Source organism: Escherichia sp. KTE52 (genome assembly GCF_000408325.1).
Taxonomy (GTDB): Bacteria; Pseudomonadota; Gammaproteobacteria; order Enterobacterales; family Enterobacteriaceae; genus Escherichia; species Escherichia marmotae.
On sequence record NZ_KE138680.1, the window covers coordinates 679379 to 791996 of the forward strand.

Genomic DNA, 112618 nt, shown 5'->3' on the forward strand with positions numbered 1-112618 from the left:
AACTCTTCAATTTAAAAGTTTGATGCTCAAAGAATTAAACTTCGTAATGAATTACGTGTTCACTCTTGAGACTTGGTATTCATTTAGCGTCTTGCGACGTTAAGAATCCGTATCTTCGAGTGCCCACACAGATTGTCTGATAAATTGTTAAAGAGCAGTTGCGACGCGGCTTTCAGCTCACTGTCGCGAGGTGGCGTATATTACGCTTTCCTCTTTCAGAGTCAACCCTGAATTTCAGGATTTTTCTCCGTGTCGTTCCGACCATCTTGTGAAGTGTTTCACGTTGTCGTCTCAACGGAGGCGCATTATAGGGATCCCATTTTTTTGCACAAGTACTTTTTTGATCTTTTTTTCTGTTTGTTGTTTTTTCAGCCTTTTTGCTGCATTCGCATGCAAAATGGCGCATTTTTACATAGCAAAACACTTGCTTAAGGCTAATAAAGCACCCAAAGTCATAGTTAAATCATTTTTCGCTGAGGTAAGTATGTCTGACGCTCTACGCCCATACCGGGATCTTTTTCCACAAATCGGTCAACGAGTCATGATCGACAGCAGTAGTGTGGTTATTGGTGATGTTCGTCTGGCTGATGATGTGGGGATCTGGCCGCTCGTCGTGATTCGTGGTGATGTGAATTATGTTCAGATTGGCACCCGAACGAATATACAAGATGGCAGTGTCCTACACGTGACCCATAAATCGACGGCCAATCCTCAAGGTAATCCATTGATCGTGGGGGATGATGTTACAGTTGGGCATAAAGTCATGCTTCATGGATGCACCATTGGGAATCGTGTACTGGTTGGGATGGGCTCAATTTTACTTGATGGCGCTGTAATAGAAGATGATGTGATGGTTGGAGCGGGTAGTCTGGTCCCACAAAATAAACGCCTGGAGAGCGGATATATGTATCTCGGTAGCCCCGTCAAACAGATCCGCCCGTTAACTGATGAAGAAAAATCTGCGTTACGCTATTCAGCTAATAACTACGTGAAATGGAAAGACGAGTATCTGGATCAGGGTAACCAAACCCAACCTTGATCATCTTCGCCTTGATCCTGAATCAAGCTTTCAGCTTCTTCTTCCAGATCCCAGCGATGTTGACGAAAATTCGCTAACCAATGTTCTGGCGTATCTCCGGCAAAACGATGCGCCAGACTCTCACCAGTAATCGCACAAGTCAATTGCATACCATTCACAATAGCAGGAAAACATACGCATTTTTTACTCTCGCTCCACTCTTCCCTGTCTGGAAACTGGATTGCCTGATTCACGCGGACAGCTCCTGTTGCAATTGTTTAATGACCGGTTCCACGTCGGGCAGAACACCATGCCAAAGAAGGAAAGCATGCGCTGCCTGCGCCACCAGCATTCCTAAACCATCAGCATTACGCTTTGAACCGTGCTGCTCACACCATACCAGAAAAGGCGTTTTCCCTTTCTGGTAGAACATGTCATAACAACTAATTCCTGGATGAATGAGTGATTCCGGAATCGCCGGAACATCGCCACTAATACCACTGGATGTCGCATTAATAATGAGATCGAACTCGTGCCCCTCCAGTTCGTCCATGCTCAAGGCCTGAACACTACCAGTATGCGCAAATAATTTAGCCAACTCTTCCGCGCGAGAAACCGTTCGGTTAGTGATTGTCACCGCACAATCCAGAGAAAGAAGTGGCAGTAATACACCCCGAGATGCCCCACCAGCGCCAATGAGCAAAATACGCAAGCCGGAGCGGATAAAAGACAGGCGTTCCAGATCGCTTAACAAACCTACGCCATCAGTATTGTCACCCAGCAGGCGTCCATCTTCTAACCGCTTGAGTGTATTAACCGCCCCAGCCAACGCCGCCCGCTCAGTAAGTTCATCTGCTCTGGCAAAAGCTTCTTCTTTAAAAGGCACCGTCACATTCGCACCTTTACCACCAGCACTAAAGAAAGCATTCAATGTGTTGATGAAATCATTGATTGGCGCCAGTACGCGTCCATAGGGATGTTCAATATTCAGTTGCTGTGCAAATTGCTGATGAATGAATGGCGATTTGCTGTGGGCTATCGGATTACCAAAAACAGCATAGGTTTGCATCATGTTACCCCTGTCGAAACAGTTCACCCGTCAGGGCATCGCGAATTTCTGAAGGATTTAAACGACCGCCCGTTTCACCTGGCACAATCGGGAACTCCGCACCAAATTGTCTGCGAACTTCTTCTACTGTTCGACAGGGCGGCAACCCACTCAAGTTGGCACTGGTAGAAACCAGCGGTTTACCATAAGCCTCGCACAAAGCAACCACCAACGGATGGTCGGTGACTCGGACAGCAAGCGAATCAAAGGACCCTGTCAACCAGCGCGGCGTTGCCGCAGACGCGGGAAAGACAAAGGTGACAGGACCTGGCCAGCGAGAAAAAATGGTTTCACGCTGCGCGTCCGTCAGCATGCTGTCATCAATATAAGGTTTGAGCTGCTCGTAACTTGCCGCGATTAAAATCAGCCCCTTATCAACCGGACGCTGTTTTAACTCCAACAGTCGCATTACTGCTGTTTCACTATCAGGATCACACCCGACACCGAAAACGGCTTCCGTTGGGTAAGCGATGACTCGTTCTTCATTGAGGACATCTACCGCAGTCGCGATAGCATCTTCTTGCAGGTTATTATTCACGTTATTATTCCGCCGAAACCGGCTTTCCACATTGTTTACTGGCACAGAAATGTTTTACACCCTGCGCGGTTTTCTTTTCGATGAGTAGCGGATAGTGACACTCAGGACACTCACCGGCTATAGGTTTGAAGTTAATAGCAAATTGACACTCCGGGTAGCGATCGCAGGAGTGAAACGTTTTACCATAACGAGAGCGGCGCTGGACCAGATGGCCCGTCCGACATTGAGGGCATGTAATTGTCGTTTCGTCCGGTTTATCGATAATTTCGGTATGCTCGCATTCAGGGTAGTTACTGCAACCAATAAACATACCGAAGCGCCCCTGACGTAACACAAGGTTTGCGTCACATACAGGGCAAACCTGCCCCTCCAGAACTTTGACAACATGGCCGTCCGCAGATGATTTCAGGGGACGGACATAGTCACATGCCGGATACTGTGAACACCCGAGAAACGGCCCATGTTTCCCGGATCGAATAACCAATTCAGCCCCACACTTTGGACAGGACTCATTATTACGCACCGTGAACAGTGCTGATTTTGCCATAACAACTTATGCTGAATTAAAGAAATGATTAATGCAGCATACCTTCATTCACCTCAAAGAGTAATTCTTCCATTTGCTGGTACGCATTTTCGCAGCCCGGAATGTTGAACAACACCATCAGGATCACCCATTTCAGATCTTCCAGGTCAAACTCCGCGGTATCCAGCGCGAGCACTCGCTCTATCACCATTTCACGAGTTTCAAGGTTGAGCACCTGAATCTGCTCGAGGAAAAGCAGGAACCCACGGCAACTGGCATCCAGTCTTTCACACTCTTCCGGGGTGTAAATACGCATGGAAAGAGGATCAGAGGCCAGTTGCATCGGCTCTGCCAATCCTTCCTGATAATCCGCAAGCTTTTCCAGCCAAAGCAGGGCATTGTAGATATCTTCTCGATCGAATCCTGCGTCGGTAAGATCCTGTTCAAGTTTGTCTTGATCCACACGTAACTCGGCTTCAGTGTGAATATAGGTTTCAAACAAATACATTAGTACGTCGAACATGGCATGCCCTCCTCAATCGGACATAGCCGCCGGGTACTGCTGCGATCCACCCTGCTAACTCCAGTTCGAGTAGTTGAGTAACTACCTCTGGCACAGGTTGGCCGGCACGTTCAGCGACGACGTCAACAGGTGTTACCTCATCTCCTACGTTAGCCAGGAGCTCAGGAAATGGCAATGCCACATCTTCGTGATCTGGTGAATAAAATGAATTTTCAGGAGCATCTGGCAACCAGTGCAATCCATATTGCAAATTTTCCAGAATTTCTTCCGGTTCCGTCACAAGAATCGCACCTTGTTTAATGAGCCAATGGGGCCCTTCACTACCGGGGCTACCTAATGGACCGGGTAAGGCAAAAACTTCACGCCCCTGCTCAAGCGCACAACGCGCAGTCACCAGTGAACCACTGCGCAAAGCCGCTTCCACCACCAGTACCCCTTTACTTAGACCACTTATAATGCGATTTCTTCGCGGAAAATTATAAGCAAGAGGTGGAACATCGAGAGGAAATTCCGAGACGAGAGCGCCGCCATGTTCAAGCAGACTGGTAGCCAGTCGGGCATGGCGACGAGGATGAATGGTATTGAGTCCATTCCCCAGTACAGCAATACTGACGCCATTCACCTGCAATGCCGCTTTATGCGCCACTCCATCAATTCCACGCGCCAACCCGCTGGTAATTGTTACACCTCGCACCGCCAGCGACTCGCAAAACAGCCGCCCCCAGCGTTCGCCATACCATGAATGTGCCCGACTCCCCACTACGGCAAGCTGAAATGATTGCAACGCGTGCAACTCTCCAGCAACAAACAGTGCGCCGGGGTAATCTGTCGTCGCAAGAAGTTGAGGAGGATAAAATTCGCTGTCCGCAGGGATTAAATGATGGTTTGGTTGTTCCAGCCAACGGCGTGAACTTTCGATACTCTTCTGCGAAAATGAAAGAAAGCGTTGTGCCTGCCGCAATGAAAGTCCTGTTTGCTGCAATACAACAGCATCAATATGCGGCTGTTCTACCAACCAGTGAGCAATACGAACCATATCATCGCCGTACAAGGTACTCACACTCATCAGACGCAGCCAAATTTCTGTGTCGACCATCCTTATCATCCCCTGCCATAAGCAGCCTTAGCAATCTTTGCGATTGGTCAGTGATGCTGTCAATCAGAGGGGGATTTGTCTAGAATAGAAGAAATAATCTTTCTAACTCCTGAACACATCTCTGGAGATTTATGTCAGTTTTGCAAGTGTTACATATTCCGGACGAGCGGCTTCGCAAAGTTGCTAAACCGGTAGAAGAAGTGAATGCAGAAATTCAGCGTATCGTCGATGATATGTTCGAGACGATGTACGCAGAGGAAGGTATTGGCCTGGCAGCAACCCAGGTTGATATCCACCAACGTATCATTGTTATTGATGTTTCGGAAAACCGCGACGAACGGTTGGTATTAATCAATCCGGAGCTTTTAGAAAAAAGCGGCGAAACAGGCATTGAAGAAGGTTGCCTGTCGATCCCTGAACAACGAGCTTTAGTACCGCGCGCAGAGAAAGTTAAAATTCGCGCCCTGGACCGCGACGGTAAACCATTCGAACTGGAAGCAGACGGTCTGTTGGCAATCTGTATTCAGCACGAGATGGATCACTTGGTTGGCAAACTGTTTATGGATTATCTGTCACCGCTGAAACAACAACGTATTCGTCAGAAAGTTGAAAAACTGGATCGTCTGAAAGCCCGGGCTTAAGGATAAGAACTAACGTGTCAGAATCACTACGTATTATTTTTGCGGGTACACCTGACTTTGCAGCGCGTCATCTCGACGCGCTGTTGTCTTCTGGCCATAACGTCGTTGGCGTATTCACCCAACCAGACCGACCGGCAGGACGCGGTAAAAAACTAATGCCCAGCCCGGTCAAAGTTCTGGCTGAAGAAAAAGGTCTACCCGTTTTTCAGCCCGTCTCCCTGCGTCCACAAGAAAACCAGCAACTGGTCGCTGATCTGCAGGCTGATGTCATGGTTGTCGTTGCCTATGGTCTGATTCTGCCCAAAGCCGTGCTGGAGATGCCGCGTTTAGGTTGCATCAATGTTCATGGTTCGTTGCTGCCACGCTGGCGCGGTGCCGCCCCGATTCAACGCTCGCTGTGGGCGGGCGATGCAGAAACCGGCGTAACGATTATGCAAATGGATGTCGGTTTAGACACTGGCGACATGCTCTATAAGCTCTCCTGCCCGATTACCACAGAAGATACTAGTGGTACGTTGTATGACAAACTGGCAGGGCTTGGTCCACAAGGGCTTATCGCCACGCTGAAACAACTGGCAGACGGCACGGCAAAACCGGAGGTTCAGGACGAAACACTTGTCACTTACGCCGAAAAGTTGAGTAAAGAAGAAGCGCGTATTGACTGGTCGCTTTCAGCAGCGCAGCTTGAACGCTGCATTCGTGCTTTCAATCCCTGGCCGATGAGCTGGCTGGAAATTGAAGACCAGCCTGTTAAGGTCTGGAAAGCGTCGGTCATTGATACGACGACCAAAGCTGCGCCAGGAACGATCCTTGAAGCCAACAAACAAGGTATCCAGGTTGCAACCGGTGATGGAATCCTGAACCTGCTCTCGTTACAACCTGCGGGTAAGAAAGCGATGAGCGCACAAGACCTCCTGAATTCTCGTCGGGAATGGTTTGTTCCGGGCAACCGTCTGGCCTGATAGTCCACTCTTCTAAGCCCGGTCTTGCCGGGCATTTTTATTTTTATACTTATGAAAAAACAACGTAATTTACGTAGCATGGCGGCCCAGGCCGTTGAACAAGTCGTTGAGCAAGGGCAATCATTAAGCAACATTCTGCCACCGCTCCAGCAAAAAGTTTCTGATAAAGATAAAGCACTTCTGCAGGAGTTGTGTTTTGGCGTACTGCGTACGCTCTCACAGTTAGACTGGCTGATTAATAAGTTAATGGCCCGTCCAATGACTGGCAAACAGCGAACCGTGCATTACCTGATTATGGTTGGTTTGTATCAACTGCTTTATACCCGTATTCCACCTCATGCCGCGTTGGCCGAAACGGTTGAAGGCGCAGTCGCAATTAAGCGTCCACAACTTAAGGGGTTGATTAATGGCGTGTTACGCCAGTTCCAACGTCAGCAAGATGAGTTATTAGCTGAGTTTAATGCCAGTGATGCGCGCTATCTGCATCCATCCTGGCTATTAAAACGTCTGCAAAAAGCATATCCAGAGCAGTGGCAATCCATCGTCGAAGCCAATAACCAACGCCCGCCAATGTGGCTACGCGTTAACCGTACACATCATTCCCGCGATAGCTGGATTGCACTTCTGGAAGAAGCTGGCATGAACGGCTTCCCACATGCGGTTTACCTGGATGCAGTACGCCTGGAAACACCCACGCCTGTTCATGCACTACCCGGTTTTGAAGAAGGATGGATCACCGTTCAGGATGCATCGGCGCAAGGTTGCGTAACTTATCTGGATCCACAAAACGGTGAGAATATTTTAGACCTCTGCGCCGCCCCCGGCGGTAAAACAACGCATATCCTTGAGGTGGCACCAGAAGCGCAAGTTCTGGCGGTTGATATTGACGAACAGCGCCTCTCTCGCGTTTACGACAATTTAAAACGTCTCGGTATGAAGGCAACCGTGAAACAAGGTGATGGTCGCTATCCTGCACAATGGTGTGGTAGCCAACAGTTCGATCGCATTTTATTAGATGCACCTTGTTCCGCTACCGGTGTGATTCGTCGCCATCCGGATATAAAATGGCTGCGTCGCGATCGCGATATTGCCGAACTGGCTCAGTTACAGGCAGAAATCCTCGATGCCGTCTGGCCGCATCTAAAATCAGGTGGAACGCTAGTTTATGCCACCTGTTCGGTGTTACCGGAAGAGAATAGCCAACAGATTAAAGCCTTCCTGCAACGCACTGAAGATGCAATGCTTTGCGAAACAGGAACACCAGAGCAACCGGGTAAACAAAATCTGCCCGACGCCGAAGAAGGTGACGGCTTCTTTTACGCTAAGCTAATTAAAAAGTGATGAGATAACGGGTCGCGACTGATGAAAATTATCATTCTGGGTGCCGGCCAGGTTGGTGGCACGCTGGCGGAAAACCTGGTAGGCGAAAATAACGATATTACCGTTGTCGATACCAATGGTGAGCGTCTGCGGACCTTGCAGGATAAATTTGACCTGCGAGTCGTTCAGGGTCATGGCTCTCACCCACGGGTCTTGCGAGAGGCCGGTGCCGATGACGCCGATATGCTGGTTGCAGTAACCAGTTCAGATGAAACCAATATGGTTGCCTGTCAGGTAGCCTACTCGCTTTTCAACACCCCTAACCGTATCGCTCGCATCCGTTCACCAGATTACGTCCGGGATGCCGATAAGCTCTTTCATTCAGACGCTGTACCAATTGATCATCTGATAGCACCAGAGCAGTTGGTTATCGATAATATTTACCGGCTGATTGAATATCCCGGCGCATTACAGGTGGTGAACTTCGCAGAAGGCAAAGTCAGCCTGGCAGTAGTCAAAGCCTATTATGGCGGCCCGCTGATTGGTAATGCGCTTTCGACCATGCGCGAGCATATGCCACATATCGATACCCGTGTAGCGGCCATCTTCCGTCACGATCGCCCCATTCGTCCACAAGGATCAACCATCGTTGAAGCTGGCGATGAAGTGTTCTTTATTGCCGCTTCGCAACATATCCGCGCAGTGATGAGTGAATTACAGCGCCTGGAAAAACCGTATAAACGCATTATGTTGGTTGGTGGCGGTAATATCGGTGCCGGGTTGGCGCGTCGACTGGAAAAAGATTACAGCGTCAAACTCATCGAACGTAATCAGCAACGTGCCGCCGAGCTGGCAGAAAAATTGCAAAATACGATCGTCTTTTTTGGTGATGCATCAGATCAAGAACTGTTGGCCGAAGAACATATTGATCAAGTTGATCTGTTCATCGCCGTCACCAACGATGACGAGGCCAATATCATGTCGGCCATGCTTGCTAAACGCATGGGTGCGAAAAAGGTAATGGTGTTGATCCAGCGTCGCGCTTATGTGGATCTGGTTCAAGGAAGCGTGATCGATATTGCGATTTCACCGCAACAGGCAACCATTTCTGCGCTACTCAGTCACGTACGAAAAGCAGATATCGTTGGTGTTTCCTCATTACGCCGCGGTGTAGCTGAAGCTATTGAAGCCGTTGCTCACGGGGATGAAAGTACTTCTCGTGTTGTCGGTAGGGTTATAGATGAAATTAAACTGCCGCCGGGAACAATTATCGGTGCTGTGGTTCGTGGAAATGATGTCATGATAGCCAATGATAATTTGCGCATTGAGCAAGGCGATCACGTGATTATGTTCCTGACAGATAAAAAGTTTATTACCGACGTTGAACGCCTCTTCCAGCCAAGCCCTTTCTTCTTGTAATTCATGAGGCGTCTTGTGGCGCCTTATTATTTCCTTTTGTTTTTCAAGGTTTAATTAAATTCATTCCTGACAGGAAAATGGCTTAACATTTGTTAGACTTATAAATGTCAGCTTCATAGGGAGAATAAGATGAGCATTATTAAAGAATTTCGCGAATTTGCGATGCGCGGGAATGTGGTGGATTTGGCTGTGGGTGTCATTATCGGTGCGGCCTTCGGTAAGATTGTCTCTTCACTGGTTGCCGATATCATCATGCCGCCGCTAGGTTTGTTAATTGGTGGGATCGACTTTAAACAGTTTGCTGTCACGTTACGCGATGCGCAGGGGGATGTACCCGCTGTTGTCATGCATTACGGTGTCTTCATTCAAAACGTATTTGATTTTCTGATTGTTGCCTTTGCCATCTTTATGGCGATTAAGCTAATCAACAAACTGAATCGTAAAAAAGAAGAACCGGCAGCGGCACCAGCACCAACTAAAGAAGAAGTGTTACTGACAGAGATTCGCGATTTGTTGAAAGAGCAAAATAACCGCTCTTAACAAATGCCTGAAAGCAGAAGGCCAGTGGTAAAAAAGTGATTTACTTTCTTGCCACTGGCCTCCCAGTTATTCCGGTTACCCTGTTTGCCTTTACGCATGTAACTTCCTTTCCCTTTCTTATTTTTCTCAACTCGTTGTCTGAACAAGGGATCATGCAGTAATGCTTCAATCGCATTATCCTTTATCTGCCCTTTAGTATGCTGATATCGACTCATAAAAACTCCTGTTGGTTATTTAACCGCGCGAGTGTAATCCTGCCAGTGCAATAAATCAACAGCCTGTTTTCACACCACTTGCACCTTGCTCAAGAGCTTCGAGAATTGAGCAATAAACGCTGCTATGGGCTGTTCCGCAGCAGGCATCATTAAGTCGTTGCAGTGAACGTTGCATACTCTGCAACTCAGCTATTCGTGCTTCCACTTCCTGTAGTCTTTCCTGCACAATGCCTTTTGATTCCTGGCAGGTATGATGTTCAGGATCGATACGGATCGACAACAACTCACGGATCGACTCAAGACTAAAACCGAGCTGTCTGGCATGGCGAATAAATTTCAAACGTCGGAGATCGCTTTCGGTATAAAGACGAAAACCACCTTCGGTACGTACTTCATGATCCATCATCTGCTGCTTTTCATAATAACGAATAGTGTCAGGCGTCACTTCCGCCAATTTTGCCAGCTCACCAATGCGATACATAAACGCTCTCTCAGTTGTCATTAATTTTATTCAGAAGCTTACCTGCATATTCGCCATGTAAAAATTCTGTGCTCAAACCTGCTTGTCGCAGTTTTAACTCTAGCAAAGATAACCTGCGGCTAACTTCCTGATATTGTGGATCGTCCTGACGAATGCTTTTAAGAATATCCAGAAGCTGAATTGCTTCCCTCCGCTGCTCAAGTTCTGGCGGTAAACAACCGGCATTCTTCAACAAGCGATACCCCGCACGTAATTCCGGTGGCACATGGGAATCATCATCCAGTATCAATGGTTCGCCGCTACCTGGTAGGTTATCAAACTCACCTTTCGCTTGCGCTTCTGATATATGGTGCTCTGCCCACTGGTCAAGTAACCACATAAATACTCCAGGGGATGAACAAAAAGAGTACAGCTATTGTAGATAAGTGGGGATGCGACGGGTATAAAAAAACCCGCCGGGGCGGGTTTTTTTACGTTGCTTCAGATTACTCTGCAGCAGCTTCTGCTTTCGATTCAGAACGATCAACCAGCTCGATGTATGCCATCGGCGCGTTGTCGCCTGCACGGAAGCCACACTTCAGAATGCGAGTGTAACCACCGGCGCGGCTCGCGAAACGCGGGCCCAGCTCGTTAAACAGTTTTGCCACGATCTCGTTATCACGAGTACGGGCGAATGCCAGACGACGATTAGCTACGCTATCAGTCTTGGCAAGAGTAATCAGCGGCTCAACTACGCGGCGCAGCTCTTTCGCTTTAGGCAGAGTCGTCTTGATGATTTCATGACGAACCAGTGAACCTGCCATATTGCGGAACATAGCCTGGCGATGGCTGCTGTTGCGGTTCAGTTGACGACCACTCTTACGATGGCGCATGACCTTATCCTTCTCAGTAAAACCTTAACCTGTGATCCGGTTACTCGTCAGCGATGCTTGCCGGTGGCCAGTTTTCCAGGCGCATGCCCAGAGACAGTCCACGGGAAGCCAGCACGTCTTTAATCTCAGTAAGAGATTTTTTACCAAGGTTAGGCGTTTTAAGAAGCTCAACCTCGGTACGCTGTACCAGATCACCGATATAGTGGATAGCTTCTGCTTTAAGGCAGTTAGCAGAGCGGACAGTCAATTCCAGATCGTCAACAGGGCGCAGCAGGATCGGATCGAATTCTGGTTTCTCTTCTTTCACTTCCGGCTGACGTACATCACGTAAGTCAACGAAAGCTTCCAGTTGTTCAGCCAGAATGGTTGCCGCACGACGAATCGCCTCTTCAGGATCGATTGTGCCGTTGGTTTCCATTTCGATGACCAGCTTGTCCAGGTCGGTACGCTGTTCTACACGCGCTGCTTCAACATTGTAGGCAATACGCTCTACAGGGCTGTAGCATGCGTCGACCAGCAGACGGCCGATTGGGCGCTCATCTTCTTCCGAATGAATTCGGGTAGAAGCCGGCACATAACCACGACCGCGCTGAACTTTGATACGCATGCTAATAGACGCGTTCTCATCGGTCAGGTGGCAGATCACGTGCTGCGGCTTGACGATTTCGACATCACCGTCGTGGGTGATATCGGCTGCAGTCACAGGGCCAATGCCAGATTTATTCAAGGTAAGAATAACTTCATCTTTGCCCTGAACTCTCACCGCCAGCCCTTTCAGGTTGAGCAGGATTTCCAGGATATCTTCCTGAACGCCTTCTTTGGTGCTGTACTCATGTAGTACACCATCAATCTCAACCTCGGTCACCGCGCAACCCGGCATCGATGAGAGCAGAATACGGCGCAGTGCGTTACCCAGAGTATGGCCAAAGCCACGCTCTAAAGGCTCAAGGGTCACCTTGGCGTGCGTCGAACTCACTTGCTCGATATCAACCAGGCGCGGTTTTAGAAACTCTGTCACAGAACCCTGCATTGTGTCCTCTCTTTGGTACTAAGCTTTACTTGGAGTAAAGCTCGACGATCAGGTGTTCGTTAATGTCCGCAGACAGATCAGAACGCTCCGGCTTACGCTTAAACGTACCTTCCATCTTGCCAGCATCAACTTCCAGCCAGGTTGGCTTTTCACGCTGCTCAGCCAGCTCCAGAGCGGCTTTCACGCGAGACTGCTTCTTCGCTTTCTCACGAATGCTTACAACGTCATTCGGACTAACCTGATAAGAAGCGATGTTAACAACACGACCGTTTACCATAATTGCTTTGTGGCTAACCAGCTGACGTGCTTCTGCACGAGTGGCACCGAAGCCCATACGGTATACAACGTTGTCCAGACGACCTTCCAGCAGAGCCAACAGGTTTTCACCGGTGTTGCCTTTCAGACGTGCTGCTTCTTTATAGTAGTTACGGAACTGACGCTCCAGCACACCATAGATACGGCGAACTTTTTGCTTTTCACGCAACTGCACACCATAGTCAGACAGACGCGGTTTACGCGCACCGTGCTGGCCAGGAGCTTGTTCAATTTTACACTTGGTATCGATCGCGCGAACGCCAGACTTAAGGAATAAGTCGGTGCCCTCACGACGGCTCAGCTTGAGCTTAGGACCCAAATATCTTGCCATTTTCTTTCTCCAACAAACCTGGAAAACGAAGCGTTATACGCGACGTTTTTTCGGCGGACGACAACCGTTATGAGGGATCGGAGTCACATCAGTAATGTTAGTGATGCGGAAACCTGCGGCGTTCAGAGCACGAATAGTAGATTCGCGGCCTGGACCCGGACCTTTAACCATAACTTCCAGATTCTTGATGCCGTATTCTTTCACGGCGTCAGCGCAACGCTCTGCTGCAACCTGAGCTGCAAACGGAGTGGATTTGCGAGAACCACGGAAACCGGAACCACCGGCAGTTGCCCAACCCAACGCGTTACCCTGACGATCAGTGATAGTCACGATGGTGTTGTTGAAAGAAGCATGGATATGAGCCACGCCGTCAGAGACTTGTTTTCTTACACGTTTACGTGCACGAATTGGTGCCTTTGCCATTATTCAATCACCCCGATTATTTCTTGATCGGTTTGCGCGGACCCTTACGGGTACGTGCGTTGGTCTTGGTACGCTGACCGCGAACCGGGAGACCACGACGATGACGCAAACCGCGATAGCAACCAAGATCCATCAGGCGCTTGATGCTCATGCTGATTTCACGGCGCAGATCACCTTCAACGACAAATTTGGCAACTTCGTCACGCAGCGTGTCGATTTGTCCTTCAGACAGCTCACTGATCTTAACATCTTCAGCGATACCCGCTGCAGCCAGGATGGCTTTGGAACGGGTCTTGCCGACGCCATAAATCGAAGTTAATGCGATTACGGCATGCTTATGATCAGGAATGTTAATGCCTGCTATACGGGCCACTATGCACTCCTACTATTTAATATGTACGTTCCATGCTGAAAAGCCCGTTTTCAGGATACTCAAATGGAAACGCACAGACATACAAAAGATTGGCTGGCTAATCTAGCCAGCTCAACCCAACTTTGCAAGAAAAATATGCGAATAAATCAGCCTTGGCGCTGTTTATGCTTCGGCTCGGCACTGCAAATCACACGGATGACACCATCACGCTTAACGATTTTGCAGTTACGGCATAATTTCTTGACGGAAGCACGAACTTTCATTTTTACTCTCCGTAACTTCTCGGGCGCCCAATTAACGGCCGTAGCCTTTCAGGTTCGCCTTCTTCAATGCAGACTCATACTGACTGGACATCATCAGAGTTTGCACTTGAGCCATAAAGTCCATAATCACGACAACAACGATAAGCAGTGATGTTCCACCGAAGTAGAACGGTACTTTCATTGCATCACGCATGAACTCCGGGATCAGGCAGATAAAGGTAATGTACAGCGCACCAACCAAGGTCAGGCGGGTCATTACTTTATCGATATACTTCGCCGTTTGCTCTCCCGGACGAATTCCTGGTACAAATGCACCGGACTTCTTCAGGTTATCTGCTGTTTCACGCGGGTTGAAAACCAACGCCGTGTAGAAGAAACAGAAGAAGATGATTGCAGACGCATAGAGTAACACATAAAGCGGTTGCCCAGGCTGCAAATACAGCGAAATTGTTGTCAGCCAGTTCCAACCAGTACCGCCCCCGAACCATGACGCAATGGTTGCCGGGAACAGAATAATACTGGAAGCGAAGATTGCCGGGATTACCCCCGCCATATTCACTTTCAGCGGTAAATGTGTGCTCTGTGCAGCATAGACACGACGACCCTGCTGACGTTTCGCGTAGTTTACCACAATGCGGCGTTGGCCACGCTCAACAAATACAACAAAGAACGTCACTGCAAATACTAATACTGCAACCAACAGCAACACGAGGAAGTGCAGGTCGCCTTGACGCGCTTGCTCGATAGTATGGGCAATGGCTGGCGGGAGTCCCGCGACAATACCGGCGAAGATAATGATTGAGATACCGTTGCCGATACCACGTTCAGTAATCTGTTCACCCAACCACATCAGGAACATTGTTCCTGTGACCAGACTTACAACAGCGGTGAAGTAGAATGCAAAGCCCGGATTCATAACCAGGCCTTGCATACCAGGCATATTCGGAAGACCGGTAGCAATACCGATCGACTGAAATATTGCCAGCACCAGAGTACCGTAGCGGGTGTACTGGCTGATCTTACGACGACCAGACTCCCCTTCTTTCTTAATTTCTGCCAGCGTTGGATGGACCACCGTCAGCAACTGGATAATAATTGATGCCGAAATGTACGGCATAATACCCAGAGCAAAGATAGAAGCACGGCTGAGAGCACCACCAGAGAACATGTTGAACATTTCAATGATGGTGCCTCGCTGTTGCTCAAGCAGTTTGGCAAGTACAGCGGCATCAATACCAGGGATCGGAATGAAAGAGCCAATACGGAACACAATCAGCGCACCGATAACAAACAGCAGTCTGCGTTTCAGCTCGCCTAAGCCACCTTTGGCACTTTGAAAATCTAATCCCGGTTGTTTAGCCATCTGCTACTTATTCCTCGATTTTACCGCCAGCAGCTTCGATAGCAGCACGAGCGCCTTTAGTAACACGCAGGCCACGAACAGTTACCGGAGTTGTAACTTCACCAGCCAGGATCACTTTCGCGAACTCGATCTGGATACCGATAATGTTAGCCGCTTTCAGCGTATTCAGGTCTACAACACCGCCTTCTACTTTAGCCAGGTCAGACAGACGAACTTCGGCTGTAATCGCTGCTTTACGAGAAGTGAAGCCGAATTTCGGCAGACGACGGTACAGAGGCATCTGACCACCCTCAAAACCGCGACGTACGCCACCGCCAGAACGAGACTTCTGACCTTTGTGACCACGACCACCGGTTTTACCGAGGCCAGAACCGATACCACGACCCAGGCGTTTACCCGCCTTTTTGGAGCCTTCGGCCGGAGACAGAGTATTTAAACGCATCTCTTACTCCTCAACTTTAACCATGAAGGAAACCGCGTTGATCATACCGCGAATAGCAGGAGTATCCTCGCGCTCTACGGTGTGACCAATACGACGCAGACCCAGGCCAAGCAGCGTTGCCTTGTGTTTCGGCAGACGACCGATTGCACTGCGGGTTTGAGTAATTTTAATAGTCTTTGCCATGGTTTATTTCCCCAGAATTTCTTCAACGGATTTACCACGCTTGGCAGCGACCATTTCTGGAGAACTCATATTTTCCAGGCCATCAATAGTTGCACGAACCACGTTGATCGGGTTGGTAGAACCATATGCTTTAGCCAGAACGTTATGAACTCCAGCGACTTCCAGAACGGCGCGCATTGCACCACCGGCAATGATACCAGTACCTTCGGAAGCCGGCTGCATGAATACGCGAGAACCCGTATGAACACCTTTAACAGGGTGCTGCAGAGTGCCGTTATTCAGCGCGACGTTAATCATATTGCGACGGGCTTTTTCCATCGCTTTCTGGATCGCTGCTGGAACTTCACGCGCTTTACCGTAACCAAAACCAACGCGACCGTTACCATCGCCTACTACAGTCAGAGCTGTGAAGGAGAAAATACGACCACCTTTAACGGTTTTAGATACGCGGTTTACCGCGATCAGCTTTTCCTGCAGTTCGCCAGCTTGTTTTTCGATGTGAGCCATCTTACACCTCTACCTTAGAACTGAAGGCCAGCTTCACGGGCAGCATCTGCCAGTGCCTGGACACGACCATGATATTGGAACCCGGAACGGTCAAAGGATACATCTTTGATGCCTTTTTCCAGAGCGCGTTCAGCGACAGCTTTACCCACAGCTGCAGCCGCGTCTTTGTTACCGGTGTACTTCAGTTGTTCAGCGATAGCTTTTTCTACAGTAGAAGCAGCTACCAGAACTTCAGAACCGTTCGGTGCAATTACCTGTGCGTAAATGTGACGCGGGGTACGATGTACCACCAGGCGAGTTGCGCCCAGCTCCTGGAGCTTGCGGCGTGCGCGGGTCGCACGACGGATACGAGCAGATTTCTTATCCATAGTGTTACCTTACTTCTTCTTAGCCTCTTTGGTACGCACGACTTCGTCGGCGTAACGAACACCCTTGCCTTTATAAGGCTCAGGACGACGGTAGGCGCGCAGATCCGCTGCAACCTGGCCGATCACCTGCTTATCAGCGCCTTTCAGCACGATTTCAGTCTGAGTCGGACATTCAGCAGTGATACCCGCAGGCAGCTGATGGTCAACAGGATGAGAGAAACCCAGAGACAGGTTAATCACATTGCCTTTAACCGCTGCACGATAACCTACACCAACCAGCTGCAGCTTCTTAGTGAAGCCTTCGGTAACACCGATAACCATTGAGTTCAGCAGGGCACGCGCAGTGCCAGCCTGTGCCCAACCGTCTGCGTAACCATCACGCGGACCGAAGGTCAGGGTATTATCTGCATGTTTAACTTCAACAGCATCGTTGAGAGTACGAGTCAGCTCGCCGTTTTTACCTTTGATCGTAATAACCTGACCGTTGATTTTTACATCAACGCCGGCAGGAACAACGACCGGTGCTTTAGCAACACGAGACATTTTTTCCTCCGATTAGGCTACGTAGCAGATAATTTCGCCACCAAGACCAGCCTGGCGCGCTGCACGATCAGTCATAACACCTTTAGAGGTAGAAACAACTGCGATACCCAGACCCGCCATAACTTTCGGCAGCTCATCTTTACGTTTATAGATGCGCAGACCTGGGCGGCTGACACGCTGAATGCTTTCTACAACAGCTTTGCCCTGGAAATACTTAAGAGTCAGTTCCAGTTCAGGCTTGGTGTCGCCTTCAACTTTAAAATCTTCAATAAAACCTTCTTCCTTCAGCACGTTGGCGATTGCCACTTTCAGCTTGGAGGAAGGCATGGTGACCGCAGCTTTGTTCGCGGCCTGACCGTTACGGATACGGGTCAGCATATCCGCGATCGGATCTTGCATGCTCATCTGTCTTTACTCCCGTGATTCAATTGGTGACAATTACCAGCTAGCCTTTTTCAGACCCGGGATTTCACCGCGCATAGCGGCTTCACGGACCTTAATACGGCTCAACCCGAACTTCCGCAGGAAACCATGCGGACGACCTGTTTGACGGCAGCGGTTACGCTGACGAGACGGGCTGGAATCACGCGGCAGAGTCTGCAGCTTGAGAACAGCATTCCAACGATCTTCGTCGGAAGCGTTCACATCAGAGATGATCGCTTTCAGTTCAGCGCGTTTCGCGAAGTATTTATCAGCTAAAGCTACGCGTTTTACTTCGCGTGCTTTCATTGATTGCTTAGCCATTTAGTAACCCTACCTTACTTGCGGAACGGGAAGTCAAAGGCAGCCAGCAGAGCACGGCCTTCTTCGTCAGATTTCGCAGTAGTGGTAATGGTAATATCCAAACCACGAACGCGGTCGACTTTATCGTAGTCGATTTCTGGGAAGATGATCTGCTCACGGACACCCATGCTGTAGTTACCACGACCGTCGAAAGACTTAGCGGACAAGCCACGGAAGTCACGGATACGCGGTACAGCAATAGTGATCAGGCGCTCAAAGAACTCCCACATGCGTTCGCCACGCAGAGTTACTTTACAGCCGATCGGATAGCCCTGACGGATTTTGAAGCCTGCAACAGATTTGCGTGCTTTGGTGATCAGCGGTTTTTGACCGGAGATTGCTGCCAGGTCTGCTGCTGCGTTATCCAGCAGTTTTTTGTCAGCGATCGCTTCACCAACACCCATGTTCAGGGTGATCTTCTCGACCCGAGGGACTTGCATGACAGAATTGTAGTTAAACTCAGTCATGAGTTTTTTAACTACTTCGTCTTTGTAGTAATCATGCAGTTTCGCCATCGTACTACTCCAAATTACTTGATAGTTTCGCTGTTAGACTTGAAGAAACGGACTTTTTTACCGTCTTCGAATCTAAAGCCTACACGGTCAGCCTTGCCGGTTGCCGCATTGAAGATTGCTACGTTGGAAACCTGAATAGCGGCTTCTTTCTCAACGATGCCACCCGGTTGGTTCAGAGCCGGAACTGGCTTCTGGTGTTTCTTAACCAGGTTGATACCTTCAACAATGACCTTGCCGGAAGACAGGACATTCTTAACTTTACCGCGCTTACCTTTATCTTTACCGGTTAACACGATAACTTCGTCATCACGACGGATCTTCGCTGCCATGATTCGCTCCTTAGAGTACTTCTGGTGCCAGAGAGATAATTTTCATGAACTTCTCACTACGAAGCTCACGAGTTACCGGCCCAAAAATACGCGTACCGATAGGCTGCTCGCTGTTGTTGTTCAGAAGAACACAAGCATTACCATCGAAGCGAATGACAGAACCGTCCGGGCGACGAACACCCTTCTTGGTGCGCACCACTACCGCCTTCAGCACATCACCTTTTTTGACCTTACCACGCGGAATTGCTTCTTTGATGGTGATCTTGATGATGTCGCCTACGCCTGCGTAGCGACGGTGCGAGCCACCCAGAACCTTGATACACATTACGCGACGTGCACCGGAGTTGTCGGCGACGTTCAGCATAGTCTGTTCTTGGATCATTTTAGTGCTCCGCTAATGTCAACTACTACTGAGACCCGAAAATCAGGCCGTTAAAAAGCCCCATATCGAGGGCGCGGCATTATAACACCGCTTCAACGATAAGGGTAGAAAAAATAAACGGCTCATCGCTGAGCCGTTTATTCGTATCGAGAAAGTGTACTGTATTACAGAACCGCTTTCTCTACAACGCGAACCAGCGTCCAGGATTTGGTCTTGGACAGCGGACGGCATTCGCGGATTTCAACCACGTCACCGATACCGCATTCGTTGTTCTCGTCATGTACGTGCAGTTTGGTCGTACGCTTGATGAATTTACCGTAGATCGGGTGTTTCACAAAACGTTCGATAGCAACAACAATGGATTTCTCCATTTTGTCGCTAACAACGCGACCTTGCAGAGTACGGATTTTATCGGTCATTACGCACCCGCCTTCTCAGTCAGTAAAGTCTTAACGCGTGCGACATCGCGACGCACTTGCTTCAACAGGTGAGACTGTTGCAGCTGGCCACTTGCAGCCTGCATACGCAGGTTGAACTGCTCACGCAGCAGGTTCAGCAGCTCGGTGTTCAGCTCTTCAACGCTCTTCTCACGCAGCTCTTTTGCTTTCATTACATCACCGTCTTAGTTACAAAGGTGGTTTTAATCGGCAGTTTCGCTGCTGCCAGCTTGAATGCTTCACGGGCCAGCTCTTCCGGAACACCGTCCATTTCATACAGGACTTTACCCGGCTGAATCAAGGCAACCCAATACTCCACGTTACCTTTACCTTTACCCATACGCACTGCCAGCGGCTTTTCAGTGATCGGTTTGTCCGGGAACACACGGATCCAGATCTTACCTTGACGCTTAACTGCACGGGTCATAGCACGACGTGCTGCTTCGATCTGACGTGCAGTCAGACGACCACGGCCAACAGCTTTCAGACCGAAGCTGCCGAAGCTAACATCCGTACCCTGCGCCAGACCGCGGTTACGGCCTTTGTGCATTTTACGGAATTTTGTACGCTTTGGTTGTAACATCAGCGACGCTCCTTATTTACGGCCTTTACGCTGCTGCTTTTTAGGCTGAGCAGCCGGTTTTTCCGGTTGTTCAACAGCAGCCATACCACCCAGGATCTCGCCTTTGAAGATCCACACTTTAACGCCGATTACACCGTAAGTGGTGTGCGCTTCGGAGGTGTTGTAGTCGATGTCAGCACGCAGAGTGTGCAGCGGTACGCGACCTTCGCGGTACCATTCGGTACGTGCGATTTCCGCGCCGCCCAGACGGCCGCTAACTTCAACTTTGATACCTTTAGCGCCCAGACGCATTGCGTTCTGTACAGCACGCTTCATAGCACGACGGAACATAACGCGACGTTCCAGCTGAGAAGTGATGCTGTCAGCAACCAGTTTTGCGTCCAGTTCAGGCTTACGAACTTCGGCGATGTTGATCTGTGCAGGAACGCCAGCGATGTCCGCTACGACCTTACGCAGTTTTTCTACGTCTTCACCTTTCTTACCGATAACGATACCCGGGCGAGCAGTGTGAATGGTTACACGGATGCTCTTAGCCGGACGCTCGATAACGATACGAGATACGGACGCTTTAGCCAGTTCCTTAGTCAGGTACTGACGTACTTTAAAATCGCTGTCCAGGTTGTCAGCGAATTCTTTGGTGTTCGCAAACCAGGTAGAGTTCCATGGTTTTACAATACCCAGGCGAATACCATTAGGATGTACTTTCTGACCCATTGCTAGTCTCCAGAGTCTCAGCGATCGGACACAACCACAGTGATGTGGCTGGTGCGCTTCAGGATGCGATCTGCACGACCTTTTGCACGCGGCATAATGCGCTTCATGCTCGGGCCTTCGTCTACGAAAATTTTCGTAACTTTCAGATCGTCAATGTCAGCGCCATCGTTGTGTTCAGCGTTAGCAATGGCAGATTCCAGAACTTTCTTGACCAGTACAGCCGCTTTCTTGTTGGTGTAGGTCAGAATATCCAGAGCCTGCGACACTTTCTTACCGCGAATCAGGTCAGCAACAAGGCGAACCTTCTGAGCAGAAGAACGAGCATGGCGATGTTTAGCGATAGTTTCCATCTCTTCCTCCTACCTTATTTCTTTTTCGCTTTTTTATCAGCAGCATGGCCGCGATAAGTACGAGTCGGTGCGAATTCACCCAGTTTGTGACCAACCATTTCGTCGGTTACAAATACCGGAACGTGCTGACGACCATTATGGACAGCGATGGTCAAACCGATCATGTTAGGAAAGATCGTTGAACGACGGGACCAAGTGCGCAGGGGCTTCTTGTCTCCGCTTTCCACCGCTTTCTCTACCTTCTTCAGCAAGTGCAGGTCAATAAAAGGACCTTTCTTGAGAGAACGTGGCATGGCTTATCCTCTAAAATTATTTGCTACGGCGACGTACGATAAATTTATCAGTACGCTTGTTGCTGCGGGTCTTCTTACCTTTGGTCTGAACGCCCCACGGAGTTACCGGGTGCTTACCAAAGTTACGACCTTCACCACCACCATGTGGGTGGTCTACCGGGTTCATCGCAGTACCGCGAACGGTAGGACGAACACCACGCCAGCGTGCAGCACCTGCTTTACCCAGAACGCGCAGCATATGCTCAGCATTGCCAACTTCGCCCAGAGTAGCGCGGCAGTCTGCTTCTACTTTACGCATTTCACCAGAACGCAGACGCAGGGTGACATAAGCACCGTCGCGAGCAACGATCTGAACGTAAGTACCAGCGGAACGTGCCAGCTGACCGCCTTTACCTGGTTTCATTTCTACGTTGTGAACAGTAGAACCAACCGGGATGTTGCGCATCGGCAGAGTGTTGCCTGGTTTGATTGCAGCATCAACGCCAGACTGAATCTGGTCGCCAGCTTTCAGGCCTTTAGGGGCCAGGATGTAACGGCGCTCACCGTCTTTGTACAGAACCAGCGCGATGTTCGCGGAACGGTTCGGATCGTACTCAAGACGTTCAACAACTGCCGGAATACCGTCTTTGTTGCGTTTGAAGTCAACAATACGGTAAGCCTGCTTGTGGCCACCACCGATATGACGAGTGGTGATACGGCCATTGTTGTTACGACCACCGGATTTGCTGTTTTTTTCCAGCAACGGAGCAAAAGGTTTGCCCTTGTGCAGCTCAGGGTTAACCACTTTAACAACGTGGCGACGACCCGGAGATGTCGGTTTACATTTAACAACTGCCATTGTATTACTCCTCCGACTTACTCAGCGCCGCCAACGAAGTCCAGGTTCTGGCCTTCTTTCAGGGTGACGTAAGCTTTTTTCCAGTCGCTACGACGACCGATACGCTGTCCGTGACGTTTAACTTTCCCTTTAACAACCAGGGTGTTAACGACTTCGACTTCGACTTCAAACAGTTTCTGCACAGCAGCTTTGATTTCTGCTTTGGTCGCGTCTTTAGCAACTTTGAGCACGATGGTGTTAGATTTTTCCATCGCAGTAGACGCTTTTTCAGAAACGTGCGGTGCACGCAGCACCTTCAGCAGACGTTCTTCACGAATCATGCCAGCATCTCCTCAACTTGCTTAACAGCATCAGCAGTCATTACGACTTTGTCGAAGGCGATCAGGCTAACCGGGTCGATACCAGTTGCATCGCGTACGTCAACCTTGTGCAGGTTGCGCGCAGCCAGGAACAGGTTCTCGTCCAGCTCACCGGTGATGATCAGCACATCTTCCAGAGCCATGTCTTTCAGTTTCTGTGCCAGCAGCTTAGTTTTCGGTGCTTCTACAGAGAACTTCTCGACAACGATCAGACGATCCTGACGTACCAGTTCGGACAGGATGCTTTTCAGCGCGCCGCGGTACATCTTCTTGTTAACTTTTTGACTGTGGTCCTGCGGACGAGCAGCGAAGGTCACGCCACCAGAACGCCAAATCGGGCTCTTGATAGAACCAGAACGCGCACGGCCGGTGCCTTTCTGGCGCCACGGTTTTTTACCGGAACCAGTTACTTCAGCACGAGTCTTCTGAGCACGAGTACCCTGACGAGCACCGGCTGCATAAGCAACAACAACCTGGTGAACCAGCGCTTCGTTGAAATCACGACCGAAGGTAGTTTCGGAAACAGTCAGCGCGCTCTGCGCGTCTTTCAATACTAATTCCATTGCTATCTCCTTACGCCTTCACAGCTGGTTTAACGATCAGGTCGCTACCGGTTGCACCCGGGACAGCACCTTTCACCAGCAGCAGGTTGCGCTCAGCGTCAACGCGTACTACGTCAAGGCTCTGAACGGTTACACGTTCGTTACCCATCTGACCTGCCATTTTCTTGCCTTTGAACACTTTGCCCGGAGTCTGGTTCTGACCGATAGAACCCGGTACGCGGTGAGACAAGGAGTTACCGTGAGTAGCATCCTGGGTACGGAAGTTCCAGCGCTTAACGGTACCTGCGAAACCTTTACCTTTAGAGGTGCCAGTTACGTCAACTTTTTTAACGTCAGCAAACAGTTCAACGCTAATGCTCTGACCTACAGTGAACTCTTCGCCTTCAGCCAGGCGGAATTCCCACAGACCACGGCCAGCTTCTACGCCAGCTTTAGCAAAGTGGCCAGCTTCAGGCTTGGTCACACGGTTAGCTTTTTTAGCACCGGTGGTTACCTGAATAGCACGGTAGCCATCGTTAGCCAGGTCTTTAACCTGAGTAACGCGGTTTGCTTCAACTTCGATTACGGTTACTGGGATAGAAACGCCGTCTTCTGTGAAGATACGGGTCATACCCACTTTTTTACCGACTAAACCAATCATTGTTTCAACCTCTCAATCGCTCAATGACCTGATTAACCCAGGCTGATCTGCACGTCTACACCGGCAGCCAGATCCAGACGCATCAGAGCATCAACGGTTTTCTCGGTTGGCTCAACGATGTCAACCAGACGCAAGTGAGTACGGATTTCGTACTGATCACGCGCGTCTTTGTTGACGTGCGGAGAGATCAGAACAGTGAAGCGCTCTTTGCGTGTCGGCAGCGGGATCGGACCACGGACCTGCGCACCAGTGCGCTTGGCAGTCTCGACGATTTCCGCGGTTGCTTGATCGATCAGACGATGATCAAACGCTTTCAGGCGGATACGGATTCTTTGGTTCTGCATGAGACCAGAGCTCCAATTATTTTATAAACGAAAATGATTACTCCTCAGACCCATTACGATTGATGGGAGAGTGTAACCGTTCTTACGTAGCTCCCCGATTGGGAGCATTGTTAGGTAGCCAAAATCAGCTAACTGAGGTTCAGATTGAACCTGCTGTCAACTACGACAAGCCCGCGCATTATACGTAAATCTGAGCCTGACGCAAGCATCGCGTAGAAATTAATCGTAGTGAGCATATTGCGAACTACATTCCACCAAATATGTAAGGTTGTGAAGAGAGAATTTTTCGCCGGAACCAGGTTAACAAAGTCGGCAATTCTTTGTTGCTGATTATCTGGACTTATTCGAAGGTGATACTCCATTTACAGAGGATGCTTTATGGATGCCACCTTTCCTTTTCTGATTTTATACATTTGTTTATCGTCCCTGCTTTTTTTCTATGATGCAAAACATGGCTTGCTGCCTGACAGGTTTACCTGCCCATTACTCTGGTCCGGGCTTCTTTTTTATCAAATTTGTCACCCTGGCGGTTTAGCCGATGCGTTATGGGGAGCCATTATCGGTTACGGTGCATTCGCCATTATCTACTGGGGTTATCGCATACTGCGCCATAAAGAAGGATTAGGCTATGGCGATGTGAAGTTTCTCGCAGCCCTCGGAGCCTGGCATACATGGGCATTTCTGCCACGGCTGGTTTTTCTTGCTGCGTCATTCGCCTGCGGAGCTGTTGTTATTGGTGTGCTCATGAGGGGAAAAGCATCATTAAAAAACCCGCTGCCTTTCGGACCATTTCTGGCGGCTGCGGGTTTCGTTGTAGGCTGGGATAGTCTGCTGACGGGCAGTTAATCATTAACTTTAATTTGTGATTGCAGGTAATTCTGTAGGCCTATTTTATCAATGAGATCAAGTTCAGTTTCTAGCCAGTCAATATGGCCTTCTTCATCAGCAAGAATTTCGATCATCATATCGCGGCTGACATAGTCACGGACATTGTCGGCGTAGGCGATGGCCTCACGAAGATCCTTTGCCCCTTCCAACTCTAAACGCAGGTCGGACTGCAGCATCTCTTCGACATCTTCACCTATTCCCAGCTTACCCAGATCCTGTAAATTGGGGATTCCTTCTAAGAATAAAATACGCTCGATATATTTATCAGCGTGTTTCATCTCATCGATGGATTCATGGTATTCGACGTCATTAAGGCGCATCAGGCCCCAGTTTTTAAACATCCGGGCATGAAGAAAATACTGATTGATTGCGACAAGCTCATTTCCCAATAGTTTATTGAGATAATTTATGATTTTAACATCACCTTTCATTTTATAGTCCCTCCGCTTCCACTATTAGAGCGTAGATGGGGCTAGCGGGATGTCAAAAAATAAGCGCGGGCTTCAGGCAATCTCTTTAAATTCGGGCATCTGCATCAACTCATCCTGCATCACTTCGCGTGCGGCGCGAATGCACTTACCACATTGATTTCCCACAGGAATAAACTTACGTAATTGTTGAAAAGACTGAGGATGAAATTGACGTACCGCCTGACGAATTTTTTTGTCACTTACACCATTACACAAACAAACGTACATGATTACTCCCGTTCAAATTCTGCGCAAAGTGTAAATGAGAATAGTTATGATTACAATAGCACAATTTTATTTGCACCACGGTACAGCGAGCAAGAATTACGACTAAATATTTCCAGAATAAATTACGGGCAGCAAAAAGGGCGCCGAAGCGCCCTTTTCAATTCAAAACTAATTAACGAGTAATTAGCTCAGAACTTTAGCTACAACGCCCGCACCAACGGTACGGCCGCCTTCACGGATTGCGAAACGCAGACCGTCGTCCATCGCGATCGGGTGGATCAGGGTAACAACCATTTTGATGTTGTCGCCCGGCATTACCATCTCTACGCCTTCCGGCAGTTCGATAGTACCAGTCACGTCAGTAGTACGGAAGTAGAACTGCGGACGGTAGCCTTTGAAGAACGGAGTATGACGGCCGCCTTCATCTTTGGACAGAATGTACACTTCAGATTCGAACTTGGTGTGCGGCTTGATGGTGCCCGGCTTAGCCAGTACCTGACCACGTTCGATTTCTTCACGTTTGATACCACGCAGCAGAACACCTACGTTCTCACCAGCACGGCCTTCGTCCAGCAGTTTGCGGAACATTTCAACGCCAGTACAGGTAGACTTCTGAGTTTCTTTGATACCAACGATTTCAACTTCTTCGCCAACTTTGATGATACCGCGTTCCACACGACCGGTAACAACAGTACCACGACCGGAGATGGAGAATACGTCTTCGATCGGCAGCAGGAACGGCTTGTCAATCGCACGCTCTGGTTCCGGAATGTAAGAATCCAGGAAGCCAGCCAGTTCCAGGATTTTCGCTTCCCACTCTGCGTCGCCTTCCAGCGCTTTCAGTGCAGAACCACGAACGATCGGAGTGTCGTCGCCCGGGAAGTCGTACTGAGACAGAAGTTCACGAACTTCCATTTCAACCAGTTCCAGCAGCTCTTCGTCATCAACCATGTCGCATTTGTTCAGGAACACGATGATGTACGGAACGCCTACCTGACGACCCAGCAGGATGTGCTCACGGGTCTGCGGCATCGGGCCGTCAGTCGCAGCAACAACCAGGATCGCGCCGTCCATCTGAGCAGCACCAGTGATCATGTTTTTAACATAGTCGGCGTGCCCCGGGCAGTCTACGTGTGCGTAGTGACGGGTCGGGGTGTCGTATTCAACGTGAGAAGTGTTGATGGTGATACCACGAGCTTTTTCTTCCGGCGCGTTATCGATCTGGTCGAATGCACGAGCAGCACCGCCGTAGGTTTTAGCCAGTACGGTGGTGATTGCAGCGGTCAGAGTAGTTTTACCGTGGTCAACGTGGCCGATAGTACCAACGTTAACGTGCGGTTTTGTACGTTCAAATTTTTCTTTAGACACGGCTATATTCCTTACTATAGTGCTCTCCCCTTCAGGAGAGAGCACGGGACTTTGGTATTAACCCTGAGGCTTATTTACCACGGGCTTCAATTACGGCCTGAGCAACGTTACTCGGCGCTTCATCATACTTCAGGAATTCCATAGTGTATGATGCGCGACCTTTGGTCAGAGAGCGCAGCTGAGTTGCATATCCGAACATTTCAGACAGCGGTACTTCAGCGTGGATCTTAACGCCAGTAACTTCAGATTCCTGACCTTTGAGCATACCACGACGACGGCTCAAGTCACCGATAACGTCACCGGTGTTCTCTTCAGGAGTTTCTACTTCAACCTTCATGATCGGCTCAAGCAGAACTGGTTTCGCTTTCTTAAAGCCTTCTTTAAAGGCGATAGAAGCAGCCAGTTTAAACGCCAGTTCAGAGGAGTCAACGTCATGGTAAGAACCGAAGTGCAGACGAATACCCATGTCTACTACCGGGTAGCCTGCCAGCGGGCCAGCTTTCAGTTGTTCCTGGATACCTTTATCAACGGCCGGGATGTATTCGCCAGGGATTACACCACCTTTAATGTCGTTGATGAACTCGTAGCCTTTCGGGTTTGAACCCGGCTCCAGCGGGTACATGTCGATAACAACATGACCATACTGACCACGACCACCAGACTGTTTCGCGTGTTTACCTTCAACATCGGTAACTTTCTGGCGGATAGTTTCACGGTAAGCAACCTGCGGTTTACCTACGTTCGCTTCAACGTTGAATTCACGCTTCATACGGTCAACGATGATGTCGAGGTGCAGCTCACCCATACCCGCGATGATGGTCTGGTTAGATTCTTCGTCAGTCCATACACGGAAAGACGGGTCTTCTTTAGCCAGACGGCCCAGAGCCAGACCCATTTTTTCCTGGTCAGCTTTGGTTTTCGGTTCTACTGCGATGGAGATTACCGGCTCAGGGAATTCCATACGTTCCAGAATGATCGGCGCATCCGGGTCACACAGGGTGTCACCAGTGGTTACGTCTTTCAGACCGATTGCAGCAGCGATGTCGCCCGCGCGAACTTCTTTGATCTCTTCACGTTTGTTAGCATGCATCTGAACGATACGGCCGAAACGCTCACGTGCAGCTTTCACGGAGTTCAGTACGGTATCACCAGAGTTAACCACACCGGAGTACACACGGAAGAAGGTCAGGTTACCAACAAACGGGTCGGTAGCAATTTTGAACGCCAGTGCAGAGAACGGCTCGTCATCACTTGCGTGACGTTCAGCCGGAGTGTCTTTACCGTCGTCCAGGATACCGTTGATCGCAGGTACGTCAACCGGGGATGGCAGGTAATCAATTACCGCATCCAGCATCGCCTGAACACCTTTGTTCTTGAACGCAGAACCACAGGTTACCAGGATGATTTCGTTGTTCAGAACGCGCTGACGCAGAGCACCTTTGATTTCTGCTTCAGTCAGTTCTTCACCACCCAGGTATTTTTCCATCAGCTCTTCAGAAGCTTCAGCCGCGGATTCGATCAGGTTCTGGTGCCATTCGTTAGCCAGTTCAACCATGTCTGCCGGGATATCTTCGTATTCGAAGGTTACGCCCTGGTCAGCATCGTTCCAGTTGATAGCTTTCATTTTCACCAGGTCAACAACACCGGTGAAATGTTCTTCAGCACCAATCGCCAACTGCAGCGGAACCGGGTTCGCGCCCAGACGGGTTTTGATCTGGTTAACAACTTTCAGGAAGTTCGCACCCATGCGGTCCATTTTGTTAACGAACGCAATGCGCGGAACTTTATATTTGTTTGCCTGACGCCATACGGTTTCAGACTGCGGCTGAACACCACCAACTGCGCAGTAAACCATTACCGCACCATCGAGAACACGCATGGAACGTTCTACTTCGATTGTGAAGTCAACGTGCCCCGGGGTGTCGATGATGTTGATGCGATGCGGCTCATACTGCTTAGCCATACCAGACCAGAATGCAGTAGTCGCAGCGGAAGTGATGGTAATACCACGTTCCTGCTCCTGCTCCATCCAGTCCATGGTTGCAGCGCCGTCATGAACTTCACCGATTTTATGGTTTACACCGGTGTAGAACAGAATACGTTCGGTAGTAGTGGTTTTACCGGCGTCGATGTGCGCACTGATACCGATGTTACGGTAGCGTGCGATGGGTGTTGTACGAGCCATTTGTTTCCTCGTTTATCTTTTAGGCGTTCAATTTAAGTAGCCCAAAGCGGGCTGCTTACTGGAAGCGCCCGCCTGGTGACTAAAACTCCGAAGGGATTACCAACGGTAGTGTGCGAACGCCTTGTTGGCTTCGGCCATACGGTGAACGTCTTCACGTTTCTTAACTGCAGTGCCTTTGTTTTCTGCAGCATCGGAAAGTTCGTTCGCCAGGCGCAGAGCCATGGATTTATCACCGCGTTTACGAGCAGCTTCAACGATCCAACGCATTGCCAGAGCATTACGACGAACCGGACGGACTTCAACTGGGACCTGATAAGTAGAACCACCAACGCGGCGAGACTTAACTTCGACAGTCGGGCGCACGTTTTCGAGAGCTACTTCGAATGCTTCCAGTTCAGATTTACCAGAACGCTGAGCCAGGGTCTCCAGCGCGCTGTATACGATAGATTCAGCAGTAGATTTTTTACCATCTACCATCAGGATATTTACAAATTTAGCCAGCAGTTCTGATCCGAACTTCGGATCTGGCAGAATTTTACGCTGACCAATGACGCGACGACGTGGCATGGAAATACTCCGTTGTTAATTCAGGATTGTCCAAAACTCTACGAGTTTAGTTTGACATTAATTTAAAACGTTTGGCCTTACTTAACGGAGAACCATTAAGCCTTAGGACGCTTCACGCCATACTTGGAACGAGCCTGCTTACGGTCTTTAACGCCGGAGCAGTCAAGCGCACCACGTACGGTGTGGTAACGAACACCCGGGAGGTCTTTAACACGACCGCCACGGATCAGGATCACGGAGTGTTCCTGCAAGTTGTGACCTTCACCACCGATGTAGGAAGTCACTTCGAAACCGTTAGTCAGACGAACACGGCATACTTTACGCAGTGCGGAGTTCGGTTTTTTAGGAGTGGTAGTATATACACGAGTACATACGCCACGTTTTTGCGGGCATGCTTCCAGCGCAGGCACGTTGCTTTTCGCAACTTTGCGAGCACGTGGTTTGCGTACCAGCTGGTTAACTGTTGCCATTAAATAGCTCCTGGTTTTAGCTTTTGCTTCGTAAACACGTAATAAAACGTCCTCACACAATATGAGGACGCCGAATTTTAGGGCGGTGTCGAAAAGGTGTCAAGAAATATACAACGATCCCGCCGTCACCAGGCCATCTGACTGGTGTGCTTAACCGTAAGTCTGACGAAATCAGTATAGTCAATTCGGATGATATCGTTCGAAATTTGACCACTCAAACCGCGAGCAATGAGGTCTTCGTTCAGGGCATAGACCTTAATGGGGGCATTACGTAGACTTTCAAGGTAGCGGTTACCGTCAACTGCGGCAGTTACGCCATCCTGCAATAACAGCAGTTCGTCGCCCTCACCGAGCAGACGCAGCAGTGCAGAAAAATCCGTCAACCAGGGGGAGCGATGTAATGTGTGCAGCATGGACGCCTCAAAATCTTAAAATAACATCATAATTGCCAAGCTCACGACGTAATGTTTCAGCTTCGAGCGGCGTGGCTTCCACGACCAATGGTGTCTCCGGATTTAACCCGCGTTCACGTAGTGAAGCCGCACAAACCCAACACTGTTCAATGTCGTAAAGCCCCAGCAGTTTAAAGGTAGCGATGTAATCACGCGCCAGCACTACATCGGGCTTTTGGCCTGGCAGAATTTGAAAAACACCATCGGCAATAAAGAAAACTGCAATATCGTCAGTTAATGCGGAGGTTGCGAGTAATGCATCTAATCCTTCACGGCCAGCCGCTGTGCCGTGAGGTGCAGTAGAAAAGACAAACGCAATTCGTTTCATCAGAACTGTACCACCCTGTCGCAGGTCAGCGAGGCTTCCGCCAGAGCGCCAAGGCCACTTAAGGTAAAGCCCGGCTGGAGATTAGCTGATGCCAGACCTAATCTTCCAGCCTCGGTTTCATCGACAATACCGCGACGTAATGCTGCCGCCACACAGATATTCAGCATCACGCCGTGTTGTGTATTCAATTGCTGCCAGCCGCGCACAAGGTCAAATTCATCACTCGCGGGAGAGGTCAACTGGTTGGCGTTGTAGACACCTTCCCGGTAGAAAAAGACGCTACTCAGCTCATGACCTTCGGCTATCAGCGCCTGCGCAAACTGAAAAGCACTACTCGCCTGTTGCGTACCGTATGCTGGCCCGGTTACCACAATGGCAAAACGCATTACTTATCTTGCCCCTGGAAATCACCGCTCTTGAACTGACGGATATAGAGATAGACAGTATGTTTGGAGATATTCAGACGGTCAGCCACCTGGTTGATCGCGTCTTTGATGTCGAAGATGCCTTTCTCGTAAAGATTCAGCACGATCTGGCGATTTTTGGCGTTATTAGAAACATTGCGATCGGCGTTCACTTCTTCAATGGTGAACTCCAGCGTTTGGGTAACCAGATCTTCAACAGAAGAGGCAAAGTTGACGCTTGAACCGACATCCGGGGTTTCTGGCGGCACAAAAGTGCTCATAATCTGCGAGAAAGGAACATCAAGATTCATATTGATACATAGCAGACCAATCACTCGCTGTTCGCGGTTACGAATGGCGATTGTCAGGGACTTCATTAATACTCCGCTTTTGGCGCGAGTAAAGTAGCATTTAGAAACGCTGCTATCCGCCCCCGTCATATCGTGCAGCATACGCAGCGCCAGATCGGTAATTGGCGAACCAATCTTCCGGCCTGTATGTTCACCGTTGGCAATACGAATGGCTGAACATTTTAAATCCTGCAAAGAGTGCAAAACGATTTCACAGTGGGAGCCAATGAGCATCGCTAACCCGTCCACCACCGCTTCGTAGGATTTCAGAATATCAAAATCGGTCTGGTCGAAAGGACGTTGATCCAGTAAATCCAACTCACTGGTTTCGTTGGTTAAAAGCGACCTGGACATGAAAAAAAACACTCCTTTTCAGGAGCCTGTCGTTAACTTTTCAGGGCAGGCTCATTAATGATGCGGGTAATTAAATTAATACAGCGGAGGTTCCGCTTTCCAGCACTAATTATATCCGGCCTGCAATAAAAAAACCGCCGCCTGGTCAGGCGGCGGTTTTTAATGCTTATTTTTTAGCAGAATCTGCTGCTTTAGCATCTGCTTCTGGCTTCGTATCAGCCTTCGGCGCTGGTTTCACATCCAGCAGCTCTACGTCAAACACCAGGGTAGAATTCGGTGGGATCCCCGGAACCCCCGCTTTGCCGTAAGCCAGTTCTGGTGGAATAACCAGCTTAATCTTGCCGCCTTTCTTAATGTTCTTCAGACCTTCAGTCCAGCCCGGGATTACACCATCCAGACGGAAGGAGAGCGGTTCACCACGGGTGTAAGAGTTATCGAACTCTTTACCGTCGATCAGCGTACCTTTGTAGTTCACCACAACAGTGTCGCTGTCTTTCGGTGCTTCACCTTTACCGGCATCCAGGACTTGATACACCAGGCCAGTAGAAGAGGTTTTCACACCTTTCTCTTTGGCAAATTTCTCGCGGTACTCTTTACCTTTCGCTTCGTTATCAGCCGCATCTTTTTCCATCTTCGCCTGAGCGGAGGATTTCACGCGTGCTTCAAACGCTTGCAGAGTCTGTTCGATCTCTTGATCGGAAAGTTTGCTCTTATCAGCAAATGCATCCTGAACGCCAGCGATCAGCTGATCTTTATCCAGTTTAATGCCCAACTTTTCTTGTTCTTTCAGAGAATTTTCCATGTAACGACCCAGCGAAGCGCCCAGTGCGTAAGCTGATTTCTGATCGTCATTTTTGAACGCTGCTTTGCTGTCAGCAGTTGTAGCAGGTTTCGCCGCTTCGGCAGCAAAAGTGATTGGTGTATGCAGGGCAACAGCCATTGTGGTCGCCAGCAGCGTTACTTTAAACAGTGATTTCATCCATATCTCCAGGATCGGGGCATCTCACCCCAGGGTTAACTATTATCAGAAGGGTACTATAAAGCGTTGTCGGATAAATCTACATACAGACACGCCCTATTATCATCTATTTTCAGACTCTTTTTGTTTAAATTAGTTTCGATGCCACAAAATGAGTGCTGTCTCTGGCAACAAAGTTAAGTAGAATCCGCGGCGACCATTCGACAAAAGAGGTGAATCATGCAGGATTTATCAATGGAAGCACGCCTGGCAGAGCTGGAGAGCCGACTGGCTTTTCAGGAAATCACCATTGAAGAACTGAACGTCACGGTGACCGCTCATGAAATGGAGATGGCAAAACTGCGCGATCATCTGCGTCTGCTGACCGAGAAGTTAAAAGCCAGTCAGCCGTCGAACATCGCGTCACAGGCTGAAGAAACGCCACCTCCGCACTATTGAGGCGAAAAAAAGCGGGGAATTCCCCGCTTTTTTGTCACCTGTTCTGCCTTAGTGGCAACCGCAACCGCCGTTACCTTTACCGCCACAGCAACCTTCGCCACCGTGTTCATGACCGTGATCGTGGCCATGACCGCCGCAGCAACCGTCGTGATCGTGGTGATGATCGTGCGCACCATGAACGTGACCGTGAGCCAGTTCCTCTTCGGTCGCTTCACGAATCGCCACAACTTCAACGTTGAATTTCAGATTCTGACCAGCCAGCATGTGGTTACCGTCAACCACAACGTGATCGTCTTCAACGGCAGTGATTTCAACCGGTACTGGACCCTGGTCGGTTTCAGCCAGGAAGCGCATACCCACCTGCAGTTCGTCAACGCCCATAAATACGTCTTTAGGAACGCGCTGAACCAGGTTTTCGTCGTACTGACCGTAAGCGTCGTTCGCGCCAACAGCGACATCAAATTTGTCGCCAACTTCATGACCTTCCAGCGCCGTTTCCAGGCCAGAGATCAGGGAACCGTGACCATGCAGGTAGTCCAGCGGCGCACTCACCGGAGACTCATCAACCAACACACCGTCTTCTGTACGTACCTGATAGGCCAGGCTGACCACCAGGTCTTTTGCTACTTTCATGATATCTCCTGAGCATGGGAAGAATTGTGGCGCAGATTGTAGCGGAATTCTGCAGCCGTGTACTCACTAGCTTAAAAAAACTCAGCGCATATCGCTAGTCCGGATAAAAAATCCCGATAACTTGCTCATCTTTGCGAACGTGATCGCGGGCTTCTTTATCCGCTTCCCGCATTTGGTGTCCGCACTTAACGCATTCAACAATATCAATATTATTTTCGCGCCACATCGCCATTGAATCCTGCGCCTGACAGGCTGGACATTTTGCACCAGCGATAAAGCGTTTTCGTATTGCCATATTCACCCTCTACTCAAATTCATCCCAGCCGTCGAGCTGACGTCGTTCTTGTTGCATCTCACGCTGGAAAATCTCTTCCAGTTCGCGTCGGGCTTCCCTGGCGCGAGAAATTTGTACGGTATCGGCATGCATCGGGATTAACTCCCGCAACATACGCATATCCAGGCGACGAAAATGGAGCTGTGCCCGCTGTGCCTGATGCGGGTGCATCCCAAGCGTAACCAGCGTTTTGCGCCCCAGCTCTAACGCACTGGAGAATGTTTCACGGGAAAACTGCGTCACCCCTGCCTGTAATAACTCATGCGCTTCCACACGTCCGCGCGCTCGCGCAAGAATATGCAAATGCGGGAAGTGTTGCTGGCATATTTCCACCAGTTTCATGGTGTCTTCCGGTTCATTGCAGGTAATGACGATGGATTCTGCGGCTTCTGCACCCGCAGAGCGCAACAGGTCAACTTGCGTAGCGTCGCCGTAATATACTTTGTAGCCATATTTGCGCATCAGGTTAACCGCGCTGATATCCCGCTCCAGCACGGTAATGCGCATTTTATTCGCCATCAGCAAACGACCAATCACCTGACCAAAACGTCCGAAGCCCACCACAATCACTTGCGGTTTATCATCGTTTACCCACGGTTTTTCATCCTCTTCTTCCGGGGCGTTGAACTGGCGGGATAGCCACTTATCCACAAGCTTCATCAACAGCGGTGTGGTCATCATGGAAAGCGTAACTGTCACCAACAACAGCGCCATCTGATCGCCCTGAAACAATCGTTGTGAAGAGGCTGTAGAAAAGAGCACAAAGGCAAACTCACCGCCCTGACTCAGCACACCAGCAAACTGCATCCGCTCGGAGCTGCGCACACCATACAGCCTCGCCAGCAGATACAGCACGAGAATTTTCACCGCTACCAGCACAACCACACTTATCACCACCCACAGAAGATGGGTATAAAGCACCCCAAGGTTGAGCGACATCCCGACGGAGATAAAAAACAGTCCAAGCAGCAAGCCTTTAAACGGATCGATAGCCGTTTCCAGTTCATGGCGATATTCGCTCTCCGCCAGCAACACGCCCGCAATAAACGTACCGAGCGCCATCGACAGCCCCAGCGCATCCATAAATAACGCAGACCCCAGCACCAGCAGTAACGTCGCGGCGGTGAATACTTCCCGCACACCTGAAGCCGCAATAAAGCGAAATACCGGGCGCAGCAAATAGCGCCCGCCGATCAACATGCCGACAAACGCCAGCACCTTCATGCCGACCTTCATCCAGTCGAAATGTTCGTCTGCCGATCCCGCCAATAACGGCACTAACGCCAGCGCCGGGATCACCGCCAGATCCTGAAACAGCAACACCGAGAAACCTAACTGACCGGATTCGCTGCGATTCATCCCTTTCTCGCGCATTAGCTGCAACGCCATTGCGGTTGAAGACATCGCCAGACCAATTCCCCCCACAACTGCCGCCTGCCAGGCAAAGTCCGTCAGCATCAATAATCCTGCCAGCAACGCCGCGCTTAACAGCACCTGCGCTGCGCCGACGCCAAAAATGGAGCGCCGCAATTGCCAGAGCTTGGAAGGATTCAACTCGAGCCCGATGATAAACATCAGGAACACCACGCCAAGTTCCGAAAAGTGGAGGATCTCATCGACGTCGCTAATAAACCCCAGTCCCCACGGACCAATCGCAATTCCAGCCAGCAAATATCCCAACACCGCACCAATGCCCAGCCGCGATGCCAGTGGCACCGCAGCCACCGCCGCGAAGAGAAACAGCACTCCTGCAAGTAAAAAATCGGAACCTTCCATCAGCGACCTCCCACGGGCAGCGGATTTGCCAGCCAGTCGCTGTAGGCTCTGGCGTGACTCGCCAGCTCCTGTGCGCTTTGCCGTCTCGCCCAGTAAATAATGATGGGGCTTAACCAATGCATCCGGCACATGCCCGCCGCCAGTTCAAAGGGGCGCAGAACATCGCTCATCGGATAACGATTCAGCGCGTCATAACGGTAGGCACTTTCTGGTTCGCCGGTGGTGATCACGCTACGCCAGTACTTTCCCGCCAGTTGGTTTCCTCCCGGCCCGCTGGCAAACCCACGGCTTAACACCCGGTCAAGCCACTCTTTCAGTAACGCCGGGCAACTGTAGGTATAAAGCGGATGCTGAAAAACAATCACCTCGTGCTCACGCAGTAATGCCTGCTCACGGGGAATATCAATAAAAAAATCGGGATAGTGCGCGTAAAGGTCGTGCACGGTAACATTGCTGAGCTGCGTGGCCGGTTTAAGCAGTACCCGGTTTGCCACCGAGTCCTGAGATTCCGGATGGGCATACAGCAGCAAAACTTTCGCTGGCTGAGACATCATCCCCCTCCCGGTATGGTTTTGTGTATAGTCGCTGTTTTGGGCTACCATTGCGCCCGGAGCGGCAGCTCGCCCATACACTACATTATCATAATGATAATTTAACATAGTCTGAACATACGGCGCCTTATGATTGTTTTCTCCTCGTTACAAATTCGTCGCGGCGTGCGCGTCCTGCTGGATAATGCCACCGCCACTATTAACCCTGGCCAGAAAGTCGGCCTGGTGGGTAAAAACGGCTGCGGTAAATCTACCCTACTGGCATTGCTGAAAAATGAAATCAGCGCCGATGGCGGCAGCTACACCTTTCCTGGTAGCTGGCAACTGGCGTGGGTGAATCAGGAAACGCCGGCGCTACCGCAAGCGGCACTGGAATATGTCATTGATGGCGACCGCGAATATCGCCAACTGGAAGCGCAACTTCAGGATGCTAACGAACGTAACGACGGACATGCTATTGCGACCATTCACGGCAAGCTGGATGCTATCGACGCGTGGAGTATTCGCTCCCGCGCCGCCAGCCTGCTGCATGGCCTCGGTTTCAGCAATGAGCAACTGGAGTATCCGGTGAGCGATTTCTCTGGTGGCTGGCGAATGCGCCTTAACCTCGCCCAGGCACTGATTTGCCGTTCAGACTTGCTGCTGCTCGACGAACCGACTAACCACCTCGATCTCGATGCAGTTATCTGGCTGGAAAAATGGCTGAAGAGCTATCAGGGCACGCTGATCCTTATCTCTCACGACCGCGACTTCCTCGATCCGATCGTCGATAAAATCATTCATATCGAACAGCAAAGCATGTTCGAGTACACCGGCAACTACAGTTCGTTTGAAGTGCAGCGCGCCACCCGTCTGGCGCAGCAACAGGCGATGTACGAAAGCCAGCAGGAGCGCGTGGCGCATCTGCAAAGTTATATCGACCGTTTCCGCGCCAAAGCCACCAAAGCGAAGCAAGCCCAGAGCCGCATTAAGATGCTCGAGCGCATGGAGCTGATTGCCCCCGCGCACGTCGATAACCCTTTCCGTTTTAGCTTCCGCGCGCCGGAAAGCCTGCCTAATCCATTGCTGAAGATGGAAAAGGTCAGCGCGGGTTATGGCGATCGCATTATTCTCGACTCGATCAAACTGAATCTGGTCCCCGGTTCGCGCATTGGTCTGTTAGGCCGCAACGGCGCAGGTAAATCAACATTAATCAAATTGTTAGCCGGTGAACTTGCGCCGATTAGCGGTGAAATTGGCCTGGCGAAAGGGATTAAACTCGGTTACTTCGCTCAGCATCAACTGGAATACCTGCGCGCAGATGAATCGCCCATTCAACATCTGGCGCGTTTAGCACCGCAAGAGCTGGAACAAAAACTGCGAGACTACCTCGGCGGCTTTGGTTTCCAGGGCGATAAAGTAACGGAAGAAACCCGCCGTTTCTCCGGTGGGGAAAAAGCACGGCTGGTGCTGGCGCTGATCGTCTGGCAGCGTCCGAATCTGCTGCTGCTCGACGAACCGACCAACCACCTTGACCTCGACATGCGCCAGGCACTAACCGAAGCGTTGATCGAGTTTGAAGGCGCGCTGGTTGTCGTTTCGCACGACCGTCACTTACTGCGTTCCACCACTGACGATCTCTATCTGGTTCACGATCGTAAAGTCGAACCGTTCGATGGCGATCTGGAGGATTATCAACAGTGGTTGAGCGACGTTCAGAAGCAGGAAAACCAATCTGACGAAGCGCCGAAAGAAAACGCTAACAGCGCCCAGGCACGTAAAGATCAGAAGCGTCGGGAAGCAGAGCTGCGTGCGCAAACCCAGCCGCTACGTAAAGAAATCGCCCGTCTGGAAAAAGAGATGGAAAAGCTGAATGCACAACTGGCACAGGCAGAAGAAAAATTGGGCGACAGCGAGCTATACGACCAGAGCCGTAAAGCAGAACTGACCGCTTGTCTGCAACAGCAAGCCAGCGCCAAATCCGGGCTGGAAGAGTGCGAAATGGCATGGCTGGAAGCCCAGGAGCAACTGGAACAAATGCTGCTGGAAGGCCAAAGCAACTAATGGCGCAAGTAACGACGACCGATCTTAACGACGCCAGCAGTAGTGCTGAATTCACCCCCATGCGTGGCTTCAGTAATTGCCATCTGCAAACCATGCTGCCGCGTCTGTTTCGTCGTCAGGTGAAATTCACCCCACACTGGCAGCGGCTGGAATTGCCTGACGGTGATTTTGTCGATCTCGCGTGGAGTGAAGATCCCACACAAGCGCAACATAAACCGCGTCTGGTGGTTTTTCATGGTCTCGAAGGCAGTCTGAATAGCCCTTACGCACATGGTCTGGTCGAGGCAGCGCAAAAGCGTGGTTGGCTTGGCGTAGTGATGCATTTTCGCGGTTGTAGCGGTGAACCAAACCGGATGCACCGCATTTATCACTCTGGTGAGACGGAAGATGCCAGTTGGTTTTTACGCTGGCTACAACGCGAATTTGGTCATGCGCCAACGGCTGCCGTGGGCTATTCGCTTGGCGGTAATATGCTGGCTTGTCTGCTGGCTAAAGAAGGCAATGACGTCCCGATTGAGGCGGCGGTAATTGTCTCCGCGCCGTTTATGCTGGAAGCCTGTAGCTATCACATGGATAAAGGCTTCTCCCGCGTTTATCAGCGTTACCTGGTGAATCTGTTAAAAGCCAATGCAGCGCGTAAACTGAAGGCGTACCCCGGAACACTGCCGATAGATCTCTCGCAGTTGAAATCGGTGCGCCGCATCCGCGAATTTGACGATCTGATCACCGCCAAAATTCACGGCTATGCTGACGCCATCGACTATTATCGTCAGTGTAGCGCCATGCCGCTGCTCAATCGGATCGCCAAACCGACACTAATTATTCATGCCAAAGACGATCCGTTTATGGATCATCAGGTGATCCCTAAACCGGAAAATTTACCCACGCAGGTGGAGTATCAACTGACCGAACATGGCGGTCACGTTGGCTTCATTAGCGGTACGTTACTCCACCCGCAAATGTGGCTTGAGTCACGCATTCCTGACTGGTTATCAATGTATCTGGAGGCGAAATCATGTTGATTCCCTGGCAAGACCTCTCCCCCGAAACGCTGGAAAATTTAATTGAAAGTTTTGTGTTACGCGAAGGCACAGATTATGGTGAACATGAGCGTACACTTGAACAGAAAACCGCCGACGTCAAACGCCAGCTACAATGCGGAGAAGCGGTGCTGGTATGGTCGGAGCTGCACGAAACGGTCAATATCATGCCGCGTAGTCAGTTTCGCGAATAACCTGCAACCGTCGGCGGACAAGATAATAATGATAGCCAGGTCATGGAGTTACTATGTCTGCCAAACATCCGGTCATTGCAGTAACAGGATCCAGCGGCGCGGGGACCACCACCACCAGCCTCGCGTTTCGTAAAATATTCGCGCAGTTAAATCTGCATGCAGCCGAGGTGGAAGGCGACAGTTTTCACCGTTACACCCGCCCGGAAATGGACATGGCGATCCGCAAAGCGCGCGATGCCGGGCGGCATATCAGCTACTTCGGTCCCGAGGCCAACGACTTCGGCCTGCTGGAACAAACCTTCACTGAATACGGGCTGAGCGGCAAAGGCCAGTCGCGCAAATATCTGCACACCTACGATGAAGCCGTGCCGTGGAACCAGGTGCCCGGTACGTTTACCCCGTGGCAGGCGCTGCCAGAACCGACCGATGTGCTGTTTTATGAAGGATTGCACGGCGGCGTGGTTACGCCACAACATAACGTCGCGCAGCATGTAGATTTATTGGTTGGGGTCGTGCCTATCGTTAACCTGGAGTGGATTCAAAAACTCATCCGCGATACTGGCGAGCGCGGACACTCACGAGAAGCAGTGATGGACTCGGTAGTGCGCTCAATGGAAGACTATATCAACTACATCACGCCGCAGTTTTCCCGCACTCATATCAACTTCCAGCGCGTCCCCACTGTTGACACGTCTAACCCTTTCGCTGCAAAAGGCATCCCGTCGTTGGATGAAAGTTTTGTGGTGATTCATTTTCGTAATCTGGAAGGGATCGATTTCCCCTGGCTGCTGGCGATGTTACAAGGCTCATTCATTTCCCACATCAATACGTTAGTGGTGCCGGGAGGTAAAATGGGTCTGGCAATGGAGTTAATTATGCTGCCGCTGGTACAACGACTGATGGAAGGGAAGAAAATCGAGTAAATGTTCTTATATGCCGGATAAAATAATATCCGGCATCATATTTTAATCATTAAATCACGCGGCTATCACTTCATAGGAGTGGGTAATATTCACGGCTTTCTCTAGCATCAGCGCTACCGAACAATACTTCTCGGCAGAGAGATCCACCGCTCGCGAAACCGCCGCCTCCTTCAGGTCGTGACCTGTGACGATAAAATGCAAATTGATGTGCGTAAACAGGCGCGGTGCCTCTTCGCGGCGTTCAGAGGTCAATTTTACTTCACAATCGACCACATCCTGACGCCCTTTTTGCAGGATAGAAACCACATCAATGGCGCTGCAACCGCCTGCCGCCATCAACACCATTTCCATCGGACTTGGCGCTTTATCGCCAGAGTTACCGTCCATTAAAATCTGGTGACCCGAGGCTGACTCGCCCAAAAAAGTTAACCCTTCGACCCACTTCACACGCGCTTGCATAATCGGAACTCCATTGCGTCAATTTTCCTGACAGAGTACGCGTACTGACCAAATCGCGCAACGGAAGGCGACCTGGGTCATGCTGAAGCGAGACACCAGGAGACACAACGCGAAAGCTATGCTAAAACAGTCAGGATGCTACAGTAATACATTGATGTACTGCATGTATGTAAAGGACGTCACATTACCGTGCAGTTCAGTTGATAGCCCCTTCCCAGGTAGCGGGAAGCACATTTCGGCAATCCAGAGACAGCGGCGTTTTCTGGCTCTGGAGAAAGCTTATAACAGAGGATAACCGCGCATGGTGCTTGGCAAACCGCAAACAGACCCGACTCTCGAATGGTTCTTGTCTCATTGCCACATTCATAAGTACCCATCCAAGAGCACGCTTATTCACCAGGGTGAAAAAGCGGAAACGCTGTATTACATCGTTAAAGGCTCTGTGGCAGTGCTGATTAAAGACGAGGAGGGTAAAGAAATGATCCTCTCCTATCTGAATCAGGGTGATTTTATTGGCGAATTGGGCCTGTTTGAAGAAGGCCAGGAACGTAGCGCATGGGTACGTGCGAAAACCGCCTGTGAAGTAGCTGAGATTTCCTACAAAAAATTCCGTCAATTAATTCAGGTGAACCCGGATATTCTGATGCGTCTCTCCGCACAGATGGCGCGTCGTCTGCAAGTCACTTCAGAGAAAGTGGGCAACCTGGCATTCCTTGACGTTACAGGTCGTATTGCACAGACACTGCTGAATCTGGCGAAACAACCCGATGCCATGACTCACCCGGACGGTATGCAAATCAAAATTACCCGTCAGGAAATCGGTCAGATTGTTGGCTGTTCTCGTGAAACCGTGGGACGTATTCTGAAGATGCTGGAAGATCAGAACCTGATCTCTGCACACGGAAAAACCATCGTCGTTTACGGCACCCGTTGATCCCATCGGAGTGGCGCGTTACCTGGTAGCGCGCCGTTTTGTTTAAGCCGATGTGGCGCAGACTGATTTATCATCCCGACATCAACTACGCACTACGACAAACACTGGTGCTATGTTTGCCCGTGGCCGTTGGTCTATTGCTTGGCGAATTAAGACTCGGGCTGCTCTTTTCTCTCGTCCCCGCCTGTTGCAATATTGCGGGGCTTGATACTCCTCATAAGCGTTTTTTCAAACGCTTAATCATTGGTGCGTCGCTGTTTGCCACTTGTAGCTTGCTAACGCAACTGCTGCTGGAAAAAGATATCCCCCTACCCTTTCTGCTGACGGGGTTAACGTTGATACTTGGCGTCACTGCTGAGTTAGGGCCATTGCACGCAAAATTACTTCCCGCATCGCTACTCGCCGCCATTTTTACCCTCAGTCTGGCGGGATATATGCCGGTCTGGGAACCGTTGCTCATCTACGCGTTAGGCACGCTCTGGTATGGACTGTTTAACTGGTTCTGGTTCTGGCTCTGGCGTGAGCAACCGTTACGCGAGTCGCTTAGCCTGCTGTACCGTGAACTGGCGGATTACTGTGAAGCCAAATACAGCCTGCTTACTCAGCACACCGATCCCGAAAATGCTCTGCCACCATTGTTGGTGCGTCAGCAAAAAGCGGTCGATTTAATTACCCAGTGCTATCAGCAAATGCATATGCTTTCCGCGCAAAATAATACGGACTACAAGCGGATGCTGCGTATTTTCCAGGAGGCGCTGGACTTACAGGAACATATCTCGGTCAGTTTGCATCAGCCGGAAGAGGTGCAAAAGCTGGTCGAGCGGAGCCATGCGGAGGAGGTTATCCGCTGGAATGCACAAACTGTCGCCGCCCGCCTGCGCGTGCTGGCTGATGACATTCTTTATCATCGCCTGCCGACACGTTTTACGATGGATAAGCAAATTGGCGCGCTGGAAAAAATCGCCCGCCAGCATCCGGATAACCCCGTGGGACAATTTTGCTACTGGCACTTTAGTCGCATCGCCCGCGTGCTACGAACGCAAAAACCACTTTATGCCCGCGATCTGCTGGCAGATAAACAGCGGCGAATGCCGTTACTCCCGGCGCTGAAAAGCTATCTTTCCCTGAAATCGCCAGCGCTGCGTAATGCCGGACGATTGAGTGTGATGCTAAGTGTTGCCAGCCTGATGGGCACCGCGCTGCATTTGCCGAAATCCTATTGGATATTAATGACGGTATTGTTGGTGACGCAAAATGGTTATGGCGCTACTCGCCTGCGGATTGTGAATCGTTCTGTGGGAACCGTGGTCGGGTTAATCATTGCGGGTGTTGCGCTGCACTTTAAAATTCCCGAAGGTTACACCCTGACGTTGATGCTGATTACCACGCTCGCCAGCTATCTGATATTGCGTAAGAACTACGGCTGGGCGACGGTCGGTTTTACCATTACCGCTGTGTATACCCTGCAACTGCTGTGGCTGAATGGTGAGCAATACATCATCCCACGCCTCATTGATACCATCATCGGCTGTCTGATTGCCTTCGGTGGCACGGTATGGCTGTGGCCGCAGTGGCAGAGTGGTTTACTGCGCAAGAACGCCCATGACGCCTTAGAAACTTACCAGGAGGCTATTCGTCTGATCCTCAGTAAAGATCCGCAACCCACGCCACTTGCCTGGCAGCGAATGCGGGTGAATCAGGCGCATAACACCCTGTATAACTCGCTGAATCAGGCGATGCAGGAACCGGCGTTTAACAGCCATTATCTGGCAGACATGAAACTGTGGGTAACACATAGTCAGTTTATTGTTGAACATATCAATGCCATGACCACACTGGCGCGGGAACACCGGTCATTGCCGCCGGAACTGGCGCAGGAGTACTTGCAGTCTTGTGAAATCGCCATTCAGCGTTGTCAGCAACGACTGGAATATGATGAACCGGGTAGTTCTGGTGACGCCAATATCATCGACTCGCCAGAGATGCTGCCACACGAAGGTGCGTCCGGCACGCTGGAGCAGCATTTACAACGCGTTATTGGCCATCTGAATACGATGCACACCATTTCAGCAATGGCCTGGCGGCAGCGACCACACCACGGGATTTGGTTGAGTCGCAAGTTGCGGGATTCGAAGGCGTAATTTATTCATCGCCAGAACAAAATCGAGGGTCAGATAAGGCACATACGCCGTATCCGACGCCCTTTGCCTGGTGCGACGCTTACCGCGTCTTATCAGGCTTACTCCCGTTTTACGCCGCAATCACCTTCGCCACTGCGCGGGCAAAACGCTGCATCCCTTCGTCGATATCCGCATCTTCCACCACCAGCGACGGCGCAAAACGCACCACATCTGGTCCGGCGTTCAGCACCATTACACCTGCATCCGCACCCGCATAAAGGAAATCACGCGCCTTACCTTTGTATTGTGGTTTCAACTCCGCACCAATCAACAGCCCCATGCCGCGAATATCGCTAAACACATCGTACTGCTGATCAATCTTCTGCAAATGCTCAACAAAACGCTGACGTTTCGCCTGAATGCCTTCCAGCACGACCGGCGTATTGATGATATCAAACGCCGCCCCAGCGACCGCACAGGCTAGTGGATTACCACCGTAGGTGGAACCGTGCGAGCCAGGATGAAACGCAGACGCAATCTCCGCCGTGGTCAGCATGGTGCTAATCGGGAAACCACCGCCTAACGCTTTGGCGGAGGTCAGGATATCCGGCGTCACGCCGTAGTGCATATAGGCAAATAAATCGCCTGTCCGCCCCATCCCGCACTGCACTTCATCAAATACCAGCAATGCCTGATGTTGATCGCACAGTTCACGCAAGCCCTGCAGAAACTCCGGCGTCGCAGCCGTCACGCCGCCCTCGCCCTGAATCGGCTCAACAACCACTGCGCAGGTATGATCATCCATCACTGCTTTCACCGCGTGGAGATCGTTAAAGGGAACATGAATAATGTCTGCCGGTTTTGGCCCAAAGCCGTCAGAATATTTCGGCTGGCCGCCCACCGAGACGGTAAACAATGATCGGCCATGAAAGGCGTTATGGAAGGCAATAATTTTGGTTTTGAACGGGCTATGGCGCACACAAGCGTAATGACGTGCCAGTTTAAAGGCAGTTTCGTTGGCTTCCGTCCCGGAGTTCATAAACACCACTCGTTCGGCAAAGGTCGCCTCAATCAGTTTACGCCCAAGACGTAATGCTGGTTCATTGGTGAAAACGTTGCTGATATGCCACAAGGTTTCGCCCTGGGTTTTTAACGCTTCCACCAGCGCCGGATGGCAATGACCTAACGCCGTAACCGCAATCCCCCCCGCGAAATCGACATACTCCTTACCCTGTTGATCCCAGATTCGGCTACCCTGGCCTTTTACCGGAATAAACTCTGCCGGTGCATAAATCGGCAGAATCACTTCATCGAAAGTCGCGCGTGTAATTGCTGTTTGTTCAGTTGCCATCTCATGATCACCCTGTTACGCATAAATCATTATGAAATTATAATCACAAAATATGCATAAAAAATCATTAAATGGCAACCAGAAATCAGCGATGCAGGAAATTAGCCAGCAACTGATGCCCCTGTTCGCTAAGAATACTTTCCGGATGAAATTGCACCCCTTCGAGATCCCACTGGCGATGGCGAATCCCCATAATCTCGTGGGTCTCGCTCCAGGCGGTCACTTCAAAACACTCCGGCAGCGAGTCGGGGTCCACCACCAGTGAATGGTAGCGCGTCACGGTTAATGGATTTGCCAGCCCCTGAAATACGCCTTCGCCGTTATGCGTAATGGGTGAGGTTTTGCCGTGCATTACCTTTGCGGCGCGTACCACTTTAGCGCCGAAAACCTGCGCCATCGCCTGATGCCCCAGGCAAACGCCAAGAATCGGCAACCGTCCGGCATAGTGACGAATAACCTCAAGGGAAATCCCGGCTTCATCTGGCGTACAGGGTCCAGGCGATATGACAATTTTCTGCGGTTTAAGGGCGTCAATATCCGTCAGCGTCAACGCATCGTTGCGCTTAACCAGCACATCCGTCCCCAGTTCACAAAAATACTGGTAGAGGTTCCAGGTGAAAGAATCGTAGTTATCAATAAGCAGGATCATGGCGGCTCCGGTACGAAAGAACCGCGCTATTTTACTCAGATTCCCCGGCTTCGCTTACCACTTTGCTAAATATCGTCTTCAGCGCAGAGAGATCGCCCATTGCCCCGCTCTGATTAGCCTGATTCCACACCTCTTTTTCGATGCCCAGCCAGCTCAATTGATAGCCAGCATGAATCGCCAGTTGTTCGAAGAAGATACGCTGCGCAAGGCCACTTCCCGCGCGGAATGGGTGCAGGACGTTGATTTCACAATAGTAGTGTGCCAGCCGCTCAACGAACTTCTCTTTCTCAAGGCCGACCAGATAACCTTCTTCCTCCAGATCCTGCATCAGGGCATTGCCCTCTTTTTCGATATAGGCAAAGTGGCAGAATGGTGTATCTCCTTGATAAATGTCAACTTCGCGTAATTGGCCCGCCCAGTCGAAAATATCCTGATAAAGCTGGCGATGAATAGCACGCAAATGGGGTAAACCGCGCATCAGCGGACCAAGCTCAATGGTCGCGGCGCGCAGCGCCGTCATTTCGTAAGCGGCCTGCTCCAGTCGCTGCTGTTGGCGGATATCCAGTCGGTTACGCATGATGTCGAGGCCAGGATAAAGATACGGGTCGCGCCCTTCTCCGAACTTATCGCTCATAGTGCCTCCTTAGCTCTTCAAGGCGCACCAAAGCCTCAGCGGCAGTAAGCGTCACCAAGGGGCTCTCGACACCTTCGAGACGGCGGCTGGCCTGGAAATTACGATTACGCTGAAGTTCCCAAAGACGGGACTTTTGCTTATCGGTGAGTTTCTTCACTTGATGCCTCCCTGAACGTGTCCGTTTGCCACAAGTATAAGCGGCAAATGCAGGTTACGCCGGGAGAGCAGATGCGCGGACAATATTGCCCGCGCGAGAAATCGTTACGGCAGGACTTTAGCGGAAAGGATAACGACCGGCTTTGACGGCACATTCTGGTATGGACCAACATCATGAGTCGGCACCTGGGAAATCTTGTCTGCGACATCCATCCCTTTTACCACTTTACCAAAGACGGCGTAGCCGAAATCACGCTGGCCGTGGTCGAGGAAGGCGTTATCGGCAACGTTAATAAAAAACTGGCTGGTTGCGCTGTCTTTATCAGCAGTACGCGCCATAGCAATCGTGCCGCGCGTGTTGCGCAGACCGTTATCAGCTTCATTTTTGATCGGCGGATTCGGTTTTTTCTGCTGCATCTGCTCGGTGAAACCGCCGCCCTGAATCATAAAGCCCGGGATCACCCGGTGAAAAGTGGTGTTGTTATAAAAACCGCTGTTCACATAATCGACAAAGTTTTGCACTGATACCGGTGCTTTCTGGCTATCCAGCTCCAGTTCGATATTACCAGCAGAGGTTGTTAACAATACGTGCGGGTCCCCTTTCGCTGCCATTGCTACAGGTGAGAGAGCAGAAAGAGCGAAAACAGCTACAAAAGCTGCCAGGGTCGATTTGAACATGAGATTTCCTTAACAGAGCAGAAAAAAAGCAAGTGAAGAGATTCTAAATAGCCTTCAATGACAAGGCCATTCCTTTACCTAATTTTACGTACTTGAAATATATGTAACCTGATGATCACTTATATTCCGTGATCAGAATCACTTTAAATATTGCAAATTAGCAACCGTTTGCAATTAGATATTTAATCAGATCACAAAATCACCTAAAATCGCCCGCTCGCGGCATACCCACTATGCCATTTTCTCTTTCAACGCAGGCCAATCATGACTAACAGCAATCGCATTAAGCTCACATGGATTAGCTTTCTTTCCTACGCACTCACCGGTGCGTTGGTTATTGTCACCGGGATGGTGATGGGGAATATTGCAGATTATTTCCATCTGCCCGTTTCCAGTATGAGTAACACCTTCACCTTCCTCAATGCCGGAATTTTAATCTCTATCTTCCTCAACGCCTGGCTGATGGAAATCGTCCCGCTGAAAACGCAGTTACGTTTTGGCTTTCTCCTGATGGTGCTGGCGGTTGCTGGTTTGATGTTCAGCCACAGTCTGGCGTTGTTCTCGGCGGCGATGTTCATCCTCGGGGTGGTCAGTGGTATCACCATGTCGATTGGTACGTTCCTGGTTACACAAATGTATGAAGGGCGTCAGCGCGGTTCTCGCTTGCTGTTTACCGACTCCTTCTTCAGTATGGCCGGGATGATTTTCCCGATGATCGCGGCATTTTTGCTGGCACGTAGCATTGAGTGGTACTGGGTTTATGCCTGCATCGGGCTGGTGTACGTCGCTATTTTTATTCTGACCTTCGGCTGTGAGTTCCCGGCACTGGGCAAACATGCGCCAAAAAATGACGTTCCGGTAGTGAAAGAAAAATGGGGGATTGGCGTGCTGTTTCTCTCCATTGCGGCGCTGTGCTACATCCTCGGTCAGTTAGGTTTTATCTCCTGGGTGCCGGAGTACGCCAAAGGTCTGGGCATGAGCCTGAACGACGCAGGAACGCTGGTAAGCAACTTCTGGATGTCGTACATGGTCGGCATGTGGGCCTTCAGCTTTATTCTGCGCTTCTTTGACCTGCAACGTATTCTGACCGTGCTGGCAGGACTGGCCGCGATTCTGATGTATGTCTTTAACACTGGAACACCGGCACATATGGCGTGGTCTATTCTCGCTCTGGGCTTCTTCTCCAGCGCGATCTATACCACCATCATCACCCTGGGTTCACAGCAAACCAAAGTGCCGTCCCCAAAACTGGTTAACTTCGTCCTCACCTGCGGAACCATCGGCACCATGCTGACCTTTGTGGTTACTGGCCCGATTGTAGAGCATAGCGGTCCACAGGCGGCGCTGCTCACTGCAAATGGTCTGTACGCTGTGGTATTCGTGATGTGCTTCCTGCTGGGTTTTGTCAGCCGTCACCGTCAGCATAACACCCTGACCTCTCATTAATTGCCAATATCGGGCGGCGCTTTCGTCGTCCGGTTTTTTCCTCTCTTCCCCTCAACCTATCCTCATATCTTTAAACTCTCTTATTTTGCCTATTTTTTGCACACACACGAAATGTCAGACAATTCCGTAACTTAAGAATATTTATACAAATCAGTAATATACTCCTTAAGAGGTATATAAAGGTGAATTTGATTTGCATCAATAAGTGGGGTTGCTGAATCGTTAAGGTAGGCGGTAATAGAAAAGAAATCGAGGCAAAAATGAGCAAAGTCAGACTCGCAATTATCGGTAACGGTATGGTCGGCCATCGCTTTATCGAAGATCTTCTTGATAAATCTGATGCGGCCAACTTTGATATTACCGTTTTCTGTGAAGAACCGCGCATCGCTTATGACCGCGTACACCTCTCGTCTTACTTCTCTCACCACACTGCCGAAGAGCTGTCGCTGGTGCGCGAAGGCTTTTATGAGAAACACGGCATTAAAGTTCTGGTCGGTGAGCGCGCGATTACCATCAACCGTCAGGAGAAGGTGATCCACTCCAGCGCCGGACGTACCGTTTATTATGACAAGCTGATCATGGCGACCGGTTCCTACCCGTGGATCCCGCCGATCAAAGGTTCTGATACCCAGGACTGTTTTGTCTATCGCACCATTGAAGACCTCAACGCCATTGAATCCTGCGCCCGTCGCAGCAAGCGCGGTGCCGTTGTTGGTGGCGGCCTGTTAGGTCTGGAAGCCGCTGGCGCGCTGAAAAACTTAGGCATTGAAACCCACGTTATCGAATTTGCCCCTATGCTGATGGCGGAACAGCTTGATCAGATGGGCGGCGAACAGCTTCGTCGCAAAATCGAAAGCATGGGCGTGCGCGTTCACACCAGCAAAAACACCCTCGAAATTGTGCAGGAAGGTGTCGAAGCACGTAAAACCATGCGTTTTGCCGACGGTAGCGAGCTGGAAGTTGACTTTATTGTCTTCTCTACCGGTATCCGTCCGCGCGATAAGCTGGCGACTCAGTGTGGTCTGGACGTGGCTCCGCGTGGGGGTATCGTTATTAACGATTCCTGCCAGACTTCCGATCCGGATATCTACGCCATCGGTGAATGCGCAAGCTGGAACAACCGTGTGTTTGGTCTGGTAGCACCGGGCTACAAAATGGCTCAGGTGGCTGTTGACCACATTCTTGGTAGCGAAAACGCATTTGAAGGTGCAGATCTTAGCGCCAAGCTGAAACTGCTGGGCGTAGACGTGGGCGGTATTGGCGATGCGCATGGCCGTACACCAGGCGCGCGTAGCTATGTTTACCTCGACGAAAGCAAAGAGATTTACAAACGTCTGGTTGTCAGCGAAGACAACAAAACGTTGCTCGGTGCGGTACTGGTGGGCGATACCAGCGACTACGGCAACCTGCTGCAACTGGTACTGAACGCCATTGAACTGCCGGAAAACCCGGACTCGCTGATCCTGCCTGCCCACTCTGGCAGCGGTAAACCGTCTATCGGTGTTGATAAACTGCCGGACAGCGCGCAAATCTGCTCCTGCTTCGACGTCACCAAAGGCGATCTGATTGCTGCCATCAACAAAGGCTGCCACACCGTTGCAGCGCTGAAAGCCGAAACCAAAGCGGGTACAGGCTGCGGTGGTTGCATTCCGTTGGTTACTCAGGTGCTGAACGCCGAACTGGCGAAACAGGGCATCGAAGTCAACAACAACCTGTGCGAACACTTCCCATATTCGCGCCAGGAACTGTTCCATTTGATTCGCGTTGAAGGCATTAAAACCTTCGAAGAACTGCTGGCAAAACACGGCAAAGGCTACGGTTGTGAAGTGTGTAAACCCACCATCGGTTCGCTGCTGGCGTCCTGCTGGAACGAATACATTCTGAAACCGCAGCATACTCCGTTGCAGGATTCTAACGATAACTTCCTCGCTAATATCCAGAAAGACGGCACCTATTCGGTGATCCCGCGTTCTCCGGGCGGTGAAATTACCCCGGAAGGTTTGATGGCTGTAGGTCGTATCGCACGTGAATTTAATCTCTACACCAAAATCACCGGCTCCCAACGTATTGCGATGTTTGGTGCACAGAAAGACGATCTGCCGGAGATCTGGCGTCAACTGATTGAAGCGGGATTCGAAACCGGTCATGCCTATGCGAAAGCGCTGCGTATGGCGAAAACCTGCGTGGGTAGCACCTGGTGCCGCTACGGTGTTGGCGACAGCGTCGGCCTCGGCGTAGAACTGGAAAACCGCTACAAAGGCATCCGCGCACCGCACAAAATCAAGTTCGGTGTCTCTGGTTGTACCCGTGAATGTTCAGAAGCGCAGGGCAAAGACGTAGGTATCATCGCCACTGAAAAAGGCTGGAACCTGTACGTTTGCGGTAACGGCGGCATGAAACCGCGTCATGCGGATCTGCTGGCAGCGGATATCGATCGCGAAACGCTGCTCAAATATCTCGACCGCTTCATGATGTTCTACATCCGTACTGCCGACAAACTGACCCGTACCGCACCGTGGTTAGAAAACCTCGAAGGCGGCATCGATTACCTGAAAGCGGTGATCATTGATGACAAACTGGGTCTGAACGCACATCTGGAAGAAGAGATGGCGCGCCTGCGTGAGGCTGTAGTGTGTGAGTGGACTGAAACGGTCAATACGCCGTCTGCACAGACTCGCTTCAAGCACTTCATCAACAGCGACAAGCGTGACCCGAATGTGCAGATGGTGCCTGAGCGCGAACAGCACCGTCCGGCAACGCCGTATGAACGTATTCCGGTAACTCTGGTGGAGGACAACGCATGAGCCAGTGGAAAGACATCTGCAAAATCGATGACATCCTGCCTGAAACCGGCGTCTGCGCGCTGTTAGGTGACGAGCAGGTGGCAATTTTCCGTCCGTATCACAGCGACCAGGTGTTTGCTATCAGCAATATCGATCCGTTCTTCGAATCCAGCGTACTGTCACGCGGGCTGATTGCGGAACATCAGGGTGAGCTGTGGGTAGCCAGCCCGCTGAAAAAACAGCGTTTTCGCTTAAGCGACGGCTTGTGCATGGAGGACGAACAGTTCTCCGTCAAGCATTACGAAGCACGAGTGAAAGACGGCGTAGTACAACTGCGCGGTTAATGTTTTAACGGGAGGCGCAATGCCTCCCCTTTTTGCATTGTCCTGTAATAACCTTCGGTATATTTCAGGATATTTTTTAAACTCTTTGTTTTATTTTTTGTTTTTATTTTTTAAGGATAATCAAATGTTTACAGACACTATCAATAAGTGTGCGGCGAACGCTGCGCGCATCGCACGCCTGTCGGCAAATAACCCGCTTGGCTTTTGGGTCAGCTCCGCAATGGCGGGAGCTTATGTGGGTCTTGGGATCATCCTGATTTTCACGCTCGGCAATTTGCTCGATCCGTCCGTGCGTCCGCTGGTGATGGGGGCAACTTTTGGTATCGCCTTAACGCTGGTGATTATCGCCGGTTCTGAACTGTTCACCGGACACACCATGTTCCTCACCTTTGGGGTGAAAGCAGGCACCATCAGCCACGGGCAAATGTGGGCAATTCTGCCGCAAACCTGGCTGGGTAATCTGGTCGGTTCCATCTTCGTAGCGATGCTCTATAGCTGGGGCGGCGGTAGCCTGCTACCGGTGGATACCAGCATCGTCCATTCTGTCGCGCTGGCCAAAACCACCGCACCGGCGATGGTACTGTTCTTCAAAGGCGCATTGTGTAACTGGCTGGTTTGCCTGGCAATCTGGATGGCGCTGCGCACCGAAGGCGCGGCGAAATTTATCGCTATCTGGTGGTGTCTGCTGGCGTTTATCGCCTCCGGCTATGAGCACTCCGTTGCCAACATGACGCTGTTCGCCCTCTCCTGGTTCGGCAACCATAGCGAAGCCTACACTCTGGCGGGCATTGGTCATAACCTGCTGTGGGTGACGCTGGGTAATACTTTATCTGGCGCCGTATTCATGGGATTGGGTTATTGGTATGCTACGCCGAAAGCTAATCGTCCGATTGCGGACAAATTTAATCAAACTGAAACGGCTGCAGGTTAATCAGTAAGGGGTTTTACGTGGATCATTTGCCTATATTTTGCCAATTACGCGATCGCGACTGTCTGATTGTCGGCGGCGGTGATGTCGCGGAACGCAAAGCCAGGTTGCTGTTGGACGCAGGCGCTCGCTTAACGGTGAATGCATTAGCGTTTATTCCGCAGTTTACCGCATGGGCAGATGCTGGCATGTTAACCCTCGTCGAGGGGCCATTTGATGAAAGCCTTCTCGATACCTGTTGGCTGGCGATTGCGGCTACTGATGATGATGCGCTTAACCAGCGCGTCAGCGAAGCCGCTGAATCTCGTCGTATCTTCTGTAACGTGGTAGATGCACCGAAAGCCGCCAGTTTCATTATGCCGTCCATTATCGACCGCTCACCGCTAATGGTAGCGGTCTCCTCCGGCGGCACATCTCCAGTCCTGGCGCGCCTGCTGCGCGAAAAACTCGAATCACTACTGCCTCTCCATCTGGGTCAGGTGGCAAAATATGCCGGACAGTTACGCGGTCGGGTGAAACAGCAGTTCGCCACAATGGGTGAGCGTCGCCGTTTCTGGGAAAAACTGTTCGTCAATGACCGTCTGGCGCAGTCGCTGGCGAACAACGATCAGAAAGCCATTACTGAAACTACCGAACAGTTAATCAATGAGCCGCTCGATCATCGTGGTGAAGTGGTGCTGGTTGGCGCAGGTCCAGGCGATGCCGGGCTACTGACGCTGAAAGGCCTGCAACAAATTCAGCAGGCTGATGTGGTGGTCTACGACCGTCTGGTTTCTGACGATATTATGAATCTGGTACGCCGCGATGCTGACCGCGTTTTCGTCGGTAAACGCGCGGGATACCACTGCGTACCGCAGGAAGAGATTAACCAGATCCTGTTGCGGGAAGCGCAAAAAGGCAAACGCGTGGTGCGTCTGAAAGGCGGCGATCCGTTTATTTTCGGGCGTGGCGGCGAAGAGCTGGAAACGCTGTGCAATGCAGGCATTCCGTTCTCGGTGGTTCCGGGCATTACCGCAGCTTCTGGTTGCTCTGCCTATTCGGGTATTCCGCTAACACATCGCGATTACGCCCAGAGCGTGCGCTTAATCACCGGGCACTTAAAAACGGGTGGCGAGCTGGACTGGGAGAATCTGGCGGCAGAAAAACAGACGCTGGTGTTCTATATGGGGCTGAATCAGGCCGCGACCATTCAGCAAAAGCTGATTGAATACGGAATGCCAGGTGAAATGCCGGTGGCGATTGTCGAAAACGGTACGGCGGTTACGCAACGCGTGATTGACGGTACGCTCGCGCAACTCGGTGAACTTGCGCAGCAAATGAACAGCCCGTCTTTGATTATTATTGGTCGGGTCGTTGGCCTGCGCGATAAATTAAACTGGTTCTCTAACCATTAATTTAAAAAAAATTATCTAAGGCCGGATATTTCTGGCCTTTTTATTTACAATAATCACCATATTAATTTTTATTTTCAGCAGACATAAAACAACTTTTTAACTAATTTGTTTTTTAACAACTCCCCACAGTTACAGTGGCTTACAAATATAATTGAATTATTAATAGTCCACTCACTGACGTGTCATAGATATTCCTGTATTGTCTCTAACGAGCTGTTTGCTTATATTCACATAATTAATGAATATTACTCGATATATTTTACATAGGGAATGAGAATGAACAAGTTTATTAAAGTAGCATTGGTAGGTGCGGTACTGGCAACGTTAACTGCATGTACTGGTCATATTGAAAACCGTGACAAAAACTGCTCTTATGATTACCTTCTGCATCCGGCAATTTCTATTTCTAAAATCATTGGCGGCTGCGGTCCGACTGCACAGTAATCTCTTAACAGAGATCGGTTAATGCTGTTTTAATTACCTGACGCCCTCTATTTTTACCAGAGGGCGTATTTGTTTTTACCTTGCCTTTAAAAATATCGTTCACAGCAGTTAAATACAGGCAATACTCTCGCGCAAAATACGCAGCACTGTCTCCTCACCACTACGATTAGGATTAATACGAATCGCACAATGTTCTAATTGTGGATTCGCCTGACGAAATGTCCCGGAAAGACGATAAAAGAGCGGCGGAATTTCATATTTCGACTCCGCACCAACTGGATATGGCAATGCACCGCGTTTCTGCGCTTCTTCCAGTACCCTTGCAGCAATCGGCTGATGGAACTCCACAATCAACACCTTCGACTGCGCATTGGCAATGACGGCGCTTTTAACTTGTGGCACTGCGCCACCGTTGAGCAAGGTCAGCAACCTTTCAGATACCCTCGCCTGTACCGCATGCATCACCGGCGCAAAAACCAGTCCGCGCAAGACTTCCAGCGCCTGAGCGCCCTGAATCTGGCTGCCTCCGGAGTAAAGCGTGGCACGAATACGGTTGATGGCATCAGCATCGCCTACCACCGCACCAACACCCTCCGGCCCAAACAGCTTGAAGCAGGAAAAAGTTGAGACATTCGCCCCGCATTCGCAGCCAATCCGCGCCACCTTCATCACCGCATAGTTGTCATCAGTTAACGCTGGAACACCCGCCAGGCGCAACGTTGCCAGCACATCTGCCAGAATGTAGCGATCCTGCGGCTGCTGGCGTGTATGTTGCACCAGTGCTGCATCTGGTTGTTGCTCTTCGACGATTTGCTTAAGTGCCGACAGGTCATTGAAATCAGCGGTAATAAGCGTCAGCCCCATCTGCTCAATAATGACCCGCGTAGTCGGATAAACAGGCGCATCATGTACCAGAAGACGCTGCCCGGGCTTGAGCAAAGCTGCCAGCCCGGCACGGATCGCCCCAGTGCCAGCGCCTTGCACCAGCGCCGCCGCTTGCGCATGAAACACACCCGCCAGTACCTGTTCCACACGTTGAGTAATGCGCGGTTGATTCAACCCCGGCGTTAATCCCAAATCACCACAGGTAAGGAACTCACCGCCAGGGAAATAGCGGCAAATCGTGTCCACCAGCGCAAACTGCTTTTGCTGTGCTTCAGCAAGAGTCAGGCTTTGCAAGGGAAACGTCTTCATAAGTGCATTCCTTAAGCCGGAACAAACAAGCCAAGCCAGTAAAGAACATTCAGCAGAATGCCGGTGATCATCACTGCCACCACAGGTGCCGCCATTTTCTGTACCGGACGCCCCAGAGATTCGTTGAGGAAGTAAATGGCGACCGCAATAGAGAATCCGGTATAACCCGCCATTTTGATTGCCGCGAAAATCGAACCGACCAACAGAGCCACTTCCATCAGCATATTCATGGCGTTACGAATGTTATCCGACGCATTACGCACTGACGGGTAGCGCCCCAGCCATTTACCTATCGACCGTAACAACAAAACTTCCGCCGAAATAACCACTGCGCCCAATACCGCCGCAACCATCGGATTAGGCGAGAGATAGCCCACCGCATAGACAAAGGTAAAGCCAGCAACCGCATACACCCCCGTGGCTAACGCAGTGGTGGCAATCAACGGCACAAAACCCAGCCCGCGCATAAATTCTGCCAGCGCCGCCTGATTGATCAGCGTTTGCGATTGCTCCGGCGTGACGCCTGCGGAGTACGCTTTCTCAAGGGTGAAGATCGACACTTCGCTACCAGCAAAAATTTTCATACTGGCAACAGCAGCGATCAGCGCTCCGACAATGGCGATATACGGAAGATTTTTGATAATCCGCGACGTGCGCTCTTCAAAGACCGAAAATCCGCTGGCATCGATATCATTTTCATCACGATGACGCAGGTCGTGAGTTATCGCGATCCCCAGCAGCATTACCATGCCAATAAAGATTTCGATGGATTCCGGATTAAGATGCGGGAAATAACGCACCACCACGACGCGAGTCATCAACACGACGGCGGCAGCGATCAGGCTTTGCTTCCAGCCAAACTGGTAGAAAATCGCCACCAGCGGGAAGAGTGCAAAAGCAGAAACTACCGGAGAGCTTAATTCCCCCAGACTACCTAAAACATCAACCGGCAGCGCAGTCAGCAACTGGTTTACCGGCAGCAGGCAGGTGAGGATCAGTATCCCCCAGATTGCGCCAAGGCCAAACGCCATCAGGCTGTTTATCGCCAGTACGCCGAGGATATCGGTAGGAAGAAAAAGTAACCATGCGTTGAGCAGGCCGGTTTTCAGGGTAAAGGAGATCCCCACCGATGCCACAAAACCAATACTCAAACCGAAAGCGATACTCCCCGCCTCGCGACGGTTCATATAGCCTTCAATCAATTGTGGCAGGATCGGGCGAATACCATCATGAAATACGGCCGCCGAGCGATGTGCCAGAAGTGATGTCATACCGGTCAGGCACGCCACCACGATAATCTGAATATACAGATCCATAGTCGTGCCTTTTATTTCAGATGGTTAATCAGCATCGGAATCGCGTGTTCAACGTGCTCAACGGAAAGCCCAAACGCCACCTTTCCTTCAGCGATCATTTTGGCGATATGCTCGTCTTTCGCTTTAATACCAGGCCTGGCAATGGTGCAACTTTTGTTATAACCAATCACTGCGATAGCAATCGACAATGCCGCACCTGCGCCGGTATTACACGCGCCGATGTAGTAATCCAGTTGCCCGGATTTCACTTTCATTGCCGCTTCCATGTCGTTATAAATGAAAACTTCAAAACAGCCAGGAGCCGTCGTTTCAATAGTTTTTTTAATCTGCTCACGCTGTAAGCCTGCAACGCCAATCTTTTTCATGAGTCTGTCCTTATTGGAAAAATTGAGAGGGAGTTTCACGTAACATCACATCCACATCGGCCTGACTGAATCCTGACTGGCGCAACTGCGGAATAAAGGTGGTAAATAAAAAGTCATAGCCATAACCACCGTTGGCTTTTAAATGGGAACGACGAGTAATATCCATCGACAGCATGACGCGGTTAAGCAATCCACGGTCGCGGAGCGCGTGAAGCATCGCAATACGCTTCTCATCCGGGTAGTAACTGTTCTTGCCAATGGTGTCGAACTGCACATACGCGCCGAGATCGATCATCTTTAAAATGTTGTCGAGGTTGTCTTTAAGATCGCAGTGCCCGAGGGTGACCCGCGAAAGATCGACACCGTGGGATTGCAGTAGAGCCAGTTGTTCCAACCCCATAGTGCTAAAAGATGTATGAGTGGAAATGGGCCGTCCGGTCTGGTTATGCGCCAACGCGGCGGCAATGAAAACTTTCTCTTCCAGCGGCGTGATTTTGCCCTCACTGGAGCCAATCTCCGCGATGATCCCGGCTTTCAGTTCCGTGCCATCGATACCCTGTTCAATTTCATCGACCATCTCTTGCGCCAGCTCCTGCACGCTGCGGGTCGCCACATGCTCCGGGAAAAAGGCATCCTGGTAATAACCAGTACAAGGCACCACGTTGATTCCCGTCTCACGCATCACATCGAGCATAAATTGCGCATTGCGGCCCATGTAACGATTGGTCATCTCAATCACATTACGAACGCCCTGCGCCATCAGGTCGTTCATCTCCTGGCAAATGAACGCATATTGATCAAGGCGGCAATCCACGTTGTTTTTAAAGCCGGAGAGATCAATATGCAGATGCTCATGAGCAAGGGTGTAGCCGGTCGAATCGATGGTCATAAAGAGTCACCCTGAAAGCGAAGGGAAGATAAAAAAGAGCTGCCGTTTTGTGGCGGCGAAGCACGGAAAAATTCACATACCGTGGCTCCAACATCAGAGAGCGTGGGATACACACCCAGACGAGTGGCAGCCAATCCACGCTGATAAACCAGCACAGGCACTACTTCGCGGGTATGGTGGCTGTGGCCGATAGTCGGGTCGTTACCGTGATCAGCCATGACGATCAGGCAATCATCCGGCTGCATCGCCTCAACAAGCCGGGCAAGATTACGGTCAACGACCTGCAAACGTTCGGCATAACGTGCGACGTCTTCTGCGTGGCCGGCGAGGTCGGTTTCCTGAATATTGGTGCAAATAAAGGCTGTCGGATGGGCGTTAAATTCGTCGAGAGTGATATCCATAATCCGTTGGCTATCCACCAAATTTTGCCAGCTCATTCCATGAGGATTGCTGACGATATCCGCCACCTTACCCACCAGCACCGTAGGTACGCCTACCTGATGCAGTTGTTGCGGCACCTGCACTTTTTCATCGACACCGTAGCCCATATGTACAACCTGGAAACCGCTGTCATAAGCGCCGGAACGCGGTGCATTTATGCCAATAAAACGCCCTTCCTTGCTTTCTGCGGCATCAAGAATGCGCTGGCTGTCCTGCAACAGGCCGCCAAAAGTAATAACCCTGCCAACCTGTACCTGCTCACGCACCACACGACCAATCTTGACAACTTCATCGAACGGTATCGCAGAGAGATTGGCGGTAACGTTATAGACCTGGCCTAAATCCGCTTCGAGATTGTCGCCAACTGCCACGGCCTGGTTTACCCACAGAAATTGCAACGCATCGCCACGGCGTTCGACCTGCCAGCCCGCAGCCATTAAGGCTCGTTCAACACGATCAATAACGTCGCGAAAGGGCATCCGCAGCGGCGGCAAGGGGCGCGTACCTAAAATTTCCTGATGCCCCATAAAGGTATCGCCACCTTCATGTTGCAGTTCTGCTACGCCCCAGACTGCGCAATCCGATGGCTGCATATCACCCGGCGCATAACCCAATGCATTGATTAGCCCCAGCTTCTCAAGAGTCGGCAACTGTAAATGCGGCAACTGGCTAAGAATGTGACCACAGGTATTCGCCCCGGCATCCTGTGGGCGTACCCGCGCAACATCTTTCATTGCGCCTACGCCAAAACTATCGATCACTAACACCACAAATCGCGCCATTTACGCCTCCAGAAGGTTGCCGAGGCTGTCATAGCGACCAACAATTTCCGCCGCGCCGCGCTGAATACCGGACACCAACACCACATCGCTACGGGTGACAAAAATCTGCGTACGAAAACAGAGCACCACCGCGCTACTTACCGGAAACTCACCAGCCAACGGCAGGTAATAGTCGATACTGTTGTCATCCACTGTTTTGAGAAGTGTTTCTGTGATGCTTTGATTTTCTGGAGTAAAAATAAGAGCGTGATGTGCATGACCACGGCGATAGTAACCACCGCCATAGCAATAACTGTCGCCACGGAAGTGGTGGGAAATTTCACTTAACCAAAGCATGGCGATACGTTCGGGTTGATCGCCCTGCTGGTTTGCCGGAATAGTGCCGGTCAGCGCATGACCAGGTTCGGCATGGGTAACACCATATTGCGCTAACACCGGCAACGAAGTGCAACTGGTCGCTGAAGGCGCGTTTAGTTGCTCAAGGGCAGTGCCAGATTTAGCCAGTTGATCCCGCGCCTGTACCAGCGTGTGAAGATTCGGCGTGGGTAAAACTTTCCCGCTTGTTTCATCCCAAAGCAGGCAAGGGAAATGGGTAAGTCCCGCTAAATGTAGTCCTGGTAGTTTTTGGATTTCAGCGACAATGTCATGCAGCGTATTTTGGGTAAAACCGCTCTCCTGCCCTGGATAAAGGAAATCATCGTCGCTATAAACTTTGAGCAGCACAGACTGTACGCATCCAGCCTTCACCGCTGCCGCAGAAATTTCCCGTGCTTTATCGAGGGTAAACACAGTGATAACACCGGTTCCCTGTTCAACGGTGTCAGATACCTGGTGACAAGGGATTTGTACCAGATGCCCCTGATGCGCCACCGGCAAACCGGCGCGACGCATCACTCGTGCCTCTTTGTAGTCCACCGCCACAATGCCGCTGTAGCCCAGCGCCAGCAGCTTTTCCGCCAGCCACGGGTTACGACCGAACTGCTTAGTCATCAGATACAGTTCAATACCGTAAAGCCGTGCTGTCTCAATGAGCCGCTTACCGTTTTCCAGTACCTGATCCACGTCGATCACCCAACAGTCCGGGGCGATCTTGCCCTGCTGCCACAGGCTTAATGCGGCAGAAATCAGCGCCGGGTTCTGGCGTTTCAATGCTTCTACAAACATCTTGTTGCCTCGTTTCTGTTCCTTAATCCAAATATTCATTTTTTTGAATATTTAAGATGTACGACGTGGATTTGCCATGTGCTTCAAAGGTCTTCGTTAGCGGCCATCCATAATCCATAAAGGTTGGCCAGCAGATATCCTTCTTCACACGGGTTAACTTCCAACGCGAATCCCTGCAATAACACCCGATGCAACTGCATGATCGCTGGCCAGTGGCTGGATTGCGCCAGTTCCGTCAGTAATTCGTCATCCAGCGGCAGTATCTGTTCACCGCGACGGCTGCGCATCAGCGCACTCGCCATATGCGTCATCGCCATCGTTCCCTGCTCGCTACGTATGGGCAGATGACATTCTGTTTCCAGAATCTTGACAACCTGCATCATGCCTTTACAGATGTCCTTATCTATGACCCCTGCATCGCAAAGCAGGTTGAGTCTGGTTTCCATTTTAGATGCCTTTTATTTAATAACTGGGTTCCTGTTCCCCGCTGACCACCCGCTGTTGATGGGCAAGCAGGGCGTGTTTATCAACAACCGCACGCAGTAATTGTTGCATTGGGTAATCATCAGCTCGCGTCAGGATCACGGCTTCGGTGGCCTGCAAAAATCGCGGATCGTCTGTGAGCGGCGTCGCTTCTAATCCAAGCATGGCCAGTTCGCTTTCTGCCACCACATTCCAGATCACCGCATCGACATCACCTTTGACAATGCGCTGCAAACTCTCGTGATAGGAGAGATCGACGCGCTCCACACTGCGATCACCAAAAAAGACATCGGTCATGATTTTCTGATCCGCCGAGCGACTATCCAGCCCAACACGCTGCACATTACCGGATTCACCTTTGCGACAAATCAACTGGTGCTCGCCAACGTAGGTGTGCGGCCCCAACTCCAGTGCGAGGCATAAACCTTTTTGTGTGAGATAACTTTCTGCCGCCAGCCGGGAAACCACTGCCATGTCATACACACCGTTAAGCAAACACTCCACGCGAATATCCGCGCCGCGCATATGCGCATAGTAAAAAGGAATGCCATCAAACTGGGCTTTTAACCCGCTCGCCAACCCTTCGTACAGACGGGTATAAGGCAGAGGCATCGCACAGACTACATTGTTGATATCGACATGGCTCAACAGCGCTTTGTTATCCATCTCCGCCAGGAAACTGCCATTACGCCCGCGACGTTCAATGCGTATCGCGCCGCTTGATTCCAGCGTTTTTAGCGCGGCCTGCGTCAGGCCAACGGACGAGCGGCATTCAGTTGCCAGCTCATCAATCGTTTTCAGGCGATTACCGCATTTTTCACCCAACAAATAACGGGCCAGCGTCGTGATGACGACACCTTCTTTTTTGATAAACGTTCGGCGCATGGTAAATTTTCAATAAAGTGAATATTTATATATTTATTAAAATGAAGATAAGTGGCAACCACGAGAGATGGAAACGGCGAGATGCTTCACATTTTTCCGGATTACTGCGAAAAAGGGACAAAAAAACCGGGTTTCCCCGGTTTCAGAGTGATGATAAAAGCAAAACTGCATGATGCGCTACGCTTTCCTTCAACATGTTGAATTTACAACATTTTATAGGCCAGATAAGGCGTTCACGTCGCATCTGGCATAAACAAAGCGCACTTTGCCAACAATGTTGAATTACGGCTTCGCTACAAAACCAATTGCTTCGTAAACCGCTTTCAGCGTGCGGGAAGCGTGTGCGCTGGCTTTTTCTGCGCCGTCTTTCATCACCTGTTGCAGGAAGGCTTCGTCATTGCGGAAACGGTGATAACGCTCCTGCAATTCAGTCAACATTCCGGAAACCGCTTCTGCCACTTCGCCTTTCAAATGACCATACATTTTGCCTTCGAACTGTTTTTCCAGCTCCGGGATGCTCTGGCCAGTCACTGCAGAAAGGATATCCAGCAGGTTAGAAACCCCCGCTTTGTTCTGCACGTCGTAGCGAACTACTGGCGGCTCGTCGGAATCAGTGACCGCACGCTTGATTTTCTTCACTACCGATTTCGGATCTTCCAGCAGGCCGATAACGTTATTGCGGTTATCGTCAGACTTGGACATCTTTTTGGTCGGCTCCAGCAAAGACATTACGCGCGCGCCAGATTTCGGAATATACGGCTCTGGCACTTTAAAGATATCGCCATACAGCGCGTTGAAACGCTGGGCGATATCACGGCTCAGTTCCAGGTGCTGTTTCTGATCCTCACCGACCGGCACCAGGTTGGTTTGATACAGCAGGATATCTGCTGCCATCAGCACCGGATAGTCAAACAGACCAGCGTTGATATTCTCAGCGTAACGTGCAGATTTATCTTTGAACTGAGTCATGCGGCTCAGCTCACCGAAATAGGTATAGCAGTTCAGCGCCCAACCTAACTGTGCGTGTTCCGGTACGTGGGACTGAACAAAGATGGTGCTTTTCTCAGGATCGATGCCACAAGCCAGATACAGTGCCAACGTATCCAGCGTCGCTTTACGCAGCTTCTGTGCATCCTGGCGCACGGTAATAGCGTGTTGGTCAACGATACAGTAAATGCAATGGTAGTCATCCTGCATGTTTACCCACTGACGCAGCGCACCCATGTAGTTACCAATGGTCAATTCACCTGAAGGCTGTGCGCCACTAAAAACGATGGGCTTAGTCATTTTTCGATTCCTGATTTTCGCTTTGCGGAAGCCCTAATGCGGGCAGAAGGTCATTGAGAGACTGATAAATTACATCAGGCTGGCTAAGTTCGATAGCCTCGCCGTAGTTATATCCATAGGTTAAGCCAACAGAAGGACAACCGGCCGCTTTTGCCGCCTGAATATCATTGCGAGAGTCGCCAACAAACAGCATTTGTTGTGGAGCAATGCCCATACGTTCAGCCACCAGTAACAGCGGATCCGGATGCGGCTTTTTGTTTTGTACGTCATCGCCACCGATGACCACGCTAAAGTATTTGGCGATATCTAAAGCTTCAAGCAATGGCGCAACAAACGGCGTCGGTTTGTTCGTGACCAGACCTAACGGCAAGCCTTTGGCCTGCAACGCACCGAGCGTATCGGCAACGTGTGGAAACAAAAACGTCCCTTCTTCAGCAACCTCGCCATAGTAGCGGTCAAACAGCTTACGCATAATACGCACCTGTTCTTGCAATGGGATGTCGTCATCAACAGGCGGCTTACCCATCGTTTTACGCAGGGTCGCACGTTCCTGACGCGCCCAGGTCAGTGCTCGTTCCATCAGAACATCTGCGCCGTTACCAATCCAGGTAATAACTCTTTCTTCGCCTGCGACAGGTAACTCCAGCGCGTACAGCGCCATATCTACCGCGGCAGCAAGACCGGGAGCACTGTCAACCAGCGTGCCATCGAGATCGAAGGCAACGCCCCGAATATCTTCAAACTTATTCATGACTTACCTTTGCCAGTTCACTGCGCATTTCATCAATGACTTTTTTGTAGTCTGGCTGGTCGAAAATGGCCGAACCAGCGACGAACATATCCGCACCCGCCGCAGCGATTTCGCCAATGTTATTAACCTTCACTCCGCCATCCACTTCCAGGCGGATATCGAAACCAGACTCGTCGATGCGGCGACGCACTTCGCGTAGTTTATCTAACGTTTGCGGAATGAAAGACTGACCGCCAAAACCGGGGTTAACTGACATCAGCAGGATCACATCCAGCTTATCCATCACATAGTCCAGATAACTCAACGGCGTGGCCGGGTTGAACACCAGACCCGCTTTACAGCCATTTTCTTTAATCAGTTGCAGCGTGCGATCAACGTGCTCTGAGGCTTCAGGATGAAAGGTAATGATGCTGGCACCTGCGGCAGCGAAATCCGGCACAATGCGATCAACCGGTTTCACCATCAAATGTACATCAATAGGGGCGGTAATGCCGTAGTTACGCAAGGATTTCAGCACCATAGGTCCAATCGTCAGGTTGGGAACGTAGTGGTTATCCATGACATCAAAATGCACGACATCAGCGCCGGCTGCCAGGGCTTTTGCGGTATCTTCACCCAGGCGGGCAAAATCAGCCGACAGAATTGAGGGGGCAATCAAATACTGTTTCATCCGCTTCTCCTTGAGAATTATTTTTTCGCGGGTGAAACGACTCCTGGTTTGTACAAAGCCAGCAGTTCGTCCACCTTTTTACGTGTGCCGCCGTTGCTGCTTATACTGCGTCGAACTTTGACGACATGCAATTTTGCGCGCTGATACCACTCGCGCGTTAGCGCAGTATCATGATTGGAAATCAGTACCGGGATCTGGCGATCAACCAGACCTTCAGCAATCTCCGCCAGATGCGCTTGTTGTTCAAGAGTAAAACTATTTGTGTGATACGCCGTAAAGTTGGCGGTTGCAGAAAGTGGTGCATAAGGCGGATCGCAATAAACGACGGATGCATCATCCGCGCGCGCCATGCTGTCGGCGTAAGACTCACAATAGAAAAAGGCATTCTGCGCTTTTTCGGCAAAGTGATACAACTCTGCTTCCGGGAAATAGGGTTTTTTGTAACGGCCGAATGGCACATTAAATTCACCGCGCAGATTGTAACGGCACAGACCGTTGTACCCGTAGCGATTCAGATATAAAAACAGTACCGCCCGGCGGAAGGGATCCTGACTTTTGTTGAACTCTTCGCGGAACTGATAGTAGACCTCAGCGCAATTTGTCTCAGGAACAAACAGCTCGTGAGCAGCCTGTACGTACTCATCGGTACGCGTCTTCACAATGTTGTAGAGACTGATCAGGTCGCTATTGATATCAGCAAGGACATAACGAGAAAAGTCGGTGTTGAGAAACACCGACCCGGCACCCACAAAAGGCTCAACCAAACATTCGCCCTTAGGCAAATGTCGTTTAATATCATCAAGCAGGGGATATTTGCCCCCTGCCCACTTCAAAAAAGCGCGATTTTTCTTCATGCTGACTAACTAATTACACCTTCTCCGGCTGTGGAGAAAGCTCCGACAGCATCCAGCGCTTCAGGCAGTTCCCGCAACGGTAAACCATTGCGGGAAATAGCCTTGATTACTTCAAATCGGCCTGTACCTGACGCAGCGGTTTCGCCCACGGGTTTTTGGCCTGAACATCGGCTGGCAATGTAGATACCGCTTTTTTCGCTTCTTCTTTCGAAGCGTACACGCCAGAAACCAGGACATACCACGGCTGACCGTTACGCGTCGTTTCATAGACAACGTAGTTTTTCAGATTCTCTTTCTTCGCCCAACCGTTCAGGTTGTCGTAGTTAGAAGAACTGCTTAGCTGCAGAGTGTAATGGCTGGACGGTGCCGATTTCAACGAGCCGACATTGCCTGTGGTCTTCGCCCCAGCGGCTGGTGTTGCCGTGGTTTGCGCCGGAGATGCCGTTTGTGCAGGCTCCGTGCTGGCGGTCGCTTTTGGCGCAGGCGTTGCTACTGGCGTAGAAGTCGCAGCAGGTGCCCTGGTGCTCACCACTGGCGCAGCCGGTTCAGTATGCTTCGGCTGTTGTGCTACTGGCTTCGGTTCCGTTTTCACGGTTGCTTGCGGTTTCTTCGGTTCAATCACCGTCTGCTGACGTGCCGGACGCGTGGTGGTCGGACGTTCAGCAGTTTGCGTTTTCGCCGTATCACGCGATGCATTGCCATTGCGAACTGGGGCTACAGTCGCAGGTTCGGTCGGCAGCGTGGAGTTGACCGCCACATTGTTCAACTGCTGCTGATTTTGTGGTTGTGTCAGCGCGTTATTCAGATCGCCCTGCACTTCAACACGTTGCTGCCCATCCATTGCCGCCGGGGATTGCCCCTGAGTCGGCGTAGAAGAGATCGGTGGCAGAGAAACATCCTGCTGGGTATTTTGCGCAGACGTGGTTCCCGGCGCTGGCTGCACACCATTCGCCTGATCGACCGCATTACCAGAAAGATCAATACTCTTCTCACCAGACGCAGTTTGATCGCTGGAAGAGGTCGAGGGGGCTTTTAGCGCAGAACCGATACCGATGATCAACAACAACAGAACCAGAATGCCGACGCCCATCATCATATACTGACGAGAAGCCGGTTTGCTGGCTGCTTTTTTACGCTTACGCGGACGACGCTCTACGCGCTCTTCATCCACAGCTTCATCTTCGGAATCATCAATTTCTTCTTCGATTTCCGGTTCCTCATTGCGCTCTTTTTGCGCACGAGTCGGACGGCGATCGTCAGTGTCATCAAGTTCAATATCATCAAAATTGATCTGCGGTTCGCCACGTTCAGTACGTTCTGAACGCTCAGAAGATTGACGAGAACGACCAGTACGACGATCGCTGGGATCGGGTTTCAGCTCGTCTTCTGGTTTGAATTCATCCATTTAACACCCCACTAAAAGGTTAATGCTTACCACGTTGCAATTAACCTGAAGCTAATAGACCACTTAATAAGCGGCCTGACCTTTCTTGTTGTTACGCTGATTGACAATCGGCAATAGCATTAAGAACAAGCTCGTGCGATACGCCGCCGCGAACTTCGCTCTTACCAATTGCCAACGGAAGAATTAAGCGCATTTCTCCCGCAAGGACTTTCTTGTCACGCAGCATATGCGGTAAATATGCCTGCGCGGACATTTCGCGCGGCCCATTAACCGGTAACCCAGCCCGCGTGAGCAGAGTAATAATACGCTGCGTTTCGGCAGAACTGAACTGCCCAAGACGTTCCGACGTCCGCGCCGCCATCACCATACCTGCAGCAACCGCTTCGCCGTGTAACCAATTGCCATAGCCCATTTCAGCTTCAATGGCATGACCAAAGGTATGTCCCAGATTCAGTAAAGCACGTAAGCCGGATTCGCGCTCGTCGGCAGCAACAACTTCTGCTTTCAGCTCGCAACAACGACGAATACAGTACGCCATTGCCGAACCATCCAGACCGAGCAATGCATCCAGATTATCTTCCAGCCAGTTGAAAAACTCACCGTCAAGAATAATGCCGTATTTGATGACTTCCGCCAGCCCCGAAGCTAACTCTCGCGGGGGAAGCGTTTTCAGACAGTCGAGCTCCACCACCACGGATGCTGGCTGATAAAAAGCGCCAATCATATTTTTACCGAGGGGATGGTTGACTGCGGTTTTGCCGCCGACGGAAGAGTCCACCTGCGACAGCAGTGTCGTCGGGACTTGAATGAAGCGAACACCGCGCTGATAGCTCGCCGCTGCAAAACCGGTAAGATCGCCCACTACACCGCCGCCAAGCGCTACCAGCGTCGTATCGCGACCGTGCGGCTTTTGCAACAACGCCGTAAAAACGGTGTCGAGCACTGCCAGGCTTTTATACTGCTCGCCGTCAGGAAGGATAACGCTATCAACGTTAACACCCGCCTGTTCAAGTACGCCGCGAACCTTATCGAGATACAAGGGAGCCAGGGTTTCGTTGGTGACCAACATCACCTGCTCGCCCGATTTCAGCGGTAAGAATGAAGCTGGTTCGTTAAACAAACCAGATGCGATGGTAATTGGGTAACTACGTTCCCCGAGAGTAACGACTATCCTCTCCATAACGCGACATCCACCTTAATTACTGTACCCGCAGACGAGTGTATATAAAGCCAGAATTAGTTGCTTTCCAGCATGTGAATAATCTGGTTTGCGACCACTTTGGCGCTTTGATCATCAGTACGAATGGTCACGTCGGCAATCTCTTCATACAGCGGATTGCGTTCATTAGCCAACGCTTCCAGAACTTCACGCGGCGGCGTTTCAACGTGCAGCAACGGGCGTTTTTTATCACGCTGCGTGCGCGCAAGTTGCTTTTCGATGGTCGTTTCAAGATAAACGACAACACCACGTGCGGAAAGACGGTTACGCGTTTCGCGGGATTTCACAGAGCCGCCGCCAGTAGCCAGCACAATACCCTGCTTCTCGGTCAACTCATTGATGACCTTTTCTTCGCGTTCGCGGAAGCCTTCTTCGCCTTCTAAATCGAAAACCCAGCCCACATCAGCTCCGGTTCGTTTCTCAATCTCTTGATCGGAATCGTAAAATTCCATATTGAGTTGTTGAGCTAACTGGCGCCCAATAGTGCTTTTTCCGGCACCCATAGGCCCAACCAGAAAGATATTGCGTTTCTCTGCCATTTTTTCGGTACTACTAAGACTATTCGTTAATGATAAACCCGCTTCGCTCAGAGAGCGCCGCAGGACATGAACTGAAACCTCATAAGATATTGCGAGAGTCAGACTGAAAATTATCTCAATACTCCAGCGGGTTTGGCAACTGAATAAATCGCCCCTCCCTCTGCATATCTGGTCGTTGCAGGTGCACTGCCTTGCTATCACCGCTCTGGCGATAAATCACCGGGTAAGATTAGCGTAAAAAAGACAGCAAAATGCCGCGTGAAAGATAAATCACCATCATATAACGCAGGCAGCAAGGAACACCGACTCTCAAATCGGTACTCCTTGTATGCTAAATACCTGCGCACGTCAAATAGATGAAACATGTTCAGCATAAAAACATCGCCGTTTTTGCGGTGATTTACTCACTGGAAACCAACCGTGGCGTGATAAACACCACTAACTCACGTCGTTCATCTTCTTTTCCGTCATGACGAAATAATTGCCCGAACCAGGGGATATCGCCCAGCAGCGGTACGCTATCCTGTCCCGATTTATTTTTACGGGTAAAGATGCCGCCCAGTGCCAGCGTTTCTCCGCTTTTGACTTCAACCTGCGTTTCGATCTCCTGTTTATCAATCGCCAGCACTTCGCCATCGGCCTGTTGTAGTACTTGCCCCGGCACGTTCTGGCTGATGTGTAATTTCAACCGGATGCGGCCTTTTTGTAACACTGTAGGCGTGACCTCCATTCCCAGTACGGCCTCTTTAAATTCCACCGACGTCGCGCCGCTTTCACCGCTGGAAACCTGATACGGGATCTCGCTTCCTTGTTTAATGCTGGCAGGCTGGAGATGCGAGGCCAGCAGACGCGGGCTGGCGATAATATCCAGTTGCTGTTTTTGTTCGAGTGCGGAAAGCTCCAAATCCAGTAAACGCCCGTTGATGCGCCCAATGTTAAACCCGATATGCGTCGTCGCCGTCGCCACGGAAAGATCGCTTCCAAGTGCGGTCACTTGCCCAACGCCGCCAGCTTGTTGCGCATCTGCCAGCGTCCATTTCACCCCCAATTCCCGCAAACTTTTTTTATTAATAGTGACAATGTGCGCCGACAGTTCAACTTGCCCGACCGGCAAATCCATTTGCGCAACCCACTGTTCCAGCGCAGTTAACGCAGCTTTGTTATCACGTAGCAAAAGGCGATTGGTGCGTTTATCGACGGTCATACTGCCTTTGGCGCTAAGCAACTTCTCCCCTGCTTTCGCCAGCTCTCCGGCATCTGCGTATTGCAGAGTAATATTGCGATTTTCCAGCGGAAGATTCGCCTGCGCCCGCGCCTGTTCAGCCTCCTGACGGGCGATATTGTCATTCTGCCAGGCAACAGAATGCACCGAGAGAATGTTGCCTTCCTGGCGCGTTATCAGCCCGGCGCTTTTCACTACGGTTTGTAGTGCCTGCTTCCAGGGAACGTCAGTGAGATGTAGTGACACCGTACCGTTGACGTCAGGCGAGACCACCAGGTTTAACTTTTCCTGTTCAGCCAGTGCCTGTAAAACCTGAGCTACCGGAACATCATCCACCATCAGCGTGACTTTTTGCGGCTTTGCCGCCTGTACGATGGGTATCATGATTATCAGCAGTAGCGCGGCTATCCATTGCTTCATTTTTATCTCCTTGCCGTTGCCACAACCACTGTGGCGGTTCGCAGTTTTTTCCGGTTCTCAGCGTTAATGTTTCTGGCGTCAGTTGAAAAATCGTCCAGCCATTCTCCAGCACATCGTTTTGCTGTACCCGTCGCCATTTCTTTTGGCCATCTTTTATTACGCCAATAACGCGGTCGCCTCGCCCTATTATTCCCTGATAACGCCACTGGCTGAGTTCGCTAATCCGGCATATATCCTCCGACGGTTTAAAAGGGTCACGCATCCCCGTTAAAAGGCATAATGCAACACCCGCCAACAACCAGCGTTTACCCCTCATGTGGCGTCTCCAGTTGTAGCGTGAACAAAAGTTCATCACCTTCCACGCTTAACGAAAAACGGCTCACGCTGACATTGCGTTCTGCCAGGCGTGTAAATGCAGACGGCACCGCTTCCCAAAGCGTTTTCAACGCCAACTCGCCTCCCTGGGCGGACGGGTGCCAGTAAACCAGTTGCGCGCCGGGCAACTGAAAATCCAGCGGCGAAAATGGCAATGTCTTTTCTTCGCTGATGAGAGTGGTATCTACCAGGCGATACAGTGCGACGGATTGCTGGTGATTCGTTGCTCGCAGTCGGGTTAATGCATCGCTCTCTTCCTGGCGTGCCAATGAAAGAAAGAGGAGCGTGAATAACACCAGCAACCAGAGCGTCCACCCAAACAGGCGGATACGGGGTGATGTGGCATACCACCAGTCAAAGAACGTGTTCATCGCTAACTTTCCTTGTTAACCGATACTCAAATTGCCAGCGTCCTTGTGCATCCTGCTGCGTGGCCCCACGCTGGTTGAGCTGAAAAGTAGCATCCTGACGAAGTGACGTTTCCAGCGCATTTAACGCGGTAATGTTCGCCGTAAGTCCCTTTACCTCCAGCGTTCCCTGCTGCCAGCTTATCGTGGTCAGCCAGGCGTGCTCCGGTAAAAGCGTCGCCAGTGACTCCAGTGCAGATTGCCAGTCGCGGGTAAATTGTCGCTGGCGCTGACGTTGCAAACGCTGTTCGCGAAATTGTTGGCGCTCCAGCAAACGCGGCTTAGTAACCTGTAAGCCACGGGCAAGTTGCTGTTCTGCCTGAAGTAAAACAGCATCTACGCGAGCTTCGGCGTTGCTTGTCAGACGCAGCATTTGCGTTATCACAACAGCCAACAGCAAAGGAGCAACGAACATCAGCAACCAGAAGCGAAAAAAGGTTGTCCGGCGTTGCTGTCGCCAGGGCAAAAAATTGATTGGCGGATTCATCAGCGCGTCTCCCCAAGCGCCAGACCCAGCGCAATAGCGAAGTCTCCACCAGGCGGCGGTAGCGGCGGCTGACGAACAGAAACCGCGTCCCAGGGGTCAAACCCACCTTCACCACATATCGCGACACTTTCGGGGTCAACAGCTAACGCCGCCGCCAGCTCATTCGCGCTTGTCATCCCTACCGCCAGTTTGCGCCCCCAGCTATAACGCGTCGCCCATAGCCACTGTTCGTTATCACGCCAGGCCAGGCACCGCTGATGAGAGGGTAAAAAAGGCAGGAATCGCTGCAAAGCGCAGGCGTCTGGGGTAATCGCACTAACGTGAACACGCAATCTTTCTGCCAGGGTAAGCAGCGTCGCCAGCTCTTTGCTTTGCGCAGCGGTCACGTTATAAGCAGGGCTTAGCGAATCTTCGCTGTAATCAAAGCGCAGGGAGTCCGGTTCCATATCCAGCTCGCGGGCCATCGTACCTGTCAGCCAGGCCGTTTGCTCCCGTTCACCGAGGGACATCGCCGGACGCGGTATTGCCCTCTGTAACGTGCGGCTGGCAGGAAATGCCAACATAATGTGATGACGGCGCGGCAGTTCACGACTCCACGGTAACAACGTTTTGGCCAGCCGTTCCGCGTCAATAATGCGCCCATCTTTGATAATGTCTGTTGCCAGCGGCAAGCGCCACCAGCGTTGTAAAAAGCATTCTTTAGCGCCACGCACGATAGCAACCGCCACCGCTTCTTGCTGTTGTAAATGCAAACCAATTTGCCAGATCTTAAATGCCATTGTGATGATCTCCTTATCCCCCGTCACTCTGACGGGTATATCAATGCGTCTGGCTTGCCTTTATACTACCGCGCGTTTGTTTATAAACTGCCCAAATGAAACTAAATGGGAAATTTCCAGTGAAGTTCGTAAAGTATTTATTGATCCTTGCAGTCTGTTGCATTCTGCTGGGAGCAGGCTCGATTTATGGCCTCTACCGCTACATCGAGCCACAACTGCCGGATGTGGCGACATTAAAAGATGTACGCCTGCAAATTCCGATGCAGATTTACAGTGCCGATGGCGAGCTAATTGCTCAATACGGTGAAAAACGTCGTATTCCGGTTACGTTGGATCAAATCCCGCCGGAAATGGTGAAAGCCTTTATTGCGACGGAAGACAGCCGCTTCTACGAGCATCACGGTGTTGACCCGGTGGGGATCTTCCGTGCGGCAAGCGTGGCGCTGTTCTCCGGCCACGCATCACAAGGGGCGAGCACCATCACCCAACAACTGGCGAGAAACTTCTTCCTGAGTCCAGAACGCACGCTGATGCGTAAAATTAAGGAAGTCTTCCTTGCGATTCGTATTGAACAGTTGCTGACGAAAGACGAGATCCTCGAGCTTTATCTGAACAAGATTTACCTCGGTTACCGCGCCTATGGTGTCGGTGCTGCGGCACAAGTCTATTTCGGTAAAACGGTCGATCAATTGACGCTGAACGAAATGGCGGTGATTGCCGGGCTACCGAAAGCCCCCTCCACCTTCAACCCGCTCTACTCTATGGATCGTGCCGTTGCGCGACGGAACGTCGTGCTGTCGCGAATGTTGGACGAAGGGTATATCACTCAACAGCAGTACGCTCAGACACGCACTGAGCCGGTTAACGCCAACTATCACGCACCGGAGATCGCCTTCTCAGCGCCGTATCTCACCGAAATGGTACGCCAGGAGATGTATAACCGTTACGGCGAAAGCGCTTATGAAGACGGTTATCGCATTTACACTACCATTACCCGCAAAGTGCAGCAGGCCGCACAGCAAGCTGTACGTAATAACGTTCTGGACTACGACATGCGTCATGGCTATCGCGGCCCAGCCAATGTGCTGTGGAAAGCAGGTGAGTCAGCGTGGGATGACAAAAAGATTACCGATACGCTGAAGGCGCTGCCGACCTATGGTCCGCTGCTGCCTGCCGCGGTCACCCGCGCCAACCCGCAGGAAGCGACAGCAATGCTGGCGGACGGAACATCTGTAACGCTGCGAATGGAAGGAGTGCGCTGGGCGCGGCCTTATCGTTCAGATACTCAGCAGGGACCGACGCCGCGTAAAGTGAGCGATGTTGTGCAAACAGGTCAGCAAATCTGGGTTCGCCAGATGGGCGATGCCTGGTGGCTGGCACAGGTGCCGGAAGTGAACTCAGCGCTGGTATCTATCAATCCACAAAACGGCGCGGTTATGGCGCTGGTTGGTGGCTTTGACTTCAACCAGAGCAAATTTAACCGCGCCACCCAGGCGCTGCGTCAGGTTGGTTCGAATATCAAGCCTTTCCTCTACACCGCAGCAATGGATAAAGGTCTGACGCTGGCAAGTATGTTGAACGATGTGCCGATTTCCCGCTGGGATGCAGGTGCGGGTTCAGACTGGCAGCCGAAAAACTCACCACCGCAGTATGCCGGTCCAATCCGTTTACGCCAGGGGCTGGGTCAGTCGAAAAACGTGGTAATGGTACGAGCGATGCGTGCGATGGGCGTGGACTATGCCGCAGAGTATTTGCAACGCTTCGGCTTCCCGGCACAAAACATTGTCCACACTGAATCGCTGGCGCTGGGTTCTGCTTCCTTCACGCCGCTACAGGTGGCGCGTGGGTACGCAGTGATGGCTAATGGTGGCTTCCTGGTTGACCCCTGGTTTATCAGCAAAATTGAAAACGACCAGGGTGGCGTAATTTTCGAAGCTAAACCGAAAGTAGCCTGCCCGGAATGTGATATTCCGGTGATTTACGGTGATACGCAAAAATCGAACGTGCTGGAAAATAGCGACGTTGAAGATGTTGCTACCTCTCGCTCGCAGCAGAATGTTTCCGTTCCAATGCCGCAACTGGAGCAGGCTAATCAGACATTAGTGGCGAAGACTGGCGCGCCAGAGTACGCACCGCACGTCATCAGCACACCGCTGGCATTCCTGATTAAGAGCGCCCTGAACACCAATATCTTTGGTGAACCAGGTTGGCAGGGCACCGGCTGGCGCGCAGGCCGTGATTTACAACGTCATGATATTGGCGGGAAAACCGGGACAACCAACAGCTCGAAAGATGCGTGGTTTTCGGGTTACGGTCCAGGCGTTGTGACCTCGGTATGGATTGGCTTTGACGATCACCGCCGCAATCTCGGCCACACCACGGCTTCCGGCGCGATTAAAGATCAGATCTCGGGTTATGAAGGTGGAGCGAAGAGCGCGCAGCCAGCATGGGACGCTTATATGAAAGCCGTTCTGGAAGGCGTACCGGAACAACCGCTGACGCCGCCGCCGGGTATTGTGACGGTGAATATCGATCGCAGCACTGGGCAACTGGCTAATGGTGGCAACAGCCGCGAAGAGTATTTCATCGAAGGTACGCAGCCTACACAGCAGGCGGTGCGCGAGGTGGGAACGACCATTATCGATAATGGTGAGGCACAGGAATTGTTCTAAAAACGACGCCCGGCAGCGTTAATGTTGCCGGGCTTTTACTATGGAAGATGTCGATGAAAATGGAAAGTCACTCTCCTTCTCCTTCGGAGAATTGCAGCGAAAGTAATCGTCAGTTCACCCGGCAATATGCCCCATTCAGCCTTAACCAGACTGATTTTCTAACCATCTACGGCCTTGTTTTACGAAGGTATCATCCCGATAAAGTGCCACGCCTACACAAAGCGGCTCTCTATGACATCATTGCTGTCACGTTTTTCTTGCTATTCCCTGCATCTCTCGTGATTTTAGAGATATTTAATATAGAAATTGAATTATCAGTCTGGAATAACGTCACCGATGACCTTCTGTTTATCCTCAATAAAAACAAAGTATTAGTTATCGTATTTTGGCTACATGGTATGTTTTTTTCAGTAAAGACCTACTGGACAAGGTATAAGCAGAAAAAAGCACAGTCTGATATCTACAATCAAAACGCAATAACGGAAGGATTGAACTTTCAAATCGATGAGACTGGTGTTAAATGCTGGAAAAAATCTGGCACCCACAGCTTTTGTGTCTGGTCAGAGATAAATGACCTTATCCCCTGTAAAGATATATTTGTATTGGTTATGAACAAGTCAAGTTTTATATGGCTGAGTGATAAAGAAGAGGAAGCACTGGCGTTTATTCACGAAAAACTCGCCCAGTCACGCCAGCCTGCATAACCAGGGGCTTTACAACCGCCCCTGCCCCTTCAACCACTCACGTACCAGGAACAGCGCACTGACATTGCGCGCTTCGTTGAAATCAGGGTCTTCGAGCAAATCCATCATATGCGCCAGCGGCCAGCGCACTTGCGGCAGCGGCTCTGGCTCATCGCCTTCCAGCGATTCAGGGTAGAGATCCTGCGCCACCACGATATTCATTTTGCTGGAAAAGTAAGACGGTGCCATGCTGAGCTTCTTCAAGAAAGTCAGATCGTTCGCACCAAATCCCACTTCTTCTTTTAGCTCGCGGTTAGCGGCTTCATAGACACTTTCACCGGGGTCAATTAACCCTTTCGAAAATCCTAACTCGTAGGATTCAGTTCCCACTGCGTATTCGCGGATCAAAATCAGGTGATCGTCCACAATCGGCACAATCATCACGGCTTCCCGGTTGGTTGGACGCATTCGTTCATAAACACGCCGCACGCCGTTGCTGAACTCCAGATCCACGCTTTCGACGGTAAACAATCGGGAACGGGCTACAGTTTCAACATTCAGAATGGTGGGTTTTTGTAATGATTTGCTCATCGTGGAATCTATGCTGTGAAATCAGCAGTTATTGTGCGATATCGGACACGCTTTCGGCAATGTGAATTGCATGTTATTTACATTTACGTAACCTAATAAATAATCATTCTCAAATCAAATAAAAAGTCAATAGGTTGAAATAAGTCCAGGAATTTGCTGATATTCCGCCCTCAGAGGGTTTGCTATGATCAGCGGTTACTGGGATGCGCTTAATGATGCTCAAGTTCAACTCCACGCTTGCCGATAGCCAACCGCAGAATCCTATATTGTGTCCAGGATGCGACTAACCACACCTGACAAATTAAGTAAGATGGGGAAAGCATGAGCACCATTGTGATTTTTTTAGCTGCTTTGCTGGCCTGCTCACTACTTGCGGGATGGCTGATAAAAACCCGCACCAGGCGGCGACAATTGCCCTGGGCTAACGCCTTCGCTGATGCGCAAACGCGCAAACTCACTCCGGAAGAACGTAGCGCTGTTGAAAATTATCTCGACAGTCTGACGCAGGTTTTGCAGGTTCCCGGCCCAACGGGTGCCAGCACGGCTCCTGTTTCTCTGACCCTGAACGCCGAAAGCAACAACGTCATGATGTTGACGCACGCCATCACGCGTTATGGCATTTCTACCGACGATCCAAACAAATGGCGTTACTATCTCGATTCGGTGGAAGTCCACCTGCCCCCGTTCTGGGAGCAGTACATCAACGATGAAAATACCGTTGAACTGATCCATACCGATTCGCTGCCGCTGGTTATTTCACTCAACGGTCATACGCTGCAAGAGTACATGCAGGAAACTCGCGGCTATGCGTTACAGCCAGTCCCGTCAACGCAGGCGTCTATTCGCGGAGAAGAAAGCGAACAAATTGAATTACTCAATATTCGCAAAGAAACGCACGAAGAGTATGCGCTTAGTCGCCCGCGTGGGCTACGTGAAGCGTTACTGATTGTCGCCTCCTTCCTGATGTTCTTTTTCTGCCTGATTACCCCGGATGTCTTTGTTCCGTGGCTGGCTGGTGGCGCATTACTGCTCCTGGGAGCAGGCCTGTGGGGGCTATTTGCACCGCCGGCAAAATCATCCCTGCGGGAGATCCACTGTCTGCGTGGTACGCCGCGTCGTTGGGGATTATTTGGCGAAAACGATCAGGAACAAATCAACAATATCTCGCTCGGTATTATCGACCTGGTCTATCCCGCGCACTGGCAGCCTTATATTGCCCAGGATCTGGGGCAGCAAACGGATATCGATATCTACCTTGATCGGCATGTGGTACGCCAGGGACGCTATCTTTCGCTGCATGACGAAGTGAAAAACTTCCCGCTACAACACTGGCTACGCAGTACGGTTATCGCTGCCGGATCGCTGCTGGTGCTGTTTATGCTGCTGTTCTGGATCCCGCTGGATATGCCGCTGAAATTCACCCTCTCCTGGATGAAAGGCGCGCAGACCATTGAGGCCACCAGCGTTAAACAACTGGCAGATGCCGGAGTACGTGTAGGCGATACCTTACGTCTTAGCGGTACAGGGATGTGTAATATCCGCACTTCCGGCACCTGGAGCGCGAAAACTAATTCACCGTTTTTGCCATTTGACTGCTCGCAGATCATCTGGAATGACGCCCGTTCATTGCCATTACCAGAGTCTGAACTGGTCAACAAGGCCACGGCACTGACCGAGGCAGTAAACCGCCAGTTGCACCCGAAACCGGATGATGAATCTCGCGTCAGCGCCTCATTGCGTTCAGCAATTCAGAAATCCGGCATGGTACTGCTTGATGACTTTGGCGACATTGTGCTGAAGACGGCTGATCTCTGTGCTGCCAAAGATGATTGTGTACGGTTGAAAAATGCGCTGGTAAATCTCGGCAACAGTAAGGACTGGGACGCACTGGTAAAACGCGCCAACGCCGGAAAACTCGACGGTGTCAATGTGTTACTCCGCCCGGTGAGTGCAGAATCACTCGATAACCTGGTGGAAACCTCTACAGCACCATTCATCACTCATGAAACGGCGCGAGCGGCGCAATCACTGAATAGCCCGGCACCGGGAGGATTCCTGATTGTCAGCGACGAAGGCAGTGATTTAGTCGATCAACCGTGGCCTGCGGTTTCGCTTTATGATTATCCGCCACAAGAGCAGTGGAACGCCTTCCAGAAGCTGGCACAAATGTTGATGCATACGCCTTTTAACGCCGAGGGGATCGTCACCAAAATTTTCACCGACGCCAACGGCACGCAGCATATCGGCCTGCACCCCATCCCGGATCGCTCCGGACTGTGGCGCTATCTGGGCACGACATTGCTGTTGCTAACGATGCTGGGCAGCGCCATCTATAATGGCGTGCAGGCCTGGCGGCGATGCCAGCGTCACCGTACCCGTATGCTAAAAATTCAGGAATACTACGAAAACTGCCTGAATTCGAAACTGCTGACATCTTCAGAAAGCCTCATCGAATAACACGTTTGCGCGGCAGGTTATGCTACCCTGTCGCGCAAATTGCTTCACTCTGGAGATTCCCCCATGCATATCAACATTGCCTGGCAGGACGTAGACACCGTTCTGCTGGATATGGACGGCACACTGCTCGACCTCGCTTTCGATAACTATTTCTGGCAAAAGCTGGTGCCCGAAACCTGGGGCGCGCAGAACGGTGTCACGCCACAAGAAGCGATGGAATATATGCGCCAGCAATATCACGACGTGCAGCATACGCTAAACTGGTACTGTCTTGATTACTGGAGTGAGCAACTGGGCCTGGATATTTGCGCGATGACCACCGAAATGGGGCCACGCGCCGTGCTGCGTGAAGATACCATTCCGTTTCTTGAAGCTCTGAAAGCCAGCGGCAAGCGGCGAATTTTGCTCACTAACGCTCATCCGCACAATCTGGCGGTAAAACTCGAGCATACCGGTCTGGACGCACACCTTGATTTATTACTTTCCACCCACACATTTGGTTATCCGAAAGAGGATCAGCGGTTATGGCATGCGGTGGCCGAAGCTACGGGTCTGAAAGCTGAAAGAACGCTGTTTATTGATGACAGCGAAGCGATTCTCGACGCTGCCGCGCAATTTGGTATTCGTTACTGCCTCGGCGTTACTAATCCCGACTCAGGGATTGCTGAAAAACAGTATGAGCGCCATCCGTCACTGAATGACTACCGCCGCCTGATCCCCTCGCTAATGTGAAGGAGACGCCATGAAAGAAAAACCTGCTGTTGAGGTTCGACTGGATAAATGGCTATGGGCCGCCCGTTTTTATAAAACCCGCGCGCTGGCCCGCGAAATGATTGAAGGCGGTAAGGTGCATTACAACGGGCAGCGCAGCAAGCCGAGTAAAGTCGTCGAACTGAATGCCACGCTCACACTGCGCCAGGGAAATGACGAGCGAACAGTAATTGTGAAGGCGATTACTGAGCAGCGTCGCCCCGCCAGCGAGGCGGTCTTGCTGTATGAAGAGACTGCGGAAAGTGTAGAGAAACGCGAAAAAATGGCGCTGGCACGTAAACTTAATGCCTTAACCATGCCGCACCCGGACCGACGCCCGGACAAAAAAGAGCGCCGCGACCTGTTACGATTTAAACACGGCGACAGTGAATAACTGTCACCTGCAAGAGAGATGATTATGCCGCAACATGACCAATTACATCGCTATCTGTTTGAAAACTTTGCCGTGCGCGGCGAACTGGTAACCGTTTCGGAAACCCTGCAACAGATCCTTGAGAATCACGATTATCCGCAGCCGGTGAAAAACGTGCTGGCAGAACTGCTGGTCGCAACCAGCCTGCTGACCGCTACACTGAAGTTTGATGGTGATATCACCGTGCAACTACAAGGCGACGGCCCGATGAATCTGGCGGTCATCAACGGAAACAACAAACAGCAGATGCGCGGCGTCGCACGCGTGCAGGGCGAAATTCCAGAAAATGCCGATCTGAAAACGCTGGTCGGTAACGGTTATGTGGTAATTACCATTACGCCGAGCGAAGGCGAACGCTATCAGGGCGTCGTTGGTCTGGAAGGTGATACCCTGGCAGCTTGCCTGGAAGATTACTTTATGCGTTCTGAACAGTTGCCGACGCGCCTGTTTATTCGCACCGGCGAAGTAGATGGTAAGCCTGCCGCTGGCGGCATGCTGTTGCAGGTGATGCCTGCGCAAAATGCCCAGCAGGATGACTTCAATCACCTGGCGACACTGACCGAAACCATCAAAACCGAAGAACTGCTGACCTTACCGGCAAACGAGGTTTTGTGGCGTTTGTATCACGAAGAAGAAGTGACGGTTTACGATCCGCAGGATGTTGAGTTCAAATGCACCTGCTCGCGTGAACGTTGCGCCGACGCGCTGAAAACGCTGCCGGATGAAGAAGTAGATAGCATCCTGGCGGAAGAAGGCGAAATTGACATGCATTGTGATTACTGTGGTAACCACTATGTGTTCAATGCGATGGATATTGCCGGGATCCGCAACAACGCATCTCCGGCAGACCCGCAGGTTCATTAATTAGTAAATCCGGCAGAGACAACTCTGCCGGATTTTTTGTCTTAATAGCCTGATGTGCTGCGCTTATCAGGCCTACGGTATAAATCGCAAGTTATTGTAGGTCAGATAAGGCGTTCGCACCGAATCCGGCAAAAATCAGATGCGCATTGTCACTCATTCAGATTCAAATCCAGCGTTTCACCATCCACCGTAAGATCGCGCCACGCTTTAGGCTTCGTCCCCAGTTTTCCCTCCTTCGCAGCAGTGAGTAATTTTTCTTTCGTTATTTCGCGCGGAAGTAAACTCATCGTAAGCTCTTGCCATTCTTTCTTGTCAGGATCAAAGCCATAAACAATATATCTTTCACTATTAAAAGCGAAAAGAATCCCCTCTGCCCTGCCATCACTATTCAGATCTTGCTCAACCAGTACACAGGCGTCTTTTTCAATACATATCATCGCGTTATAGAGATTTTTCATCACTGCCGACCAGAATGTCGCATCCGGTTTGCCAGAACCTGGGGCAATTAATACATTATCGGCTAATGCTTTTTCCGATATCCGCTGCTGAAGATGCTGGACTCCATCAAACGCCATAAGCAGACTCCGTCTGCGTTTCGGGTCTTTCATATACTCGACATCGCTTTTCAGCGACTCGAGCGCCGCACGTCCATAGCGACCGCTCTGCTCGAGCATGTAGATACTCACCTGGTCTGGCGTATTTTTGCCGCTCTGATAACGCGCCATATGACTGTTCACGCTAATGCGCATACTGTCCAGCACTGGAGAATTAAGCAATACCAGTATCACCAGCACCAGCAACGAAACCGCAAGATTAACTTTACCCTGAAGAACAAGGGGATTTTGCCCTTTACGCCAGACAATACTGACAAAATATCCCAGCGACCAAACCAGTAACACCACCACAGCCAGCGCACCATGCAAGCGTTCGGCAGTCCAGCCGTACTGAGCAACCCGCAACCATAACGCCCAGGCGGCGATCAGCACATACAGCGGCGTAACCAGCAGAGCGGTTTTAATCAGGTAACGCAACGGGCCAGCCCAGGGAATTGATGCTTTTTGCGGATCGCGGACAACGGCCATTAAAAGCAGTTGCAAAAAGGCCAGCGTCAAAAGCAACCCGGCGGCAGAGATATGGCGAGAAATCGCATTCAGGCCCGCAAACGACAGGGTGATAATAAACAGCAGCGTCAGCAATGACACCAACGGCAGTAAACCCGTGGCAATTAACGTGAACAACTTTTGAATTGAGTCAATTAAACGTGACTGTGTCCGCGCCAGGATCACCGCCAGCGCAGTAACCAGCCCCAGCGTAAGATAAATAAACCAGTCGGTTGAAAAAAAGAGCGTTTTGAAAAACGTGATGCCAACAAGTTTAAATAACTCACTCCACAGTAAAAGCACCAGCCACGTCAGGCCATTGGTGATAAAAATCACTAATAATACAAGTACGTTATGCCATACCGACTGGTAAAAATAGCTATAGCGGGTAATGTCATTGTGCACACGCAGGCTCTGTTGTACCCACGGCAGCAACATCACTCCCATCAACAGCAGATAACAACCAAAATCCCAAAGCGCCTTTTCCGCTCTCCAGGGACTCATGCCATCAATTTGCCACTTCAGCCAGCCGCTCATCCCGAGAGTGGCAATCAACACTATCGCCAACCATCCCCAAAGTCGCTTCTGTTTGAAGGACACCACGGTGAAGAGTAAAACAGATAAAAGCGCCAGGGTCGCAGGCACACCATAGACAATCCAACTGTTATTTTTTCCGGCAAGCCAGGTTATCAGCAAGTAGCAAACCAGCCCCTGGAGTAATCCGGTAGCAACCATTCCCCAGCGTGTTACGGGTGAAAGTTCAACGTTGTCCATGTTGGTATCCAGATTCGAAAGGAGAGTTAATTATCGCATCCAGGCAGGACTAATTTGCTTTTTTCAGAAAATAATCAAAAAAAGTTAGCGTGGTGAATCGATACTTTATCTATTGAATTTTCATCAGTTTCATAAATGAATGCGATTACGCTCACAATATCCCTGCCATATAAACCAATTTTTAACCTTTTAAGAACATTTTCCACACCGGGAATGCTATTTCTGCGATAATAGCAACCGTTTCGTGACAGGAATCACGGAGTTTTTTGTCAAATATGAATTTCTCCAGATACGTAAATCTATGAGCCTTGTCGCGGTTAACACCCCCAAAAAGACTTTACTATTCAGGCAATACATATTGGCTAAGGAGCAGTGAAATGCGCGTTAACAATGGTTTGACCCCGCAAGAACTCGAGGCTTATGGTATCAGTGACGTACATGATATCGTTTACAACCCAAGCTATGATCTGTTGTATCAGGAAGAGCTTGATCCAAACCTGACCGGTTATGAGCGCGGGGTGTTAACTAACCTGGGTGCTGTTGCCGTCGATACCGGGATCTTCACCGGCCGCTCACCAAAAGATAAGTATATCGTCCGTGACGATACTACCCGCGATACCTTCTGGTGGGCCGACAAAGGCAAAGGTAAGAACGACAACAAACCTCTCTCTCCGGAAACCTGGCAGCATCTGAAAGGCCTGGTGACCAAACAGCTTTCCGGCAAACGCCTGTTTGTCGTTGACGCTTTCTGTGGCGCTAACCCGGACACTCGCCTTTCCGTGCGTTTCATCACCGAAGTGGCCTGGCAGGCGCATTTCGTCAAGAACATGTTTATTCGCCCGAGTGATGAAGAGCTGGAAGATTTCAAACCAGACTTTATCGTCATGAACGGCGCGAAGTGCACCAACCCGCAGTGGAAAGAACAGGGTCTGAACTCTGAAAACTTCGTTGCGTTTAACCTGACTGAGCGCATGCAGTTGATTGGTGGCACCTGGTACGGCGGCGAAATGAAGAAAGGGATGTTCTCAATGATGAACTACCTGCTGCCGCTGAAAGGCATTGCCTCCATGCACTGCTCCGCCAACGTTGGCGAGAAAGGCGATGTTGCGGTGTTCTTCGGCCTTTCCGGCACCGGTAAAACCACCCTTTCCACCGACCCGAAACGTCGCCTGATTGGCGATGACGAGCACGGCTGGGATGATGACGGCGTATTTAACTTCGAAGGCGGCTGCTACGCGAAAACCATCAAGCTGTCGAAAGAAGCAGAACCCGAAATCTACAACGCCATCCGTCGCGATGCGCTGCTGGAAAACGTCACCGTGCGTGAAGATGGCACTATCGACTTTGATGATGGTTCAAAAACCGAGAATACCCGCGTTTCTTATCCGATCTATCATATCGAAAACATCGTTAAGCCAGTCTCCAAAGCGGGCCACGCGACTAAAGTGATCTTCCTGACCGCAGATGCTTTTGGCGTACTGCCGCCGGTTTCTCGCCTGACTGCCGATCAAACCCAGTACCACTTCCTCTCAGGCTTCACCGCCAAACTGGCCGGTACTGAGCGTGGCATCACCGAACCGACGCCAACCTTCTCTGCCTGTTTCGGCGCGGCATTCCTGTCGCTGCACCCGACTCAGTACGCAGAAGTGCTGGTGAAACGTATGCAGGCGGCGGGTGCGCAGGCATATCTCGTTAACACCGGCTGGAACGGCACTGGCAAACGTATCTCCATTAAAGATACCCGCGCCATTATCGATGCCATCCTGAACGGTTCGCTGGATAACGCAGAAACCTTCACCCTGCCTATGTTTAACCTGGCGATCCCAACCGAGCTGCCGGGCGTAGACACGAAGATCCTCGATCCGCGTAACACCTACGCTTCCCCGGAACAGTGGCAGGAAAAAGCTGAAACGCTGGCGAAACTGTTTATCGACAACTTCGATAAATACACCGACACCCCTGCGGGTGCCGCGCTGGTCGCTGCTGGCCCGAAGCTGTAATCAGTTAAGTTAAGAGACAAAAGCCCCCGTTTCGCAAGATACGGGGGATTTTTTATAGTAGAAAGGAAGCATCAATGAGCTACGATTTAATGGTGTTTGAACGTAGTGCAGCCCCACAAGATCCGGCTGTTTTTATGGAATGGTATGAGAAGCAAACTTCGTGGAGTGAACAACACGACTACAATAATTCAGAAATAAGCAGCCCCGCCCTTAGAAATTTTTACTCAACTCTGATTCAAACCTTCCCTAATTTAAATGGGCCGGATGCCCCCGATGACGAACAGTTCGATAAGCTGGATGAGTCAGGATTAGATGTTTATTTGACCGACTATTCAATTGGAAAAAATATTATCTATATGGCATTTAGCTGGTCTGTAGCAGATGACGCATTGAAAAAAGTTCGTGAAATAGCTCACCTTCATCAAGTTGGTTTTTGCAATGTAAGTAGCAATATGGAAGTTGAATAATCTTATCAACACGATGAGTCTATATTCTCGTGTTGTGAGCATAATGTATTAGAAGCGAAAAAAACGGGAGGCTCATCGCCTCCCATTTTTTTACCCTTCTTTTGTCGTGCCCTGCGCTCGCGTGACCGGTACAGGCAACCAGGCGCGAATGGAAAGCCCGCCTCGCTCGCTGGTGCCGAGCTCCAGCATCCCGTTATGGTTATCGATGATACGCTGCACAATTGCCAGCCCTAACCCCGTTCCGCTAATGGTGCGCGCGCTGTCGCCGCGAACAAACGGCTGGAATAAGTGCTTACGCTGCTCTGGTTCAATACCAGGACCATCATCTTCCACCTGGAACCAGGCGCGATTCGGCTCCGTACCGCTACTGACTTTAATCCAGCCATTGCCGTAACGGGCGGCGTTCACCACCATATTTGCCACTGCGCGTTTGATGGAGAGCGGATGCATTTTTACTTCAATGCTGCCCGGCTCAAGCGCGGTTTCAATTTCCCGCTCATAGCCACTTTCCGCAGCAATCACCTCACCAAGCACGGCATTAAGATCGGCCAACTCCATCGGCATCTCCTGCCCGGTGCGTAGATAGTCGATAAATTGCTCAATGATGGCATTGCACTCTTCGATATCCTTGTTGATCGATTCCGCCAGGTAGCCATCCTGCTCACTCATCATCTCCGTTGCCAGGCGAATACGCGTCAGCGGCGTGCGCAGGTCATGACTCACCCCTGCCATCAACAACGTGCGGTCATCCGCCAGTTGCTTGACGCCAGCCGCCATATGGTTGAAGGCACGGGTAACCGAACGCACCTCCGAAGCACCATATTCACGCAGCGGCGGAGGAATAATCCCCTTACCCACCTGCAAAGCCGCATGTTCGAGATCGACTAACGGTCGGTTCTGAATACGAATAAACAGCCACGCGCCGCCTATCGCCAACAGCATTATCGCCAGCGTATAGCGGAACAGCGGGGAGAAATCACCCTGATGAATTTCGGTCAGCGGCACACGCACCCAGATATTGGGCGACAGCCAGGTTTTCAGCCAGACGACAGGCGAGCTTTTGTTGACCTCGACGCGAACTTCCGTCGGACCGCCCAGTTGCTGCGCCATCTGATGGCTTAAGAATTCATAGTGTTGCGCCCAACGCAGCCCGGCCTCTTCGGCAGCTTCGTTGGAATAGAGAGAGATCCCCAGCTCACGGTAGATCTCCCGACGAAAAGCGGGAGGCACAACCAACTGCGTGCCGTCCTCCAGTTGCAGTTTGTCGGTCATCAACATACGTACTTCGTATGCGAGGACTTTATTAAACTGCTGAAGGCTCGGCAAAATCGCGAAGTTCAGTACCACCAGGTAAGTCGTCACCAGGCTGACGAACAGCAAGGTGACGATGAGCAATAACGTGCGGGCAAATGAACTTCGTGGCGAGAAGCGCAATCGCCTCATGCTTTAGAACCGTCCGGCACGAAGACGTAGCCCAGACCCCAGACGGTCTGAATGTAACGTGGGTGCGCCGGATCTTCTTCCACCATGCGGCGCAGACGCGAGATCTGCACGTCGATGGAGCGTTCCATTGCGGAATATTCACGTCCACGGGCAAGGTTCATCAATTTATCGCGGGAGAGCGGCTCACGCGGATGACTGACCAGCGCCTTCAGTACCGCAAATTCACCGCTGGTGAGCGGCATCGGCTCATCTTCACGGAACATTTCGCGCGTACCGAGGTTAAGTTTGAACTTACCGAAAGCAATTACCGCTTCTTCCTGCGACGGCGCGCCCGGCAACTCGTTCGCCTGACGACGCAGTACCGCACGAATACGAGCCAGCAGTTCACGTGGGTTAAACGGTTTCGGAATGTAATCGTCAGCGCCAATCTCCAGGCCAACGATACGGTCAACTTCTTCCCCTTTCGCCGTCACCATAATGATCGGCATCGGGTTACTCTGGCTACGAAGACGTCGGCAAATCGACAAGCCATCTTCACCAGGTAACATCAAATCCAGTACCATAAGATGGAAAGATTCACGGGTGAGCAGGCGATCCATCTGTTCTGCATTAGCGACGCTTCGAACCTGGAAGCCTTGTTCGGTGAGATAACGCTCCAGCAGCGCGCGCAGGCGCATGTCGTCATCGACCACCAGAATCTTGTAGTTCTCTTGCATTGTTTATACTCCCAAAGGTTCGCAACAATTTGTAAGCGTGTATTCTTAAAAAAGCTTACGTTCGTCACCAGCTAAATCTGGTATAAATTTCAGCCTAAATTGTTACAAAGCATATTAAACAGCAGTTTAAGTATACAATTTATTCGGCGGAACATTATTGATTCTGTTGATATGATCACGTTATACCCAATGTGCGCATTATCAAACAGACAAAGGGAATCAACGAGATGAAAACGCCCCTGATTACCCGGGAAGGGTATGAAAAACTCAAACAAGAGCTCAATTATCTCTGGCGTGAAGAACGCCCCGAGGTCACAAAAAAGGTGACCTGGGCTGCAAGTCTGGGCGACCGCAGCGAAAATGCTGACTATCAGTATAATAAAAAGCGCCTGCGTGAAATCGACCGCCGCGTGCGCTACCTCACTAAATGCATGGAAAATCTAAAAATCGTCGATTATTCCCCGCAGCAGGAAGGCAAAGTGTTCTTTGGCGCGTGGGTGGAGATTGAAAACGACGATGGTGTTACCCACCGTTTTCGTATCGTCGGCTACGATGAAATTTTTGGCCGTAAAGATTACATCTCTATTGATTCCCCAATGGCCCGCGCATTGCTGAAAAAAGAGGTTGGCGATCTGGCGGTGGTGAATACCCCTGCCGGGGAAGCGAGCTGGTATGTTAATGCCATCGAGTACGTGAAACCGTAAGGAAGAGTCTTAACCTCCTGCCGATGGCTGGCATTTTTGCCAGCCAGTCCGTATAACTATCCCCTGATTTTTGATCCGAAAAGATGAACTCAAACCATGATGAATGATTCGTTCTGCCGCATTATTGCGGGTGAAATTCAGGCGCGCCCGGAACAGGTTGAAGCCGCCGTTCGCCTGCTTGACGAAGGGAATACCGTGCCGTTTATCGCACGTTATCGTAAGGAAATCACCGGCGGTCTGGATGACACGCAGTTGCGTAATCTGGAAACGCGTCTGGGATATTTGCGCGAGCTGGAAGAGAGACGTCAGGCGATCCTCAAGTCCATTTCTGAGCAAGGTAAACTCACCGATGAGCTGGCGAATGCCATCAACGCCACTTTAAGCAAAACCGAACTCGAAGACCTCTATCTGCCCTATAAACCTAAACGCCGCACCCGTGGGCAAATCGCCATTGAAGCAGGTCTTGAGCCGTTAGCTGACCTGTTGTGGAACGATCCATCGCAAACGCCGGAAATTGCCGCTGCGCAATTTGTTGATGCTGATAAAGGCGTAGCGGATACCAAAGCCGCGCTGGACGGCGCGCGCTATATACTGATGGAACGTTTTGCCGAAGATGCCGCCCTGTTGGCGAAAGTGCGTGATTATCTGTGGAAGAACGCACATCTGGTCTCAACCGTAGTGAGCGGTAAAGAAGAGGAAGGGGCAAAATTTCGCGACTATTTCGATCATCACGAACCGCTGTCAACGGTGCCCTCTCACCGCGCGCTGGCGATGTTCCGTGGGCGTAATGAAGGCGTACTCCAGCTTTCGCTGAATGCCGATCCGCAGTTCGACGAGCCACCGAAAGAGAGCTATTGCGAACAAATCATTATGGATCACCTCGGCCTGCGCCTGAACAATGCTCCAGCGGATAGCTGGCGCAAGGGCGTGGTGAGCTGGACCTGGCGCATCAAGGTGCTGATGCATCTGGAAACCGAACTGATGGGCACCGTGCGCGAACGCGCAGAAGATGAAGCAATCAACGTTTTTGCCCGTAACCTGCATGATCTGCTGATGGCGGCTCCTGCCGGGCTGCGTGCGACGATGGGCCTCGATCCGGGTCTGCGTACCGGGGTAAAAGTAGCGGTAGTCGATGCGACCGGTAAACTGGTGGCAACCGACACCATTTATCCGCACACCGGGCAGGCCGCAAAAGCAGCGATGACCGTTGCTGCTCTGTGCGAAAAACATAACGTTGAACTGGTGGCGATTGGTAACGGTACGGCTTCCCGCGAAACCGAGCGTTTCTATCTCGACGTTCAGAAGCAGTTCCCGAAAGTGACGGCGCAAAAAGTGATCGTCAGCGAAGCAGGCGCATCGGTTTACTCTGCTTCCGAACTGGCAGCACAGGAGTTCCCGGATCTCGATGTTTCTCTGCGTGGCGCGGTATCTATCGCCCGTCGTTTGCAAGATCCGCTGGCGGAGCTGGTGAAAATCGATCCGAAATCCATCGGCGTGGGTCAGTATCAGCATGACGTCAGCCAGACACAACTGGCTCGCAAACTGGATGCAGTGGTGGAAGACTGCGTAAACGCCGTTGGCGTCGATCTCAACACCGCTTCTGTTCCGCTGTTAACTCGCGTGGCGGGTCTGACGCGCATGATGGCACAAAACATCGTTGCCTGGCGCGATGAGAATGGGCAATTCAAAAACCGTCAGCAATTGTTAAAAGTTAGCCGTTTAGGGCCTAAAGCCTTCGAGCAGTGTGCGGGCTTCCTGCGTATTAACCACGGCGATAACCCGCTGGACGCGTCTACCGTTCACCCGGAAGCCTATCCGGTGGTCGAACGCATTCTGGCGGCAACGCAACAGGCACTGAAAGATCTGATGGGTAACAGCAGCGAACTGCGTAACCTGAAAGCCTCTGACTTTACCGATGAGAAATTCGGTGTGCCGACGGTAACCGACATTATCAAAGAGCTGGAAAAACCGGGTCGCGACCCGCGTCCGGAATTTAAAACCGCTCAGTTTGCCGATGGCGTCGAGACAATGAACGACCTGCAACCGGGTATGATCCTCGAAGGTGCAGTCACCAACGTCACCAACTTTGGCGCGTTTGTCGATATCGGCGTACATCAGGACGGTCTGGTTCACATCTCTTCCCTGTCGAATAAGTTTGTGGAAGATCCGCACACCGTGGTGAAAGCGGGTGACATTGTGAAGGTGAAAGTGCTGGAAGTGGATCTCCAGCGTAAACGTATCGCCCTGACCATGCGCCTGGACGAACAGCCTGGTGAAACCAATGTCCGTCGTGGCGGCGGTAACGATCGTCCGCAAAACAACCGCCCGGCAGCAAAACCGCGTGGCCGTGAAACGCAGCCTGCCGGTAACAGCGCGATGATGGATGCGCTGGCAGCGGCGATGGGCAAAAAACGTTAAACACCCGACTGGCCTACGGTTCAGCTTTGCACGAGTTCGTAGGCCAGATAAGGCGTTCACGCCGCATCTGGCAATAAACGCCTTAACTGACATAAAAGTGCCGGAGAACATCTCCGGCATTTGAGATTGCTGACAAACTCGCTTACGGGTCAAAACAGGCACAACTTTCCCCCCTCTCCCTAGCCCTCTCCCCGATGGGGCGAGGGGACCGTCCGTGCACTTGCCTGGCTCCGGTATTTTTATTCCACAGCCAAAACCACAATATATTCCGCTAATATTTATCACATCATTAACAACTGAAACCTTAATAAAACATTAAGCAGCCATAATAATTCGCCCTCCGAATTATATTTTTGCTCTGATATAACCTTGAGCCACATCAACATTGGCGCAAATTATTATCTAAACCAACATTCGCACACATTTTAAGTATTGCTGATAGAAACCATTCTCATTATCATTGTACTGTTGATTATTTAATCTCTCCTTCGTTGGCGAATCATCTGGTCTCATGTCGCTGTCAAACGCCCCATGAGGTAGTTAACCAGTTTTACTCTAAATAATTCGAGTTGCAGGAAGGCGGCAAGTGAGAGAGTCCCCGGGTACTTACTCCAGTAAGTAACTGGGGTGAGCGACCGAAGCCGCAGCACATGCAATTTGAATTATGACGAGTATAGCGAGAAACAAGTAGGCACCTATGCAATACACCCCAGATACTGCGTGGAAAATCACTGGCTTTTCCCGTGAAATTAGCCCGGCATATCGTCAGAAGCTGCTTTCTCTTGGCATGTTACCTGGCTCCTCTTTTAATGTGGTGCGCGTCGCTCCACTCGGTGATCCTATTCATATCGAAACCCGTCGTGTAAGCCTGGTATTACGGAAAAAAGATCTGGCCTTATTAGAAGTGGAAGCGGTTTCCTGTTAATACGGTGAAAATAACAATGAAAAAATTAACCATTGGCTTAATTGGTAATCCAAATTCTGGCAAGACAACTTTATTTAACCAGCTCACCGGGGCTCGTCAGCGTGTAGGAAACTGGGCTGGTGTTACCGTCGAACGTAAAGAGGGTCAGTTCACCACTACCGATCATCAAGTCACCCTGGTGGATCTGCCCGGCACTTATTCTCTGACCACCATCTCTTCGCAGACTTCGCTGGATGAGCAAATCGCCTGTCACTACATTTTAAGCGGCGATGCCGATCTGCTGATTAACGTGGTGGATGCGTCTAACCTTGAACGTAACCTTTACCTGACGCTGCAACTACTGGAGCTGGGTATTCCGTGCATCGTGGCGCTGAACATGCTCGACATTGCCGAGAAGCAAAATATTCGCATTGAAATTGATGCCCTGGCGGCGCGTCTTGGCTGCCCGGTGGTTCCACTGGTCTCCACTCGTGGTCGTGGTATTGAAGCGCTGAAACTGGCAATTGACCGCTACAAAGCCAACGAGAATGTAGAACTGGTGCATTACGCCCAACCGCTAATCAATGAAGCCGACGCACTGGCGAAAGTGATGCCGTCCGACATCCCGCTGAAACATCGCCGCTGGCTGGGTCTGCAAATGTTGGAAGGCGATATTTACAGCCGCGCCTACGCTGGTGAAGCATCGCAGCATCTGGATGCTGCTCTCGCCCGTCTGCGTAATGAGATGGACGATCCGGCGCTACACATTGCCGATGCGCGTTACCAGTGTATTGCCGCCATCTGTGATGTGGTGAGCAACACCCTGACGGCAGAACCCAGCCGTTTCACCACTGCCGTAGATAAAATCGTGCTTAACCGATTCCTTGGTCTGCCGATTTTCCTCTTTGTGATGTACCTGATGTTCCTGCTGGCTATCAATATCGGCGGGGCGCTACAACCGCTGTTTGACGTCGGTTCCGTGGCGCTGTTTGTACATGGTATTCAGTGGATTGGTTACACACTCCACTTCCCAGACTGGCTGACTATCTTCCTCGCCCAGGGCCTGGGTGGTGGCATTAACACCGTTCTGCCACTGGTGCCGCAAATTGGCATGATGTACCTGTTCCTCTCCTTCCTGGAAGACTCCGGATATATGGCGCGTGCGGCGTTTGTGATGGACCGTCTGATGCAGGCGTTGGGATTACCGGGTAAATCTTTTGTGCCATTGATTGTTGGCTTCGGTTGTAACGTGCCGTCGGTGATGGGCGCGCGAACCCTTGATGCACCGCGTGAACGTCTGATGACCATCATGATGGCTCCATTTATGTCCTGCGGCGCACGTCTGGCAATCTTCGCGGTATTTGCGGCTGCGTTCTTTGGGCAGAACGGCGCGCTGGCTGTGTTCTCACTGTATATGCTGGGTATCGTGATGGCTGTGCTGACTGGCCTGATGCTCAAATACACCATCATGCGCGGTGAAGCGACGCCGTTTGTCATGGAGTTGCCGGTATACCACGTACCACACGTTAAGAGCCTGATTATCCAGACCTGGCAGCGTCTGAAAGGTTTCGTTCTGCGCGCCGGTAAAGTGATTATCATCGTCAGTATTTTCCTGAGTGCCTTCAACAGCTTCTCGCTAAGCGGAAAAATCGTCGACAACATCAACGACTCAGCGCTGGCTTCTGTCAGCCGTGTGATCACCCCGGTCTTCAAGCCGATTGGTGTACATGAAGATAACTGGCAGGCAACGGTTGGCCTGTTCACGGGTGCCATGGCGAAAGAAGTGGTGGTGGGTACGCTCAACACCCTCTACACCGCAGAAAATATTCAGGACGAAGAGTTCAATCCGGCGGAATTCAACCTTGGTGAAGAGCTGTTCAGCGCGGTAGATGAAACCTGGCAGAGTCTGAAAGACACCTTTAGCCTTAGCGTACTGATGAACCCAATTGAAGCCAGCAAAGGCGACGGTGAAATGGGCACCGGGGCGATGGGCGTGATGGATCAAAAATTCGGTAGCGCGGCAGCAGCTTACAGCTATCTGATTTTTGTCCTGCTGTATGTACCGTGCATCTCGGTAATGGGCGCCATCGCTCGTGAATCAAGCCGTGGCTGGATGGGCTTCTCCATCCTGTGGGGGCTGAATATCGCTTACTCGCTCGCCACCTTGTTCTATCAGGTTGCCAGCTACAGCCAGCACCCAACCTACAGTCTGGTGTGCATTCTGGCGGTGATCCTGTTTAACATCGTGGTCATTGGCCTGCTGCGTCGCGCGCGTAGCCGGGTTGATATCGAACTGCTGGCAACGCGCAAATCGGTAAGCAGTTGCTGCGCAGCCAGCACCTCTGGCGATTGCCACTAAGGATACGGCAATGGCTTCGCTCATCCAGGTGCGTGATTTGCTGGCGTTACGGGGCCGTATGGAAGCGGCCCAAATCAGCCAGACGCTGAACACTCCACAACCGATGATTAACGCAATGCTGCAACAACTGGAAAGTATGGGCAAAGCCGTGCGGATTCAGGAAGAACCTGACGGCTGCCTCTCCGGCAGTTGCAAAAGCTGCCCGGAAGGAAAAGCCTGTCTGCGTGAGTGGTGGGCGTTGCGTTAACATTGTTCCACAACATTGTTCCACCACCTGTTTTGAAAAGCCCGGTATGCGTTTGCTACCGGGCTTTTTTGCGTGCCACTTTCCATAAAAATGCAACTCTTGCAGCACGACGTAAATTCCTCTGAAAGAGTCTCGCAGGGATGAAAACTGGCTAATGCACAGGTGTGGAGTGGCGCGTAGAGTCGCGGCATTCAAACAACAGGTGAAGGAACGCCATGAGCAAAAAGCAGAGTTCCACCCCACACGATGCACTGTTCAAACTCTTTTTACGCCAACCGGACACGGCGCGCGATTTTCTTGCGTTCCATTTACCGGCCCCCATTCACGCGCTCTGTGATATGAAAACCCTCAAGCTGGAGTCGAGCAGTTTTATTGATGACGATCTGCGTGAAAGCTACTCTGACGTGCTGTGGTCGGTGAAAACCGAGCAAGGACCAGGATACATCTATTGCCTGATTGAACATCAAAGCACCTCAAACAAACTGATCGCATTTCGCATGATGCGTTACGCCATTGCCGCAATGCAAAATCACTTGGATGCCGGATACAAAACGTTGCCGATGGTGGTGCCGTTGTTGTTTTACCATGGTATTGAAAGCCCCTATCCCTATTCGCTGTGTTGGCTGGATTGTTTCGCCGATCCCAACCTGGCAAGGCAGCTTTATGCCTCTGCATTTCCGCTGATTGATGTCACCGTCATGCCTGATGATGAAATCATGCAACACCGACGCATGGCGCTGCTGGAGTTAATTCAAAAACATATTCGTCAACGCGACCTGATGGGACTGGTAGAGCAAATGGCCTGCTTATTAAGTAGTGGATACGCTAATGACAGACAAATCAAAGGGCTGTTTAATTACATACTACAAACAGGCGATGCGGTACGTTTTAACGATTTTATCGATGATGTGGCCAAACGTTCACCGAAACACAAGGAGAGTTTAATGACTATTGCGGAAAGATTGCGGCAGGAGGGACATCGTCAAGGGGTACAACAAGGTGTACAGCAAGGTGTACAGCAAGGACGACGCCTGGAAGCCCTGGATATTGCCCAAACGATGCTGAAAGCGGGTATCCCCCACGAAGACATAATCTTATTTACCAGCCTGACGATGGAGGAGCTTAAAGAAATTATCCATTGATAAATTAATGACTATTGCAGAAAGATTACGGCAACAAGGAGGAGCCATGATCGTTACTATCCCACGAGATCTTGCCACCGATCCTGGCTGGTCACCGGGCACAGAGATTACCGTGGAGAAAAAAGGCGATAGCGTTAATTTGCGCGCCACAGAGCACAAGCCGCGTGGGCGTCTTACCGTCGCGCAATTGTTGAGCCAGATCGATGAAAGCGAAATTACGGAGCTAAATCAGTCGACAGAAGGATGGGCAGAAGGGAAAAAAGGTAATGAAGCATGGTAAAGGCACGGACGCCACATCGTGGTGAGATCTGGTATTTTAACCCTGCTCCGGTTGCCGGGCATGAACTTCGGGGTCCACATTATTGCATTGTGGTAACAGACAAAGAACTCAACAATGTCTTAAAAGTTGCTATGTGCTGTCCGATTTCAACAGAGGCAAATGCAGCACGTTCCACAGGGGTGACGGTGAACGTCCTCCCCCATGATACGCAAACCGGTAACCTGCATGGCGTTGTGCTTTGTCACCAGCTAAAAGCTGTCGATCTTATTGCCCGTGGCACTAAATTTCATACCGTTGCCGATGAAACATTGATTAGTAAGGTACTCGGTAAACTGGTAAATTTAATCGACCCACAATAATTTGCCCTTACTTACCACCTACACCCTCTGCTTCAACGCCACCAGCAGGTGACAAAACTCATCCGGATGCGAAATAAACGGCGCATGAGCCGCTTTGGCGAAGATATATGATTTGCTGTGAGGCCAGAGTTCATCCAGCATTGGCACTACTTTGCGCGGCACCAGACCGTCAAGATAGCCATATAAGCGCAAAAACGGCATTTGTACGCTTTGCAACGGCTGACGGAGATCGACCGTTTTCAGAATTTCCAGCCCACCATTAAGCACGTCAACCTCCGGCATCGGTAACGCCAGAACGGTTTTCTTCAGCGCTCGCGCATCCTGACGCGCCGTTTCCGTGCCCATCGTTTGTAGTGCAAGGAACCGTTCCACTGTACGCTGAAAATCTTCACTTAGCTGCTGCTGAAAACCCGCCAGCACGTCCGGTTTTATCCCCGGCCACTCGTCACGAGCACTGAAACACGGTGACGAAGCTACGGTAGCCAGCGCCTGAACACGCTCGGGATGGGTTAATGCAATCTGACTTGCCACCAGCCCCCCCAGACTCCAGCCCAACCAGATGGCTTTATTCGGTGCCCGTTGCAGCACGCATTCCGCCATGTCAGAAAGCGACATCGCGCCATATCCCTGGCTGCGCCCGAAGCCAGGCAGATCAACAAGATGCAGCGTAAAATGCGAGCTGAGTTCCTCATCGATGCAACGCCACACTTCGGCATTCAGTCCCCATCCGTGCAACAGCACAAGATGAACATTCCCCTGACCTTTGGTCTGCCACCAGATGTTATTCATCCGCTATTGTTCTCTTTTGACTCACAAGGATGAATATATGCTAACAGTACCGGGATTATGCTGGCTATGCCGAATGCCGCTGGCGTTAGGTCATTGGGGAATCTGTTCTGTCTGCTCCCGCGCCGCACGTACACATAAAACGTTATGCCCGCAGTGTGGATTACCGGCTTCACACTCACATCTTCCCTGCGGTCGCTGCCTGAAAAAACCGCCACCGTGGCAAAGACTGATCACTGTTGCCAACTATGCACCTCCATTAAGCCCGCTCATTCACCAGCTTAAGTTTTTGCGACGTAGTGAAATCGCCAGCGGCCTGTCACGTCTGTTACTATTAGAAGTCTTACACGCCCATCGGACTACCGGATTACAACTGCCGGATCGTATCGTCAGTGTTCCGTTATGGCAGCGCCGCCACTGGCGTCGGGGATTCAATCAAAGCGATTTGCTGTGCCAGCCTTTATCGCGCTGGCTGCACTGCCAATGGGATAGCGACGCCGTCACGCGTATAAGAGCCACTGCGACCCAGCATTTCCTCAGTGCCCGGCTGCGCAAGCGCAACCTGAAAAATGCCTTTCGCCTTGAATTGCCCGTGCAAGGTCGCCATATGGTGATTGTGGATGATGTCGTTACCACCGGAAGTACCGTCGCAGAGATTGCGCAGTTGCTTTTACGCAATGGTGCGGCGACAGTCCAGGTCTGGTGCCTTTGTCGAACCTTGTAGAGCCTCGATGATGGGCGTATTATAACCAACTAAAATAGTCAACTATTAGGCCATTACTATGATCCGTATTTCCGATGCTGCACAAGCGCACTTTGCCAAACTGCTGGCAAACCAGGAAGAAGGGACACAAATCCGCGTATTTGTGATTAACCCTGGCACGCCTAACGCTGAATGTGGTGTATCTTATTGTCCGCCAGACGCCGTAGAAGCCACCGATACCGCCCTGAAATTTGACCTGCTGACCGCGTATGTTGATGAACTAAGCGCACCTTACCTGGAAGATGCAGAGATTGATTTTGTTACCGACCAACTGGGTTCTCAGCTAACGCTGAAAGCCCCGAACGCCAAAATGCGTAAAGTGGCTGACGATGCGCCGCTGATGGAGCGCGTGGAGTATATGCTGCAATCGCAGATTAACCCGCAGCTTGCCGGTCACGGTGGTCGTGTCTCGCTGATGGAAATCACCGAAGACGGTTATGCCATTCTACAATTTGGCGGCGGCTGTAACGGTTGTTCCATGGTCGACGTGACGCTGAAAGAAGGGATCGAAAAGCAGTTGCTGAACGAATTCCCGGAACTGAAAGGTGTACGTGACCTCACCGAACACCAGCGCGGCGAACACTCTTACTACTAAGTTATCCCCCTCTTTTGTAGATTGCCCGATGCGACGCTAAAGCGTCTTATCGGGCTACGTTGAACATGTGCCAGACGTTGGCACGGCATTACCTCAGTAAATCTAATCCCTTCATTTCCCCACGATAATATGACCAACCTCTCATAATTTAAATTTACCCCGCTCTGGTGATTCTCAAGCGCATAATGTTACCCGTATCATTCTCATGGGCACCAAACACACTCATAACATTTGACGACACTAATTCGTTTTAGGAGTCATCAGCCGTGGTGCCGTTATATCTCTGTTCCCAGTTGGGACAACCAGGATTTGTCGTCAGAAACCTGACGTTACCCATAACAAATTAAAGGCCAGGTAAATCATGCCATTAGTCATTGTTGCTATCGGTGTAATCTTGTTATTACTCCTGATGATCCGCTTCAAAATGAACGGCTTCATCGCTCTCGTCCTGGTGGCGCTTGCTGTTGGATTAATGCAAGGGATGCCGCTGGATAAAGTTATTGGCTCTATCAAAGCCGGTGTCGGCGGAACGCTCGGTAGCCTTGCCCTGATCATGGGTTTTGGCGCAATGCTGGGCAAAATGCTGGCAGACTGCGGCGGCGCACAACGTATCGCCACCACGCTGATCGCCAAATTTGGTAAAAAGCACATTCAGTGGGCAGTGGTACTGACCGGTTTTACCGTCGGTTTTGCCCTGTTCTATGAAGTGGGCTTCGTACTGATGCTGCCGCTGGTGTTTACCATCGCCGCTGCTGCAAATATCCCGCTGCTGTATGTTGGTGTACCGATGGCCGCTGCGCTTTCCGTAACCCACGGCTTCCTGCCACCGCATCCTGGCCCGACTGCGATTGCAACCATTTTCAATGCCGATATGGGTAAAACCCTGCTGTACGGTACTATTCTGGCAATCCCGACCGTTATTCTCGCGGGTCCGGTTTACGCTCGCGTGCTGAAAGGCATTGATAAGCCGATCCCGGAAGGCCTGTACAGCGCGAAAACCTTTAGTGAAGAAGAGATGCCGAGCTTTGGCGTCAGCGTCTGGACTTCTCTGGTTCCGGTTGTACTGATGGCAATGCGAGCCATCGCTGAAATGATCCTGCCGAAAGGTCACGCTTTCCTGCCGGTAGCAGAGTTCTTAGGTGACCCGGTAATGGCAACGCTGATTGCCGTACTAATCGCGATGTTCACCTTTGGTCTGAACCGTGGTCGCTCAATGGATCAAATTAACGACACGCTGGTTTCTTCGATCAAAATCATCGCCATGATGCTGCTAATCATCGGTGGTGGCGGTGCGTTCAAGCAGGTGTTGGTAGACAGTGGCGTGGACAAATATATCGCCTCCATGATGCACGAAACCAATATTTCCCCGCTGCTGATGGCCTGGTCTATTGCCGCCGTACTGCGTATCGCGCTGGGTTCCGCAACCGTTGCGGCAATTACTGCGGGCGGTATCGCTGCGCCGCTGATTGCAACAACTGGCGTCAGCCCAGAGTTGATGGTTATCGCGGTTGGTTCCGGTAGTGTGATTTTCTCTCACGTGAACGATCCGGGCTTCTGGCTGTTCAAAGAGTACTTTAACCTGACTATCGGTGAGACCATCAAGTCCTGGTCGATGCTGGAAACCATTATCTCGGTGTGCGGTCTGGTAGGCTGCCTGCTGCTGAATATGGTGATTTGATAACACTGACTGCCGGATATGGCGTGAATGCCTTATCCGGCTGCTCTAATGAGTAGGCCGGATAAGACGCATCAAGCGTCGCATCCGGCATTAACCGCACTCTACGTCTTCTTCCCTGCCGCCCTGCGCCGTCTGTCCAAATCCTTCAGTAACTTGTTCACGCCATCATCGGAAAACATCGTCTCAAGGGTTGTAGACAGCTTGCGCCGCCAGTTTTTGTACTGGTAACTGGTGCCAGGAATATTCACCGGTTCCGCCATATCCAGCCAGTCTTCCGGCTGTAGCCCTAACAGAGCGCTGTTACTGTCGGCAATGTACCGCTGCAAACCACGATTAAGCATCGGCGTCATCGACATCAGCGATGCCTTATGTCCGGCACGTTTTGGCAGACAACCATATTTATGCAGCGCATCCAGTAGCCCTTGCTTCGCCAGCTCGCGATCCTGATACAAACCGCGCAGCACTACTTCATCCGGGTACAGCCCCAGCGTTTTGCCCAGCGTTAAATCCCCGCTCTCCCAGTAACCACGCAACGTTGGCAGGTCGTGCGTTGCTGCTACTGCCATCGACTGTTCCGGATACGCTTTCGGTGCGCGGAACGTCTTCTCATGGTCACTTTCGAAATAAAGCACTTTGTAGGAGTAAACCCCGCTACTGCGCAGCTTACCGACAATCTCTACCGGTACAGTGCCGAGATCTTCGCCAATCACCATGCAGCGATGGCGTTTGCTTTCCAGCGCCAGAATAGCGAGCAGATCATCCACCGGATAGTGAACATACGCTCCCTGATCCGCCGTTTCGCCATACGGTATCCACCACAAACGCAGCATCGACATCACATGGTCAATTCGCAATGCGCCGCAGTTTTGCATGTTCGCGCGCAGCAGTTCGATAAACGGTTCATAGGCGCGCGCGGTGATGATATGCGGGTCCATCGGCGGCAAACCCCAGTTTTGCCCTAACGGGCCAAGGATATCTGGCGGTGCGCCAACCGATGCTTTCAGGCAATACAACTCACGGTCACACCAGGTTTCTGCCCCACCTTCCGCTACGCCAACCGCCAGGTCACGATACAAGCCAATCGGCATTTCATAGCCCTGGCTTATCTCCCAGCAGGCGGCAAACTGGCTGTAGGCCAGCCACTGCAGCCAGAGATAAAAATCGACGTCATCACGATGTTCTTCACAGAACTGACGCACTTCTGGCGAGTCTACGTTCTGATACATCTCGGGCCATGCTGGCCAGCCCCAGCGCATTTCGTCTTCTTTTACTTGTTGTGCATGTAGCGCATCAAACGCCGCCTGCCAGAACAGGCTGTCGCCCTGTTCAGCAACAAACTGGCGAAACGCTACCATTTGTCCATCATCACGTTGTGCGAAGACTTTCCACGCCATCCGCAGTGCGGTCATTTTCAGTGCGGTGACGGTAGAGTAATCGACCCAGTCAGTATCCCGCGCCTGTTGCAGCGCCTGTTGCGTAGTCGGCATGTGCCACCAAGCCTGCGCCTCCTCGCTAAGATGGAAATCTTCAACGGCGTTAACATCAATATAAATCACGTTCAGCCAGCGGCGAGAAGACGGGCTATACGGGCTGGCACTTTCCGGGTTTGCCGGATAGAGCGCATGAATCGGGTTCAGGCCAATGAACGACCCGCCGCGTTTCGCCACATCCACCAACATGGCTTTGAGATCGCCAAAATCACCGATGCCCCAGTTTTTTTCCGATCGCAGGGTATAAAGCTGAACGCAAGCGCCCCACAGTTTTTGTTTATTCAACAATGCCTGCGGTTCGTAGCAGCGTTTCGGTGCGACAATCACCCGACAATGGGCGCGCTGTTCGTCCTGGGTAAGCGTCAGCGTGTGATAACCTTCCGGCAGCTTCGCCGGAAGATTGAAGGCTTTGCCACCACTCACGTTGCCTTTGTACTGTGTTCCTTCTTCGGTAGTCAGCAGCCAGCTAAATTCGCCGCTGCCCTCCACCGCCATTGGCATTTTTTTACCGAAGGTATACACCATGACGTTGGGTACTGGCGTTACCGCCACTTTCGTGGCGGTACTCCGATGCATCGCGTCAAGCAAACGCCGTTTGGTTTCGGCGCCAATCGACTGCGGTTTACCGTGGGCATTGATGTAATTGGGGCTGATCCCCGCCGCCAGCGCGGCATTATCCAGACGTTTGCTTTCCATCGAGCTTCCTTAGCGTTTTGCCTGCCAGATACGAGCCTGATAATCGCGAATAGAGCGATCCGAGCTAAACATACCGCAGCGGGCGGTATTGAGGATCGCCGCGCGTGTCCAGGCTTCCTGGTCGCGGTACAGCACATCCACCTGCTTTTGTGCCTCTACATAGGCTGCGAAATCCGCCATCACCAGATATGGATCGCCGCCCTGCTTACCGATACTGTGCAGCATCTGGTCAAACGCATGTTTATCGCCGTCGCTGTATTTACCGCTTTCCAGCTCTTTCAATACTGCATCGAGCTGCTTGTCTTTCTTACGCCATTTGAGCGGATCGTAGCCCTTCGCTTTCAATGCCTTAACCTGCTCCACGGTATGACCGAAGATAAAGATATTTTCTTCACCGACTTTTTCAGCAATTTCGACATTTGCGCCATCCAGCGTACCGACAGTGAGCGCACCATTAAGAGCCAGTTTCATATTGCCCGTGCCAGAAGCCTCTTTCCCAGCAGTCGAGATCTGCTCAGAGATATCCGCCGCCGGGATCAGCATTTCCGCCGCCGAGACACAGTAATCCGGCAGGAACACCACTTTCAGCTTGTCACCCACTTTTGGATCGTTGTTGATCACTTCAGCCACTTTATTGATCGCAAAAATAATGTTCTTCGCCAGATAGTAGCCCGGCGCGGCTTTCGCCCCGAACAGGAACACACGCGGTACGCGGTCAGCTTGCGGGTTTTCGCGAATCTCTTTGTACAACGCCAGAATATGCAGCAGATTCAGGTGTTGCCGTTTGTACTCGTGCAGACGTTTAATTTGGACGTCGAAAATTGCCTGCGGGTTGATTTCAATACCAGTACGCGCTTTTACAAACTCTGCCAGACGAACTTTATTCGCCTGTTTGATTTCGCGATATTGCTGGCGGAATTTCGCGTCATCAGCGAATTTTTCCAGATTAATCAACTGATCGAGATCGTTAGCCCACTCTTTTTTCAGCGATTTATCCAGCAGCGCCGCCAGTGCCGGGTTGCACTGTTTGATCCAGCGACGCGGAGTAATACCATTAGTGACGTTATGGAATTTGTTCGGCCACAACTGGTGGTATTCCGGGAACAAATCTTTCACCACCAGATCCGAGTGCAGCGCCGCCACGCCATTCACCGCAAAGCCGCTAACCACACACATATTGGCCATACGAACTTGTTTGTCATGTACCACCGCCAGTTTCGCCCATACCGCCTTGTCGCCCGGCCAGGTTTGTTCCACCAGCTTCTTAAAGCGGTTATTGATTTCGTTGATTACCTGCATATGGCGTGGCAACAGCGCTTTAATCAGCTTCTCATCCCAGCACTCCAGTGCTTCTGGCATCAGGGTATGGTTGGTATAAGCGAAGGTTTTACTGGTGATTGCCCAGGCGTCATCCCAGCTCATTTGGTGCTCATCTATCAGCACACGCAGCAGTTCAGGAATGGCAATAGTCGGGTGTGTGTCGTTAAGTTGAATGACTTCGTAATCCGCCAGCTCGTGCAGTTTACGCCCCGCCAGATGATGGCGACGAAGAATGTCAGCAATCGAACAGGCGCACTGGAAGTATTGCTGCATCAGGCGCAATTTTTTACCGGCGGTATGGTTGTCGTTTGGATAGAGAACTTTAGTCAGTTTTTCCGCGTTGATGCCCTGTTGTTCAGCACGCAGGAAATCACCGTCATTAAATTTGGTAAGATTGAACGGATGAGCATGAGTCGCCTGCCACAAACGTAGCGGCTGTGCTACGCCGTTACGGTAGCCCAACACCGGAAGATCCCACGCTTGCCCGGTAATGGTAAATTCCGGTTCCCAGCGTCCATCTTTCGTCACTTTGCCGCCAATGCCCACCTGCACATCCAGCGCTTCGTTATGGCTAAACCACGGATAGTTGCCACGATGCCAGTCGTCTGGCGCTTCAGACTGTTTGCCACCGACAAAGGACTGACGGAACAGACCATACTGGTAGTTAAGACCATAGCCAGTAGCTGACTGCCCAACGGTTGCCATTGAGTCGAGGAAACACGCAGCCAGACGCCCCAGGCCACCGTTCCCCAACGCCGGGTCGATCTCTTCTTCCAGCAGGTCTGTCAGGTTGATGTCATAAGACTTCAATGAATCCTGAACAGCCTGATACCAGCCGAGGTTTAACAGATTGTTGCCTGTCAGACGACCAATCAAAAACTCCATTGAGATGTAGTTAACATGACGCTGATTCGCCGCCGGTTTGGCAAAAGGCTGGGCCCGCAGCATTTCCGCCAACGCTTCACTCACAGCCAGCCACCATTGGTGAGGGGTCATCTCAGCCGCTGAAGTTAAACCATAACGCTGCCACTGGCGTGACAGGGCTTCCTGAAATTGCTTTTCATTAAAAATGGGTTGTGACATAGGAGTTCCAGTTTTCTTAGATATTAAACACAACGTTATCGTTAGTTTGCCAGGCTCCATGTTGACCTTCCTCATCCTACGGGGGATTAGGCGGGGAGGAGTGACGGGGATGAGCAAGAAAATGTGATCGCGCCCACTTAAAGGTAGTGCAATCAACTGCAAAAGTATCAGCTCAGTGCCAGAGAGCGCAGAAAACCTGTTATTAACAGTCAGAAATGGCCGTTGCGTATTATCAAAAAGCGGAAAGTAACTCTATAAATTAAGTAAAGCGGCGAAATAGTTTCAACAATGAAATATCCATCAAAGGGCATCTCATTCTTAATAGATTTATTAAGATCATCTTTCCAGAGAGACCTTTCATCAGGAATTAAGGAGGTTTCATTGCTTTAATGAACCTTTTGGATTAAGGGAAAACACCCTAGGATCCAATATCCACACTGCATTTGCGTTGTTTTAAGATGAGGCATTAATAAACGTTTGGAATTGTGACAGAGTGCAAATTCAGACACATAAAAAATTGTCATCGCTTGCATTGCACAGGTTTCTGGCCGAACTTATAACTATTAATTACGAAGCGCAAAAAAAATAATATTTCCTCAATTTCCACAGTGAAGTGATTAACTATGCTGATTCCGTCAAAATTAAGTCGTCCGGTTCGACTCGACCATACTGTGGTTCGTGAGCGCCTGCTGGCTAAACTTTCCGGCGCGAACAACTTCAGGCTGGTGCTGATCACAAGTCCTGCGGGTTACGGAAAGACAACACTCATATCCCAATGGGCGGCAGGAAAAAACGATTTGGGCTGGTACTCGCTTGATGACGGCGATAACCAGCAAGAACGTTTCGCCAGCTATCTGATTGCCGCCGTGCAACAGGCAACCAGCGGGCACTGCGTCATCAGTGAAACAATGACGCAAAAACGGCAGTATGCCAGCCTGACGTCACTGTTTGCCCAGCTTTTCATTGAGCTGGCGGAATGGCATAGCCCACTTTTCCTGGTGATTGACGATTACCATCTGATCACCAATCCGGTTATCCACGAATCCATGCGCTTCTTCATTCGCCATCAACCAGAAAATCTCACCCTGGTAGTGCTGTCACGCAATCTTCCGCAATTGGGCATTGCCAATCTGCGCGTACGTGAACAACTATTAGAAATTGGCAGCCAGCAACTGGCGTTTACCCATCAGGAAGCCAAGCAGTTTTTTGATTGTCGTCTGTCATCACCGATTGAAGCGACCGAAAGCGGTCGGATTTGCGATGATGTGTCCGGTTGGGCGACGGCGTTGCAGCTAATCGCGCTCTCTGCGCGGCAAAATACCCACTCGGCCCATAAATCAGCGCGCCGTCTGGCGGGCATCAATGCCAGCCATCTTTCTGATTATCTGGTCGATGAAGTGCTAGATAACGTTGATCTGGCGACACGCCATTTCCTGCTAAAAAGCGCCATTTTGCGCTCAATGAATGATGCGCTAATCACCCGCGTGACCGGCGAAGAAAACGGGCAAATGCGTCTTGAAGAAATTGAGCGCCAGGGGCTGTTTTTGCAACGGATGGATGATACTGGCGAATGGTTCTGCTATCACCCGCTGTTTGGTAACTTCCTGCGCCAACGCTGCCAGTGGGAGCTGGCGGCGGAGCTGCCAGAAATCCACCGTGCCGCCGCAGAAAGCTGGATGGCACAAGGCTTTCCCAGCGAAGCTATTCATCATACGCTGGCGGCAGGCGATGCTTTGATGTTGCGCGATATTTTGCTTAATCACGCCTGGAGCCTGTTCAACCATAGTGAACTGTCGCTGCTGGAAGAGTCACTCAAAGCCCTGCCGTGGGACAGTCTGCTGGAAAATCCACAGTTGGTGTTATTGCAGGCCTGGTTGATGCAAAGCCAACATCGCTACGGCGAAGTGAACACCCTGCTGGCGCGAGCCGAACACGAGCTCCAGGACATCAGAGAAGGCACCATGCATGCAGAGTTCAACGCCCTGCGCGCCCAGGTAGCCATTAACGACGGTAATCCGGAAGAAGCCGAACGACTGGCAAAACTGGCTCTGGAAGATCTGCCTCCGGGTTGGTTCTATAGCCGCATTGTTGCGACCTCTGTGCTTGGCGAAGTGTTGCACTGTAAAGGTGAGCTGACCCGCTCGCTGGCATTAATGCAACAAACTGAGCAGATGGCGCGTCAGCACGATGTCTGGCACTACGCCTTGTGGAGTCTGATTCAGCAAAGCGAAATTCTGTTTGCTCAAGGATTCCTGCAAACTGCGTGGGAAACGCAGGAAAAAGCGTTCCAGTTGATTAACGAACAGCATCTGGAACAGTTGCCGATGCATGAATTTTTAGTACGTATCCGCGCGCAACTGTTATGGGCATGGGCACGGCTGGATGAAGCCGAAGCCTCGGCGCGTAGTGGGATTGAAGTCTTATCGTCTTATCAGCCACAGCAACAGCTCCAGTGTCTGGCAATGTTAATTCAATGTTCGCTGGCTCGTGGCGATCTGGATAACGCCCGTAGCCAACTTAACCGCCTGGAAAACCTGCTGGGGAATGGCAAATATCACAGCGACTGGATCTCTAACGCCAACAAAGTTCGCGTTATTTACTGGCAGATGACCGGCGATAAAGCCGCCGCAGCAAACTGGTTGCGCCATACTGCGAAGCCGGAGTTTGCCAATAACCACTTCCTGCAAGGTCAATGGCGCAACATTGCCCGTGCACAAATCTTGCTGGGCGAGTTTGAACCTGCGGAAATTGTCCTCGAGGAACTCAACGAAAACGCCCGCAGTCTGCGGTTGATGAGCGATCTGAACCGCAACCTGCTTTTACTCAATCAGTTGTACTGGCAGGCAGGGCGGAAAAGTGACGCCCAGCGCGTATTGCTGGACGCATTAAAACTGGCGAATCGCACAGGATTTATCAGTCACTTTGTCATCGAAGGCGAAGCCATGGCGCAGCAGTTACGCCAACTGATTCAGCTCAATACGCTGCCGGAACTGGAACAGCACCGCGCGCAGCGTATTTTGCGGGAAATAAACCAACATCACCGGCATAAGTTCGCTCACTTTGACGAGACCTTTGTCGAACGTCTGCTAAATCACCCGGAAGTGCCGGAACTTATCCGTACCAGCCCGCTGACCCAACGCGAATGGCAGGTGCTGGGGCTGATTTACTCCGGTTACAGCAATGAACAAATTGCGGGCGAACTGGAAGTGGCAGCGACCACCATCAAAACGCATATCCGCAATCTGTATCAGAAACTCGGCGTTGCCCACCGTCAGGCTGCGGTACAGCACGCACAGAAACTGCTGAAGATGATGGGATATGGGGTGTAAGTTTGGTCAGATAACATTCCTGCTCCGACTTACATCCCTGCATTATTCAACGCTAACTCGCGTTACATCGTCTGTTTCAGTCAGAGTAAACCGCACAGGTAAGAACCGTTCCACCACCGCGATATTGGTCAGCAGATGGCATGAGGGATGCGCGACCGTAAACGCCCCCGCACCCGCCAACGCCATGGGCAACACCAGTTGATCTGCGAGATATTCACCTACTGCCGCCGGACTTGCCAGGTAACGTTTCACTTCTTTAACCAACTGCGCTGCTACCACTTCGGCACTGACGCGCTTTTCACCGACGGCAAAAAAGCGTTCGGTAATATTTTCGCTTTCCACTTCTAGCGAGACGGTATTTCCCGGTCCCTGCTCACGCGGCAAGAGATGGATATTCTGCTCATACAGCGAAAAACTGGCTGCCAGCGCAACGAGTTCACGTTCTCCGACATGCCGCGGCACACCAGCTAATAATACTTCGCCGCGTAATCGCATAACGGTGCCCCGCTCGCCCAGTTGTAACGCGTTTAGTGATGCCACGGGCGTGACTTCCGCTACCACCACACCGCCTCCGGCAGGGTAAAAACCGTGGCGTAACAGCGTGGTTTGCTGATGAATCCCCATTTGTGCCAGCAGAGGTTCCAGCACGCGGCAGATAAAACCCGCGGGCGGCGCCGACGGGTTTTCGGTGCCACCGCTGACTTCTACGCGAGAAGGTCCATCGGCAAACCACAGCGCAGGCAACACCGTTTGCAGCACCAACATGCAGCTTCCGGCACTGCCGATAGCAAAGCGATAATCGCCGCCACGCACATTACCGGGCCGGAAGACCAGGCGCTGCGAACCCAGTTCCGCGCCGTCTACTATAGCTCCGCAAATTTCCGTCGCCGCCTTTACCGCGGTCAGATGCTGGCGCAACAGCCCCGGTTTCGCCCGTCCGGCACGAATGCCTGTGATGGTAAACGGCTTACCGGTTATCATCGACAGACTTAACGCCGAGCGCAGGATCTGCCCGCCGCCTTCGCCCTGTGCACCATCCAGCGCAATCATCCTTTTCATCATTTATCCTTTTACGCACACCACCTGACGCAGGGTGTAGACGACTTCCACCAGATCGCTTTGTGCTGCCATTACTGCATCAATGTCCTTATACGCCATCGGGATTTCGTCGATCACCTCGGCATCTTTACGGCATTCCACATGCGCTGTAGCACGGATCTGATCTTCCACACTAAACAGTTTTTTCGCTTTGGTACGGCTCATCACGCGACCTGCACCGTGGCTGCATGAGCAGAAAGACTCTTCATTTCCCAGCCCACGCACGATAAAGCTTTTCGCCCCCATCGACCCAGGAATAATTCCGTACTGCCCGGCACGCGCAGACACCGCGCCTTTCCGCGTCACATAGATCTCTTCGCCAAAGTGCAGCTCTTTTTGCACATAGTTGTGGTGGCAGTTGATCTCTTCCATTGCCAGCGTTTGCGGCTGTCTCACCGTTTTATGCGTAATGCTCTGCAACGCCGATACCACGTTTTCCATCATCGCATCACGGTTGAGGCTGGCAAAAAGCTGCGCCCAGGCTACTGCTTTCAGGTAATCGTCAAAATATTCCGTTCCTTCAAGGAAGTACGCGAGATCACGTGACGGCAACGTTTCAAGCTGTTCCTGCATCTCTTTTTGCGCCAGGTCGATAAAGTAAGTTCCGATGGCGTTACCAATTCCGCGTGAACCGGAGTGCAGCATAATCCACACCCGATCCGCCTCATCAAGGCAGATTTCAATAAAGTGGTTACCCGTTCCCAGCGTTCCCAGGTGTTTATAGTTATTGGTATTCAGGAAACGCGAGTATTTTTGCGTTAACCACTGATAACCGGCTTCCAACTCGGCCCATTTAGCATCGACGTTGACAGGCGGATTTTCCCATGCGCCTTTATCACGTTTACAACGCCCGGTAGTACGCCCGTGTGGCACGGCAGTTTCAATTGCCTGACGCAGCTCCGCCAGGTTTTCAGGCAAGTCTGCCGCCGTTAACGCGGTACGCAGTGCGTTCATTCCACAGCCGATATCCACGCCCACCGCCGCCGGAATAATCGCCCCTTTGGTCGGGATCACGCTACCAATGGTGGAACCTTTCCCCAGGTGCACATCGGGCATCACCGCAATATGCTTGAAAATAAACGGCATCTTCGCCGTATTTATCAGTTGCTGGCGCGCATCGTCTTCTACCGGCACGCCTTTGGTCCACATTTTTACCGGGGCATTTTCAGTGGTCAGTAATTCGTAATTCATTTTCTTTTTCTCGTTTCGTTGTTTGCTGTCCTGATAATTGCAACCGTCGTGCCAGAAAATTAAATCAGCAGATTAAATCTATAATTAATTGTTTTTATTTAATTAAAAGTACAAAGTCCGTATACGGAGATTTTCTATAAAGCCACTTAACCGATAATGAAATATCGTCTTTTATAAGGATATCTAAGATGCGTAAAACAGTGGCTTTTGGTTTTGTCGGAACCGTACTGGATTATGCCGGGCGCGGTAGCCAACGCTGGTCGAAATGGCGGCCGACACTCTGTTTATGCCAGCAAGAATCATTGGTGATTGATCGACTGGAATTATTACACGACGCCCGCTCACGCTCGCTGTTTGAAACGCTTAAACGCGATATCGCCAGCATTTCACCAGAAACGCAGGTTGTAGGTGTAGAAGTGGAACTCCATAATCCGTGGGATTTCGAAGAGGTCTACGCCTGCCTGCATGATTTCGCCCGTGGTTACGCTTTTCAACCTGATAAAGAAGACTATTTAATTCACATCACCACTGGCACCCACGTAGCGCAAATTTGCTGGTTTTTGCTGGCAGAAGCGCGTTACCTGCCCGCCCGACTGGCGCAAACTTCCCCGCCGCGCAAGAAAGAACAACCGGATAGCGCAGGCGCAGTGACGATTATCGATCTCGATTTAAGCCGTTATAACGCTATCGCCAGCCGCTTTGCCGAAGAACGCCAGCAAACGCTCGATTTTCTTAAGTCGGGCATCGCCACGCGTAACCCACACTTCAACCGCATGATTGAACAGATCGAAAAAGTAGCGATTAAATCCCGCGCGCCAATCCTGCTTAATGGCCCGACCGGCGCGGGCAAGTCGTTTCTGGCACGACGCATCTTCGAATTAAAACAGGCACGGCATCAGTTTAGCGGCGCGTTTGTTGAAGTGAACTGCGCCACGCTGCGCGGTGATACCGCCATGTCGGCGCTGTTTGGTCATGTGAAAGGTGCGTTCACCGGCGCGAGAGACGCGCGGGAAGGGTTATTACGCAGCGCCAACGGCGGCATGTTGTTTCTTGATGAAATTGGCGAACTGGGCGCAGATGAACAAGCCATGTTGCTGAAAGCCATTGAAGAGAAAACTTTTTATCCGTTTGGCAGCGATCGCCAGGTGAGTAGCGATTTTCAGCTTATCGCCGGAACGGTGCGCGATTTGCGCCAGTTGGTCGCTGAAGGGAGATTTCGTGAAGACCTGTATGCGCGGATAAATCTCTGGACCTTCACTCTGCCAGGACTACGCCAGCGTCAGGAGGATATTGAGCCTAACCTGGATTATGAAGTGGAGCGCCACGCCTCACTCACCGGCGATAGCGTGCGTTTTAACACCGAAGCGCGGCGCGCATGGCTGGCTTTTGCGACATCCCCCCAGGCAACATGGCGCGGTAATTTTCGCGAACTTTCTGCCAGTGTTACGCGTATGGCGACGTTTGCCA

General features: G+C 51.1%; 128 protein-coding genes (1 of these 128 only partly in view). 41 read left to right on the forward strand and 87 right to left on the reverse strand.

Going from position 1 to position 112618, the window contains the following annotated elements; all coding sequences use genetic code 11:
• The first annotated feature begins 484 nt into the window (after window positions 1-484).
• The gene (locus A1SC_RS08420; RefSeq protein WP_016262603.1) at window positions 485-1039 is read left to right on the forward strand and encodes a gamma carbonic anhydrase family protein; all 555 of its coding nucleotides are present in this window, start codon (window positions 485-487) and stop codon (window positions 1037-1039) included.
• On the opposite strand, the gene A1SC_RS08415 is transcribed toward A1SC_RS08420, so the two are convergent.
• Genes A1SC_RS08415 through dprA form a run of 6 tightly spaced genes read right to left on the reverse strand, consistent with a single transcriptional unit; the run spans window position 1015 to window position 4809 of the window.
• A complete protein-coding gene (locus tag A1SC_RS08415) occupies window positions 1015-1272 on the reverse strand; it encodes a DUF1488 family protein (protein ID WP_001070589.1) in 258 nt (85 codons plus the stop codon). The two genes, A1SC_RS08420 and A1SC_RS08415, sit on opposite strands and share 25 nt — an antisense overlap.
• Window positions 1269-2087 (reverse strand): shikimate dehydrogenase, encoded by an 819-nt coding sequence (gene aroE, locus A1SC_RS08410; protein WP_024214633.1) that lies wholly within the window; start codon window positions 2085-2087, stop codon window positions 1269-1271. The genes A1SC_RS08415 and aroE overlap by 4 nt, the downstream gene beginning before the upstream one ends.
• Before the next feature lie 4 nt (window positions 2088-2091).
• Window positions 2092-2664, reverse strand: coding sequence for an L-threonylcarbamoyladenylate synthase type 1 TsaC (gene tsaC, locus A1SC_RS08405; protein WP_016249269.1), 573 nt, complete (start codon window positions 2662-2664; stop codon window positions 2092-2094).
• 4 nt (window positions 2665-2668) lie between these two features.
• Complete coding sequence (locus A1SC_RS08400; protein WP_001517199.1) at window positions 2669-3211, reverse strand: DNA topoisomerase family protein; 543 nt, start codon at window positions 3209-3211, stop codon at window positions 2669-2671.
• A gap of 28 nt (window positions 3212-3239) precedes the next feature.
• Window positions 3240-3713, reverse strand: coding sequence for a DUF494 family protein Smg (gene smg, locus A1SC_RS08395; RefSeq protein ID WP_000460672.1), 474 nt, complete (start codon window positions 3711-3713; stop codon window positions 3240-3242).
• Window positions 3685-4809, reverse strand: a complete 1125-nt coding sequence (gene dprA / locus A1SC_RS08390; protein WP_000228572.1) for a DNA-protecting protein DprA — start codon at window positions 4807-4809, stop codon at window positions 3685-3687. Before dprA ends, smg begins: the two co-directional genes overlap by 29 nt.
• 131 nt (window positions 4810-4940) lie before the next feature.
• Between dprA and def the strand changes: the two genes are divergently transcribed.
• From def to mscL, 5 genes are all read left to right on the forward strand, one after another.
• The gene (gene def, locus A1SC_RS08385; RefSeq protein ID WP_000114984.1) at window positions 4941-5450 is read left to right on the forward strand and encodes a peptide deformylase; all 510 of its coding nucleotides are present in this window, start codon (window positions 4941-4943) and stop codon (window positions 5448-5450) included.
• 14 nt (window positions 5451-5464) lie between these two features.
• Window positions 5465-6412 carry a methionyl-tRNA formyltransferase gene (gene fmt / locus A1SC_RS08380; RefSeq protein ID WP_016249270.1) on the forward strand — a complete coding sequence of 316 codons (948 nt, stop codon included), beginning with the start codon at window positions 5465-5467 and terminating at the stop codon, window positions 6410-6412.
• Window positions 6413-6463: 51 nt separating this feature from the next.
• Window positions 6464-7753: a 16S rRNA (cytosine(967)-C(5))-methyltransferase RsmB gene (gene rsmB / locus A1SC_RS08375; protein ID WP_000744787.1), complete on the forward strand. Its 1290-nt coding sequence runs from the start codon at window positions 6464-6466 to the stop codon at window positions 7751-7753.
• Between the two features lie 21 nt (window positions 7754-7774).
• Window positions 7775-9151, forward strand: coding sequence for a Trk system potassium transporter TrkA (trkA, locus tag A1SC_RS08370; RefSeq protein WP_000691382.1), 1377 nt, complete (start codon window positions 7775-7777; stop codon window positions 9149-9151).
• Window positions 9152-9280: 129 nt separating this feature from the next.
• Window positions 9281-9691 carry a large-conductance mechanosensitive channel protein MscL gene (gene mscL, locus A1SC_RS08365; RefSeq protein WP_000022446.1) on the forward strand — a complete coding sequence of 137 codons (411 nt, stop codon included), beginning with the start codon at window positions 9281-9283 and terminating at the stop codon, window positions 9689-9691.
• Here the strand turns inward: mscL and arfA are convergent.
• The 31 genes from arfA to rpsJ form a co-directional block, all read right to left on the reverse strand.
• Window positions 9688-9906: an alternative ribosome-rescue factor ArfA gene (gene arfA, locus A1SC_RS08360; RefSeq protein ID WP_000092705.1), complete on the reverse strand. Its 219-nt coding sequence runs from the start codon at window positions 9904-9906 to the stop codon at window positions 9688-9690. The genes mscL and arfA overlap by 4 nt on opposite strands.
• A gap of 55 nt (window positions 9907-9961) precedes the next feature.
• Entirely contained in the window at window positions 9962-10387 is a 426-nt protein-coding gene (zntR, locus tag A1SC_RS08355; RefSeq protein WP_000285595.1) for a Zn(2+)-responsive transcriptional regulator, read from the reverse strand.
• A gap of 10 nt (window positions 10388-10397) precedes the next feature.
• Window positions 10398-10766 (reverse strand): DnaJ family domain-containing protein, encoded by a 369-nt coding sequence (locus A1SC_RS08350; protein ID WP_016262605.1) that lies wholly within the window; start codon window positions 10764-10766, stop codon window positions 10398-10400.
• Window positions 10767-10872: 106 nt separating this feature from the next.
• Window positions 10873-11259 (reverse strand): 50S ribosomal protein L17, encoded by a 387-nt coding sequence (gene rplQ / locus A1SC_RS08345; RefSeq protein ID WP_001216372.1) that lies wholly within the window; start codon window positions 11257-11259, stop codon window positions 10873-10875.
• 40 nt (window positions 11260-11299) lie between these two features.
• A complete protein-coding gene (locus A1SC_RS08340) occupies window positions 11300-12289 on the reverse strand; it encodes a DNA-directed RNA polymerase subunit alpha (RefSeq protein ID WP_001162094.1) in 990 nt (329 codons plus the stop codon).
• A gap of 25 nt (window positions 12290-12314) precedes the next feature.
• Window positions 12315-12935, reverse strand: a complete 621-nt coding sequence (gene rpsD, locus A1SC_RS08335) for a 30S ribosomal protein S4 (protein WP_000135224.1) — start codon at window positions 12933-12935, stop codon at window positions 12315-12317.
• A gap of 33 nt (window positions 12936-12968) precedes the next feature.
• Window positions 12969-13358 carry a 30S ribosomal protein S11 gene (rpsK, locus tag A1SC_RS08330; protein ID WP_001029684.1) on the reverse strand — a complete coding sequence of 130 codons (390 nt, stop codon included), beginning with the start codon at window positions 13356-13358 and terminating at the stop codon, window positions 12969-12971.
• Window positions 13359-13374: 16 nt separating this feature from the next.
• The gene (gene rpsM / locus A1SC_RS08325) at window positions 13375-13731 is read right to left on the reverse strand and encodes a 30S ribosomal protein S13 (protein ID WP_000090775.1); all 357 of its coding nucleotides are present in this window, start codon (window positions 13729-13731) and stop codon (window positions 13375-13377) included.
• A gap of 146 nt (window positions 13732-13877) precedes the next feature.
• A complete protein-coding gene (rpmJ, locus tag A1SC_RS08320; RefSeq protein WP_000868187.1) occupies window positions 13878-13994 on the reverse strand; it encodes a 50S ribosomal protein L36 in 117 nt (38 codons plus the stop codon).
• Between the two features lie 31 nt (window positions 13995-14025).
• Window positions 14026-15357: a preprotein translocase subunit SecY gene (gene secY / locus A1SC_RS08315; protein WP_001118864.1), complete on the reverse strand. Its 1332-nt coding sequence runs from the start codon at window positions 15355-15357 to the stop codon at window positions 14026-14028.
• A 7-nt stretch (window positions 15358-15364) separates the two neighbouring features.
• Entirely contained in the window at window positions 15365-15799 is a 435-nt protein-coding gene (gene rplO, locus A1SC_RS08310) for a 50S ribosomal protein L15 (RefSeq protein ID WP_001238917.1), read from the reverse strand.
• A 3-nt stretch (window positions 15800-15802) separates the two neighbouring features.
• The gene (gene rpmD / locus A1SC_RS08305; protein WP_001140433.1) at window positions 15803-15982 is read right to left on the reverse strand and encodes a 50S ribosomal protein L30; all 180 of its coding nucleotides are present in this window, start codon (window positions 15980-15982) and stop codon (window positions 15803-15805) included.
• Window positions 15983-15985: 3 nt separating this feature from the next.
• The gene (gene rpsE / locus A1SC_RS08300) at window positions 15986-16489 is read right to left on the reverse strand and encodes a 30S ribosomal protein S5 (RefSeq protein ID WP_000940122.1); all 504 of its coding nucleotides are present in this window, start codon (window positions 16487-16489) and stop codon (window positions 15986-15988) included.
• 14 nt (window positions 16490-16503) lie between these two features.
• Window positions 16504-16857: a 50S ribosomal protein L18 gene (rplR, locus tag A1SC_RS08295; protein ID WP_000358960.1), complete on the reverse strand. Its 354-nt coding sequence runs from the start codon at window positions 16855-16857 to the stop codon at window positions 16504-16506.
• Between the two features lie 9 nt (window positions 16858-16866).
• Window positions 16867-17400 carry a 50S ribosomal protein L6 gene (rplF, locus tag A1SC_RS08290; protein ID WP_000091945.1) on the reverse strand — a complete coding sequence of 178 codons (534 nt, stop codon included), beginning with the start codon at window positions 17398-17400 and terminating at the stop codon, window positions 16867-16869.
• A gap of 12 nt (window positions 17401-17412) precedes the next feature.
• On the reverse strand, window positions 17413-17805 hold the full coding sequence (gene rpsH / locus A1SC_RS08285) for a 30S ribosomal protein S8 (protein ID WP_000062611.1): 393 nt from the start codon (window positions 17803-17805) through the stop codon (window positions 17413-17415).
• A gap of 33 nt (window positions 17806-17838) precedes the next feature.
• Window positions 17839-18144, reverse strand: coding sequence for a 30S ribosomal protein S14 (rpsN, locus tag A1SC_RS08280; protein ID WP_001118930.1), 306 nt, complete (start codon window positions 18142-18144; stop codon window positions 17839-17841).
• Between the two features lie 14 nt (window positions 18145-18158).
• Window positions 18159-18698 carry a 50S ribosomal protein L5 gene (rplE, locus tag A1SC_RS08275; protein ID WP_001096200.1) on the reverse strand — a complete coding sequence of 180 codons (540 nt, stop codon included), beginning with the start codon at window positions 18696-18698 and terminating at the stop codon, window positions 18159-18161.
• 14 nt (window positions 18699-18712) lie between these two features.
• Window positions 18713-19027 carry a 50S ribosomal protein L24 gene (gene rplX / locus A1SC_RS08270; RefSeq protein ID WP_000729185.1) on the reverse strand — a complete coding sequence of 105 codons (315 nt, stop codon included), beginning with the start codon at window positions 19025-19027 and terminating at the stop codon, window positions 18713-18715.
• A 10-nt stretch (window positions 19028-19037) separates the two neighbouring features.
• On the reverse strand, window positions 19038-19409 hold the full coding sequence (gene rplN, locus A1SC_RS08265; protein WP_000613955.1) for a 50S ribosomal protein L14: 372 nt from the start codon (window positions 19407-19409) through the stop codon (window positions 19038-19040).
• A gap of 164 nt (window positions 19410-19573) precedes the next feature.
• Entirely contained in the window at window positions 19574-19828 is a 255-nt protein-coding gene (gene rpsQ, locus A1SC_RS08260; protein ID WP_000130100.1) for a 30S ribosomal protein S17, read from the reverse strand.
• Entirely contained in the window at window positions 19828-20019 is a 192-nt protein-coding gene (gene rpmC, locus A1SC_RS08255) for a 50S ribosomal protein L29 (RefSeq protein ID WP_000644742.1), read from the reverse strand. The genes rpsQ and rpmC overlap by 1 nt, the downstream gene beginning before the upstream one ends.
• Window positions 20019-20429, reverse strand: coding sequence for a 50S ribosomal protein L16 (rplP, locus tag A1SC_RS08250; RefSeq protein ID WP_000941212.1), 411 nt, complete (start codon window positions 20427-20429; stop codon window positions 20019-20021). Before rplP ends, rpmC begins: the two co-directional genes overlap by 1 nt.
• A 12-nt stretch (window positions 20430-20441) precedes the next feature.
• Window positions 20442-21143, reverse strand: coding sequence for a 30S ribosomal protein S3 (rpsC, locus tag A1SC_RS08245; protein WP_000529945.1), 702 nt, complete (start codon window positions 21141-21143; stop codon window positions 20442-20444).
• A gap of 17 nt (window positions 21144-21160) precedes the next feature.
• On the reverse strand, window positions 21161-21493 hold the full coding sequence (gene rplV, locus A1SC_RS08240; protein WP_000447529.1) for a 50S ribosomal protein L22: 333 nt from the start codon (window positions 21491-21493) through the stop codon (window positions 21161-21163).
• Window positions 21494-21507: 14 nt separating this feature from the next.
• Complete coding sequence (gene rpsS / locus A1SC_RS08235; RefSeq protein WP_001138117.1) at window positions 21508-21786, reverse strand: 30S ribosomal protein S19; 279 nt, start codon at window positions 21784-21786, stop codon at window positions 21508-21510.
• A 16-nt stretch (window positions 21787-21802) separates the two neighbouring features.
• Complete coding sequence (gene rplB / locus A1SC_RS08230; protein ID WP_000301864.1) at window positions 21803-22624, reverse strand: 50S ribosomal protein L2; 822 nt, start codon at window positions 22622-22624, stop codon at window positions 21803-21805.
• A 17-nt stretch (window positions 22625-22641) separates the two neighbouring features.
• Window positions 22642-22944, reverse strand: coding sequence for a 50S ribosomal protein L23 (gene rplW / locus A1SC_RS08225; protein ID WP_000617544.1), 303 nt, complete (start codon window positions 22942-22944; stop codon window positions 22642-22644).
• Window positions 22941-23546 (reverse strand): 50S ribosomal protein L4, encoded by a 606-nt coding sequence (gene rplD, locus A1SC_RS08220; RefSeq protein ID WP_000424395.1) that lies wholly within the window; start codon window positions 23544-23546, stop codon window positions 22941-22943. Before rplD ends, rplW begins: the two co-directional genes overlap by 4 nt.
• A gap of 10 nt (window positions 23547-23556) precedes the next feature.
• Window positions 23557-24186, reverse strand: coding sequence for a 50S ribosomal protein L3 (rplC, locus tag A1SC_RS08215; protein WP_000579833.1), 630 nt, complete (start codon window positions 24184-24186; stop codon window positions 23557-23559).
• Between the two features lie 32 nt (window positions 24187-24218).
• Window positions 24219-24530 carry a 30S ribosomal protein S10 gene (gene rpsJ, locus A1SC_RS08210; protein ID WP_001181004.1) on the reverse strand — a complete coding sequence of 104 codons (312 nt, stop codon included), beginning with the start codon at window positions 24528-24530 and terminating at the stop codon, window positions 24219-24221.
• Window positions 24531-24908: 378 nt separating this feature from the next.
• On the opposite strand from rpsJ, the gene A1SC_RS08205 reads away from it, so the two are divergent.
• Complete coding sequence (locus A1SC_RS08205) at window positions 24909-25376, forward strand: prepilin peptidase (RefSeq protein ID WP_000340140.1); 468 nt, start codon at window positions 24909-24911, stop codon at window positions 25374-25376.
• Here A1SC_RS08205 and bfr read toward each other — a convergent pair.
• The 11 genes from bfr to fkpA form a co-directional block, all read right to left on the reverse strand.
• The gene (bfr, locus tag A1SC_RS08200) at window positions 25373-25849 is read right to left on the reverse strand and encodes a bacterioferritin (protein WP_000675514.1); all 477 of its coding nucleotides are present in this window, start codon (window positions 25847-25849) and stop codon (window positions 25373-25375) included. The genes A1SC_RS08205 and bfr overlap by 4 nt on opposite strands.
• Window positions 25850-25921: 72 nt before the next feature.
• A complete protein-coding gene (gene bfd / locus A1SC_RS08195) occupies window positions 25922-26116 on the reverse strand; it encodes a bacterioferritin-associated ferredoxin (RefSeq protein WP_000289090.1) in 195 nt (64 codons plus the stop codon).
• 183 nt (window positions 26117-26299) lie between these two features.
• Complete coding sequence (gene tuf, locus A1SC_RS08190) at window positions 26300-27484, reverse strand: elongation factor Tu (RefSeq protein ID WP_000031784.1); 1185 nt, start codon at window positions 27482-27484, stop codon at window positions 26300-26302.
• 70 nt (window positions 27485-27554) lie between these two features.
• The gene (fusA, locus tag A1SC_RS08185; RefSeq protein ID WP_000124700.1) at window positions 27555-29669 is read right to left on the reverse strand and encodes an elongation factor G; all 2115 of its coding nucleotides are present in this window, start codon (window positions 29667-29669) and stop codon (window positions 27555-27557) included.
• Window positions 29670-29765: 96 nt separating this feature from the next.
• Complete coding sequence (rpsG, locus tag A1SC_RS08180; RefSeq protein WP_001138043.1) at window positions 29766-30236, reverse strand: 30S ribosomal protein S7; 471 nt, start codon at window positions 30234-30236, stop codon at window positions 29766-29768.
• Between the two features lie 95 nt (window positions 30237-30331).
• Window positions 30332-30706, reverse strand: a complete 375-nt coding sequence (rpsL, locus tag A1SC_RS08175; protein ID WP_000246815.1) for a 30S ribosomal protein S12 — start codon at window positions 30704-30706, stop codon at window positions 30332-30334.
• A gap of 125 nt (window positions 30707-30831) precedes the next feature.
• On the reverse strand, window positions 30832-31119 hold the full coding sequence (gene tusB / locus A1SC_RS08170; protein WP_000903393.1) for a sulfurtransferase complex subunit TusB: 288 nt from the start codon (window positions 31117-31119) through the stop codon (window positions 30832-30834).
• 7 nt (window positions 31120-31126) lie between these two features.
• Window positions 31127-31486 (reverse strand): sulfurtransferase complex subunit TusC, encoded by a 360-nt coding sequence (gene tusC / locus A1SC_RS08165; protein ID WP_001517204.1) that lies wholly within the window; start codon window positions 31484-31486, stop codon window positions 31127-31129.
• Window positions 31486-31872 carry a sulfurtransferase complex subunit TusD gene (tusD, locus tag A1SC_RS08160; protein WP_001209699.1) on the reverse strand — a complete coding sequence of 129 codons (387 nt, stop codon included), beginning with the start codon at window positions 31870-31872 and terminating at the stop codon, window positions 31486-31488. Before tusD ends, tusC begins: the two co-directional genes overlap by 1 nt.
• The gene (locus A1SC_RS08155; RefSeq protein ID WP_000091466.1) at window positions 31872-32594 is read right to left on the reverse strand and encodes a helix-turn-helix transcriptional regulator; all 723 of its coding nucleotides are present in this window, start codon (window positions 32592-32594) and stop codon (window positions 31872-31874) included. The genes tusD and A1SC_RS08155 overlap by 1 nt, the downstream gene beginning before the upstream one ends.
• Before the next feature lie 166 nt (window positions 32595-32760).
• Entirely contained in the window at window positions 32761-33573 is an 813-nt protein-coding gene (gene fkpA / locus A1SC_RS08150; protein ID WP_000838277.1) for an FKBP-type peptidyl-prolyl cis-trans isomerase, read from the reverse strand.
• Window positions 33574-33792: 219 nt separating this feature from the next.
• On the opposite strand from fkpA, the gene A1SC_RS08145 reads away from it, so the two are divergent.
• Entirely contained in the window at window positions 33793-34011 is a 219-nt protein-coding gene (locus A1SC_RS08145; protein WP_001153620.1) for a protein SlyX, read from the forward strand.
• A gap of 48 nt (window positions 34012-34059) precedes the next feature.
• On the opposite strand, the gene slyD is transcribed toward A1SC_RS08145, so the two are convergent.
• The 4 genes from slyD to kefG all read right to left on the reverse strand — a co-directional run bounded on the left by slyD (window position 34060) and on the right by kefG (window position 37305).
• Complete coding sequence (gene slyD / locus A1SC_RS08140; protein WP_000861331.1) at window positions 34060-34644, reverse strand: peptidylprolyl isomerase; 585 nt, start codon at window positions 34642-34644, stop codon at window positions 34060-34062.
• A 94-nt stretch (window positions 34645-34738) separates the two neighbouring features.
• The gene (locus A1SC_RS08135) at window positions 34739-34939 is read right to left on the reverse strand and encodes a YheV family putative zinc ribbon protein (RefSeq protein ID WP_001007731.1); all 201 of its coding nucleotides are present in this window, start codon (window positions 34937-34939) and stop codon (window positions 34739-34741) included.
• A 9-nt stretch (window positions 34940-34948) separates the two neighbouring features.
• Window positions 34949-36754, reverse strand: coding sequence for a glutathione-regulated potassium-efflux system protein KefB (kefB, locus tag A1SC_RS08130; protein WP_016262606.1), 1806 nt, complete (start codon window positions 36752-36754; stop codon window positions 34949-34951).
• Window positions 36754-37305, reverse strand: a complete 552-nt coding sequence (gene kefG, locus A1SC_RS08125; RefSeq protein ID WP_001517205.1) for a glutathione-regulated potassium-efflux system ancillary protein KefG — start codon at window positions 37303-37305, stop codon at window positions 36754-36756. The genes kefB and kefG overlap by 1 nt, the downstream gene beginning before the upstream one ends.
• A gap of 129 nt (window positions 37306-37434) precedes the next feature.
• Here kefG and A1SC_RS08120 point away from each other — a divergent pair, with 129 nt between their 5' ends.
• From A1SC_RS08120 to A1SC_RS08105, 4 genes are read left to right on the forward strand one after another with little or no spacing between them, the layout of a single operon-like run.
• On the forward strand, window positions 37435-39348 hold the full coding sequence (locus tag A1SC_RS08120) for an ABC transporter ATP-binding protein (RefSeq protein WP_000634831.1): 1914 nt from the start codon (window positions 37435-37437) through the stop codon (window positions 39346-39348).
• Window positions 39348-40370 (forward strand): hydrolase, encoded by a 1023-nt coding sequence (locus A1SC_RS08115; protein WP_000079999.1) that lies wholly within the window; start codon window positions 39348-39350, stop codon window positions 40368-40370. Before A1SC_RS08120 ends, A1SC_RS08115 begins: the two co-directional genes overlap by 1 nt.
• Window positions 40364-40582, forward strand: coding sequence for a YheU family protein (locus A1SC_RS08110; protein WP_000907082.1), 219 nt, complete (start codon window positions 40364-40366; stop codon window positions 40580-40582). The genes A1SC_RS08115 and A1SC_RS08110 overlap by 7 nt, the downstream gene beginning before the upstream one ends.
• 53 nt (window positions 40583-40635) lie before the next feature.
• Window positions 40636-41505: a phosphoribulokinase gene (locus A1SC_RS08105; RefSeq protein ID WP_001274686.1), complete on the forward strand. Its 870-nt coding sequence runs from the start codon at window positions 40636-40638 to the stop codon at window positions 41503-41505.
• Between the two features lie 54 nt (window positions 41506-41559).
• Here the strand turns inward: A1SC_RS08105 and A1SC_RS08100 are convergent, their stop codons facing one another.
• Window positions 41560-41964 (reverse strand): OsmC family protein, encoded by a 405-nt coding sequence (locus A1SC_RS08100; protein WP_016262607.1) that lies wholly within the window; start codon window positions 41962-41964, stop codon window positions 41560-41562.
• 301 nt (window positions 41965-42265) lie between these two features.
• On the opposite strand from A1SC_RS08100, the gene crp reads away from it, so the two are divergent.
• Window positions 42266-42898: a cAMP-activated global transcriptional regulator CRP gene (crp, locus tag A1SC_RS08095; protein ID WP_000242755.1), complete on the forward strand. Its 633-nt coding sequence runs from the start codon at window positions 42266-42268 to the stop codon at window positions 42896-42898.
• Between the two features lie 50 nt (window positions 42899-42948).
• The gene (locus A1SC_RS08090) at window positions 42949-45039 is read left to right on the forward strand and encodes a YccS/YhfK family putative transporter (RefSeq protein ID WP_001517208.1); all 2091 of its coding nucleotides are present in this window, start codon (window positions 42949-42951) and stop codon (window positions 45037-45039) included.
• A gap of 109 nt (window positions 45040-45148) precedes the next feature.
• Here A1SC_RS08090 and argD read toward each other — a convergent pair whose 3' ends face one another.
• The 5 genes from argD to ppiA form a co-directional block, all read right to left on the reverse strand.
• Window positions 45149-46369: a bifunctional acetylornithine/succinyldiaminopimelate transaminase gene (gene argD / locus A1SC_RS08085; protein WP_000190011.1), complete on the reverse strand. Its 1221-nt coding sequence runs from the start codon at window positions 46367-46369 to the stop codon at window positions 45149-45151.
• An 85-nt stretch (window positions 46370-46454) separates the two neighbouring features.
• A complete protein-coding gene (pabA, locus tag A1SC_RS08080) occupies window positions 46455-47018 on the reverse strand; it encodes an aminodeoxychorismate synthase component 2 (RefSeq protein ID WP_000601889.1) in 564 nt (187 codons plus the stop codon).
• Between the two features lie 31 nt (window positions 47019-47049).
• On the reverse strand, window positions 47050-47652 hold the full coding sequence (locus A1SC_RS08075) for a putative adenosine monophosphate-protein transferase Fic (RefSeq protein WP_001517209.1): 603 nt from the start codon (window positions 47650-47652) through the stop codon (window positions 47050-47052).
• A complete protein-coding gene (locus A1SC_RS08070; protein WP_000736867.1) occupies window positions 47642-47809 on the reverse strand; it encodes a YhfG family protein in 168 nt (55 codons plus the stop codon). The genes A1SC_RS08075 and A1SC_RS08070 overlap by 11 nt, the downstream gene beginning before the upstream one ends.
• A gap of 104 nt (window positions 47810-47913) precedes the next feature.
• Window positions 47914-48486: a peptidylprolyl isomerase A gene (gene ppiA / locus A1SC_RS08065; RefSeq protein ID WP_000477213.1), complete on the reverse strand. Its 573-nt coding sequence runs from the start codon at window positions 48484-48486 to the stop codon at window positions 47914-47916.
• A 264-nt stretch (window positions 48487-48750) separates the two neighbouring features.
• Here ppiA and tsgA point away from each other — a divergent pair, with 264 nt between their 5' ends.
• From tsgA to A1SC_RS08035, 6 genes are all read left to right on the forward strand, one after another.
• Complete coding sequence (gene tsgA / locus A1SC_RS08060; protein WP_000185221.1) at window positions 48751-49932, forward strand: MFS transporter TsgA; 1182 nt, start codon at window positions 48751-48753, stop codon at window positions 49930-49932.
• Window positions 49933-50192: 260 nt separating this feature from the next.
• Window positions 50193-52736: an NADPH-nitrite reductase large subunit gene (gene nirB, locus A1SC_RS08055; protein WP_000049234.1), complete on the forward strand. Its 2544-nt coding sequence runs from the start codon at window positions 50193-50195 to the stop codon at window positions 52734-52736.
• The gene (gene nirD / locus A1SC_RS08050; protein WP_000084764.1) at window positions 52733-53059 is read left to right on the forward strand and encodes a nitrite reductase small subunit NirD; all 327 of its coding nucleotides are present in this window, start codon (window positions 52733-52735) and stop codon (window positions 53057-53059) included. Before nirB ends, nirD begins: the two co-directional genes overlap by 4 nt.
• Before the next feature lie 124 nt (window positions 53060-53183).
• A complete protein-coding gene (gene nirC / locus A1SC_RS08045) occupies window positions 53184-53990 on the forward strand; it encodes a nitrite transporter NirC (protein ID WP_000493561.1) in 807 nt (268 codons plus the stop codon).
• Window positions 53991-54007: 17 nt separating this feature from the next.
• Window positions 54008-55381: a siroheme synthase CysG gene (cysG, locus tag A1SC_RS08040; RefSeq protein WP_000349875.1), complete on the forward strand. Its 1374-nt coding sequence runs from the start codon at window positions 54008-54010 to the stop codon at window positions 55379-55381.
• A 276-nt stretch (window positions 55382-55657) separates the two neighbouring features.
• Window positions 55658-55825 carry a YhfL family protein gene (locus A1SC_RS08035; RefSeq protein ID WP_001031834.1) on the forward strand — a complete coding sequence of 56 codons (168 nt, stop codon included), beginning with the start codon at window positions 55658-55660 and terminating at the stop codon, window positions 55823-55825.
• Window positions 55826-55933: 108 nt separating this feature from the next.
• Here the strand turns inward: A1SC_RS08035 and A1SC_RS08030 are convergent, their stop codons facing one another.
• From A1SC_RS08030 to hofM, 20 genes are all read right to left on the reverse strand, one after another.
• Complete coding sequence (locus tag A1SC_RS08030) at window positions 55934-57019, reverse strand: aminotransferase class I/II-fold pyridoxal phosphate-dependent enzyme (RefSeq protein WP_000847166.1); 1086 nt, start codon at window positions 57017-57019, stop codon at window positions 55934-55936.
• 11 nt (window positions 57020-57030) lie between these two features.
• The gene (locus A1SC_RS08025; RefSeq protein WP_000366842.1) at window positions 57031-58335 is read right to left on the reverse strand and encodes a YhfT family protein; all 1305 of its coding nucleotides are present in this window, start codon (window positions 58333-58335) and stop codon (window positions 57031-57033) included.
• An 11-nt stretch (window positions 58336-58346) separates the two neighbouring features.
• On the reverse strand, window positions 58347-58700 hold the full coding sequence (locus tag A1SC_RS08020; protein WP_001517214.1) for a DUF2620 domain-containing protein: 354 nt from the start codon (window positions 58698-58700) through the stop codon (window positions 58347-58349).
• A gap of 10 nt (window positions 58701-58710) precedes the next feature.
• On the reverse strand, window positions 58711-59589 hold the full coding sequence (locus A1SC_RS08015; RefSeq protein WP_000151144.1) for a phosphotriesterase-related protein: 879 nt from the start codon (window positions 59587-59589) through the stop codon (window positions 58711-58713).
• Window positions 59586-60812, reverse strand: coding sequence for a phosphopentomutase (locus A1SC_RS08010; RefSeq protein WP_001517216.1), 1227 nt, complete (start codon window positions 60810-60812; stop codon window positions 59586-59588). The genes A1SC_RS08015 and A1SC_RS08010 overlap by 4 nt, the downstream gene beginning before the upstream one ends.
• Window positions 60813-61976: a YhfX family PLP-dependent enzyme gene (locus A1SC_RS08005; protein WP_001517217.1), complete on the reverse strand. Its 1164-nt coding sequence runs from the start codon at window positions 61974-61976 to the stop codon at window positions 60813-60815.
• Window positions 61977-62059: 83 nt separating this feature from the next.
• Window positions 62060-62422, reverse strand: a complete 363-nt coding sequence (locus A1SC_RS08000) for a hypothetical protein (protein WP_000450044.1) — start codon at window positions 62420-62422, stop codon at window positions 62060-62062.
• A 16-nt stretch (window positions 62423-62438) separates the two neighbouring features.
• Window positions 62439-63344: a GntR family transcriptional regulator YhfZ gene (yhfZ, locus tag A1SC_RS07995; protein ID WP_001254804.1), complete on the reverse strand. Its 906-nt coding sequence runs from the start codon at window positions 63342-63344 to the stop codon at window positions 62439-62441.
• 282 nt (window positions 63345-63626) lie between these two features.
• Window positions 63627-64631 carry a tryptophan--tRNA ligase gene (gene trpS / locus A1SC_RS07990; RefSeq protein WP_000165548.1) on the reverse strand — a complete coding sequence of 335 codons (1005 nt, stop codon included), beginning with the start codon at window positions 64629-64631 and terminating at the stop codon, window positions 63627-63629.
• Window positions 64624-65382 (reverse strand): phosphoglycolate phosphatase, encoded by a 759-nt coding sequence (gph, locus tag A1SC_RS07985; protein ID WP_001517219.1) that lies wholly within the window; start codon window positions 65380-65382, stop codon window positions 64624-64626. The genes trpS and gph overlap by 8 nt, the downstream gene beginning before the upstream one ends.
• Window positions 65375-66052 carry a ribulose-phosphate 3-epimerase gene (gene rpe / locus A1SC_RS07980; RefSeq protein WP_000816280.1) on the reverse strand — a complete coding sequence of 226 codons (678 nt, stop codon included), beginning with the start codon at window positions 66050-66052 and terminating at the stop codon, window positions 65375-65377. The genes gph and rpe overlap by 8 nt, the downstream gene beginning before the upstream one ends.
• A 17-nt stretch (window positions 66053-66069) precedes the next feature.
• On the reverse strand, window positions 66070-66906 hold the full coding sequence (gene dam / locus A1SC_RS07975) for an adenine-specific DNA-methyltransferase (RefSeq protein ID WP_000742158.1): 837 nt from the start codon (window positions 66904-66906) through the stop codon (window positions 66070-66072).
• Between the two features lie 106 nt (window positions 66907-67012).
• Window positions 67013-68311, reverse strand: coding sequence for a cell division protein DamX (damX, locus tag A1SC_RS07970; protein ID WP_016249277.1), 1299 nt, complete (start codon window positions 68309-68311; stop codon window positions 67013-67015).
• Window positions 68312-68402: 91 nt separating this feature from the next.
• Window positions 68403-69491 (reverse strand): 3-dehydroquinate synthase, encoded by a 1089-nt coding sequence (gene aroB, locus A1SC_RS07965; protein WP_016262608.1) that lies wholly within the window; start codon window positions 69489-69491, stop codon window positions 68403-68405.
• 56 nt (window positions 69492-69547) lie between these two features.
• Window positions 69548-70069 (reverse strand): shikimate kinase AroK, encoded by a 522-nt coding sequence (gene aroK, locus A1SC_RS07960; protein WP_000818619.1) that lies wholly within the window; start codon window positions 70067-70069, stop codon window positions 69548-69550.
• A 400-nt stretch (window positions 70070-70469) separates the two neighbouring features.
• On the reverse strand, window positions 70470-71711 hold the full coding sequence (hofQ, locus tag A1SC_RS07955; RefSeq protein ID WP_000815959.1) for a DNA uptake porin HofQ: 1242 nt from the start codon (window positions 71709-71711) through the stop codon (window positions 70470-70472).
• A complete protein-coding gene (locus tag A1SC_RS07950) occupies window positions 71620-72027 on the reverse strand; it encodes a HofP DNA utilization family protein (RefSeq protein WP_016249278.1) in 408 nt (135 codons plus the stop codon). Before A1SC_RS07950 ends, hofQ begins: the two co-directional genes overlap by 92 nt.
• Entirely contained in the window at window positions 72017-72457 is a 441-nt protein-coding gene (locus A1SC_RS07945) for a HofO family protein (protein ID WP_001517223.1), read from the reverse strand. Before A1SC_RS07945 ends, A1SC_RS07950 begins: the two co-directional genes overlap by 11 nt.
• On the reverse strand, window positions 72441-72980 hold the full coding sequence (locus A1SC_RS07940; protein ID WP_001517224.1) for a PilN domain-containing protein: 540 nt from the start codon (window positions 72978-72980) through the stop codon (window positions 72441-72443). Before A1SC_RS07940 ends, A1SC_RS07945 begins: the two co-directional genes overlap by 17 nt.
• Entirely contained in the window at window positions 72980-73759 is a 780-nt protein-coding gene (gene hofM, locus A1SC_RS07935; RefSeq protein WP_000874538.1) for a DNA utilization protein HofM, read from the reverse strand. Before hofM ends, A1SC_RS07940 begins: the two co-directional genes overlap by 1 nt.
• A gap of 119 nt (window positions 73760-73878) precedes the next feature.
• On the opposite strand from hofM, the gene mrcA reads away from it, so the two are divergent.
• A complete protein-coding gene (mrcA, locus tag A1SC_RS07930) occupies window positions 73879-76431 on the forward strand; it encodes a peptidoglycan glycosyltransferase/peptidoglycan DD-transpeptidase MrcA (RefSeq protein WP_016262610.1) in 2553 nt (850 codons plus the stop codon).
• A 53-nt stretch (window positions 76432-76484) separates the two neighbouring features.
• Window positions 76485-77135 carry a hypothetical protein gene (locus A1SC_RS07925; protein ID WP_016262611.1) on the forward strand — a complete coding sequence of 217 codons (651 nt, stop codon included), beginning with the start codon at window positions 76485-76487 and terminating at the stop codon, window positions 77133-77135.
• 9 nt (window positions 77136-77144) lie between these two features.
• Here A1SC_RS07925 and nudE read toward each other — a convergent pair whose 3' ends face one another.
• Window positions 77145-77705, reverse strand: coding sequence for an ADP compounds hydrolase NudE (nudE, locus tag A1SC_RS07920; RefSeq protein WP_000045743.1), 561 nt, complete (start codon window positions 77703-77705; stop codon window positions 77145-77147).
• Window positions 77706-78026: 321 nt separating this feature from the next.
• Between nudE and igaA the strand changes: the two genes are divergently transcribed.
• The 4 genes from igaA (at window position 78027) to hslO (ending at window position 82209) form a co-directional block, all read left to right on the forward strand.
• Entirely contained in the window at window positions 78027-80162 is a 2136-nt protein-coding gene (igaA, locus tag A1SC_RS07915; RefSeq protein ID WP_016262612.1) for an intracellular growth attenuator protein IgaA, read from the forward strand.
• A gap of 63 nt (window positions 80163-80225) precedes the next feature.
• A complete protein-coding gene (yrfG, locus tag A1SC_RS07910; protein WP_000547898.1) occupies window positions 80226-80894 on the forward strand; it encodes a GMP/IMP nucleotidase in 669 nt (222 codons plus the stop codon).
• 10 nt (window positions 80895-80904) lie between these two features.
• On the forward strand, window positions 80905-81306 hold the full coding sequence (gene hslR, locus A1SC_RS07905; RefSeq protein WP_000660493.1) for a ribosome-associated heat shock protein Hsp15: 402 nt from the start codon (window positions 80905-80907) through the stop codon (window positions 81304-81306).
• 24 nt (window positions 81307-81330) lie between these two features.
• On the forward strand, window positions 81331-82209 hold the full coding sequence (gene hslO / locus A1SC_RS07900) for an Hsp33 family molecular chaperone HslO (RefSeq protein WP_001517230.1): 879 nt from the start codon (window positions 81331-81333) through the stop codon (window positions 82207-82209).
• Window positions 82210-82358: 149 nt separating this feature from the next.
• Here the strand turns inward: hslO and A1SC_RS07895 are convergent, their stop codons facing one another.
• Window positions 82359-84083, reverse strand: coding sequence for a DUF4153 domain-containing protein (locus A1SC_RS07895; RefSeq protein ID WP_016262613.1), 1725 nt, complete (start codon window positions 84081-84083; stop codon window positions 82359-82361).
• A gap of 377 nt (window positions 84084-84460) precedes the next feature.
• Here A1SC_RS07895 and pckA point away from each other — a divergent pair, with 377 nt between their 5' ends.
• Window positions 84461-86083: a phosphoenolpyruvate carboxykinase (ATP) gene (gene pckA / locus A1SC_RS07890; protein WP_001517232.1), complete on the forward strand. Its 1623-nt coding sequence runs from the start codon at window positions 84461-84463 to the stop codon at window positions 86081-86083.
• A gap of 74 nt (window positions 86084-86157) precedes the next feature.
• Entirely contained in the window at window positions 86158-86550 is a 393-nt protein-coding gene (locus A1SC_RS07885; RefSeq protein WP_016249283.1) for a hypothetical protein, read from the forward strand.
• 90 nt (window positions 86551-86640) lie between these two features.
• On the opposite strand, the gene envZ is transcribed toward A1SC_RS07885, so the two are convergent.
• Together envZ and ompR are read right to left on the reverse strand one after the other, a co-directional pair.
• Complete coding sequence (gene envZ, locus A1SC_RS07880; protein ID WP_001253702.1) at window positions 86641-87993, reverse strand: two-component system sensor histidine kinase EnvZ; 1353 nt, start codon at window positions 87991-87993, stop codon at window positions 86641-86643.
• Window positions 87990-88709 carry an osmolarity response regulator transcription factor OmpR gene (ompR, locus tag A1SC_RS07875; protein ID WP_001157751.1) on the reverse strand — a complete coding sequence of 240 codons (720 nt, stop codon included), beginning with the start codon at window positions 88707-88709 and terminating at the stop codon, window positions 87990-87992. Before ompR ends, envZ begins: the two co-directional genes overlap by 4 nt.
• Before the next feature lie 227 nt (window positions 88710-88936).
• On the opposite strand from ompR, the gene greB reads away from it, so the two are divergent.
• The 8 genes from greB (at window position 88937) to A1SC_RS07835 (ending at window position 97122) form a co-directional block, all read left to right on the forward strand.
• Window positions 88937-89413: a transcription elongation factor GreB gene (greB, locus tag A1SC_RS07870; protein WP_001517234.1), complete on the forward strand. Its 477-nt coding sequence runs from the start codon at window positions 88937-88939 to the stop codon at window positions 89411-89413.
• Between the two features lie 96 nt (window positions 89414-89509).
• A complete protein-coding gene (locus tag A1SC_RS07865; protein WP_000980770.1) occupies window positions 89510-91831 on the forward strand; it encodes a Tex family protein in 2322 nt (773 codons plus the stop codon).
• A gap of 697 nt (window positions 91832-92528) precedes the next feature.
• A complete protein-coding gene (gene feoA / locus A1SC_RS07860) occupies window positions 92529-92756 on the forward strand; it encodes a ferrous iron transporter A (RefSeq protein ID WP_001200455.1) in 228 nt (75 codons plus the stop codon).
• A 16-nt stretch (window positions 92757-92772) separates the two neighbouring features.
• Complete coding sequence (gene feoB, locus A1SC_RS07855; RefSeq protein WP_000737036.1) at window positions 92773-95094, forward strand: Fe(2+) transporter permease subunit FeoB; 2322 nt, start codon at window positions 92773-92775, stop codon at window positions 95092-95094.
• Window positions 95095-95104: 10 nt separating this feature from the next.
• Complete coding sequence (feoC, locus tag A1SC_RS07850; protein ID WP_000157586.1) at window positions 95105-95341, forward strand: [Fe-S]-dependent transcriptional repressor FeoC; 237 nt, start codon at window positions 95105-95107, stop codon at window positions 95339-95341.
• Between the two features lie 215 nt (window positions 95342-95556).
• Complete coding sequence (rpnA, locus tag A1SC_RS07845; protein WP_000039070.1) at window positions 95557-96483, forward strand: recombination-promoting nuclease RpnA; 927 nt, start codon at window positions 95557-95559, stop codon at window positions 96481-96483.
• A gap of 7 nt (window positions 96484-96490) precedes the next feature.
• The gene (locus A1SC_RS07840; protein ID WP_032141466.1) at window positions 96491-96763 is read left to right on the forward strand and encodes an AbrB/MazE/SpoVT family DNA-binding domain-containing protein; all 273 of its coding nucleotides are present in this window, start codon (window positions 96491-96493) and stop codon (window positions 96761-96763) included.
• Window positions 96757-97122: a type II toxin-antitoxin system PemK/MazF family toxin gene (locus A1SC_RS07835; protein WP_016262614.1), complete on the forward strand. Its 366-nt coding sequence runs from the start codon at window positions 96757-96759 to the stop codon at window positions 97120-97122. The genes A1SC_RS07840 and A1SC_RS07835 overlap by 7 nt, the downstream gene beginning before the upstream one ends.
• Before the next feature lie 18 nt (window positions 97123-97140).
• Here A1SC_RS07835 and bioH read toward each other — a convergent pair whose 3' ends face one another.
• Window positions 97141-97911: a pimeloyl-ACP methyl ester esterase BioH gene (gene bioH / locus A1SC_RS07830; RefSeq protein ID WP_016262615.1), complete on the reverse strand. Its 771-nt coding sequence runs from the start codon at window positions 97909-97911 to the stop codon at window positions 97141-97143.
• 37 nt (window positions 97912-97948) lie between these two features.
• Between bioH and gntX the strand changes: the two genes are divergently transcribed.
• The 3 genes from gntX (at window position 97949) to gntT (ending at window position 100944) form a co-directional block, all read left to right on the forward strand.
• Window positions 97949-98632: a DNA utilization protein GntX gene (gene gntX / locus A1SC_RS07825; RefSeq protein WP_001517237.1), complete on the forward strand. Its 684-nt coding sequence runs from the start codon at window positions 97949-97951 to the stop codon at window positions 98630-98632.
• Window positions 98633-98690: 58 nt separating this feature from the next.
• Complete coding sequence (gene nfuA / locus A1SC_RS07820) at window positions 98691-99266, forward strand: Fe-S biogenesis protein NfuA (protein ID WP_000619389.1); 576 nt, start codon at window positions 98691-98693, stop codon at window positions 99264-99266.
• A 361-nt stretch (window positions 99267-99627) separates the two neighbouring features.
• Window positions 99628-100944 (forward strand): gluconate transporter, encoded by a 1317-nt coding sequence (gene gntT, locus A1SC_RS07815; RefSeq protein WP_001131743.1) that lies wholly within the window; start codon window positions 99628-99630, stop codon window positions 100942-100944.
• Between the two features lie 101 nt (window positions 100945-101045).
• On the opposite strand, the gene malQ is transcribed toward gntT, so the two are convergent.
• The gene (malQ, locus tag A1SC_RS07810; protein WP_016249287.1) at window positions 101046-103130 is read right to left on the reverse strand and encodes a 4-alpha-glucanotransferase; all 2085 of its coding nucleotides are present in this window, start codon (window positions 103128-103130) and stop codon (window positions 101046-101048) included.
• 9 nt (window positions 103131-103139) lie between these two features.
• Window positions 103140-105533, reverse strand: a complete 2394-nt coding sequence (gene malP, locus A1SC_RS07805; protein ID WP_000081932.1) for a maltodextrin phosphorylase — start codon at window positions 105531-105533, stop codon at window positions 103140-103142.
• 623 nt (window positions 105534-106156) lie between these two features.
• Here malP and malT point away from each other — a divergent pair.
• Window positions 106157-108862, forward strand: coding sequence for an HTH-type transcriptional regulator MalT (gene malT / locus A1SC_RS07800; protein WP_016262616.1), 2706 nt, complete (start codon window positions 106157-106159; stop codon window positions 108860-108862).
• Between the two features lie 42 nt (window positions 108863-108904).
• Here the strand turns inward: malT and rtcA are convergent, their stop codons facing one another.
• Together rtcA and rtcB are read right to left on the reverse strand one after the other, a co-directional pair.
• Entirely contained in the window at window positions 108905-109921 is a 1017-nt protein-coding gene (gene rtcA, locus A1SC_RS07795; protein ID WP_001517239.1) for an RNA 3'-terminal phosphate cyclase, read from the reverse strand.
• Window positions 109922-109924: 3 nt separating this feature from the next.
• On the reverse strand, window positions 109925-111151 hold the full coding sequence (gene rtcB, locus A1SC_RS07790; protein WP_001517240.1) for an RNA-splicing ligase RtcB: 1227 nt from the start codon (window positions 111149-111151) through the stop codon (window positions 109925-109927).
• Window positions 111152-111339: 188 nt separating this feature from the next.
• Here rtcB and rtcR point away from each other — a divergent pair, with 188 nt between their 5' ends.
• Window positions 111340-112618, forward strand: the 5' portion of a protein-coding gene (gene rtcR, locus A1SC_RS07785; RefSeq protein WP_001232910.1) for a DNA-binding transcriptional regulator RtcR. 320 nt of this gene lie beyond the right edge of the window; 1279 of the gene's 1599 nt are visible here — the first part of the coding sequence; its start codon is at window positions 111340-111342; its stop codon lies off the right edge, out of view.

Bases quoted from the DNA above. Each gene is read 5' to 3' on its own strand.
- A1SC_RS08420 (WP_016262603.1), top strand. From the start codon at position 485: ATGTCTGACGCTCTACGCCCATACCGGGATCTTTTTCCACAAATCGGT.
- aroE (WP_024214633.1), bottom strand. From the start codon at position 2,087: ATGCAAACCTATGCTGTTTTTGGTAATCCGATAGCCCACAGCAAATCG.
- A1SC_RS08400 (WP_001517199.1), bottom strand. From the start codon at position 3,211: ATGGCAAAATCAGCACTGTTCACGGTGCGTAATAATGAGTCCTGTCCA.
- smg (WP_000460672.1), bottom strand. From the start codon at position 3,713: ATGTTCGACGTACTAATGTATTTGTTTGAAACCTATATTCACACTGAA.
- dprA (WP_000228572.1), bottom strand. From the start codon at position 4,809: ATGGTCGACACAGAAATTTGGCTGCGTCTGATGAGTGTGAGTACCTTG.
- def (WP_000114984.1), top strand. From the start codon at position 4,941: ATGTCAGTTTTGCAAGTGTTACATATTCCGGACGAGCGGCTTCGCAAA.
- rsmB (WP_000744787.1), top strand. From the start codon at position 6,464: ATGAAAAAACAACGTAATTTACGTAGCATGGCGGCCCAGGCCGTTGAA.
- trkA (WP_000691382.1), top strand. From the start codon at position 7,775: ATGAAAATTATCATTCTGGGTGCCGGCCAGGTTGGTGGCACGCTGGCG.
- mscL (WP_000022446.1), top strand. From the start codon at position 9,281: ATGAGCATTATTAAAGAATTTCGCGAATTTGCGATGCGCGGGAATGTG.
- arfA (WP_000092705.1), bottom strand. From the start codon at position 9,906: ATGAGTCGATATCAGCATACTAAAGGGCAGATAAAGGATAATGCGATT.
- zntR (WP_000285595.1), bottom strand. From the start codon at position 10,387: ATGTATCGCATTGGTGAGCTGGCAAAATTGGCGGAAGTGACGCCTGAC.
- A1SC_RS08350 (WP_016262605.1), bottom strand. From the start codon at position 10,766: ATGTGGTTACTTGACCAGTGGGCAGAGCACCATATATCAGAAGCGCAA.
- rplQ (WP_001216372.1), bottom strand. From the start codon at position 11,259: ATGCGCCATCGTAAGAGTGGTCGTCAACTGAACCGCAACAGCAGCCAT.
- A1SC_RS08340 (WP_001162094.1), bottom strand. From the start codon at position 12,289: ATGCAGGGTTCTGTGACAGAGTTTCTAAAACCGCGCCTGGTTGATATC.
- rpsD (WP_000135224.1), bottom strand. From the start codon at position 12,935: ATGGCAAGATATTTGGGTCCTAAGCTCAAGCTGAGCCGTCGTGAGGGC.
- rpsK (WP_001029684.1), bottom strand. From the start codon at position 13,358: ATGGCAAAGGCACCAATTCGTGCACGTAAACGTGTAAGAAAACAAGTC.
- rpmJ (WP_000868187.1), bottom strand. From the start codon at position 13,994: ATGAAAGTTCGTGCTTCCGTCAAGAAATTATGCCGTAACTGCAAAATC.
- secY (WP_001118864.1), bottom strand. From the start codon at position 15,357: ATGGCTAAACAACCGGGATTAGATTTTCAAAGTGCCAAAGGTGGCTTA.
- rplO (WP_001238917.1), bottom strand. From the start codon at position 15,799: ATGCGTTTAAATACTCTGTCTCCGGCCGAAGGCTCCAAAAAGGCGGGT.
- rpmD (WP_001140433.1), bottom strand. From the start codon at position 15,982: ATGGCAAAGACTATTAAAATTACTCAAACCCGCAGTGCAATCGGTCGT.
- rpsE (WP_000940122.1), bottom strand. From the start codon at position 16,489: ATGGCTCACATCGAAAAACAAGCTGGCGAACTGCAGGAAAAGCTGATC.
- rplR (WP_000358960.1), bottom strand. From the start codon at position 16,857: ATGGATAAGAAATCTGCTCGTATCCGTCGTGCGACCCGCGCACGCCGC.
- rplF (WP_000091945.1), bottom strand. From the start codon at position 17,400: ATGTCTCGTGTTGCTAAAGCACCGGTCGTTGTTCCTGCCGGCGTTGAT.
- rpsH (WP_000062611.1), bottom strand. From the start codon at position 17,805: ATGAGCATGCAAGATCCGATCGCGGATATGCTGACCCGTATCCGTAAC.
- rpsN (WP_001118930.1), bottom strand. From the start codon at position 18,144: ATGGCTAAGCAATCAATGAAAGCACGCGAAGTAAAACGCGTAGCTTTA.
- rplE (WP_001096200.1), bottom strand. From the start codon at position 18,698: ATGGCGAAACTGCATGATTACTACAAAGACGAAGTAGTTAAAAAACTC.
- rplX (WP_000729185.1), bottom strand. From the start codon at position 19,027: ATGGCAGCGAAGATCCGTCGTGATGACGAAGTTATCGTGTTAACCGGT.
- rplN (WP_000613955.1), bottom strand. From the start codon at position 19,409: ATGATCCAAGAACAGACTATGCTGAACGTCGCCGACAACTCCGGTGCA.
- rpsQ (WP_000130100.1), bottom strand. From the start codon at position 19,828: ATGACCGATAAAATCCGTACTCTGCAAGGTCGCGTTGTTAGCGACAAA.
- rpmC (WP_000644742.1), bottom strand. From the start codon at position 20,019: ATGAAAGCAAAAGAGCTGCGTGAGAAGAGCGTTGAAGAGCTGAACACC.
- rplP (WP_000941212.1), bottom strand. From the start codon at position 20,429: ATGTTACAACCAAAGCGTACAAAATTCCGTAAAATGCACAAAGGCCGT.
- rpsC (WP_000529945.1), bottom strand. From the start codon at position 21,143: ATGGGTCAGAAAGTACATCCTAATGGTATTCGCCTGGGTATTGTAAAA.
- rplV (WP_000447529.1), bottom strand. From the start codon at position 21,493: ATGGAAACTATCGCTAAACATCGCCATGCTCGTTCTTCTGCTCAGAAG.
- rpsS (WP_001138117.1), bottom strand. From the start codon at position 21,786: ATGCCACGTTCTCTCAAGAAAGGTCCTTTTATTGACCTGCACTTGCTG.
- rplB (WP_000301864.1), bottom strand. From the start codon at position 22,624: ATGGCAGTTGTTAAATGTAAACCGACATCTCCGGGTCGTCGCCACGTT.
- rplW (WP_000617544.1), bottom strand. From the start codon at position 22,944: ATGATTCGTGAAGAACGTCTGCTGAAGGTGCTGCGTGCACCGCACGTT.
- rplD (WP_000424395.1), bottom strand. From the start codon at position 23,546: ATGGAATTAGTATTGAAAGACGCGCAGAGCGCGCTGACTGTTTCCGAA.
- rplC (WP_000579833.1), bottom strand. From the start codon at position 24,186: ATGATTGGTTTAGTCGGTAAAAAAGTGGGTATGACCCGTATCTTCACA.
- rpsJ (WP_001181004.1), bottom strand. From the start codon at position 24,530: ATGCAGAACCAAAGAATCCGTATCCGCCTGAAAGCGTTTGATCATCGT.
- A1SC_RS08205 (WP_000340140.1), top strand. From the start codon at position 24,909: ATGGATGCCACCTTTCCTTTTCTGATTTTATACATTTGTTTATCGTCC.
- bfr (WP_000675514.1), bottom strand. From the start codon at position 25,849: ATGAAAGGTGATGTTAAAATCATAAATTATCTCAATAAACTATTGGGA.
- bfd (WP_000289090.1), bottom strand. From the start codon at position 26,116: ATGTACGTTTGTTTGTGTAATGGTGTAAGTGACAAAAAAATTCGTCAG.
- fusA (WP_000124700.1), bottom strand. From the start codon at position 29,669: ATGGCTCGTACAACACCCATCGCACGCTACCGTAACATCGGTATCAGT.
- rpsG (WP_001138043.1), bottom strand. From the start codon at position 30,236: ATGCCACGTCGTCGCGTCATTGGTCAGCGTAAAATTCTGCCAGATCCG.
- rpsL (WP_000246815.1), bottom strand. From the start codon at position 30,706: ATGGCAACAGTTAACCAGCTGGTACGCAAACCACGTGCTCGCAAAGTT.
- tusB (WP_000903393.1), bottom strand. From the start codon at position 31,119: ATGCTGCACACATTACATCGCTCCCCCTGGTTGACGGATTTTTCTGCA.
- tusC (WP_001517204.1), bottom strand. From the start codon at position 31,486: ATGAAACGAATTGCGTTTGTCTTTTCTACTGCACCTCACGGCACAGCG.
- tusD (WP_001209699.1), bottom strand. From the start codon at position 31,872: ATGCGTTTTGCCATTGTGGTAACCGGGCCAGCATACGGTACGCAACAG.
- A1SC_RS08155 (WP_000091466.1), bottom strand. From the start codon at position 32,594: ATGTCCAGGTCGCTTTTAACCAACGAAACCAGTGAGTTGGATTTACTG.
- fkpA (WP_000838277.1), bottom strand. From the start codon at position 33,573: ATGAAATCACTGTTTAAAGTAACGCTGCTGGCGACCACAATGGCTGTT.
- A1SC_RS08145 (WP_001153620.1), top strand. From the start codon at position 33,793: ATGCAGGATTTATCAATGGAAGCACGCCTGGCAGAGCTGGAGAGCCGA.
- slyD (WP_000861331.1), bottom strand. From the start codon at position 34,644: ATGAAAGTAGCAAAAGACCTGGTGGTCAGCCTGGCCTATCAGGTACGT.
- A1SC_RS08135 (WP_001007731.1), bottom strand. From the start codon at position 34,939: ATGGCAATACGAAAACGCTTTATCGCTGGTGCAAAATGTCCAGCCTGT.
- kefB (WP_016262606.1), bottom strand. From the start codon at position 36,754: ATGGAAGGTTCCGATTTTTTACTTGCAGGAGTGCTGTTTCTCTTCGCG.
- kefG (WP_001517205.1), bottom strand. From the start codon at position 37,305: ATGTCTCAGCCAGCGAAAGTTTTGCTGCTGTATGCCCATCCGGAATCT.
- A1SC_RS08120 (WP_000634831.1), top strand. From the start codon at position 37,435: ATGATTGTTTTCTCCTCGTTACAAATTCGTCGCGGCGTGCGCGTCCTG.
- A1SC_RS08115 (WP_000079999.1), top strand. From the start codon at position 39,348: ATGGCGCAAGTAACGACGACCGATCTTAACGACGCCAGCAGTAGTGCT.
- A1SC_RS08110 (WP_000907082.1), top strand. From the start codon at position 40,364: ATGTTGATTCCCTGGCAAGACCTCTCCCCCGAAACGCTGGAAAATTTA.
- A1SC_RS08105 (WP_001274686.1), top strand. From the start codon at position 40,636: ATGTCTGCCAAACATCCGGTCATTGCAGTAACAGGATCCAGCGGCGCG.
- A1SC_RS08100 (WP_016262607.1), bottom strand. From the start codon at position 41,964: ATGCAAGCGCGTGTGAAGTGGGTCGAAGGGTTAACTTTTTTGGGCGAG.
- crp (WP_000242755.1), top strand. From the start codon at position 42,266: ATGGTGCTTGGCAAACCGCAAACAGACCCGACTCTCGAATGGTTCTTG.
- A1SC_RS08090 (WP_001517208.1), top strand. From the start codon at position 42,949: ATGTGGCGCAGACTGATTTATCATCCCGACATCAACTACGCACTACGA.
- argD (WP_000190011.1), bottom strand. From the start codon at position 46,369: ATGGCAACTGAACAAACAGCAATTACACGCGCGACTTTCGATGAAGTG.
- pabA (WP_000601889.1), bottom strand. From the start codon at position 47,018: ATGATCCTGCTTATTGATAACTACGATTCTTTCACCTGGAACCTCTAC.
- A1SC_RS08075 (WP_001517209.1), bottom strand. From the start codon at position 47,652: ATGAGCGATAAGTTCGGAGAAGGGCGCGACCCGTATCTTTATCCTGGC.
- ppiA (WP_000477213.1), bottom strand. From the start codon at position 48,486: ATGTTCAAATCGACCCTGGCAGCTTTTGTAGCTGTTTTCGCTCTTTCT.
- tsgA (WP_000185221.1), top strand. From the start codon at position 48,751: ATGACTAACAGCAATCGCATTAAGCTCACATGGATTAGCTTTCTTTCC.
- nirB (WP_000049234.1), top strand. From the start codon at position 50,193: ATGAGCAAAGTCAGACTCGCAATTATCGGTAACGGTATGGTCGGCCAT.
- nirD (WP_000084764.1), top strand. From the start codon at position 52,733: ATGAGCCAGTGGAAAGACATCTGCAAAATCGATGACATCCTGCCTGAA.
- nirC (WP_000493561.1), top strand. From the start codon at position 53,184: ATGTTTACAGACACTATCAATAAGTGTGCGGCGAACGCTGCGCGCATC.
- A1SC_RS08035 (WP_001031834.1), top strand. From the start codon at position 55,658: ATGAACAAGTTTATTAAAGTAGCATTGGTAGGTGCGGTACTGGCAACG.
- A1SC_RS08030 (WP_000847166.1), bottom strand. From the start codon at position 57,019: ATGAAGACGTTTCCCTTGCAAAGCCTGACTCTTGCTGAAGCACAGCAA.
- A1SC_RS08025 (WP_000366842.1), bottom strand. From the start codon at position 58,335: ATGGATCTGTATATTCAGATTATCGTGGTGGCGTGCCTGACCGGTATG.
- A1SC_RS08020 (WP_001517214.1), bottom strand. From the start codon at position 58,700: ATGAAAAAGATTGGCGTTGCAGGCTTACAGCGTGAGCAGATTAAAAAA.
- A1SC_RS08015 (WP_000151144.1), bottom strand. From the start codon at position 59,589: ATGACCATCGATTCGACCGGCTACACCCTTGCTCATGAGCATCTGCAT.
- A1SC_RS08010 (WP_001517216.1), bottom strand. From the start codon at position 60,812: ATGGCGCGATTTGTGGTGTTAGTGATCGATAGTTTTGGCGTAGGCGCA.
- A1SC_RS08005 (WP_001517217.1), bottom strand. From the start codon at position 61,976: ATGTTTGTAGAAGCATTGAAACGCCAGAACCCGGCGCTGATTTCTGCC.
- A1SC_RS08000 (WP_000450044.1), bottom strand. From the start codon at position 62,422: ATGGAAACCAGACTCAACCTGCTTTGCGATGCAGGGGTCATAGATAAG.
- yhfZ (WP_001254804.1), bottom strand. From the start codon at position 63,344: ATGCGCCGAACGTTTATCAAAAAAGAAGGTGTCGTCATCACGACGCTG.
- trpS (WP_000165548.1), bottom strand. From the start codon at position 64,631: ATGACTAAGCCCATCGTTTTTAGTGGCGCACAGCCTTCAGGTGAATTG.
- gph (WP_001517219.1), bottom strand. From the start codon at position 65,382: ATGAATAAGTTTGAAGATATTCGGGGCGTTGCCTTCGATCTCGATGGC.
- rpe (WP_000816280.1), bottom strand. From the start codon at position 66,052: ATGAAACAGTATTTGATTGCCCCCTCAATTCTGTCGGCTGATTTTGCC.
- dam (WP_000742158.1), bottom strand. From the start codon at position 66,906: ATGAAGAAAAATCGCGCTTTTTTGAAGTGGGCAGGGGGCAAATATCCC.
- damX (WP_016249277.1), bottom strand. From the start codon at position 68,311: ATGGATGAATTCAAACCAGAAGACGAGCTGAAACCCGATCCCAGCGAT.
- aroB (WP_016262608.1), bottom strand. From the start codon at position 69,491: ATGGAGAGGATAGTCGTTACTCTCGGGGAACGTAGTTACCCAATTACC.
- aroK (WP_000818619.1), bottom strand. From the start codon at position 70,069: ATGGCAGAGAAACGCAATATCTTTCTGGTTGGGCCTATGGGTGCCGGA.
- hofQ (WP_000815959.1), bottom strand. From the start codon at position 71,711: ATGAAGCAATGGATAGCCGCGCTACTGCTGATAATCATGATACCCATC.
- A1SC_RS07950 (WP_016249278.1), bottom strand. From the start codon at position 72,027: ATGAGGGGTAAACGCTGGTTGTTGGCGGGTGTTGCATTATGCCTTTTA.
- A1SC_RS07945 (WP_001517223.1), bottom strand. From the start codon at position 72,457: ATGAACACGTTCTTTGACTGGTGGTATGCCACATCACCCCGTATCCGC.
- A1SC_RS07940 (WP_001517224.1), bottom strand. From the start codon at position 72,980: ATGAATCCGCCAATCAATTTTTTGCCCTGGCGACAGCAACGCCGGACA.
- hofM (WP_000874538.1), bottom strand. From the start codon at position 73,759: ATGGCATTTAAGATCTGGCAAATTGGTTTGCATTTACAACAGCAAGAA.
- A1SC_RS07925 (WP_016262611.1), top strand. From the start codon at position 76,485: ATGAAAATGGAAAGTCACTCTCCTTCTCCTTCGGAGAATTGCAGCGAA.
- nudE (WP_000045743.1), bottom strand. From the start codon at position 77,705: ATGAGCAAATCATTACAAAAACCCACCATTCTGAATGTTGAAACTGTA.
- igaA (WP_016262612.1), top strand. From the start codon at position 78,027: ATGAGCACCATTGTGATTTTTTTAGCTGCTTTGCTGGCCTGCTCACTA.
- yrfG (WP_000547898.1), top strand. From the start codon at position 80,226: ATGCATATCAACATTGCCTGGCAGGACGTAGACACCGTTCTGCTGGAT.
- hslR (WP_000660493.1), top strand. From the start codon at position 80,905: ATGAAAGAAAAACCTGCTGTTGAGGTTCGACTGGATAAATGGCTATGG.
- hslO (WP_001517230.1), top strand. From the start codon at position 81,331: ATGCCGCAACATGACCAATTACATCGCTATCTGTTTGAAAACTTTGCC.
- A1SC_RS07895 (WP_016262613.1), bottom strand. From the start codon at position 84,083: ATGGACAACGTTGAACTTTCACCCGTAACACGCTGGGGAATGGTTGCT.
- pckA (WP_001517232.1), top strand. From the start codon at position 84,461: ATGCGCGTTAACAATGGTTTGACCCCGCAAGAACTCGAGGCTTATGGT.
- A1SC_RS07885 (WP_016249283.1), top strand. From the start codon at position 86,158: ATGAGCTACGATTTAATGGTGTTTGAACGTAGTGCAGCCCCACAAGAT.
- envZ (WP_001253702.1), bottom strand. From the start codon at position 87,993: ATGAGGCGATTGCGCTTCTCGCCACGAAGTTCATTTGCCCGCACGTTA.
- ompR (WP_001157751.1), bottom strand. From the start codon at position 88,709: ATGCAAGAGAACTACAAGATTCTGGTGGTCGATGACGACATGCGCCTG.
- greB (WP_001517234.1), top strand. From the start codon at position 88,937: ATGAAAACGCCCCTGATTACCCGGGAAGGGTATGAAAAACTCAAACAA.
- A1SC_RS07865 (WP_000980770.1), top strand. From the start codon at position 89,510: ATGATGAATGATTCGTTCTGCCGCATTATTGCGGGTGAAATTCAGGCG.
- feoA (WP_001200455.1), top strand. From the start codon at position 92,529: ATGCAATACACCCCAGATACTGCGTGGAAAATCACTGGCTTTTCCCGT.
- feoB (WP_000737036.1), top strand. From the start codon at position 92,773: ATGAAAAAATTAACCATTGGCTTAATTGGTAATCCAAATTCTGGCAAG.
- feoC (WP_000157586.1), top strand. From the start codon at position 95,105: ATGGCTTCGCTCATCCAGGTGCGTGATTTGCTGGCGTTACGGGGCCGT.
- rpnA (WP_000039070.1), top strand. From the start codon at position 95,557: ATGAGCAAAAAGCAGAGTTCCACCCCACACGATGCACTGTTCAAACTC.
- A1SC_RS07840 (WP_032141466.1), top strand. From the start codon at position 96,491: ATGACTATTGCAGAAAGATTACGGCAACAAGGAGGAGCCATGATCGTT.
- A1SC_RS07835 (WP_016262614.1), top strand. From the start codon at position 96,757: ATGGTAAAGGCACGGACGCCACATCGTGGTGAGATCTGGTATTTTAAC.
- bioH (WP_016262615.1), bottom strand. From the start codon at position 97,911: ATGAATAACATCTGGTGGCAGACCAAAGGTCAGGGGAATGTTCATCTT.
- gntX (WP_001517237.1), top strand. From the start codon at position 97,949: ATGCTAACAGTACCGGGATTATGCTGGCTATGCCGAATGCCGCTGGCG.
- nfuA (WP_000619389.1), top strand. From the start codon at position 98,691: ATGATCCGTATTTCCGATGCTGCACAAGCGCACTTTGCCAAACTGCTG.
- gntT (WP_001131743.1), top strand. From the start codon at position 99,628: ATGCCATTAGTCATTGTTGCTATCGGTGTAATCTTGTTATTACTCCTG.
- malQ (WP_016249287.1), bottom strand. From the start codon at position 103,130: ATGGAAAGCAAACGTCTGGATAATGCCGCGCTGGCGGCGGGGATCAGC.
- malP (WP_000081932.1), bottom strand. From the start codon at position 105,533: ATGTCACAACCCATTTTTAATGAAAAGCAATTTCAGGAAGCCCTGTCA.
- malT (WP_016262616.1), top strand. From the start codon at position 106,157: ATGCTGATTCCGTCAAAATTAAGTCGTCCGGTTCGACTCGACCATACT.
- rtcA (WP_001517239.1), bottom strand. From the start codon at position 109,921: ATGAAAAGGATGATTGCGCTGGATGGTGCACAGGGCGAAGGCGGCGGG.
- rtcB (WP_001517240.1), bottom strand. From the start codon at position 111,151: ATGAATTACGAATTACTGACCACTGAAAATGCCCCGGTAAAAATGTGG.